This window comes from Streptomyces sp. MUM 2J (assembly GCF_022414535.1).
GTDB lineage: Bacteria > Actinomycetota > Actinomycetes > Streptomycetales > Streptomycetaceae > Streptomyces.
In genome coordinates this window covers 111,893-223,507 of sequence record NZ_JADWYM010000003.1, presented here as the reverse complement: position 1 = coordinate 223,507, position 111,615 = coordinate 111,893, and the positions used below count along the sequence as shown (strand labels likewise).

106 protein-coding genes and 1 pseudogene (2 of these 107 only partly in view) are annotated in these 111,615 nt (G+C 73.4%); 62 read left to right on the top strand and 45 right to left on the bottom strand.

Annotated features, from left to right (window positions below):
• The 4 genes from I3F54_RS04515 to I3F54_RS04500 form a co-directional block, all read left to right on the top strand.
• On the top strand, positions 1-526 hold the 3' portion of the coding sequence (locus tag I3F54_RS04515; protein ID WP_240117257.1) for an NADPH:quinone oxidoreductase family protein. Its footprint begins 446 nt before the window's first position; only the last 526 of its 972 coding nucleotides appear in the window; the start codon falls outside the window, past its left edge; it ends in the stop codon at positions 524-526.
• The gene (locus I3F54_RS04510; protein ID WP_240117256.1) at positions 523-1,704 is read left to right on the top strand and encodes an acyl-CoA dehydrogenase family protein; all 1,182 of its coding nucleotides are present in this window, start codon (positions 523-525) and stop codon (positions 1,702-1,704) included. The genes I3F54_RS04515 and I3F54_RS04510 overlap by 4 nt, the downstream gene beginning before the upstream one ends.
• On the top strand, positions 1,701-2,786 hold the full coding sequence (locus I3F54_RS04505; protein ID WP_240117255.1) for an acyl-CoA dehydrogenase family protein: 1,086 nt from the start codon (positions 1,701-1,703) through the stop codon (positions 2,784-2,786). Before I3F54_RS04510 ends, I3F54_RS04505 begins: the two co-directional genes overlap by 4 nt.
• Before the next feature lie 291 nt (positions 2,787-3,077).
• The gene (locus I3F54_RS04500; RefSeq protein WP_240117254.1) at positions 3,078-3,272 is read left to right on the top strand and encodes a hypothetical protein; all 195 of its coding nucleotides are present in this window, start codon (positions 3,078-3,080) and stop codon (positions 3,270-3,272) included.
• Between the two features lie 150 nt (positions 3,273-3,422).
• On the opposite strand, the gene I3F54_RS04495 is transcribed toward I3F54_RS04500, so the two are convergent.
• From I3F54_RS04495 to xylB, 3 genes are all read right to left on the bottom strand, one after another.
• Positions 3,423-4,679: a phosphodiester glycosidase family protein gene (locus I3F54_RS04495; RefSeq protein WP_240117253.1), complete on the bottom strand. Its 1,257-nt coding sequence runs from the start codon at positions 4,677-4,679 to the stop codon at positions 3,423-3,425.
• Between the two features lie 422 nt (positions 4,680-5,101).
• On the bottom strand, positions 5,102-6,310 hold the full coding sequence (locus tag I3F54_RS04490; protein WP_240117252.1) for an ROK family transcriptional regulator: 1,209 nt from the start codon (positions 6,308-6,310) through the stop codon (positions 5,102-5,104).
• Positions 6,311-6,318: 8 nt separating this feature from the next.
• Positions 6,319-7,785 (bottom strand): xylulokinase, encoded by a 1,467-nt coding sequence (gene xylB / locus I3F54_RS04485; protein ID WP_240117251.1) that lies wholly within the window; start codon positions 7,783-7,785, stop codon positions 6,319-6,321.
• A gap of 118 nt (positions 7,786-7,903) precedes the next feature.
• Between xylB and xylA the strand changes: the two genes are divergently transcribed.
• On the top strand, positions 7,904-9,070 hold the full coding sequence (gene xylA / locus I3F54_RS04480; protein WP_240117250.1) for a xylose isomerase: 1,167 nt from the start codon (positions 7,904-7,906) through the stop codon (positions 9,068-9,070).
• Between the two features lie 509 nt (positions 9,071-9,579).
• On the top strand, positions 9,580-9,762 hold the full coding sequence (locus I3F54_RS04475; protein ID WP_205381725.1) for a hypothetical protein: 183 nt from the start codon (positions 9,580-9,582) through the stop codon (positions 9,760-9,762).
• A gap of 163 nt (positions 9,763-9,925) precedes the next feature.
• Here I3F54_RS04475 and I3F54_RS04470 read toward each other — a convergent pair whose 3' ends face one another.
• Complete coding sequence (locus I3F54_RS04470) at positions 9,926-10,753, bottom strand: hypothetical protein (RefSeq protein WP_240117249.1); 828 nt, start codon at positions 10,751-10,753, stop codon at positions 9,926-9,928.
• A gap of 491 nt (positions 10,754-11,244) precedes the next feature.
• Here I3F54_RS04470 and I3F54_RS04465 point away from each other — a divergent pair, with 491 nt between their 5' ends.
• Entirely contained in the window at positions 11,245-12,141 is an 897-nt protein-coding gene (locus tag I3F54_RS04465) for an oxygenase MpaB family protein (RefSeq protein WP_240117248.1), read from the top strand.
• Between the two features lie 286 nt (positions 12,142-12,427).
• Here I3F54_RS04465 and I3F54_RS04460 read toward each other — a convergent pair whose 3' ends face one another.
• Entirely contained in the window at positions 12,428-13,027 is a 600-nt protein-coding gene (locus I3F54_RS04460) for a class I SAM-dependent methyltransferase (RefSeq protein WP_240117247.1), read from the bottom strand.
• Positions 13,028-13,178: 151 nt separating this feature from the next.
• Here I3F54_RS04460 and I3F54_RS04455 point away from each other — a divergent pair, with 151 nt between their 5' ends.
• The 4 genes from I3F54_RS04455 (at position 13,179) to I3F54_RS04440 (ending at position 16,657) form a co-directional block, all read left to right on the top strand.
• Complete coding sequence (locus tag I3F54_RS04455; RefSeq protein WP_240117246.1) at positions 13,179-13,691, top strand: hypothetical protein; 513 nt, start codon at positions 13,179-13,181, stop codon at positions 13,689-13,691.
• Between the two features lie 923 nt (positions 13,692-14,614).
• Positions 14,615-15,052, top strand: a complete 438-nt coding sequence (locus I3F54_RS04450; RefSeq protein ID WP_240117245.1) for a roadblock/LC7 domain-containing protein — start codon at positions 14,615-14,617, stop codon at positions 15,050-15,052.
• Between the two features lie 183 nt (positions 15,053-15,235).
• The gene (locus tag I3F54_RS04445) at positions 15,236-15,631 is read left to right on the top strand and encodes a roadblock/LC7 domain-containing protein (protein WP_240117244.1); all 396 of its coding nucleotides are present in this window, start codon (positions 15,236-15,238) and stop codon (positions 15,629-15,631) included.
• 144 nt (positions 15,632-15,775) lie between these two features.
• Positions 15,776-16,657, top strand: coding sequence for a DUF6397 family protein (locus I3F54_RS04440; protein WP_240117243.1), 882 nt, complete (start codon positions 15,776-15,778; stop codon positions 16,655-16,657).
• Between the two features lies 1 nt (position 16,658).
• Here the strand turns inward: I3F54_RS04440 and I3F54_RS04435 are convergent, their stop codons facing one another.
• Positions 16,659-17,525 (bottom strand): acyl-CoA thioesterase II, encoded by an 867-nt coding sequence (locus tag I3F54_RS04435; RefSeq protein ID WP_240117242.1) that lies wholly within the window; start codon positions 17,523-17,525, stop codon positions 16,659-16,661.
• A 19-nt stretch (positions 17,526-17,544) separates the two neighbouring features.
• Positions 17,545-20,058 (bottom strand): RNA helicase, encoded by a 2,514-nt coding sequence (locus tag I3F54_RS04430; protein ID WP_240117241.1) that lies wholly within the window; start codon positions 20,056-20,058, stop codon positions 17,545-17,547.
• 145 nt (positions 20,059-20,203) lie between these two features.
• Between I3F54_RS04430 and I3F54_RS04425 the strand changes: the two genes are divergently transcribed.
• Entirely contained in the window at positions 20,204-20,998 is a 795-nt protein-coding gene (locus I3F54_RS04425; RefSeq protein ID WP_240117240.1) for a metal-dependent hydrolase, read from the top strand.
• Positions 20,999-21,021: 23 nt separating this feature from the next.
• Here the strand turns inward: I3F54_RS04425 and I3F54_RS04420 are convergent, their stop codons facing one another.
• On the bottom strand, positions 21,022-21,273 hold the full coding sequence (locus I3F54_RS04420; RefSeq protein WP_240117239.1) for a type B 50S ribosomal protein L31: 252 nt from the start codon (positions 21,271-21,273) through the stop codon (positions 21,022-21,024).
• Positions 21,274-21,312: 39 nt separating this feature from the next.
• Entirely contained in the window at positions 21,313-21,789 is a 477-nt protein-coding gene (locus I3F54_RS04415; RefSeq protein ID WP_240117238.1) for a DUF5709 domain-containing protein, read from the bottom strand.
• A 594-nt stretch (positions 21,790-22,383) separates the two neighbouring features.
• On the opposite strand from I3F54_RS04415, the gene I3F54_RS04410 reads away from it, so the two are divergent.
• Positions 22,384-23,133: a L,D-transpeptidase family protein gene (locus I3F54_RS04410; RefSeq protein ID WP_240117237.1), complete on the top strand. Its 750-nt coding sequence runs from the start codon at positions 22,384-22,386 to the stop codon at positions 23,131-23,133.
• A gap of 110 nt (positions 23,134-23,243) precedes the next feature.
• On the opposite strand, the gene I3F54_RS04405 is transcribed toward I3F54_RS04410, so the two are convergent.
• Positions 23,244-23,693 carry a MarR family winged helix-turn-helix transcriptional regulator gene (locus I3F54_RS04405; RefSeq protein ID WP_240117236.1) on the bottom strand — a complete coding sequence of 150 codons (450 nt, stop codon included), beginning with the start codon at positions 23,691-23,693 and terminating at the stop codon, positions 23,244-23,246.
• A 118-nt stretch (positions 23,694-23,811) separates the two neighbouring features.
• Here I3F54_RS04405 and I3F54_RS04400 point away from each other — a divergent pair, with 118 nt between their 5' ends.
• Complete coding sequence (locus I3F54_RS04400) at positions 23,812-25,689, top strand: ABC transporter ATP-binding protein (protein WP_240117235.1); 1,878 nt, start codon at positions 23,812-23,814, stop codon at positions 25,687-25,689.
• A gap of 53 nt (positions 25,690-25,742) precedes the next feature.
• A complete protein-coding gene (mltG, locus tag I3F54_RS04395; protein ID WP_240117234.1) occupies positions 25,743-26,585 on the top strand; it encodes an endolytic transglycosylase MltG in 843 nt (280 codons plus the stop codon).
• Positions 26,586-26,751: 166 nt separating this feature from the next.
• Here the strand turns inward: mltG and I3F54_RS04390 are convergent, their stop codons facing one another.
• On the bottom strand, positions 26,752-27,825 hold the full coding sequence (locus tag I3F54_RS04390; RefSeq protein ID WP_240117233.1) for an NAD(P)-binding domain-containing protein: 1,074 nt from the start codon (positions 27,823-27,825) through the stop codon (positions 26,752-26,754).
• Between the two features lie 198 nt (positions 27,826-28,023).
• Between I3F54_RS04390 and I3F54_RS04385 the strand changes: the two genes are divergently transcribed.
• Positions 28,024-28,446 carry a YjbQ family protein gene (locus I3F54_RS04385; RefSeq protein WP_240117232.1) on the top strand — a complete coding sequence of 141 codons (423 nt, stop codon included), beginning with the start codon at positions 28,024-28,026 and terminating at the stop codon, positions 28,444-28,446.
• A gap of 448 nt (positions 28,447-28,894) precedes the next feature.
• Here the strand turns inward: I3F54_RS04385 and I3F54_RS04380 are convergent, their stop codons facing one another.
• Positions 28,895-29,110, bottom strand: a complete 216-nt coding sequence (locus I3F54_RS04380) for a DUF4177 domain-containing protein (RefSeq protein ID WP_240117231.1) — start codon at positions 29,108-29,110, stop codon at positions 28,895-28,897.
• A 481-nt stretch (positions 29,111-29,591) separates the two neighbouring features.
• On the opposite strand from I3F54_RS04380, the gene I3F54_RS04375 reads away from it, so the two are divergent.
• On the top strand, positions 29,592-30,776 hold the full coding sequence (locus I3F54_RS04375) for a type III polyketide synthase (protein WP_240117230.1): 1,185 nt from the start codon (positions 29,592-29,594) through the stop codon (positions 30,774-30,776).
• A 169-nt stretch (positions 30,777-30,945) separates the two neighbouring features.
• On the opposite strand, the gene I3F54_RS04370 is transcribed toward I3F54_RS04375, so the two are convergent.
• Positions 30,946-33,108 carry a SpoIIE family protein phosphatase gene (locus I3F54_RS04370; protein WP_240117229.1) on the bottom strand — a complete coding sequence of 721 codons (2,163 nt, stop codon included), beginning with the start codon at positions 33,106-33,108 and terminating at the stop codon, positions 30,946-30,948.
• 391 nt (positions 33,109-33,499) lie between these two features.
• On the opposite strand from I3F54_RS04370, the gene I3F54_RS04365 reads away from it, so the two are divergent.
• On the top strand, positions 33,500-35,053 hold the full coding sequence (locus I3F54_RS04365; protein WP_374205852.1) for an MFS transporter: 1,554 nt from the start codon (positions 33,500-33,502) through the stop codon (positions 35,051-35,053).
• 67 nt (positions 35,054-35,120) lie between these two features.
• On the opposite strand, the gene I3F54_RS04360 is transcribed toward I3F54_RS04365, so the two are convergent.
• The 7 genes from I3F54_RS04360 to I3F54_RS04330 form a co-directional block, all read right to left on the bottom strand.
• Positions 35,121-35,870: a PP2C family serine/threonine-protein phosphatase gene (locus I3F54_RS04360; protein WP_240117228.1), complete on the bottom strand. Its 750-nt coding sequence runs from the start codon at positions 35,868-35,870 to the stop codon at positions 35,121-35,123.
• Between the two features lie 193 nt (positions 35,871-36,063).
• On the bottom strand, positions 36,064-36,492 hold the full coding sequence (locus I3F54_RS04355) for a DUF2267 domain-containing protein (protein ID WP_240117227.1): 429 nt from the start codon (positions 36,490-36,492) through the stop codon (positions 36,064-36,066).
• A 229-nt stretch (positions 36,493-36,721) separates the two neighbouring features.
• Positions 36,722-36,904, bottom strand: a complete 183-nt coding sequence (locus I3F54_RS04350; protein ID WP_240117226.1) for a hypothetical protein — start codon at positions 36,902-36,904, stop codon at positions 36,722-36,724.
• 154 nt (positions 36,905-37,058) lie between these two features.
• Positions 37,059-37,346: a hypothetical protein gene (locus tag I3F54_RS04345; protein ID WP_240117225.1), complete on the bottom strand. Its 288-nt coding sequence runs from the start codon at positions 37,344-37,346 to the stop codon at positions 37,059-37,061.
• 44 nt (positions 37,347-37,390) lie between these two features.
• Positions 37,391-37,825, bottom strand: coding sequence for an SRPBCC family protein (locus I3F54_RS04340; protein WP_240117224.1), 435 nt, complete (start codon positions 37,823-37,825; stop codon positions 37,391-37,393).
• A 268-nt stretch (positions 37,826-38,093) separates the two neighbouring features.
• Positions 38,094-39,218: a CapA family protein gene (locus I3F54_RS04335; RefSeq protein ID WP_240117223.1), complete on the bottom strand. Its 1,125-nt coding sequence runs from the start codon at positions 39,216-39,218 to the stop codon at positions 38,094-38,096.
• Positions 39,219-39,354: 136 nt separating this feature from the next.
• Positions 39,355-39,810 carry an archease gene (locus I3F54_RS04330; RefSeq protein ID WP_240117360.1) on the bottom strand — a complete coding sequence of 152 codons (456 nt, stop codon included), beginning with the start codon at positions 39,808-39,810 and terminating at the stop codon, positions 39,355-39,357.
• Between the two features lie 163 nt (positions 39,811-39,973).
• Here I3F54_RS04330 and I3F54_RS04325 point away from each other — a divergent pair, with 163 nt between their 5' ends.
• The 3 genes from I3F54_RS04325 to I3F54_RS04315 all read left to right on the top strand — a co-directional run bounded on the left by I3F54_RS04325 (position 39,974) and on the right by I3F54_RS04315 (position 42,194).
• Positions 39,974-40,801 carry an LLM class F420-dependent oxidoreductase gene (locus I3F54_RS04325; RefSeq protein WP_240117222.1) on the top strand — a complete coding sequence of 276 codons (828 nt, stop codon included), beginning with the start codon at positions 39,974-39,976 and terminating at the stop codon, positions 40,799-40,801.
• 20 nt (positions 40,802-40,821) lie between these two features.
• Positions 40,822-41,292 carry a TIGR03668 family PPOX class F420-dependent oxidoreductase gene (locus I3F54_RS04320; protein ID WP_240117221.1) on the top strand — a complete coding sequence of 157 codons (471 nt, stop codon included), beginning with the start codon at positions 40,822-40,824 and terminating at the stop codon, positions 41,290-41,292.
• Positions 41,293-41,411: 119 nt separating this feature from the next.
• On the top strand, positions 41,412-42,194 hold the full coding sequence (locus I3F54_RS04315) for a LysR family substrate-binding domain-containing protein (protein ID WP_275675712.1): 783 nt from the start codon (positions 41,412-41,414) through the stop codon (positions 42,192-42,194).
• 66 nt (positions 42,195-42,260) lie between these two features.
• Here the strand turns inward: I3F54_RS04315 and I3F54_RS04310 are convergent, their stop codons facing one another.
• On the bottom strand, positions 42,261-42,737 hold the full coding sequence (locus I3F54_RS04310) for an Lrp/AsnC family transcriptional regulator (RefSeq protein ID WP_240117220.1): 477 nt from the start codon (positions 42,735-42,737) through the stop codon (positions 42,261-42,263).
• A gap of 252 nt (positions 42,738-42,989) precedes the next feature.
• Here I3F54_RS04310 and I3F54_RS04305 point away from each other — a divergent pair, with 252 nt between their 5' ends.
• On the top strand, positions 42,990-44,480 hold the full coding sequence (locus tag I3F54_RS04305) for an FUSC family protein (protein WP_240117219.1): 1,491 nt from the start codon (positions 42,990-42,992) through the stop codon (positions 44,478-44,480).
• Positions 44,481-44,707: 227 nt separating this feature from the next.
• Positions 44,708-45,739, top strand: a complete 1,032-nt coding sequence (locus I3F54_RS04300) for a lactonase family protein (protein WP_240117218.1) — start codon at positions 44,708-44,710, stop codon at positions 45,737-45,739.
• Between the two features lie 148 nt (positions 45,740-45,887).
• Here the strand turns inward: I3F54_RS04300 and I3F54_RS04295 are convergent, their stop codons facing one another.
• Together I3F54_RS04295 and I3F54_RS04290 are read right to left on the bottom strand one after the other, a co-directional pair.
• The gene (locus tag I3F54_RS04295; protein ID WP_240117217.1) at positions 45,888-46,808 is read right to left on the bottom strand and encodes a sirohydrochlorin chelatase; all 921 of its coding nucleotides are present in this window, start codon (positions 46,806-46,808) and stop codon (positions 45,888-45,890) included.
• Between the two features lie 149 nt (positions 46,809-46,957).
• Positions 46,958-47,977, bottom strand: a complete 1,020-nt coding sequence (locus tag I3F54_RS04290) for a BadF/BadG/BcrA/BcrD ATPase family protein (RefSeq protein ID WP_240117216.1) — start codon at positions 47,975-47,977, stop codon at positions 46,958-46,960.
• A 228-nt stretch (positions 47,978-48,205) separates the two neighbouring features.
• On the opposite strand from I3F54_RS04290, the gene I3F54_RS04285 reads away from it, so the two are divergent.
• The 9 genes from I3F54_RS04285 to I3F54_RS04245 all read left to right on the top strand — a co-directional run bounded on the left by I3F54_RS04285 (position 48,206) and on the right by I3F54_RS04245 (position 57,449).
• Entirely contained in the window at positions 48,206-48,883 is a 678-nt protein-coding gene (locus tag I3F54_RS04285) for a uracil-DNA glycosylase (protein WP_240117215.1), read from the top strand.
• Positions 48,884-49,186: 303 nt separating this feature from the next.
• Positions 49,187-49,537: an NADH-quinone oxidoreductase subunit A gene (locus tag I3F54_RS04280; protein ID WP_240117214.1), complete on the top strand. Its 351-nt coding sequence runs from the start codon at positions 49,187-49,189 to the stop codon at positions 49,535-49,537.
• Positions 49,528-50,844, top strand: coding sequence for a hypothetical protein (locus I3F54_RS04275; protein ID WP_240117213.1), 1,317 nt, complete (start codon positions 49,528-49,530; stop codon positions 50,842-50,844). Before I3F54_RS04280 ends, I3F54_RS04275 begins: the two co-directional genes overlap by 10 nt.
• Complete coding sequence (locus I3F54_RS04270; RefSeq protein WP_240117212.1) at positions 50,837-51,766, top strand: NADH-quinone oxidoreductase subunit H; 930 nt, start codon at positions 50,837-50,839, stop codon at positions 51,764-51,766. The genes I3F54_RS04275 and I3F54_RS04270 overlap by 8 nt, the downstream gene beginning before the upstream one ends.
• A 13-nt stretch (positions 51,767-51,779) precedes the next feature.
• Positions 51,780-52,349, top strand: coding sequence for an NADH-quinone oxidoreductase subunit J (locus tag I3F54_RS04265; protein ID WP_240117211.1), 570 nt, complete (start codon positions 51,780-51,782; stop codon positions 52,347-52,349).
• The gene (locus tag I3F54_RS04260) at positions 52,346-52,651 is read left to right on the top strand and encodes an NADH-quinone oxidoreductase subunit K (protein WP_240117210.1); all 306 of its coding nucleotides are present in this window, start codon (positions 52,346-52,348) and stop codon (positions 52,649-52,651) included. Before I3F54_RS04265 ends, I3F54_RS04260 begins: the two co-directional genes overlap by 4 nt.
• Positions 52,648-54,519, top strand: a complete 1,872-nt coding sequence (locus I3F54_RS04255; protein WP_240117209.1) for an NADH-quinone oxidoreductase subunit L — start codon at positions 52,648-52,650, stop codon at positions 54,517-54,519. The genes I3F54_RS04260 and I3F54_RS04255 overlap by 4 nt, the downstream gene beginning before the upstream one ends.
• A gap of 6 nt (positions 54,520-54,525) precedes the next feature.
• On the top strand, positions 54,526-56,031 hold the full coding sequence (locus I3F54_RS04250; protein WP_240117208.1) for a NuoM family protein: 1,506 nt from the start codon (positions 54,526-54,528) through the stop codon (positions 56,029-56,031).
• The gene (locus I3F54_RS04245; protein ID WP_240117207.1) at positions 56,028-57,449 is read left to right on the top strand and encodes an NADH-quinone oxidoreductase subunit N; all 1,422 of its coding nucleotides are present in this window, start codon (positions 56,028-56,030) and stop codon (positions 57,447-57,449) included. Before I3F54_RS04250 ends, I3F54_RS04245 begins: the two co-directional genes overlap by 4 nt.
• Before the next feature lie 126 nt (positions 57,450-57,575).
• On the opposite strand, the gene I3F54_RS04240 is transcribed toward I3F54_RS04245, so the two are convergent.
• Complete coding sequence (locus I3F54_RS04240; protein ID WP_240117206.1) at positions 57,576-58,520, bottom strand: hypothetical protein; 945 nt, start codon at positions 58,518-58,520, stop codon at positions 57,576-57,578.
• Positions 58,521-58,714: 194 nt separating this feature from the next.
• Positions 58,715-59,800, bottom strand: coding sequence for an exo-alpha-sialidase (locus tag I3F54_RS04235; RefSeq protein ID WP_240117205.1), 1,086 nt, complete (start codon positions 59,798-59,800; stop codon positions 58,715-58,717).
• Between the two features lie 281 nt (positions 59,801-60,081).
• On the opposite strand from I3F54_RS04235, the gene I3F54_RS04230 reads away from it, so the two are divergent.
• Positions 60,082-60,666 (top strand): hypothetical protein, encoded by a 585-nt coding sequence (locus I3F54_RS04230; protein WP_240117204.1) that lies wholly within the window; start codon positions 60,082-60,084, stop codon positions 60,664-60,666.
• Positions 60,667-60,793: 127 nt separating this feature from the next.
• Here the strand turns inward: I3F54_RS04230 and I3F54_RS04225 are convergent, their stop codons facing one another.
• The gene (locus I3F54_RS04225; RefSeq protein ID WP_240117203.1) at positions 60,794-61,723 is read right to left on the bottom strand and encodes a hypothetical protein; all 930 of its coding nucleotides are present in this window, start codon (positions 61,721-61,723) and stop codon (positions 60,794-60,796) included.
• On the opposite strand from I3F54_RS04225, the gene I3F54_RS04220 reads away from it, so the two are divergent.
• Positions 61,695-65,969, top strand: coding sequence for a cation-translocating P-type ATPase (locus I3F54_RS04220; protein WP_240117202.1), 4,275 nt, complete (start codon positions 61,695-61,697; stop codon positions 65,967-65,969). The two genes, I3F54_RS04225 and I3F54_RS04220, sit on opposite strands and share 29 nt — an antisense overlap.
• Positions 65,970-66,078: 109 nt before the next feature.
• Here I3F54_RS04220 and I3F54_RS04215 read toward each other — a convergent pair whose 3' ends face one another.
• Positions 66,079-67,464, bottom strand: a complete 1,386-nt coding sequence (locus tag I3F54_RS04215) for an FAD-dependent oxidoreductase (protein ID WP_240117201.1) — start codon at positions 67,462-67,464, stop codon at positions 66,079-66,081.
• Between the two features lie 216 nt (positions 67,465-67,680).
• Here I3F54_RS04215 and I3F54_RS04210 point away from each other — a divergent pair, with 216 nt between their 5' ends.
• A complete protein-coding gene (locus I3F54_RS04210; protein WP_374205849.1) occupies positions 67,681-68,265 on the top strand; it encodes a DUF6214 family protein in 585 nt (194 codons plus the stop codon).
• A 223-nt stretch (positions 68,266-68,488) separates the two neighbouring features.
• On the opposite strand, the gene I3F54_RS04205 is transcribed toward I3F54_RS04210, so the two are convergent.
• The 4 genes from I3F54_RS04205 to I3F54_RS04190 form a co-directional block, all read right to left on the bottom strand.
• A complete protein-coding gene (locus I3F54_RS04205; RefSeq protein ID WP_240117200.1) occupies positions 68,489-69,187 on the bottom strand; it encodes a TetR/AcrR family transcriptional regulator in 699 nt (232 codons plus the stop codon).
• A gap of 334 nt (positions 69,188-69,521) precedes the next feature.
• Entirely contained in the window at positions 69,522-69,809 is a 288-nt protein-coding gene (locus tag I3F54_RS04200) for a DUF1232 domain-containing protein (RefSeq protein ID WP_240117199.1), read from the bottom strand.
• 122 nt (positions 69,810-69,931) lie between these two features.
• On the bottom strand, positions 69,932-70,615 hold the full coding sequence (locus tag I3F54_RS04195; RefSeq protein WP_240117198.1) for a phosphatase PAP2 family protein: 684 nt from the start codon (positions 70,613-70,615) through the stop codon (positions 69,932-69,934).
• A gap of 238 nt (positions 70,616-70,853) precedes the next feature.
• Positions 70,854-71,738, bottom strand: coding sequence for an NAD-dependent epimerase/dehydratase family protein (locus I3F54_RS04190; RefSeq protein ID WP_240117197.1), 885 nt, complete (start codon positions 71,736-71,738; stop codon positions 70,854-70,856).
• 111 nt (positions 71,739-71,849) lie between these two features.
• Here I3F54_RS04190 and I3F54_RS04185 point away from each other — a divergent pair, with 111 nt between their 5' ends.
• Positions 71,850-72,422, top strand: coding sequence for a TetR/AcrR family transcriptional regulator (locus tag I3F54_RS04185; protein WP_240117196.1), 573 nt, complete (start codon positions 71,850-71,852; stop codon positions 72,420-72,422).
• Positions 72,423-72,601: 179 nt separating this feature from the next.
• Here the strand turns inward: I3F54_RS04185 and I3F54_RS04180 are convergent, their stop codons facing one another.
• Positions 72,602-73,537 carry a M56 family metallopeptidase gene (locus tag I3F54_RS04180; RefSeq protein WP_240117195.1) on the bottom strand — a complete coding sequence of 312 codons (936 nt, stop codon included), beginning with the start codon at positions 73,535-73,537 and terminating at the stop codon, positions 72,602-72,604.
• Positions 73,538-73,699: 162 nt separating this feature from the next.
• On the bottom strand, positions 73,700-74,092 hold the full coding sequence (locus I3F54_RS04175; RefSeq protein WP_240117194.1) for a VOC family protein: 393 nt from the start codon (positions 74,090-74,092) through the stop codon (positions 73,700-73,702).
• A 71-nt stretch (positions 74,093-74,163) separates the two neighbouring features.
• Here I3F54_RS04175 and I3F54_RS04170 point away from each other — a divergent pair, with 71 nt between their 5' ends.
• Positions 74,164-74,697 carry a GNAT family N-acetyltransferase gene (locus I3F54_RS04170; protein ID WP_240117193.1) on the top strand — a complete coding sequence of 178 codons (534 nt, stop codon included), beginning with the start codon at positions 74,164-74,166 and terminating at the stop codon, positions 74,695-74,697.
• Between the two features lie 15 nt (positions 74,698-74,712).
• Here the strand turns inward: I3F54_RS04170 and I3F54_RS04165 are convergent, their stop codons facing one another.
• Positions 74,713-75,396 (bottom strand): glycerophosphodiester phosphodiesterase family protein, encoded by a 684-nt coding sequence (locus tag I3F54_RS04165; RefSeq protein WP_240117192.1) that lies wholly within the window; start codon positions 75,394-75,396, stop codon positions 74,713-74,715.
• A gap of 230 nt (positions 75,397-75,626) precedes the next feature.
• Between I3F54_RS04165 and I3F54_RS04160 the strand changes: the two genes are divergently transcribed.
• From I3F54_RS04160 to I3F54_RS04150, 3 genes are read left to right on the top strand one after another with little or no spacing between them, the layout of a single operon-like run.
• Positions 75,627-77,024 (top strand): DUF6421 family protein, encoded by a 1,398-nt coding sequence (locus tag I3F54_RS04160; protein WP_240117191.1) that lies wholly within the window; start codon positions 75,627-75,629, stop codon positions 77,022-77,024.
• Positions 77,025-77,065: 41 nt separating this feature from the next.
• On the top strand, positions 77,066-77,812 hold the full coding sequence (locus I3F54_RS04155) for an SDR family oxidoreductase (RefSeq protein WP_240117190.1): 747 nt from the start codon (positions 77,066-77,068) through the stop codon (positions 77,810-77,812).
• Positions 77,809-78,879, top strand: coding sequence for a low specificity L-threonine aldolase (locus I3F54_RS04150; RefSeq protein ID WP_240117189.1), 1,071 nt, complete (start codon positions 77,809-77,811; stop codon positions 78,877-78,879). The genes I3F54_RS04155 and I3F54_RS04150 overlap by 4 nt, the downstream gene beginning before the upstream one ends.
• Before the next feature lie 335 nt (positions 78,880-79,214).
• On the opposite strand, the gene I3F54_RS04145 is transcribed toward I3F54_RS04150, so the two are convergent.
• Positions 79,215-79,943, bottom strand: coding sequence for a 1-acyl-sn-glycerol-3-phosphate acyltransferase (locus tag I3F54_RS04145; protein ID WP_240117188.1), 729 nt, complete (start codon positions 79,941-79,943; stop codon positions 79,215-79,217).
• Positions 79,944-80,260: 317 nt separating this feature from the next.
• Here I3F54_RS04145 and I3F54_RS04140 point away from each other — a divergent pair, with 317 nt between their 5' ends.
• The 6 genes from I3F54_RS04140 to I3F54_RS04120 all read left to right on the top strand — a co-directional run bounded on the left by I3F54_RS04140 (position 80,261) and on the right by I3F54_RS04120 (position 84,952).
• Positions 80,261-80,704, top strand: a complete 444-nt coding sequence (locus I3F54_RS04140) for a thioredoxin family protein (RefSeq protein ID WP_240117187.1) — start codon at positions 80,261-80,263, stop codon at positions 80,702-80,704.
• Entirely contained in the window at positions 80,701-80,868 is a 168-nt protein-coding gene (locus I3F54_RS32475; protein ID WP_374205848.1) for a putative leader peptide, read from the top strand. Before I3F54_RS04140 ends, I3F54_RS32475 begins: the two co-directional genes overlap by 4 nt.
• Positions 80,869-80,912: 44 nt before the next feature.
• Positions 80,913-81,422, top strand: a complete 510-nt coding sequence (locus I3F54_RS04135) for a flavin reductase family protein (RefSeq protein WP_240117186.1) — start codon at positions 80,913-80,915, stop codon at positions 81,420-81,422.
• A gap of 219 nt (positions 81,423-81,641) precedes the next feature.
• Positions 81,642-82,430 carry an electron transfer flavoprotein subunit beta/FixA family protein gene (locus I3F54_RS04130; protein WP_240117185.1) on the top strand — a complete coding sequence of 263 codons (789 nt, stop codon included), beginning with the start codon at positions 81,642-81,644 and terminating at the stop codon, positions 82,428-82,430.
• 60 nt (positions 82,431-82,490) lie between these two features.
• Complete coding sequence (locus I3F54_RS04125) at positions 82,491-83,453, top strand: electron transfer flavoprotein subunit alpha/FixB family protein (RefSeq protein ID WP_240117184.1); 963 nt, start codon at positions 82,491-82,493, stop codon at positions 83,451-83,453.
• Between the two features lie 194 nt (positions 83,454-83,647).
• A complete protein-coding gene (locus I3F54_RS04120) occupies positions 83,648-84,952 on the top strand; it encodes an aldolase/citrate lyase family protein (RefSeq protein WP_240117183.1) in 1,305 nt (434 codons plus the stop codon).
• A gap of 41 nt (positions 84,953-84,993) precedes the next feature.
• On the opposite strand, the gene I3F54_RS04115 is transcribed toward I3F54_RS04120, so the two are convergent.
• Both I3F54_RS04115 and I3F54_RS04110 read right to left on the bottom strand, forming a co-directional pair.
• Positions 84,994-85,776, bottom strand: a complete 783-nt coding sequence (locus I3F54_RS04115; RefSeq protein WP_240117182.1) for a hypothetical protein — start codon at positions 85,774-85,776, stop codon at positions 84,994-84,996.
• A 1-nt stretch (position 85,777) separates the two neighbouring features.
• Positions 85,778-86,764 carry a LacI family DNA-binding transcriptional regulator gene (locus I3F54_RS04110; RefSeq protein ID WP_240117181.1) on the bottom strand — a complete coding sequence of 329 codons (987 nt, stop codon included), beginning with the start codon at positions 86,762-86,764 and terminating at the stop codon, positions 85,778-85,780.
• 278 nt (positions 86,765-87,042) lie between these two features.
• Between I3F54_RS04110 and I3F54_RS04105 the strand changes: the two genes are divergently transcribed.
• The 3 genes from I3F54_RS04105 to I3F54_RS04095 all read left to right on the top strand — a co-directional run bounded on the left by I3F54_RS04105 (position 87,043) and on the right by I3F54_RS04095 (position 89,666).
• A complete protein-coding gene (locus tag I3F54_RS04105; RefSeq protein WP_240117180.1) occupies positions 87,043-87,990 on the top strand; it encodes an ROK family protein in 948 nt (315 codons plus the stop codon).
• A gap of 300 nt (positions 87,991-88,290) precedes the next feature.
• Positions 88,291-88,485 carry a hypothetical protein gene (locus I3F54_RS04100; RefSeq protein WP_240117179.1) on the top strand — a complete coding sequence of 65 codons (195 nt, stop codon included), beginning with the start codon at positions 88,291-88,293 and terminating at the stop codon, positions 88,483-88,485.
• Between the two features lie 134 nt (positions 88,486-88,619).
• Complete coding sequence (locus I3F54_RS04095; RefSeq protein ID WP_240117178.1) at positions 88,620-89,666, top strand: NUDIX hydrolase; 1,047 nt, start codon at positions 88,620-88,622, stop codon at positions 89,664-89,666.
• A gap of 102 nt (positions 89,667-89,768) precedes the next feature.
• Here I3F54_RS04095 and I3F54_RS04090 read toward each other — a convergent pair whose 3' ends face one another.
• The gene (locus tag I3F54_RS04090; protein WP_240117177.1) at positions 89,769-91,289 is read right to left on the bottom strand and encodes a S9 family peptidase; all 1,521 of its coding nucleotides are present in this window, start codon (positions 91,287-91,289) and stop codon (positions 89,769-89,771) included.
• Positions 91,290-91,400: 111 nt separating this feature from the next.
• Here I3F54_RS04090 and I3F54_RS04085 point away from each other — a divergent pair, with 111 nt between their 5' ends.
• Complete coding sequence (locus tag I3F54_RS04085; RefSeq protein ID WP_240117176.1) at positions 91,401-92,339, top strand: MerR family transcriptional regulator; 939 nt, start codon at positions 91,401-91,403, stop codon at positions 92,337-92,339.
• 319 nt (positions 92,340-92,658) lie between these two features.
• Here the strand turns inward: I3F54_RS04085 and I3F54_RS04080 are convergent, their stop codons facing one another.
• Positions 92,659-94,014 carry a dipeptidase gene (locus I3F54_RS04080; RefSeq protein ID WP_240117175.1) on the bottom strand — a complete coding sequence of 452 codons (1,356 nt, stop codon included), beginning with the start codon at positions 94,012-94,014 and terminating at the stop codon, positions 92,659-92,661.
• Between the two features lie 228 nt (positions 94,015-94,242).
• Between I3F54_RS04080 and I3F54_RS04075 the strand changes: the two genes are divergently transcribed.
• Positions 94,243-95,475, top strand: coding sequence for a geranylgeranyl reductase family protein (locus I3F54_RS04075; RefSeq protein ID WP_240117357.1), 1,233 nt, complete (start codon positions 94,243-94,245; stop codon positions 95,473-95,475).
• A 9-nt stretch (positions 95,476-95,484) separates the two neighbouring features.
• On the opposite strand, the gene I3F54_RS04070 is transcribed toward I3F54_RS04075, so the two are convergent.
• Positions 95,485-95,934, bottom strand: coding sequence for a nitroreductase family deazaflavin-dependent oxidoreductase (locus I3F54_RS04070; protein WP_240117174.1), 450 nt, complete (start codon positions 95,932-95,934; stop codon positions 95,485-95,487).
• A 158-nt stretch (positions 95,935-96,092) separates the two neighbouring features.
• On the opposite strand from I3F54_RS04070, the gene I3F54_RS04065 reads away from it, so the two are divergent.
• Entirely contained in the window at positions 96,093-96,800 is a 708-nt protein-coding gene (locus tag I3F54_RS04065) for a TetR/AcrR family transcriptional regulator (protein WP_240117173.1), read from the top strand.
• A gap of 128 nt (positions 96,801-96,928) precedes the next feature.
• Here the strand turns inward: I3F54_RS04065 and I3F54_RS04060 are convergent, their stop codons facing one another.
• Together I3F54_RS04060 and I3F54_RS04055 are read right to left on the bottom strand one after the other, a co-directional pair.
• Positions 96,929-97,219 (bottom strand): DUF6332 family protein, encoded by a 291-nt coding sequence (locus tag I3F54_RS04060; protein ID WP_240117172.1) that lies wholly within the window; start codon positions 97,217-97,219, stop codon positions 96,929-96,931.
• A 211-nt stretch (positions 97,220-97,430) separates the two neighbouring features.
• Positions 97,431-98,204 (bottom strand): maleylpyruvate isomerase family mycothiol-dependent enzyme, encoded by a 774-nt coding sequence (locus tag I3F54_RS04055; RefSeq protein ID WP_240117171.1) that lies wholly within the window; start codon positions 98,202-98,204, stop codon positions 97,431-97,433.
• A 382-nt stretch (positions 98,205-98,586) separates the two neighbouring features.
• Between I3F54_RS04055 and I3F54_RS04050 the strand changes: the two genes are divergently transcribed.
• The 7 genes from I3F54_RS04050 to htpG all read left to right on the top strand — a co-directional run bounded on the left by I3F54_RS04050 (position 98,587) and on the right by htpG (position 105,707).
• A complete protein-coding gene (locus I3F54_RS04050) occupies positions 98,587-99,384 on the top strand; it encodes a VOC family protein (protein WP_240117170.1) in 798 nt (265 codons plus the stop codon).
• Positions 99,385-99,845: 461 nt separating this feature from the next.
• A complete protein-coding gene (gene paaA, locus I3F54_RS04045) occupies positions 99,846-100,832 on the top strand; it encodes a 1,2-phenylacetyl-CoA epoxidase subunit PaaA (RefSeq protein WP_240117169.1) in 987 nt (328 codons plus the stop codon).
• Positions 100,829-101,122: a 1,2-phenylacetyl-CoA epoxidase subunit PaaB gene (gene paaB / locus I3F54_RS04040; RefSeq protein ID WP_205381823.1), complete on the top strand. Its 294-nt coding sequence runs from the start codon at positions 100,829-100,831 to the stop codon at positions 101,120-101,122. Before paaA ends, paaB begins: the two co-directional genes overlap by 4 nt.
• 17 nt (positions 101,123-101,139) lie before the next feature.
• Positions 101,140-101,967: a 1,2-phenylacetyl-CoA epoxidase subunit PaaC gene (gene paaC, locus I3F54_RS04035; protein ID WP_240117168.1), complete on the top strand. Its 828-nt coding sequence runs from the start codon at positions 101,140-101,142 to the stop codon at positions 101,965-101,967.
• Positions 101,961-102,476, top strand: a complete 516-nt coding sequence (gene paaD, locus I3F54_RS04030) for a 1,2-phenylacetyl-CoA epoxidase subunit PaaD (RefSeq protein WP_240117167.1) — start codon at positions 101,961-101,963, stop codon at positions 102,474-102,476. The genes paaC and paaD overlap by 7 nt, the downstream gene beginning before the upstream one ends.
• Positions 102,476-103,582 (top strand): 1,2-phenylacetyl-CoA epoxidase subunit PaaE, encoded by a 1,107-nt coding sequence (gene paaE / locus I3F54_RS04025; RefSeq protein WP_240117166.1) that lies wholly within the window; start codon positions 102,476-102,478, stop codon positions 103,580-103,582. Before paaD ends, paaE begins: the two co-directional genes overlap by 1 nt.
• A 223-nt stretch (positions 103,583-103,805) precedes the next feature.
• Positions 103,806-105,707, top strand: coding sequence for a molecular chaperone HtpG (htpG, locus tag I3F54_RS04020; RefSeq protein ID WP_240117165.1), 1,902 nt, complete (start codon positions 103,806-103,808; stop codon positions 105,705-105,707).
• Between the two features lie 44 nt (positions 105,708-105,751).
• Here htpG and I3F54_RS04015 read toward each other — a convergent pair.
• Positions 105,752-107,425: pseudogene (locus I3F54_RS04015) on the bottom strand (IS1182 family transposase); the annotation flags it as partial.
• Between the two features lie 294 nt (positions 107,426-107,719).
• On the opposite strand from I3F54_RS04015, the gene I3F54_RS04010 reads away from it, so the two are divergent.
• Positions 107,720-108,805, top strand: a complete 1,086-nt coding sequence (locus I3F54_RS04010) for a GNAT family N-acetyltransferase (protein WP_240117164.1) — start codon at positions 107,720-107,722, stop codon at positions 108,803-108,805.
• 43 nt (positions 108,806-108,848) lie between these two features.
• Here I3F54_RS04010 and I3F54_RS04005 read toward each other — a convergent pair whose 3' ends face one another.
• The gene (locus tag I3F54_RS04005) at positions 108,849-109,148 is read right to left on the bottom strand and encodes a hypothetical protein (protein ID WP_240117163.1); all 300 of its coding nucleotides are present in this window, start codon (positions 109,146-109,148) and stop codon (positions 108,849-108,851) included.
• Between the two features lie 372 nt (positions 109,149-109,520).
• On the opposite strand from I3F54_RS04005, the gene I3F54_RS04000 reads away from it, so the two are divergent.
• Complete coding sequence (locus I3F54_RS04000) at positions 109,521-110,396, top strand: methylenetetrahydrofolate reductase (RefSeq protein ID WP_240117162.1); 876 nt, start codon at positions 109,521-109,523, stop codon at positions 110,394-110,396.
• A 275-nt stretch (positions 110,397-110,671) separates the two neighbouring features.
• Positions 110,672-111,226, top strand: coding sequence for a hypothetical protein (locus I3F54_RS03995; protein WP_240117161.1), 555 nt, complete (start codon positions 110,672-110,674; stop codon positions 111,224-111,226).
• A 65-nt stretch (positions 111,227-111,291) separates the two neighbouring features.
• Here the strand turns inward: I3F54_RS03995 and I3F54_RS03990 are convergent, their stop codons facing one another.
• Positions 111,292-111,615, bottom strand: the final stretch of a protein-coding gene (locus I3F54_RS03990) for a DeoR/GlpR family DNA-binding transcription regulator (protein WP_240117160.1). Its footprint extends 456 nt past the window's final position; 324 of the gene's 780 nt are visible here — the last part of the coding sequence; the start codon falls outside the window, past its right edge; the stop codon is at positions 111,292-111,294.

Genomic DNA, 111,615 nt, shown 5'->3' with positions numbered 1-111,615 from the left:
CGTGCAACTGGGCAAGGCGGCCGGCGCGACCGTCATCGGCGTCGTCGGCGGCGCCGAGAAGGCCACCGTCGCCCGGGAACTCGGCTGCGACGTCGTGATCGACCGCCGCAGCGAGGATGTCGTCGCCGCGGTGAAGGACGCCACCGCGGGCCGGGGCGCGGACGTCGTCTACGACCCGGTCGGCGGCTCGGCCTACGCCCAGTCCGCCAAGGTCGTCGCCTTCGAGGGCCGGATCGTCGTCGTCGGCTTCGCCAGCGGTACCATCCCCAGCCCGGCCCTGAACCACGCCCTGGTCAAGAACTACTCGATCCTCGGCCTCCACTGGGGCCTGTACAACACCAAGAACCCGAAGCTGATCGTGCACTGCCACGAACAGCTCACCGAGCTGGCCGCCCGGGGCGCCGTCAGGCCGCTGGTGAGCGAGCGCGTGCCGCTGGACGCCGCGGCGAGCGCCGTGCAGCGCGTCGCGGACGGCGTGACGACCGGCCGGGTGGCCGTCGTCCCGGAGAAGGGAGCCGCGGCATGACCGACGCCGAGGAACTACGCAGCCGGACCAGGGAGTTCCTGGCCGCCCACCCGCCCGCCGCCACCGGCCGCCTGGACTTCCTGCGCGCCCGGTTCGATGCGGGACTGGCCTGGGTGCACTTCCCCGAGGGGCTCGGCGGACTGGGGGCCTCACGCACCCTCCAGGCCGTCGTGGACGCCGAACTCCAGGCCGCGGGCGCCCCCGGCAACGACCCGCGGCGCATCGGCATCGGCCTCGGCATGGCCGCGCCGACCATCCTGCGCTACGGCACCGAGGAGCAGAAGCGCCGCTACCTCAGGCCCCTGTGGACCGGGGAGGAGGTCTGGTGCCAGCTCTTCAGCGAGCCCGGTGCCGGCTCCGACCTGGCCGCGCTGGGCACGCGCGCCGTGCGCGAGGGCGACACCTGGGTGGTCAACGGGCAGAAGGTGTGGACGTCCAGCGCCCACCTGGCGCGCTGGGCCATCCTCATCGCCCGCACCGACCCGGACGTGCCCAAGCACCGGGGCATCACCTACTTCGTCTGTGACATGACCGACCCGGGCGTCGAGGTCCGCCCGCTGAGGCAGATCACCGGCGAGGCCGAGTTCAACGAGGTCTTCCTCACCGACGTCCGCATCCCCGACGACCGCCGTCTCGGCGAGACCGGCGACGGCTGGCGCGTCGCGCAGACGACCCTGATGAACGAGCGCGTCTCCATCGGCGGCATGCGCGTCCCCCGCGAGGGCGGCATGATCGGCCCGGTCTCCGCCACCTGGCGGGAGCGTCCCGAACTGCGCACCCACGACCTGCACCAGCAACTGCTGAAGCTCTGGGTGGAGGCCGAGGTCGTCCGCCTCACCGGCGAAAGACTGCGCCAGCAACTCGCCGTCGGCCAGCCCGGCCCCGAGGGCTCCGGCATGAAGCTCGCCTTCGCCCGCCTCAACCAGGAGATCAGCGGCCTGGAGGTGGAACTCCTCGGCGAGGAGGGCCTGCTGTACGACGACTGGACCATGCGCCGCCCGGAGCTGGTCGACTTCACCGGCCGCGAGGCCGGCTACCGCTACCTGCGCTCCAAGGGCAACAGCATCGAGGGCGGGACCAGCGAGGTCCTGCTGAACATCGTCGCCGAACGCGTCCTCGGCCTGCCCGCCGAACCGCGCACCGACAAGGACGTCGCCTGGAAGGACCTGGCCCGATGAGCACCCAGCCCGACCTGCTGTACACGGAGGAGGAAGAGGCGCTGCGCGCCGCCGTGCGGGACCTGCTCGCGGACCACTGCGACGCGGCCGGGCTGATCGCCCGTACGGAGTCGGACGCGCCGCACGACGGCGCGGCCTGGAAGGCGCTCACGGAAGGCATGGGCCTGGCGGGCCTGCTGATCCCCGAGGAACTGGACGGCCAGGGTGCCACGCACCGGGAGGCCGCCGTCGTCCTGGAGGAACTGGGCCGGTGGGCCGCGCCCGTGCCGTTCCTGACGAGTGCCGTGGTGGCCACCGAGGCGCTGCTGGAGTGCGGAGCGGACGACCTGCTGTCCCCGATGGCGACCGGGACCGCCGTAGGCGCGCTCTGTGTCTCCCTGCACACGGCTCCCGGTGCCTCCTTCCCGACGGTGCGGACCGAGGACGGCGCGCTGCACGGGGAGCTGACCGGCATCGCGGACGCGGCCTTCGCCGACCTGCTGCTCGTCCCCGCGGACGACGGCGGGCTGTACGCGCTGTCCGCCGGCAGCGCGACCGTCGTCCCCCAGACGTCGCTGGACCTGACCCGTCCGGTGGCCCGGGTGGTCCTGGACGGTGCCACGGGCGCGCGCCGCCTCGGCGACGCCGCACCGGCCGTACGCCGCGCCCTGCGCGCAGGCGCCGGCCTGCTCGCCTCCGAGCAACTCGGTCTCGCCGACTGGGCGCTGACCGAGACGGTCGGCTATCTGAAGGAGCGCAAGCAGTTCAACCGGCCCGTCGGAGGCTTCCAGGCCCTCAAGCACCGGCTCGCCGAGCTGTGGCTGGAGGTCGCCGGTCTCCGTGCCGCCGCCCGCAACGCCGCCGACGCCCTGACGACCGGGGACGACACCGACGTGGCGGTGGCGGTCGCCCAGGCCTACGCCGGCCCGGTTGCCGTCCGCGCCCTGGAGGAGGCGCTGCAACTGCACGGCGGCATCGGTATGACCTGGGAGCACCCGGTCCACCTCCATCTGAAGCGCGCCAAGGCCGACTCGATCGCGTACGGCACCGCGGGCGCCCATCGCGGGGCGCTGGCCGAACTGGTCGACCTCCGCGCCCCCTGACGTCCGTCCGGTGACGTCTGCGAGGGGCCCGTCCGGCGACTCCGGGCGGGCCTTCTCGTGCCGCGTGCGGGAGCCGGAGGAGCGGGGGAGCCGGATGGGCGGGGTTCGGTGCGGGATGCGGGGCGCGCCGCCCGCCCCGTCGGCACCAAGTCGGTTCCGCGCACCGGCCGGTCCGCGGGGACACCACACGTTCGGGGGACAAGTCAGCCGCCCGGACGAACCCTTCGCTACGCCACACTTGCGGCCGGACGCCGTGAACCGGACGTGCCGGCGTGGCGGAGGAGGTTGACGATGGCCGTGTCCATCTCTGTGGTGGTGCTGCTCCTGATTCTGGCGGTGGTCTTCCTGCGCAACGGGGGACTGAAGTTCTCCCACGCGCTGGTCTGCCTGCTGCTCGGCTTCTACCTGGCGAGCAGCAGCATCGCGCCCACCATCCACAGCGGTCTCACGGCCACTGCGGACATCGTCTCCAGCCTGCGGCCCTGACCCGGTGACCGGGTCGCCCGCACGGCGGGCCGGTGGTGGGCCGCCGGACCGTTCGTCGGCCGGGCGGTCCCGCGGCGGGCGGGGGCGGGGACGCCCGCCGGCCGGCAGGTTCCCGGCGGCCCGCACGGTGGCTGCCGCGAGGGGCCCGGGTCACCCGGCGGTGAAGACGCCGATGCCGTTCGGGACCGCCCGCTCGGTGCCCCCGGAGGGATGATTGCGGACGGAGACCGCCGTCGCGCCCGGCTCGCGGGCGACGAGCGTGGAGGACCCTCCGCCGTCCAGGCCGAAGCCGTCCTGCGCACCCAGGCCGCGCAGGGCGTTGGCGACCTCGGCGATCGTCAGTCCGGCGCGGTACGCGGGCGCACCGTCCAGGGCGAGCAGCAGCACGCGCCATCCGCCGTCGGCGATGCCGACGGCCGTCCGCACCGCGGCCGTCCGATCGTCCAGACCAGCCAGCGGCTCGCCGCCGGCCAGCAGCGGACAGCCCCCGAGCGCGAAACCGTACGGCAGCGGGGAGTCCGTGGCCACCAGCCGGTGCCGTACCGTCACCTGCTCGCCCTCGGACAGCTTCCGCAACTGCTGTGCACCCGCCTCCCGGCCCACGAGCACGGTGGTGTCCGAAGGGATGGCGCCGCTTCCGGGGGCGCCGGCCGCGGCGACCACACGGCCGTCCTGCACGGTCACCTCGTAGGTGTCGGTGCTGCACGGCGCGGCCCGGTCGGTGTCCGTACCGCACACGGCACGTGCCCGGGAGACCTCACCCCAGTCCGAGGTGAAGGCGCCGATGGAGCCGAACGGCAGCGCGTACTGGTTCAGCCCGCCCAGCGGCAGCAGACCCTCGGGCGTGCCGACGGTGCCGTCGAGGGTGAGGCCGCCCATCCGGGCCCGCCCGTCCGCGCCGACACCGACCACGTCCTCGGTCCCGGTTCCCGGCGGCAGCGCGGGGCCGAACCGCTGCCCGTCCGGCACCGCGGCCTTCAGCTCCCTGCCGTCCGCGATCGCCGGGCCCACACTCGCGCCGGTCGGCGCCACGCCCGGATGCTGCGTCTCCGTGATGTCGAAGAAGTCCCCGTTGACCCCCGCCACGGCACCCTGGGCGTCGGCCAGACGGGAGACGGGGGCGCGTGCGGCCACCGACCCGGGGTACAGCAGGCCGAGGCGTACCCGCGGGTCGCGCAGATCCACGCTCAGCACATGGGCGTGGGCCACGCCCGCGGCGCCCGTGATGTCGAACTGCCCGTACTCCACGCCCGGTGCGACGGCGACGGCCCCGGGCAGCGCACTGGCCGGTGCCGCCCCCGCCGGGGCCGCACCGGCCAGTGCGCCGAGCGCCATGAGGATCGTCAGCGCGGATCTGCAGGCGCCGGACGCCGCGCCCGCGCCGAACCGACTTTGACGTAGCGTCATCGTTGCCCCTGAGGTGTCGTCACATGACCCGGGTCTCAGGGGAAGTGCAGCAGAACACGATGCGTGGCGCGGAAGCCGCGTGCCGGTGCCACCGGAAAGGGTGAGCGCATGCCGCCTGTCGGACGGTGGGGCGTCGCCCGGTCAGTCGGTCTTACGTCGTCGGCGGGGTGGCGCGGGTGCGTCGAAGGCGAGCGACACGTCCGGGCAGCCCTCGTCCCGGCCCGCCGAAGCGCCGATGCCCTGTGTGCCCCTGATCCGTGACGGACGAGCAGTGCGCCGCCGCCCTGGCCGCGGCCGGCGGCTGACGGCCGGATCAGGTCGAACCCGCGGTCGGCCCGCCCGTTGTGGAGGGCCGGACCGTCGCGGGGTGCGCGGGGACGTCGCGGATGCCGCCGAGTGTGAGACCGCGGGCGGCTCGCGGATCACGCGGGTGCGGCCACCGCAGCCGGATCGTCGAGGACGCCCCGCACCACCGAGTGCGCGGCGCCCAGCAACGGCCCGTCCGACCCCAGCGTGGACACGGACACCGGGCAGGCCGGCCCGGCCGTCCGCCGGGCCAGCTCCGCTCGCAGGGACGGCAGCAGCCACGGCGCGAGTCCGGCCAGCGCGCCGCCGAGCACGACCGCCTCGGGGTCGAGGAGGTTGACCGCCCCGGTCAGCGCGATGCCGAGCGCCACGCCGGCGTCGTCCAGAGCCTGCCGTACGGTCTCCTCGCCCTCGGCGGCGAGGCCGGCCAGCACCTCCACCCGGTTCCCGGCCGCGGCCAGGCCGGCCGCGCGCAGCACCGCCTCCTCGCCGGCGTACTGCTCCAGGCAGCCCCGTCCGCCGCACGCGCACGGCGGCCCGTCGGGCCGGACCGGCACATGCCCCAGCTCGCCCGCGAAGCCCCGCGTTCCGCGCAGCAGTCGTCCGTCCACGACGACGGCCGCACCGATGCCGATCTCGGCCGAGACGTGCAGGAAGTCGCGTGGGGCGGCCTCGCCCAGCCAGAGTTCGGCGAGGCCGCCGAAGTTCGCCTCGTTGTCGACGGTCAGCGGCAGACGCGCGGGGAGGAGGGCGCCGAGGTCGGTGTCGTGCCAGCCGAGGTTCGGCGCGTGGACGACGGTGCGGGCGTCGCGGGCGACCAGACCGGGCACGGCGACGGCGAGCCCCGCCGGCCACAGATCCTCGCCGCCGATCTCGGCGACGACCTGCCGCACCAGTTCGGTGAGGTCCGCGGCCACGTCCCCGGGGGAGCGGTCGCGGTTGTCGGCGTGCCGTACGGCACGCGCCCGTACCTGCCCGCGCAGGTCCACGGCGCACACGGCGAGGTGGTCGACCCCGATCTCGGCGCCGGTCCCTGCGGGTCCGTGCCCGCTGACGGCGAGCGCGGAGCCGGGCCGGCCCACCCGGCCGGGACGCTCCGGGCCCAGCTCCTCCAGCAGCCCCGAGCGTACGAGTTCGTCGACGAGGGTCGAGACCGCGGCACGGGTGAGTCCGATGTGCGAGGCGACGGCGGCACGGGACAACGGGCCCTCGGCGCTCACGGCGTGCATCACCCGGGCCAGGTTGCGTCGGCGCATGCCCTGCTGCGTGTCGGGCAGAGCGCGTGCGGGAGCCGCCGGGCGGGCCTCGTGCAGCGGTGCGGTCATGCCTGAACTCAGTCCTCGGTCGATGTCCCTCGGCGGGCTGCCGTGCCCCGCATCAGCAGCGGGGTCGCGTCGGAGAGTACCCCGGAGATCCTGGCCAGCGCCGCCTCGTCCCGCTCCACGGCCTCCAGCACGGGTCCGTTCGCGGTGTTCCAACGCCGGGCGATCGCCGCTGGGTCCTCGCCCGTCAGCAGTCCGGCGGCCTGTGCCGCGGCGCCCAGCGCGACCGGTTCCCGGGCCTCCGGGATCTGCACCGGGCGCCCGGACAGCCGCCGCACCGTCTGCCGCCATGCCGTTCCGCGGGCGCCGCCGCCGATCAGCAGCAACGGCGCCGTGGGGTCCGCGTCCGCGTCGAGGACCAGGTCGAGCGCGCCGAGGAGCGCGTGCACGGCGCCGTCGTAGGCGGCCTGCAGCAGCTGGCCCGCGGTGGTGTCGTGGCGCAGGCCGTGCAGCAGTCCGGTGGCGTCCGGCAGGTTCGGGGTGCGTTCGCCGTCCAGGTAGGGCAGGAACGTGACGCCGGCGGAGGGCTCCACCGCTTCGCGGTCCCGGCCGAGCAGGGCGGCGACGCGGTCCACGGCTAGCGTGCAGTTCAGGGTGCAGGCCAGCGGCAACCAGTCGCCGCGCGCGTCGGCGAAGCCGGCCACCGTGCCGGTCGGGTCGACGGGGCGCCGCCGGGAGACCGCGTACACCGTGCCCGACGTGCCCAGACTCATCACGGGTGTGCCCGGGCGCAGCCCCAGGCCCAGTGCGGCGGCGGCGTTGTCGCCGGTGCCCGGGGCGACCAGGGTTCCCTTGGAGAAGGGCAGGTCGTGGCTGTCGCGGACGGTGCCGGCGATCTCACCGGGCTGCACCACCCGGGGCAGCAACGCCCGGTCCAGGCCCACGTGCGCCAGAACCTCCTCGTCGTACGCCCCGGTCCGGGACGCCCACCAACCGGTGCCGGAGGCGTCGCCGCGATCGGTCGTGCCCTGGCCCGTGAGGCGTTCGGTGAGGTAGTCGTGGGGGAGGCGCACGGCCTTCGTCGCGCGGACCGCCTCGGGCTCGTGCTCGCTCAGCCACGCCCACTTCGTGACGGTGAAGGAGGCGCCGGGGACGCTGCCCGTGCGCTCCGCCCAGGCCTTCACCCCGCCCAGTTCCCCGGTCAGCCGGATGGCCTGCGGCGCGGAGCGCACGTCGTTCCACAGCAGCGCCGGCCGGACCGGCTCGCCCCGGGCGTCGAGCGTGACCAGGCCGTGCTGCTGGCCGCCGATCGATACCGCGGCGGCCTCGCGCGCGGCGTCACCGCACTGGCGCAGTGCCCCGCACAGCGCGTCCCACCACTGGCGCGGGTCGCTCTCCCGGCCCGCTCCGGACGACACGGTGTGCGGCGCCTGGCCACCGGCGACGACCTGCCCGGTGGCGGCGTCGACCACCAGCGCCTTCGTGGACTGGGTGGACGAGTCCACGCCGACGACGAGTGGTCCCTCGGCTGCTGACATCGGGCTCTCCCTCAACTTTTTGCGCGGCTCTGCGGGATCTGTCTTCCCAGAGAAGCGCTCTCCCACTAATTTGTAAACTGCCATGACGAAATAGCCGGAGCAAGCAAGGAGCCGCGGCATGAGCTACCAGCCCACCCCTGAGGACAGGTTCACCTTCGGACTGTGGACCGTCGGCTGGCAGGGCAGGGACCCCTTCGGCGACGCCACCCGGCGTGCCCTCGACCCCGTCGAGTCGGTGCAGCGGCTGGCCGAGCTGGGTGCCTACGGAGTGACCTTCCACGACGACGACCTGATCCCCTTCGGGTCCTCGGACACCGAGCGCGAGGCGCACGTCAAGCGGTTCCGGCAGGCGCTGGACACCACCGGGATGACCGTGCCGATGGCCACGACCAACCTCTTCACCCATCCGGTCTTCAAGGACGGAGCGTTCACGGCGAACGACCGGGACGTCCGCCGCTACGCCCTGCGCAAGACCATCCGCAACATCGATCTGGCCGCCGAGCTGGGTGCACGGACGTACGTCGCGTGGGGAGGCCGCGAGGGCGCCGAGTCCGGAGCCGCCAAGGACGTCCGGGTGGCGCTCGACCGCATGAAGGAGGCCTTCGACCTCCTCGGCGAGTACGTCATCTCCCAGGGCTACGACCTGCGCTTCGCCATCGAGCCCAAGCCCAACGAGCCGCGCGGGGACATCCTCCTGCCGACCGTCGGTCACGCCCTGGCCTTCATCGAGAAGCTGGAGCGGCCCGAGCTCTACGGCGTCAACCCCGAGGTCGGCCACGAACAGATGGCCGGTCTGAACTTCCCGCACGGCATCGCCCAGGCCCTGTGGGCGGACAAGCTGTTCCACATCGACCTCAACGGCCAGTCCGGCATCAAGTACGACCAGGACCTGCGCTTCGGCGCCGGTGACCTGCGGGCCGCCTTCTGGCTCGTCGACCTGCTGGAGGCCGCCGGGTACACGGGACCGCGGCACTTCGACTTCAAGCCCCCGCGGACCGAGGACTTCGACGGTGTGTGGGCCTCGGCGGCCGGCTGCATGCGCAACTACCTCGTTCTCAGGGAGCGCGCCGCCGCCTTCCGCAGCGACCCCGAGGTCCAGCAGGCCCTGAGCGCCGCCCGGCTGGACCAGCTGGCCCAGCCGACGGCCGCCGACGGGCTCGAGGCGCTGATGGCCGACCGGAGCGCCTTCGAGGACTTCGACGTCGAGACCGCCGCAGCCCGCGGAATGGCCTTCGAACGCCTCGACCAGCTCGCCATGGACCATCTGCTGGGCGCCTGCCGCTAGCCCCGGGCGTGCTGCGGCACACGCCCCGTCTGCCCCGCGGGGCCCAGCCGGCCGGTCACGCGCGCCTCGCTGCCGGAGAACCGCCCGCGTACGCCCCCGTCGAGGGTGACCCGCCGCGGCGTCCGTGCCGACCTGAGGGAGCCGCACAGGGCTCACGACCCCGCTGCCCCGGGTGTCGCTTCGGACGGGGAGGAACGGGCCGGGGCCCGGGATGCCCCCGCGGTTGCGCGCCGGCGGCTCGGCACCGGGTGAGGAGCGCCGGCAGCCAGCGGGACGGCCTGCCGGGACCCGCATACTCGAAACGTGAGCCGTCTCGTGGTCCCGTCACCGTGTCGTCGCGGCGCGGCTCCTGCCGGGTGGCAGGGCCGTCCCGCCGCGGCCGGCCGTCTCCGGGCCACGTAGGGGGCGCACCTCAGGGGTCTGTCAGGGTCGTCGCCCGGAACCGCGGGAAGCGCAGGCCCGTTCTCACAACAGACAGCGGCACACGGGCCGCGAAGGAGGCGACGCACATGTCGAAGAACGCGAAGATCGCCGCAGGCGGTGTGGTGGTCGGGCTCCTGTTGTTGATCTGGCTGCCCTGGTGGGCTGCGCTGCTGATAGTGCTGGGCGTCCCGGCCGCCGCCTACCTGGCACTGGACCCGTCGCAGCGGCGCAGGCTGCGCAGGGCCACGCGCAAGGAGCTGGGCCGCTGAGGCACCCCGCCCCGGAGACCGTGCCCCGCTCATCACACACCAGCCGGGTACGTCACCGTCCGCGGGCCGGACGAGGGTACGGCCTGCGGACGGTGCCGCGCCCCGCTCCCGCCGGGCCGTCCGCGCGCCGACCGGCGAGCGGCGGCCAGACGGGGCGCCCGTATCAGTTCGGGCGTACGGCCATCCTGTCGAGCGACTCCAGCAGGGCCGGGAGCTCCGGCCCGCGGCCCACCGGCAGCACTTCGCCGGGCTCGTCGTCGAGCAGCACGAAGGCGATGTCGTCGGTCCTGGCCACCAGCGACCAGCCCGGCCCGTCGGCGCGCAGCGTCCGCGCCTCGCCGGGAGCGAACGAAGACCTCACCCGGCCCAGCGGCGGCGGGGTCTCCAGGTAGGCGCGGACCTCCGCGAGGACGCGGCGGATCCCTCCGTGTCCGCCCCGCGCCGGCGCCTCCTCCCCGGTCGGCTCCGGCCCGCCGCCGTCGGCGACGGCGAAGGAGGAGTCGTCGACCTGTTCCCGCCACGTCGACCACTGCACCGCGATCTCGTCGGCGCCCAGCCGCCGCTGGGCCGGTCCCCATCCGGAGGTGTCCGGGGGCGACAGCGCCGGCCCGGTCCCCGCATCGGGGTCGGGATCGTGCGGCGCGGGGAGACCGGGCACCGCGACGGCGACGGCGAGCGGCCAGCCGGGCAGGGCGGTGACGACCGAGCGTTCGTCCGGAGACAGGTCGTACTCCATGCCGCAGTCCCACGACGCGATGGCCACGGCCACCAGCGACACATCGTCCGTGACGACCGTCCACCGAGCACCCTCGCCGTCCTGGCCCAGTACCAGACCGTAGCCGTCGGCGAGCGGTGCCAGACCGAGGGCCCCGCAGGCCTGCGGGTAGTCGTCACCCAGCACGCTCGGGAACTGCGCCGGTGTCACCAGCACCGCCGTGAGCACGTAGAGCGCGTCGTCGTCGGCGACGGCGGCCTCCTCCGTCCCGGCCATCCCAGCCTCCCATGGGTTTGTCCAACGGCGCGCACCCTAATGCGACTGCAAGCCGCTTGTCACGACTCCCCACCACGGTCGGAGCTGCGGTTCTCCCTCCGGACAGCGGGTGCGCCGACCGCGCGTACAACGCCACGGGCCCGCCGTGTCCGGGGACTCGTCCTGCGGCCGGCGCCCGGCCGCAGGTGCCCCGGCGTGCCGGGCCCCCGGGCGGCTCGCTCCGTCCGCCGGTGCTCCCGGAGCCTGTGCGCCCGGCGGGTCGACCCGCTGATCCGAGGGCGGCGTGCCGGCCCGGTCCTGGACGCTGTGCGGGCGGAAGCGGGTGCCCGGTGATCACGGGCGATGCCGGACCCGGAGACGTCCGGGCGGGGCACGCGCGTCCGGCCGCACACGTTCGCCGCGGCCGTCGGTGCCGGTTGCCCCGGTCCTTCGGGCATCTGCCGCTGCTGACAGTAGAGTTGCAGCCTCGGTGGCAGAAAGGGGACAGCGCGGTGAAGCGCTTCGCACGACTCGCACAGATCCGGCGGATGGACCCGTACGGCGAAGCGTCCGAGATCTACCGCCTCACCTCGGCCTACGAATTCCCCTGGGATTTCACCCGGGCCCTGGAACTCGCCCTGTACCGCACCTACGCCGTGCCCAGCATCGGCCGGCTGCTCGCCGAGACGGCCGAGCTGACCGACCGTACCCAGAAGCGGTACGACGACACCTCCCTGCTGCTCGACGCCGTCGTCGAGCACGGCTTCGACAGCATCCAGGGCCGTACGGCGATCCGCCGCATCAACCGGATGCACCGCAGCTACGACATCGGCAACGACGACATGCGGTACGTGCTGTGCACCTTCGTGGTGATGCCCAAGCGGTGGATCGACGCCTACGGATGGCGAAGACTGTCGCGCCACGAGATCGTCGCCTGCTCCGTCCACTACCGCACCCTGGGGCAGCACATGGGCATCAAGGACATCCCGCAGTCCTACGAGGAGTTCGAGGCCTGCCTCGACACGTACGAGGAGTCCCACTTCGCCTGGGACGAGGATGCGCGCCGCGTCTCGGACGCCACCCTCACACTGATGGGCTCCTGGTATCCGCGGGCCCTCACCCCCCTTCTGCGTACCGCGACGCTGGCGCTGCTCGACGACCCGCTCCTGCGGGCCTTCCGCTACTCGCCGCCCGACCCCGCCGTCCGCGCCCTCGTGCGCAGGGCCGTCCGGACGAGGGGACGCGCGGTCCGTCTGCTGCCGCCGCGGCGCGCCCCGCATTTCGCACGCCAGAACTGGGAGATCAAGAGCTATCCGGGCGGCTACCGGCTGGACGAACTGGGCACCCGTCCGGTACCCGGCACGCGGGGCTGCCCGGTGCGGCGTGCCGGCGGGTCATCCGCCCCCTGAGGCGAGGCTGTCGCGCAGCCGGGCGAGTTCGCCGCGCGAGGTGGCGTGCGTCATGGTCCGGGTGGCCTGCCAGCGGAGGGGCCACGCGCGGTCCGCACCGCGCTCCTTTTCCACCTCCGGCGCGGATCCGACTCGCCTGTGCGCAGCCTCCTGGAGGCCCCTGACGATCGACCGTGTCCCTCCGCGGGACGAGCGCAGTCGCGCATTCGCGGGCGAGCCGCCCCTCCGGGCGGTGGAAGTCCGCGTGATCACCGTGCCCGGCGTCGGCCGGAACACCAGGTGCGGATCAGCCCTCCCGCACGGCCAGCGCCAGGAAACGGTCGTCCCGGTCCACGTACGACGTCATGCGCCATCCCGAACGGGCCAGCAGGGGACGGAGGACGGGCTCCGCACGCAGGTCGTCCGGGGTGATCTGCCGCCCCTGCCGGGCCGCGAGCGCCGCCCTGCCGATGGGGTGGAACAGCGCCAGGGTGCCGCCGGGCCGCACCACGCGTGCCAGCTCGCGCAGGTCCTCCGCAGGACGTGGCAGATGGGCGACGAGCCCGGCGGCGAACACCGCGTCGAGTGCCCCGGAGCGCACGGGCAGCGCGGTGACGTCGGCGAGGAGCAGCCACCCGTCCCGGTCCCGGCCCGCCCGCACCGCGGCCTGCAACATGGCCGGGGTGAGGTCGGCGCCCACCACCGTGCCCGACGGCCCCACGGCCGCGCGCAACGGCGTCAGCGCACGCCCCGTGCCGCATCCGGCGTCGAGCACCCGGTCGCCCTCGTGCAGGCTCAGTTCGGCGACGGCCGCCGTGTAGGCCGGGCCGTCGTCCGGGAAGCGGCTGTCCCAGCCTGCCGCGCGTGCGGTGAAGAACTCCTGGACGCGTGTGTGGTCGTCGCTCATGCACGGCATGATCCCTCACCGACACGGATGGCGCCTGTGCGCACATGTACTCGGCAGAGGCGATCGCTCCGGTGCGCCGGTACGTCACAATCCGGCAGCTTTCGAAACGCGCCCCCTCGTGCGCCCCTGCTCCCGCTAGCGTCCCGGATCCATGGGACACCTGGACCACGCCGTCTTCGGCCGGCCGGCTCCCGGGCTGTCGCACGTGATGGCGTGCACGGGTGCCGCTGCGGGGCGGCGGTGCACCGCGCGCGGGCCCGGCACGATCCGGCGCGCCCGCCGCAACGGGCCCCTCACGGCCACGCGGGCGATCGCCACCGGCAGCTGGACCACGCAGGTCGTCGCCATGCCCGGGTTCGCCGCCGGCGGCACCGCGATCCGCTACGACATCACCGCGCCGCGTGCGGCCGCTGTCGCCTCCCCGCCCATGGGAGCGGCCCTGAGCAGCGTGCACCCCCCGGGGAAGCCCGCGGCCGGCGTGCGCGTGACACCTTCCGGCACGCCCCTGCCCGGGGCCACGGCGATGCAGTTCGTCTTCCCCCTCGCCGTCGGCCTCGGGCCCTCCCTCTACCTGACCTCCGCCTTCGTGGCGCTCTCGCCGACGGCGGGGGAGTCCAGCGCCACCGCCCCGGCGCCGTGGCCGGCCGGGAGCCCGGCCCGCTGACCCCGGGCCGACCGGACCGGCCGCAGCACACCCCCACCCCGAGCGAGGAGGCCATGCGCACACCCCGCAGTACCCCCACGGCAGACCCCGATCCGCAGTCCCGGAGGTTCCGGCGCCGCACCGGAGCACCGGCCGACGAGGGGCCGGGCACACGCCGGAACCCGGCCCCGCACCGTACGCGCCGAAGTCGTCAGCCCGCTCATGGCCCCCGGCGTCGCCCTGCGCCCGCTGTGGCCGTACGGCCCCGTCGGCACCGCCCAGGACGTCTCCCGGCCGCGGCAGACCCAGGCGTCCCCCTCCCCCCGGCAACGTCCGGTTGGGACTGCTGGTGGCCGGCAGCCCGGCGGCCGGCCACGGCATCGGAGCGCGCCTGCGGACGTCGCCCCGCGGCACCACCACCGCGGTACTCCCGCCGCCCACCGCCCTGTTCCACACCGGGGCGGTGGAACGTTCCGCCCCGGTGCAAAACAGGGCGGTGGCGCGCCCACCGGTCGTACCCCCGCGAGTGAGGACGCGGGCCCCAGGAAGCAGGGAAGCGGGCCCCGACTCCGACCGTCCCGCACTCATGGCCCCACCCGCTCCCCCCGATCCCCGACCACCACCCGAGACCCGCCCCGGAAAGTCGCCGCCTTGCGCCCGCACCGCTCGCCGGACGACGCCGGGGACAGTGGCACTGCCGACGGACCCGACCGCCTTCCGCGCCGCGTTCGGCAGGCCAACCCCGCACCACGGCCGCGCGAACGTCCGGCGCCCGGACAGCCCGCGTCACAGACCGCTCCCCCCGCCGACGACCGGCGCACCCCCGAACTCGCCCGCGACCGCGTGATCGCCTACCGCGACGGCTGGACACGGGGCGGTGGCAGACCACCCGGCTGCGGCACCGCCCCCGTACCCGGCGGCGACAGCACCGAAGGAGAACCCACATGACGGACGGCCCCGGCCCCATGGCGGCCCGGTGGTCCGGCGAACCGGACCGGCTGCTGGACGACTTGGTCGCCCGCGCGAGCGACGTGCGCCACGCGGTGGTGGTGTCCGACGACGGACTCGCCATCGGAGCCTCCCCCGGCCTGGGGCGCGAGGACGCCGAGCGCCTCGCCGCCGTCGCCTCCGGACTCCACGCTCTGGCCAAGGGCACGGGCCGCCACTTCGGTGCCGGCGGCGTCCGCCGGACGATGGTGGAGATGGACGACGCGTTCCTCTTCGTGGCCGCCGTCGGCGACGGATCCTGCCTCGCCGTCCTCACGGCCGTGACCGCCGACATCGGCCTGGTCGCCTACGAGATGGCGCGGCTGGTCAAGCAAGCCCGGGAGTGTGTGCACACACCGCCGCGCGCCGCCGCGCGCCCGCCGGCTGCCGGATGACAGGGCGGCGCGCGCTCACGACCGTACCCCCCCGCACGACGACACGCCCATCCGTTCACGAGGGGGAGGATGTCGACTTCTCTGCCATGTCACCATCCTCCTTGCCCGGCGCCCGGTCCTGGGGAAGGCTGACAGGGGAAGTCCCCCGGACCGGGGGAGACCTCACACGGGGGAGAAGTGAACATGGCGCACCGCCAGGACCTCGGCTGGCTGCTGGACGACCTCACCGAGCGCGTCGACCATGTGCGCTACGCCCTGGTCCTGTCCAACGACGGGCTGGTGACCGGGGCGAGTACCGGCCTGGGACGCGAGGACGCCGAGCACCTGGCGGCCGTGTCCTCGGGGCTGCACAGCCTCGCCAAGGGCTCGGGACGGCACTTCGGGGCGGGCGGGGTGCGTCAGACGATGATCGAGTTCGACGATGCGGTGCTCTTCGTCACCGCCGCGGGAGCCGGCAGCTGCCTGTGCGTACTCAGCGGCGCGCAGGCCGACTTCGGGCAGATCGCGTACGAGATGGCCCTCCTGGTCAACCGGGTCGGAGAACACCTCGACGTGGACGCCCGGCGGCCCCGTGCGTGACCCCTGACAGGCCTCTGACCTGCTGTCATGCCCACTCCATGGAAGTTGTCCACAGGCTCCCCACGGGATTCGCGGCCGCGGCTACGGTGGAGTGACGGCGAGCGCGGACAGCGCGAGCCAGTGACTCCACGGGGGAGACAGGCCATGCCACGCGACACACTCACGACCGAGTACCACCCGTCCCGCGCATCGAGCCGCGCCGCGCGGGAACTGGGCCTGAAGCGTTCCGACTTCGACCTCGCCGTGCATCTCGGCAGGATCCGCACCGTGCCCGGCGACGGCGGAGGGGGCCGCCGCGTCCCCCTGGCCGAGATCGAACGCCTGCGGGCTCAGGACGGGTTCCCCGACAGGCTGCACCAGCGCATCAGGACGGTGGGCACCCGGCAGGGCGCCGCGCTGATGGACCTGACGCCCACCAGGTTCACCCGCCTGGCCCGCCTCGGCGTGGTGGTTCCCGTGCGCTTCTCCATCAACCGCTACCGCGCCGTGGTCTGGAGGTACATGGCCGACGAACTGCGTCACTTCGCGACGGACCGGAGCAACACCTCGTTGCTGAACGGCCGCATGCCCGAAGAACTGCGCAGCAAGCTGGCGGACGGCGCCGATCTACGGCCCCGCAACTGGCGCGGACGGCACCTCGGATTCCTGCTGCGCCAGGCGGACGGCCCCTGGCAGCGCGCCGGAGCCGTGGCCGCCTTCCTCGACACCGCCCGGATCACCGAAGCTGTTCCGGACCGCGTCGAGCGCGCGCACCTGCTCCGCTTCCGCCCCGGCCCGCCGGGTCACGCAGCCCCGGGGTCACCTGGGGCGGAGCTGTCCGCGCGGCTCATGACGGCCGACGACGGGGAGGAGATCGCCTGGCTCCGCGCGGACCTGGCGCAGGCAGTGGACGAGGCCCGTGGACAGCAGCCCGCGCCACGCTCGCCCACCAGGACGGACCCTGCCCCGCGGCAGGTCCCGCACCCGGCCGCCGCCCCTGCCGAACGGCCTGTACCACCCTGCGGGCTGCTGCGTACAGGGGCGTGACCTACAGCGCCCGGAAGAGTCCTTCCTGCACGACCGACACCAGCAGGTGCCCTCGGCGGTCGTAGATCCGTCCGCGGGCCAGTCCCCGCCCGCCGGTGGCGATGGGCGACTCCTGGTCGTACAGGAACCACTCGTCCGCGCGGAACGGCCGATGGAACCACATGGCGTGGTCCAGTGACGCCATGTCGAAGTTCCGCGGCCCCCACAGCGGTTCGATCGGCAGACGCACCGCATCCAGCAGGGTCGTGTCACTGGCGTAGGCCAACGCGCAGGTGTGCACCAGCGGGTCGTCGCCGAGGGGCCCGACGGCGCGCATCCACACCGCGCTGCGCGGCTCGGCGCCCTTGACCTCCTCGGAGGTCCAGCGAAGCCGGTCCACGTAGCGGATGTCGAAGGGCTGCCGGCGCGCCATCCGCTCCAACCGCTCGGGCAGCGCGCCCAGATGCTCGCGGATCTCCTCCGTGACCGTCGGCAGGGACTCCGGATCGGGGACCTCGCGGGCCGGCGGCAGCTGGTGCTCGAACGGCCCTTCCTCGGGCCTGTGAAAGGAGGCGGTGAGATTGAAGATCGTGCGGCCCTGCTGTACAGCGGTGACCCGGCGGGTCGTGAACGACCGCCCGTCCCGCACCCGCTCCACCTGGTACACGATCGGCACGCCCGGCCGACCCGGGCGCAGGAAGTACGCGTGCAGGGAGTGGACCGGGCGGTCGCCCTCCGTGGTGCGCCCGGCGGCGACCAGCGCCTGGCCCGCCACCTGTCCGCCGAAGACCCGTTGCAGGGACTCGTGCGGGCTGCGACCGCGGAAGATGTTGACCTCGATCTGCTCCAGGTCGAGCAGGTCGACGAGTCCTTCGGCCGGATTCGTCATGGCTTCGCTGCTCCCGTCCTCACAGCTGGCCGACGTCGGTCACCCGGACGACCGCACGGCCCTCCGTGTCCGAGGCCGAGAGATCGACCTCCGCGCTGATGCCCCAGTCGTGGTCGCCGTTCGGGTCGTCGAAGATCTGCCGGACGCGCCACGTGCGGTTGTGCTGGTCCTCCTCGATGACCAGCAGCTTGGGGCCGCGGGCGTTCGGCCCCGTGCCCAGGTCGTCGTACTCGTCCCAGTACTTGTCCATGGCCTCGCCCCACGCGTCGGCGTCCCAGCCCGCGTCGGCGTCCATCTCGCCCAGCTCCTCCACCTGGTCGAGTGCGGCGAGTTCCACGCGGCGGAACAGGGCGTTGCGCACCAGGACGCGGAAGGCGCGTGCGTTGGTGGTGACCGGTTTGACCTCGTCGGCCTTCTCCTGGGCCTCCTCCGCGGTCATCTCCTCCGGGTTGGCCAGTTGCTCCCACTCGTCCAGCAGGCTGGAGTCGACCTGGCGGACCGTCTCGCCGAGCCACTCGATCAGATCCTGCAGGTCCTCGGACTTCAGATCGTCCGGGATGTTGTGGTCGAGGGTCTTGTAGGCGCTGGCCAGGTAGCGCAGCACGATGCCCTCGGTGCGGGCCAGTTCGTAGAAGGAGACCAGTTCCGTGAAGGACAGCGCCCGCTCGTACATGTCGCGGATCACCGACTTCGGCGACAGTGGATGGTCGCCGACCCAGGGGTGGCTCTTGCGGTAGGTGTTGTAGGCGTGGAAGAGCAGTTCCTCCAAGGGCTTGGGATAGGTGATGTCCTGGAGGCGATCCATACGCTCCTCGTACTCGACCCCGTCCGCCTTCATCGCGGCCACGGCCTCACCGCGCGCCTTGTTCTGCTGGGCGGCGAGGATCTGCCGCGGGTCGTCGAGCGTGGACTCCACCACGGACACCATGTCCAGGGCGTAGGAGGGCGACTCCGGGTCCAGCAGTTCGAAGGCTGCCAGCGCGAACGTGGACAGCGGCTGGTTGAGCGCGAAGTCCTGCTGCAGATCGACGGTGAGCCGGACGATGCGGCCCTCGGCGTCCGGCTGGTCCAGCTTCTCCACGATGCCGCCGTCCAGCAGCGAGCGGTAGATGGCGATCGCCCGCCGGATGTGCCTCAACTGCTGCTTGCGCGGCTCGTGGTTGTCCTCCAGCAGGTGCCGCATGGCCTCGAAGGCGTTGCCGGGCCGGGCGATGACCGCCAGCAGCATGGTGTGCGTGACCCTGAAACGGGACGTCAGCGGCTCCGGCTCGGAGGCGATGAGCTTGTCGAAGGTGTTCTCCGTCCACGCGACGAAGCCCTCCGGTGCCTTCTTGCGGACCACCTTGCGGCGTTTCTTCGGGTCGTCGCCGGCCTTGGCCAGCGCCTTCTCGTTCTCGATGACGTGCTCCGGTGCCTGCGCGACGACGAAGCCCGCCGTGTCGAAGCCCGCCCGGCCCGCCCGGCCCGCGATCTGGTGGAACTCGCGGGCCCGCAGGGTCCGCACACGGTTGCCGTCGTACTTGGTCAGCGCGGTGAACAGCACCGTGCGGATGGGCACGTTGACGCCGACGCCCAGCGTGTCGGTGCCGCAGATCACCTTCAGCAGGCCCGCCTGCGCGAGCTTCTCCACCAGGCGCCGGTACTTCGGCAGCATGCCTGCGTGGTGGACACCGATGCCGTGCCGGACATAGCGGGAGAGGTTGCGCCCGAACTTGGTGGTGAAGCGGAAGTTGCCGATCAGCTCGGCGATCCTGTCCTTCTCCTCGCGGGTGCACATGTTGATGCTCATCAGCGCCTGCGCCCGCTCCACCGCCTGCGCCTGCGTGAAGTGGACGATGTAGACGGGCGCCTGCCTGGCGCTCAGCAGATCGGTGAGGGTCTCTGTGAGAGGCGTGTACCGGTACTCGTAGGAGAGGGGCACCGGCCGGGTCGCGGAACGGACCACCGCGGTGGGGCGCCCGGTGCGCCGCGCGAGGTCCTTCTCGAAGTAGGACACGTCGCCGAGCGTGGCCGACATCAGCACGAACTGCGCCTGCGGCAGCTCCAACAGCGGGATCTGCCAGGCCCAGCCCCGGTCCGGTTCCGCGTAGAAGTGGAACTCGTCCATCACGACCTGGCCGATGTCGGCGTCCTTGCCGTCGCGCAGCGCGATCGACGCGAGTACCTCGGCGGTGCAGCAGATGACCGGGGCGTCGGCGTTGACGGAGGCGTCGCCGGTCAGCATGCCGACGTTCTCCGTGCCGAACAGCTTGCACAGCTCGAAGAACTTCTCCGAGACCAGTGCCTTGATCGGCGCCGTGTAGAAGGTGACCTCGTCCCGGGCCAGCGCCGCGAAGTGCGCGCCCGCCGCGATCATGCTCTTGCCGGACCCGGTGGGGGTGGACACGATCACGTTCGCACCGGAGACCACTTCGATCAGCGCCTCCTCCTGGTGGGGATAGAGCGTCAGGCCGCGCTCCTGGGCCCAGGACTCGAAGGCCTCGTAGAGGGTGTCGGGGTCGGCGGTCGGCGGCAGCTGATCGATGAGGGTCACGACCCCATCTTGCCTGTCCGCCGGCACGATGGGGGAATCGGATGCCCCATGGAAGATCACGACCGCTACGCTGTGTCGCCGACCGAGCGTCAACGCACCCGGTCGACTGATCACCGGCATGCGAGGAATGGGGCGGGCAACAGCCATGATGGGACCAGCACACTCTCTGTCGGGCGCCGCAGCCTGGCTCGGCGTCGGAGCGGCGGCTGCCGCCGCCGGGCATCCGATGCCCTGGCCGGTTCTGCTGGCCGGCGCGCTGATCTGCGCCGGCGCCGCTCTCGCCCCCGACCTCGACCACAAGGCGGCCACCATCTCCCGGGCCTTCGGCCCGGTGTCCCAGCGGCTCTGCGAGATCGTCGACAAACTGTCGTACGCGGTCTACAAGGCGACGCGCAAGCCGGGCGACTCGCGCCGCTCCGGAGGTCACCGCACGCTCACGCACACCTGGGTGTGGGCGGCGCTGATCGGGGCGGGCGCCTCGGCGCTGGCGGTCACCGGGGGTCGGTGGGCGGTCCTGGCGATCCTGTTCGTGCACATGGTGCTGGCCATCGAGGGCCTGCTGTGGCGGGCGGCCCGCGGTTCCAGCAGCGACGTCCTGGTGTGGCTGCTGGCCGCGACCAGCGCATGGATCATCGCCGGGGTGCTGGACAAGCCGGGCAACGGATCGGACTGGCTGTTCACGGCGCCGGGCCAGGAGTACCTGTGGCTGGGACTGCCGATCGTCCTGGGTGCGCTGGTGCACGACATCGGGGACGCGCTGACCGTCTCCGGCTGTCCGATCCTGTGGCCGATCCCGGTGGGCCGCAAGCGCTGGTACCCGCTGGGCCCGCCCAAGGGGATGAGGTTCCGCGCGGGCAGCTGGGTGGAGCTGAAGGTGCTCATGCCCGTGTTCATGGTCCTCGGCGGCGTGGGCGGAGCGGTGGCGCTGAACGTTGTCTGAGCCCGCGTGCCCGCGGAACGGACCTACCCCGCGTCACCGCCGTAGCGTCGCTCGAACCGGGCGATGCGGCCCTCCGTGTCCACCGTCCGTGCCCTGCCGGTGTAGAAGGGGTGACTCTCGGCGGAGATCTCCACGTCCACCACCGGGTAGGTCTCCCCGTCGTCCCACTCGATGGTCTCGCCGCTGGTCGCGGTGGACCGGGTGAGGAAGGCGTAGCCGGCGGCACGGTCGCGGAACACGACCGGGTGGTAGTCGGGGTGCTTGCTCTGCTGCATGGCGGCTCCTGGAACGGGCGGGGCGGATGGCGAGCTGCGTCAGCCGCGCAGGGAGTCGTCGTCGACGATGTGCACGGCCGCCTCCTCGGCGGAGGCGGCGGCACCGTCGATGCCGACGTCGGTGGCGACCAGACCGGCCTCGTCGTCCTCGTGAGCGCCCTCGTCGGGCGCGACGAGCCGGCCGGAGCGCACGTCGCCGACCTCGTCGTCCAGCAGTTCGCCGTCGGTGTCCTGGGAGTCGCCGATGCCGTCGCCGCCCGGTGCGAGAAGGTCCGGCAGCTCCTCGGCCAGGCGCTGGTCCAGCGTCTCGCCGCGCTGCCGCTCCGCCGCCGTCACGCCCGTGTGCTCCACGGCCCAGGCTCTCTCGGGCGGGGACCAGCCGCGGTCCAGGGGATCGTCGACACCGTCGTTCTCCAGGGTGTCCTCGGTGTCGAGTACCCCGGTGTCCTCCCTCTGCTCGGATCCGTCGGGCTGGTAGACGTCGTCTCCCCATCCGGATCCGTCGGCGTTGTTCACGGGTACCTCCAGGGGGTGGGGGCTGGCCCGTTCGCACCGCGGCTGGTGGCGGGCCGCCCCTGCACGGGGCGCAGACGAGCCACCGAACCGAGCGGTGCCCGGGTGCTCCCCGAGCCGGTGCCTCCTCTCAGCCTTCCACCCCTGTTCGGGACCGCGCAACGGCACGGGGCCGCACCGGGGACACAGCGACCCGCGAGTCTGCCGCCGCACGCCCCACCCGGGTCCCGGCCCCGCGGCCCCGCTCATCCGTGCCACGACGGTTGGACGCAGCCGGGGGGTGCACCGCTGCCACGCCGTCCATGGCCGGATCCGGTGCTCCGGCAGCTGGACGGGGCGGTCGCCCGGGTGCCGCTGTCGGCGACAGCGAGCCCTGGAAGGCCGACGGCGGAGCGTGGCCGGAAACCAACGGACACCCACGCGTGCGTGCGCCGCTCACGACGAGCTGGCGGACCGGCGGCCCTTCGGCGGCCGGACGCCGTCCCGCGCAGCGGACGTGCGCCTCTCGGCGCCGTCTTGTGAGGCGGGTCTCCGCCGGTCGGTGCCGCCGTCCGCCCCTCGGCGCCGCCTTCCGTGTCGCGGTGCCATCATGGAGCGGTGCGAACTGGCGGTGTACGGCGCGTGGTGGTCGCGGCGGTGGTCTGCGGGCTGACGGCGGGGGCTCTGTCCGGATGCGGCGGCTCGGTCCCGGAAGGACGTGGCGGCCACGGCGGAGCGGCCTCGGGAGCACCTGCCGCGACACCCCGCGCGAGCACCGCCGCCGACCCGACCCGCGTCCCCGGCGTCGGCGACCGCCTGCAGAGCCTGATACCCACCGATTCCGGCCAGGTCGTGGCGGTCTACGGCGAGGGCAAGGACTCCGCGGACGCCACACTCGTCCTCTACACCCGGCACGGATCCGGTTGGCGGCGCGCCCGCAGCTGGCCCGCGCACAACGGCACGAAGGGCTGGACGCCCGACCACCACGAGGGCGACAAGCGCAGTCCGGTCGGGGTGTTCACACTCAGCGACGCGGGCGGCGTCCTGGAGGCCCCGGGCACCGGGCTGCCCTACACCAGGTCCGCGTCCTTCGCCGCGCCGCGCTCCTGGGACGAGAGGTACTGGCACGACTTCGACTACGTCATCGCCATCGACTACAACCGGGTCAAGGGCACCCCGCCGAACGACCCCACCCGCCCGCAGGGCAGGTCGAAGGGCGGCAGCATATGGATCCACATGGACCACGGCAGTGGTACGTCGGCCTGCGTCAGCGTCTCCAAGCCCGCCATGGAGTACCTCCTGCGCACCCTGGACCCGGCCCGGCATCCGGTCGTGGTGATGGGCGACAAGGCGGACCTGGAGGCCTGAACGGCCGGTCGGGCGAGCGCCGGTGACCCGCTCGCTTCCCGGAGGGCGGGCCACGGGAGACGGAGCGCGCCGGGCTGCCTGCGCTCACCCGGGCGCGGCCGGACCGGGCATCAGCAGCGCTCGGCCGGAACTCCGTCGATCAGCGTGTCCAGCAGGTCGCCGAACACCTCTCGCTGCTCCCGCGTCAGGGGGGCGAGGATCTCCTCGGCCGCAGAGCGACGGGCGGTGCGCAACTCCCGCAGGGTCGTGCGGCCGTCGTCGGTGAGCTCGATCCGGATCACCCGGCGGTTGGCGGGATCGGGGACCCGCCGCACCTTGCCGTTCATCTCCAGGGCGTCCACCAGTGTGGTCACCGCCCGCGGCACCACCTCCAGCCGTTCGGCGAGGTCGATCATCCGTGGCGGCTCGCCGTAGTGCGCGAGGGTGCGCAACAGCCGCGACTGGGCCGGGGTGACACCGAGGTCACGTTGCAGGAGATGGCGCTTCTGGATGCGGTGCACCCGGCGGGTGAGGCGCAGGAGCTGCTCGGCGAGCAGACCGTCGGGATCGGGGGTGCTCATGTGGGAACAATATCAGGATGCCATTCATTGTGAGTATAGGTAACAATGAGCTATGGTCCGTACGTTCGGCGGTGTCCTGCATGCCGCCGGATCCACCACTCTTCCCCCGTAGGAGCTCATGCATCCCGATCGCGAAGCCTCCTGGACCCCACCGGCCGATGCGGCGCAGCAGCCCCGGCAGGTCCGGCGGATCCTGCGTCTGTTCCGCCCCTACCGCGGCCGCCTCGCGGTCGTCGGCCTCCTCGTGGGCGCCTCGTCGCTGGTCTCCGTCGCCACGCCGTTCCTCCTGAAGGAGACGCTCGACGTCGCCCTTCCGGAGGGCCGCACCGGGCTGCTCAGTCTGCTCGCCCTCGGCATGATCCTCAGCGCCGTTCTCACCAGCGTCTTCGGCGTTCTGCAGACCCTGATCTCCACGACGGTCGGGCAGCGCGTCATGCACGACCTGCGCACCGCGGTCTACGGCCGTCTGCAGCGCATGTCACTCGCGTTCTTCACCCGTACGCGTACCGGTGAGGTGCAGTCCCGCATCGCCAACGACATCGGCGGCATGCAGGCGACGGTCACCTCCACGGCCACCTCACTCGTCTCCAACTTCACCAGCGTGGTCGCCACCGTGATCGCCATGGTGGTGCTGGACTGGAGGCTCACCGTCGTCTCCCTGCTCCTGCTGCCGGTCTTCGTGTGGATCAGCCGGCGTGTCGGCAGGGAACGCAAGAAGATCACCACCGAGCGCCAGCAGCAGATGGCGGCCATGGCCGCCACGGTGACCGAGTCGCTCTCCGTCAGTGGCATCCTGCTCGGCCGCACCATGGGCCGCTCCGGCTCGCTCACCCGGTCCTTCTCGGAGGAATCCGAGGGGCTGGTCGAACTGGAGGTCCGGTCGAACATGGCGGGCCGCTGGCGCATGGCGGTCATCACGATCGTCATGGCCGCCATGCCCGCCGTCATCTACTGGACGGCCGGCATCGCCCTGCAGGTGGGCGGCCAGGACGTGTCGATCGGAACGATCGTCGCCTTCGTCTCCCTGCAGCAGGGCCTGTTCCGGCCGACCGTCAGCCTGCTGTCGACCGGTGTTCAGGTCCAGACCTCGCTGGCGCTGTTCCAGCGGATCTTCGAGTACCTCGACCTGCCGATCGACATCACCGAGCGCGAGGACCCGGTCCACCTGGACCAGATCAAGGGCGAGGTCCGCTTCGAGAACGTGGTCTTCCACTACGACGGCAACGTCGTCGGAGCCACCACGGACGGTGTCGCCGACGGCGGCGGTGGTGAGGGCCGCACGGGTGACCGCGCCGTCGAAGCCGGACCCGTCCTGGACGGCATCGACGTCTCCGTCCCCGCCGGCAGCAGCCTCGCCGTGGTCGGACCGACCGGCGCAGGAAAGTCCACGCTCGGCTATCTGGTCCCGCGGCTGTACGACGTGACGGGCGGGCGGGTCACCCTCGACGGGGTCGACGTGCGCGACCTCGACTTCGACACCCTGGCGCGTGCGGTGGGCGTCGTCTCGCAGGAGACGTACCTCTTCCACGCCTCCGTCGCCGACAACCTCCGCTTCGCCAAGCCCGACGCCACCGACGAGGCCCTGTACGCGGCAGCGCGGGCGGCGCAGATCCACGACCACATCGCATCCCTGCCCGACGGGTACGACACGGTCGTCGGCGAGCGCGGCCACCGCTTCTCGGGCGGTGAGAAGCAGCGTCTGGCGATCGCCCGTACCATCCTGCGCGACCCGCCCGTGCTGATCCTCGACGAGGCGACCAGTGCCCTGGACACCCGCACCGAGGCCGCCGTGCAGCAGGCCATCGACGCGCTGTCGGCGAACCGCACCACACTCACCATCGCCCACCGCCTGTCCACCGTGCGCGGCGCGGACCAGATCGTGGTCCTCGACTCCGGGCGCGTGGTCGAACGCGGCACGCACGAGGAGCTGCTGGAGGGGGGAGGGCGCTATGCGGCTCTGGTCCGCAGGGACGCCCGACTGGAGCCGACGAGATGAATATATGCCGAGTTATGCCGGGTTTGTGACGTTATGGGAGTTACCGTGCCCGCATGCATATGAACACTCCGTCACGGAGGACGATTCGACTGACGCGCCGGGGACGTATGGCCCTCATCGCGACCGGAGCCGTCGTGGCCGGCACCGCCGTGGCGGTGCCCCTGCTGAGCGTCGACGACGAGGAGGACACCAAGCCCGTCTCCCTGGTGATCCCCGAGGGCTGGCGCGCCGGACAGGTGTACGCCGCCGTCGACAAGGCCCTGGAACTGCCCGCGGGCACGACGAGGAAGTCGCTCCCCAAGGCCAGGCTGAAGCTGCCGAGCGATGCCGACGGCAACCCGGAGGGATACCTCTTTCCGGCGACGTATCCCCTCACCGACGCAACGACACCGCAGCAACTGCTGTCGGCCATGGTCGACACGGCGAACAAGAAGTTCAACGGTGCCCCGGTCGCGGCCGGTGCGCAGCGCAACGCCATGAACGTGTACCAGGCCGTCACCATCGCCAGCATCGTCCAGGCCGAGGCAGCGACCAAGGCCGACATGGGCAAGGTGGCCCGGGTCGTCTTCAACCGGCTGGAGCGCGGCATGCCGCTCCAGATGGACTCCACCCTCAACTACGCGCTCAACCGCTCGACGCTCCGCACGACCGAGAGCGACACCCGGATCGAGAGTCCCTACAACTCCTATCAGCGCATGGGGCTGCCCCCCACTCCGATCGACAACCCCGGCGAGGACGCGATGCGCGCCGCCATCAATCCGACACCCGGGGACTGGCTGTACTTCGTCACCGTCAAGCCGGGCGACACCCGCTTCACCTCCGACTTCGCCGAACACCAGCGCAATGTCGCCGAGTTCAACCGCAACCAGCCCAGTACGCGTCAGACCGCGGGCTGACAGGGGCCGCTCGCAGCACCCCTGCCGTGTCCGGCCGACCGGTCCGTCCCGAACGGCCCCGCTTCCCGGAGCGGGGCCGGACGCGTACCTGGGGCCCGGCCGCGGGGTGCGCCCCTTCCGTCGGCGTGTGCCTGGTGCCGGAGTCCGGCCCCCTGGGGTACGGACGTCAGGCCGCGTCCGGCTCCGGCGCCGCGGCCGCCGGACGGCCGATGTCGCGCACGGCCGCCCGGCCTGCGCGGTTGGCGCCGATCGTGCTGGCCGAGGGGCCGTAGCCGACGAGATGGACGCGGGGGTCGGCCGCCGCACGGGTGCCCTCCATGCGGATCCCGCCACCGGGCTCCCGCAGTCGCAGCGGGGCCAGATGGCCGAGGGCGGGCCGGAACCCCGTCGCCCACAGGATGGTGTCCGCCTCGACACGCCGTCCGTCGCGCCAGGCGACGCCGTCGAGGGTGATCCGGTCGAACATGGGCCGGCGGTCCAGCACGCCGTCCGCGATGCCCCGGCGGATCGCGTCGTCGAGGGGAAGCCCCGTCACCGACACGACGCTGCGCGGCGGCAGGCCCTGCCGCACCCGCTCCTCCACCAGCGCCACCGCCGCGCGCCCCGCGTTCTCGTCGAAGGAACCCTCGCGGAAGACCGGCGGGCGCCGGGTCGCCCAGGTGGTGGCGGCTGCGTACGGGGCGAGCTCCAGCAGGTGCTGGGTGCCGGACGCGCCACCGCCCACCACCACGACCCGCTGCCCGGCGAACGCCCCGGGTCCGGGGTACTGCGCGGTGTGCAACTGCCGCCCGCGGAAGGTCTGCCAGCCGGGATAGCGCGGCCAGAACGGCCGGTCCCAGGTCCCCGTGGCGTTGACGAGCGCGCGCGTCGCCCAGACGCCCCGGGAGGTCTCGACGAGCAGCCGGCCCGCTGGCCCCTCGCGTACCGCGCGCACGTCCACCGGACGCCGCACCCGCAGGTCGAAGGCACGCTCGTACCGGTCGAAGTACGCGCTGATCACCTCCGACGACGGCCGTCCGGGATCCGCGCCCGTCAGCTCCATGCCCGGCAGCGCGTGCATCCCGTGCACCTTGCCGTAGGTCAGTGACGGCCACCGGAACTGCCAGGCCCCGCCCGGTCCGGGGGAGTGGTCGAGGACGACGAAGTCGCGGCCCGGTTCGTGACCGGTGCGCCGCAGATGGTAGGCGGCGGAGAGCCCGGCCTGCCCGGCCCCTATGACGACGACCTCAATATCGTTCACCCTTCTGCCAACCCTGCGGGCAGGACGGATCTTCCCGGCCCGGGGAGGGCCGATCGTCCGGCCCTGCGAAGAGACAGGAGCGAGGAGGGGGATCTTCCAGCAGCCTTCGCGGAACCGGGTCCGCCGAAGCCGTCCGGCGACGGTCGTCCCGCGCCGCCGTTCCGGTGCCCGGCCGGTCGCATGGGCCACGATGGTGGCATGTCAGATGTGTTCACCACCCGGGTCCTTCACGTGTCCACCGGTTCCGCGGAGCGGGTCGTCGACCTCACCCGCGACTGCGAGACCTTCCTCCGCGAGACGGCGGCGGGCCGCGACGGCCTGCTCAACGTCTTCGTGCCCCACGCCACGGCAGGGGTCGCCGTCATCGAGACCGGTGCCGGCAGCGACGACGACCTCCTCGCCGCGCTGCACACCCTGCTCCCGGCCCACGACCGCTGGCAGCACCGCCACGGCAGTCCCGGACACGGCCGCGACCACGTCCTCCCGGCCATCGTTCCGCCGCACGCCACCCTCCCGGTGCTGGGTGGCCGGCTGGAGCTCGGGACATGGCAGTCGGTGTGCCTGGTGGACACGAACAAGGACAATCCCAGCCGTCAGGTGCGGCTGAGCTTCCTTGGCTGAGGTACGTGAGGGAAGTGTCGAATTCCGGCCGCACCGCATGCCGCCCGGCTCGTGCGTGATGACCCGGTGAGCGTCATGGTCCTTCGCGGTCGGGCGGCGGCATGTGAACCCACGTAGGGGGTTTGCCGTTCACCCCATCTTGCCGCGCGTGCACGCCGGGCCGCGGCACAGCCGTCCGCGGCCCGGACGCGACGGTGGACCCCGACGGCGCAGGGCGAGTCCGTCGGTGCGTGCGACAGCGAACACCCGCGTTGGACGGGCGTGTTCCTGCCCTGGCGCAGAGGGCGCCCGTCGCCGTCACGCTGGCGGTGGCCGGTGCGCCGGCTCGCGCTGAGCGATCTGCGTCCTCTGGGACCCCCGGAGTCCCGGTGGCCCGGGCCCCGTACGCACGAGACTGCCGAGCCCGGCGGAGCCTGCCGTTCACCGTGCTGTGCAGGACCCGCGGCCGTCAGCGGCGCGGACGCTCCAGAGTGAGGAGCAGACCCTCGACCGCACCGGGTCCTATACGGCCCTTCACGTCGGCGGCCGTGATCGTCTTGAGGGCCCAGCCGTCCTCGGCGTGCTTGTTCAGAACCTTCTCCAGCTTGTCGCCGTCCAGTGCGTCCCCGATCAGAGATTCACGGAAGGTGACGACCTTGTACTCGAGTGCGTAGGGGTTGCTCATGGCGGGGACCTTCCCGTGGATGGACTGGCTGACGGAACCGGGGACAGCCAATCACCGTTCGACGTTGCCGCACACGGCGGGGTGGGGGTCATGTCATCCTGGCCTGCTTCGGCGGTGCCGGTACAGCGCAACGCAGGAGTGACCCGGCTTCGAGTCGGCGCTGCGCCGGCACGTCCCGGCGGACGCGCAGCGTCGGACAGCCTGCCGACAGGTAGCGGTGCTGGCTGACGGTGAGCCAGGTAAGGCTTGCGGAACCGCCCTGAGGGCCCTGTTCCGGCGGTGTGTGCCGTGTCACGTATTTCAGGTGCCGCCCAAGTTGTCTGCATCACAGCGGAAATGTCTGTTTAGCGTCCATGCTCGAAACGGATAGCGACTCCCGAAGTAGAGCCTATCGGCAACCTCTTGGGCGCGAAGTTCCAAAGTGACCCATGAGGCAGCACTCGTGACATTCCCGCTTGTTCCCCTGGAAAGGTGCCCCATCATGACCGCTTACCTCTGTCCCCCTGCCGTGATACACGGCGAGCACGCCGTGGAGACCAGCCAGATCGTCGCGGAGGTGCGCGACCGGCATCCGCACGCGGCGTGGGCGATGCGGATCGACGGCATCGCGGCCAGCACGGGCATCGGGACACGCGGATGGATGCTGCCGATGGAGACCGCCGTCGCGCCCGGCAACGGCGGCGGCCTGGGGGCTGTCGGCATCGGGCGGGCCCAAGAGGCGTTGGCGCGCGACGGGTTCACCCAGCAGGACGTGGACCGCGTGATCGCCGCGCTTGAGGCGATACCCGCGCCGCAGACCGTCCAGGAGCGCACCGCGCCCGCCTGGGAGGCCGTGCAGTCCTACGGAGAGCGTGCGGCGCGCGGGGCCTTGCAGATCGCCGGGCTGGACACCGCGGACATCGACTGCCTGATCACCAGCAACTCCACCACCCCGGCGCTGCCGGGTCTGGACATCGCCCTGGCCAACAAGCTTCAGCTCCGCAACGACGTGATGCTGCTGCCGGCGACGCAGTGGGCCTGTGCCGCGGGGACCCGCTCCCTGGCGCTGGCGGCGGATCTCGTGGCTGCGGACCCCGACCGGGTGGTCCTGGTCGTGATCGCGGAGGCGCTGAGCACGACCTACCAGCCCGCGGACGACACCCTCGAGTCTCTGATCGTCCGGTTGCTGTTCGCGGACACCGCGGTCGCCGCGGTGGTCACGGGCCGCCCGCGGCGCGAGTCGGTGCTGCGGCTGGACGCCGCCTGGCACCACACCCTGCCCGGCACCCACGACCTGCACCGTCTGGACACGCGGGCGGACGGCACCCACTTCGTGATGGACCGGCGCGGCCCGCGCGCCGTGCAGGAGACGGTCACCGCGATGTGGGATTGGCTGCGCGTCCGTTACCAGGACCACCCCGGCTCCTGGCACCCCGACGTGCTGCTGGCGCACCCCGGCGGGACCCGGGTACTGGAGTACATGGAGCAGACGATGCCCGACGCGTGGCCGTCGGGGCTGCTGGACTACAGCCGAGACAGCTACACCAGCGGCAACCGCGGAGGCGCCGCCGTGTTCGACATCATGCGGCGGGCGCACGACGCCGGGCAGAAGTCAGGCAGTCGCGCCGTCCTGTACGCGGCGGCACCGGGCCTGACCGCCACCGCCCTGGAGGGGGAGTGGCTGTAGTGCGAGCCCGGGCCGCAGGCACCGGCAAACGGGCGGCCCGTATCGCCGGTCACGACACCGGTACCGCCGGGGCGCCGTCCGTACTGTCGGTGCCGCCGGGTGACGCGTACGCCGTCCGTACCCTCGCCGCGGTCCCCTGCGTCGGCCGCGCCGCCGCCCCGCAGCCGCGTCACCTCGCGACCTCCGCCCAGACCACCTTGCCGGTGTCCGTCCACCGCACCCCCCACCGGGTGGTGAGCCTGTGCACGATGTGCAGGCCACGACCGCCGTCGTCGAGGAGGCCGCCCCGGCCCAGACGTGGCCTGCCGTTGCCGGTGTCGCCCACCTCGCACAGCAGGCCGTGACCGGCCCTGATCAGCCGTACCGTGATAGGACCGCTGGCGAAGCGCACTGCGTTGGTGACCAGCTCGCTGACCAGCAACGACACATTGTCCAGGGTGTCGTCCCTGGTGCGCCATCGCCGCAGCAGCGTGGAGACCTGCGCGCGGGCACGGGCGGGCGCGTCGTCGCGGGCGGGCAGCCGCCAGGTCGCGGTGTCCCCCTTGCGGTAGCCGATCATGCGAGCGAGCAGCAGGGTCACGTCGTCGCGCTGGTGCACGGGCGCCAGCGCGGAGACCACGCGCCGTGCAGCCTGCTGCAGGGCGTCCCAGGGGTGCACCGTGGACACGGCGTCCGCCAGCCTGCCGATACCCTCGTCGATGGACAGCGCCGGATTCTCCACCAGGCCGTCGGTGTAGAGAACGAGCAGGGAGCCCGGGGGCGCGCCGAAAGTGTGCACGTCGAACGGCTCCCGCAGCGCGAACTCGGCGCCCAGGCCGGGATGAGGGTGCACCGTGAGCGGGCCCGCGTGCCCGTCCGGGGACACCAGCACCGGGGGGAGGTGGCCGGCGCTGGACAGCGTCACATGGTGGCTGACCGGGTCGTAGAGGGCGATACAGCAGGTCGACCCGAGGGCGCTGTAACCGGCCGCCAGCCCGGACTCCGCGTCGTCCAGCACCGTCACGGTCTCGTCCAGGTGTTCCAGCACCTCGTCGGGCCCCAGTCCCGCGGACAGCAGCGCGCGGGCCTCCATGCTCAGCTGGCCCATGGTCGCCGCGGCTCCCAGGCCGTGCCCGACGACGTCACCGACCACCAGCGCGGTACGGCCGTCCGGCAGCGGAAAGCTGTTCACCCAGTCGCCGCCGACGCCCGCGCTGTCGGGGGTGGCGGGCTGGTAGACGCTGGCTATCTCGATGGTGTCGCCGCCGGTCCGAGGCAGCAGCCGGCGCTGCAGCGCCAGCACCTGCGTGTGCTCGCGCTGGTGCTGACGGGCCAGGTCCACGTGATGGACGGTCCTGGCCACCAGTTCCTGCAGGTCGAACAGCTCGCTGTCGCGGAAGGGGGAGTCCGCCCGCCGCCAGACCTCCGCCACGCCCAGTACGACAGGCGGCGCGCCGTCCAGGACCAGCGGTATGCATGCCACACCCGCCGACGGGTCACCTGGCACCAGGGCACGCATCACCCGCGGACTGCCGAGTATCCGCTCGACCGCCTCCCGGTCGGGTATGACGATGGCCTGCGGGGCATCGTCCCGCCGTACCGCCTGCGCCAGCAGGCGACTGGCGTCGGTGGGAAGATCGTCGCCCGGAGTCACGTAGCCCTCGGGCCACGCCCGGTCCGGCACCAGCGCCGCCCGCCGTAGCCGGATGCGTCCATGCGCCTGCTCGGTTACTCCCTCGCCCGTCCACACGGCGAAGTCGAGGTCGACGGCGGCCACGTCTCCCCAGGCCAGCAGGGACTCCGCCAGCGACTGCGCGGTCTCGCCGATGTCCAGCGAGGTGCCGATCGCGGTCTCGGCGGCGTACAGGTGCAGCCTCCTGGCCATGGCGATCACCGAGACGGTCAGGCCTTCCTCCGGTGCCGCGGCGGGCAGGATGCTCAGCGAGACCACCAGCTCCGATCCGTCGCCGCGCCGCAGGCGCTGGATCCGGGCGACGTGTGCCTCACCGGTTTCCAGGACCTGCCGCAACCGCCGTGTGACCGTCGGTACGTCCCCAGGAGGCAGGAGATCGACGAAACGACTCCCGGCAGCGGCGTCCAGACCCGCGAACACGGGGGCGTCCAGGTTGCAGCGGGTGACTCTGAGGTCCCGGTCCAGGTTGACCGCGCCGAGAATCTGATCCTGACGGCCGGCTGCCGCGTTGTCGGGTGCGCGTGGGCTGGTGGTGCGGTCCCCCTGGACGTCGGCAGAACCGGCGGCCGTTGCCGCTCCGCCGCACGGGATGTAGCGCCCCAGGGCGCTGCTGACCATGTCGAACGGCGAAGAAGACGAAGGGGTGGGCGTGGAGTCCATACGGCTCTCTCAGCGATCCCCGGCGCAGCGCCGGGGCTGTACTCGGACCCGTGCGACGGGGCCCCGAGATCCCTGACCGCACACCTCATTGAATAACACCGGGAGTCGCTTCGCCCACATCAGCGGATCACGCGGTGAACGCGGACAGTGAGGAATGCCGCAGCCGGTGGCCGTTCATCCGTGCGGGCCCCATCCTGATGCCGGAGCAAACCCCCGGATCAGGTCGAACCCGTACGCCACCTCCTTGCACGCAACCCCGGATCGCCGCAGGTTGATCCAGTGGTGGGGGCCGGGGCGCGGGCGTACGGTCGAACGGTGGAGCCCGCAGTGGACGCCGGCGTTCATTGAGCGCCCGGCCCGGGGAACCGATCCGCCGAGGGTGCGACATGTCATGAGCAGCAGCCCCCAGCCGACCTCCGCCCCGTCGGCCACCGCGCACGGAGCGGACGGCGGCGGAAGCGTGATGGCGCTCCTCGTCATCGCTTCCTGCCAGCTCATGGTGGTGCTCGACATCACCATCGTGAACATCGCCCTGCCCCACATCCAGAGCGCCCTGAACTTCTCCACCACCAGCCTGAGCTGGGTGATCAACGCCTACACCCTGACCTTCGGCGGACTGCTGCTGCTCGGCGGCCGGACGGGCGACATCCTCGGCAGGCGGCGGGTGTTCATCTTCGGCGTGCTGCTGTTCGTGCTCGCCTCGCTGCTCGGCGGCCTCGCCCAGAGCTCCGGGCAACTCCTCGCCGCGCGCGCACTCCAGGGCGTCGGCGGCGCCATCGCCTCCCCGACCGCCCTCGCCCTGATCAGCACCACCTTCCGCGAGGGCCCGGAGCGCAACCGGGCCTTCGGGGTGTTCGCGGCGGTCTCCGCGGGTGGCGGTGCGATCGGGCTCCTCGCCGGCGGCATGCTCGTCGAATGGCTGAACTGGCGCTGGGTGCTGTTCGTCAACGTCCCGATCGGCGTGCTCATCGCCCTGGCGACACCCCGCTGGATCCGCGAGTCCGAACGCCATCCCGGGCACTTCGACGTCGCCGGTGCGCTGACCTCCACCGCGGGCATGGTGCTGCTCGTCTACGGGTTCATCAGAGCGGCGCAGGACGGTTGGCGTGACGCGATCACCCTGGCGTCCTTCACCCTGGCCGTCGTCGTGCTGTGCGTGTTCGTACTGGTCGAGCGGCGTTCGCGGCAGCCGATCACCCCGCTGCACATGTTCGCCGACCGTAACCGGGCAGGCACCTACGGCATCATGCTGTGCCTGGCCGCCGCGATCTTCGGCATGTTCTTCTTCCTCACCCTGTTCGTGCAGAACGTGCTGGACTTCAGCCCGCTGCGGGCCGGCCTCGCCTTCCTGCCGGTGAGCGCGGTCATCGCGATCGGCGCCGTGCTGGCCTCCCGCTTCCTGCCCCGGTTCGGGCCCAAGCCGTTCATGGTGGTGGGTGGCCTGCTCGCGGCGGGCGGACTGGCCTGGCTGACGCTGACGGACGTCCACTCCACCTACGCGGGCAGCATCCTCGGGCCCATGCTCGTCTTCAGCCTCGGCATGGGCATGGAGTTCGTGTCGCTGACGCTGATGGCCCTGTCCAACGTCTCGGTCCGGGAGACCGGAGCGGCCTCCGGGCTGCTCAACGCCACCCAGCAGGTCGGAGGCTCGCTCGGACTGTCCATCCTGGTCACGATGTTCGGCACCGCCAGCGGCAACGAGGCGGACACGCAGATCCCGCGCTTCCTCGCCCAGGCCACCCCGGCCGAACGGCTGCGGTTCCAGCGCACCGGGGAACTCCCGCCGCCCTGGTCCGACGAGATCCTCACCGCGGGCGTCTCGTCCGCCTTCACGATGGCGGCGATCTTCGCCGCGATCGCCGCGGTCATCGCCCTGGTGGTGATCCAGGTCCGCCCCTCCGACCTGGAACGCCTCCAGGGCAACGGCATGCCCGGCCCGGGCTGAGCGAGGCCCTCCCCTTCCCGGGGCGGCCCCACGTTCCACGCGGCCGCCGCTCATCTTGCGCAGTCCGTCACCCGTCCCCCGTACGCACCAGCGCGACGGTGATGTTGTCCGGGCCGCCCGCTTCGATCGCGGCCTTCCACAGCGCGAAGGCCGCCCCGCCGTCGTCGTGCTCGCACAGCAACTCGTCGACCACCTCAGGCGGCACCGGATCGGTGAGGCCGTCACTGCACAACAGGTAGCGCTCACCGGGCGTCCGGGGTACGGCGGTGACGTGCGGTTCCACGTCCCGGAAGCCGGGGCTGCCGCCGAGGCACTGGGTGACCATGGAGGTGGTGCGCTGCCCCGGCCGCAGGGGCGGGCTGTCGTCGACACTCATCTGCCGCAGCCCGCCGGGGGAGTGGGCGAAGACCCGGCTGTCGCCCACGTTGAAGACCAGCAGCGACTCGGGCTGCACCACGATGCCGGCGACGGTCGTGCCCATCGCGGTGAGTTCCCCGCTCCCTGCCCCTTCGCCGGCCTCGAACACGGCCCGGTTGCACTCGTGCAGAGCCTCGCGCACGGCGTCCGCACTGCTCAGGACCGGCCCGAGCGAAGCGATCCGCCGGACGGCCAGCGAACTGGCCAGATGACCGCCGGGATGTCCGCCCAGACCGTCGGCGACGGCGACGACGAGCGGAGTGCCGAGCGGGAAGACCAGCGTCTGCGGGTTCTCCGTCACCGTGGCGCACAGCGTCCACGGTCCGACGGCGAGACTGTCCTCGTTGCGCTCGCGCAGCAGACCGGGATGGCTCAGTGCACTGACCGCGACGTACGCCATGGAGCGCCACCGCCTTCCCGCACCGGAGGCACCGCGCGGGTGGTCCGGGCCTGTCCGTCCAGTCTAGGCGCCGCCCTGCGGAGCACGGACGGTGGCCCGAGCGCCGGCGACCGGGCACCGCCGGTGCCGTGACGGGGAAGGCCGGGCTGCTCGCGGGCGACCTGGCCGTGGACCTCGCCGACCGGCACGCGGCCTATGCGATCGGGGGCCCCGAGGCGCGGGCCCTCGGGAGCAGTGCGCGGATGTCGGGCGGCAGGACACGGGTGAGCCGCTCCATCGATTCCGGGGCCACGGCCGCGTCCAGCACCTCCAGCACCGCGGCCGAACGCCGGAGCGCGGTGTCCTCGGAGACCCCGGCACGCCAGGCCACACGGCCCACGAACGACGTGAGGTCGAAGCGCTCGCCGACGGTACGGGGATGGCCCGCCTCCGTGGCCGGGTCGGCGGGACGCAGCACATCGCCGAGTTCGTGCGGGAGCTGCGTGGCGAGGTGATCCGCCAAGTCCGCGGGCACCCGCTCGGTGACGGTGCGCAGTACTGCCCGGAGCGTCTGCTCGGCCTCGGCGAGGTCGACGAACCCGATCCTGTCGCCCGTCGTTCTGACCATGTCCGGGTACTTCATGATCACACTCCTCGTGCGGTCCTCCCTGGGACGGCCGCGCAACGGTCGTGCTTCCTCCGGGAGGGTGCGCCCCCGTGGGTCCCGGGAGCGCACCCTCCCGGTCCCGTTGTTCCACGGGCGGCCCGATCGGGACACCCTCGCGGTCGGTGCCGTCCAGGGGCCGGACGGCCGGGGACGCGACCGCGCACCCCTCTCGGCCTCGTTCGTCCACGGGCCGGTGGGGCCGTCGTCACCGGTTCGGGTCGTCCGGTGTCTCGTCGCCGCGCTCGCCCTCCGCCTGCGAGGGCGTGGTCCGCGGCGGATCGTAGGCGCTCCGCCGCGCCGTCCGGCCCCGTGGGCCCCGTTCCTCGTCGGCGAGGTCGTCGCGTTCGCCCTCGGCCTGTGACGGTGTCTGTTCGTAGATCTCTGACATGGGTGCTCACCCCTCGGCGGCAGACCCCGCTTCCGCCCGGCGGGCGGACTCGGCAGCGGGCGCTGCGCGAGTACCCCGACCGGCGCCCGCTCAAGCGGGGGCAGGAGCGCTCGGCGCGTCCGGGTGAATCGGGGCACGGGACGGGCGGCTCCCGTCAGCCGTCGTCCTCGGGTGTCCGGTCGCCGTCCGCGCTGTCGTCCGTCCCGGTGTCCTCGGCGTCCTTCCGGCCGCCGTCGCTCCAGTCGTACGGCCCGCCTCCGCGCCACTCGATCAGATCGGGGTCGTCCACGGCCCTGTCCTCGCCCGGCAGGCCCGCCCCGTGCACCAGATCCAGCACGTCGAAGAAACTGTAGGCGGTGCCCACCTGCTCGTCCTCGATCGTCACCCGCCGTCCGCCGTCGTCCGACGGGGGGTGTACGACCACCGGGGGGCGCTTGTCCATGGCACCACCATGCGCCGGACCGGCACCGGGCGCAGCCCGGCGCATCACCGGGCGCCCTGTTCCAGCAGCCGCCGGCACTGTTCGAGCCCGCTGTGGGCCGGCCGTTCGAGCGCGATGGCCTGGGCGAAGCCGCCCGGACCGCCGAATGCGTCCCGGACGGCGGCCGGGTCGTACTCCAGACGGGTGCTGAGCCGGGTGTGCCGGGCGTCGACGGGCTGCAGCGTGAACGATCCGGCGAGGCCGGGACCGCTCGTGGTCTGCCCTTCCATGGTGCGTCCCTGATCATGGTCGGTTGTCTCGGCGTCGACCTCTCGGGTCCGGTCACCCGCCGTCACGCCGAGACGCGCCCGTCCGCCGCCCCCGGTGTGCGCTTCGCGCACACCGGTCAGGAAGCCGGGGTGGTTCTCCACCCGGTGGAGGAAGTCCCGGGCCCGGTCGGCCCGGACACCGATGTCTGCGTGTTCTTCGAGAGTGCTCATGACACCCCTTGGACCTCACTCGCGGTTACGGGGTCACACATCCAGTGTGCGCGCTCGCCCGGCCGGGACGCACGCCGTCGGGCGGCCGAGGGCGTGGCACTCCCGCCGGTGCCGCAGCGCCGGCGGTTCCGCCGGTGGGGACCGAGGGCCGCGCACCGTGCCGCTCGCCGGCCCGGGGACGCGTTCGGGGCCGCCTGAGCCCCGCGCGCACCGGGCGGTGCCGGACGCGGGGACCGGTCCTCGACCCGCCGGGGCACCCGCCGCCGGGTCAGGGACCGGTCCCCGCGTCCGGCGGGAGCAACGTCAGCGTGCCGTGGGGGCCCGGGGCGATCCGCACGCCCTCGCTGACCCGGTCCAGCACGCCGCACAACCAGGTGCGGTCCTCCTCCTCAGCCGCCTCCAGCCGCATTCGCCGGGCCCGCAGCGGCACCATGCGCAGCCCGAGCAGCCGGCCCGTGCCCGCCTCCACCGTCACGACGTGGGCGAGCCGAAGGTCGTCGCGGAACTCCTCGTACCCGGTGATGCCCTCGTAGTCGTCGATGAAGTCGCCGCAGCCGTGCAGCACCAGACGCCCGCGGTACACCTCGATGGGACGCGGATGGTGCGAGGAGTGCCCGTGCACCACGTCGGCGCCGCCGTCCACGAGCGCGTGGGCGAAGCGCGTCTGCTCGCGGGGCACCGCGTACCCCCAGTTGGAGCCCCAGTGCACCGACACCACGGCGACGTCACCCACGCGCTTGACCTGCTGCAGGCGGCGTACGACGGTCGCGGCGGTGGCCGCCGACAGGTCGGGCAGGTACGCCACGCCCGGCTCTTCCGCGAGCGCCGCCCAGTCCGGCGGGACACCGCTGGTACGGGCGCCCAGCGCCAGTACCAGCACCCGTCCGCCGTCCGGCAGCGGAACCGTCACCGGCGCGTACGCCTCTGCGGCGGAGCGACCCGCGCCCGCCGTGCGCAACCGCGCGCGGCCCAGCGCGTCGAGGGTCTCCAGCAGGCCCGGCCGCCCGAAGTCCAGCACGTGGTTGTTGGCCAGCACGCACACGTCCGGCCGGGCCACCGACAGCGCGCGCAGGTTGTCCGGATGCATGCGGTAGTGGACCGCCTTGCCGGGAGCGAAGTCGTCACTGCGTGTCACGGACGTCTCCAGGTTGACGATCCGGGCGTCCGGCGCGACCGCGTCCAGCAGTGGCAGGGCCTCACCCCACGGCCAGGACGGGGCCACCGGTGCCGGAATCGGCCCGTTGACCGATTCCGCCAGACGCACGTACGAGCGGGCGTCGCCGACGAACTCCTCGCGCAGCGCCGGATCGCCCGGACGCGACAGGATCTGGTCGACGCCGCGCCCGAGCATCACGTCCCCGCACAGGAACAGCGTCACCGTGCCGTCGGCCATACCTCCACGGTACGAGCCGGGCGACGGTACGCGCCGGGCCTGCGGCACACCGCCCCCGGGACCGCCGCCGGCCGGTTCCGTGCGACGGGGAGCCCGGGATCGGGCAGGACGCCGGTCCCGGGGAAGGAGCCCGGCGTCATACGTCCACGGTCACGGCGCACGACCAGCCGTAGGGATCCGGGGCGAACCGCACCCCGTGCCATGTCACGTCCCTCGGCTCCGTGCCGGTCGTCCTCACGTCGGACAGCCCGGCCAGCGCCAGCCGCACCTCCAGGCCGTCCTCGGCGTCGTCCGCCTCCAGGTCGACCGGCACCCGCCCGTCGACCTCCAGACGCCGGACGACCTCCTCCAGCAGCGCCGAGAGCAGATCGTCGTCGTCGATCTCCGCCAGCCTGACGTGCTCGACCGAGGTGGGCCGCACCGCCCTGACGTCCGCGAAGCACTCCACCATGCCCAGCGCGGCCTCCACCAGGCAGCGTTCCCGGCTCGCCCCCCACGCCTCGATGCGCACGTCCGCCGGATGCGGAACCGTCCGGTGCCCGCTGCCGCCCCGGCGCCGTTCCTGGATGTCGTCGTCCGTGTCACCGACCATGCCGCTCATCACCCGCACAGGTCCGTCCGGCCACGCGTGCCCGGATGTGTGTCCGGATCCGATCGTCCCTCCAGAAGGGGTGCCGCGTCGAGCCGGGGTACTGGTGAGGAAGGAGAGACAGGCCGTCCCGGCACGGCGGAGCGCGAGCAGCGAGGTGGAACGGATGAGAGTCGGAGTGTCGACCTTCCTCACCGATGAGGGCATCGGCCCGGCGGCGCTGGGAGCCGCCGTGGAGGAGCGCGGTCTGGACGCCCTGTTCGTCGCCGAGCACACCCACATCCCCGTCTCGCGCCGCACACCGTACCCCGGCGGCGGTGAACTGCCCCGCGTGTACTACCGGAGCCTGGATCCGTTCGTGGCGCTCGGCGCCGCGGCCGCCGCGACCCGCACCCTGCTGCTGGGCACCGGGATCGCGCTCGTGGTGCAGCGCGACCCGATCACGACCGCCAAGGAGGTCGCCACGCTCGACCTGGTCTCGAACGGACGGGCCGTCTTCGGGATCGGAGCCGGCTGGAACCGTGAGGAGATGCGCAACCACGGCACGGACCCGCGGACCCGCGGCCGGCTGATGGACGAGCGCATGCGCGCGATGATCGAGCTGTGGACGCGGGAGGAGGCCGAGTTCCACGGCGAGTTCGTCGACTTCGACCCCGTCTTCTGCTGGCCCAAACCGGTCCAGCGGCCCCATCCGCCGATCTGCGTCGGCGGTGGTGGCGACCGCGCCTTCGCCCGCCTGGCCGCCTACGGGTCCGCCTGGATGCCCACCGGGGTTCCCCCGGAGGAGCTGGGCGAGCAGATCGACCGCATGCGGCAGGTGACGGGGACCGAAACCCCGGTCGTGGTGTACGCGGCACGGCGCGACCGGGAGTCCCTCGACGCCTACGCCGTTCTCGGTGTGGAACGCGTCCTGCTGCACCTGCCCACCCGCCCCGCGGACCCCACGCTGGAGCGCCTCGACGAGTACGCCGGGATCGTCTCCGCGTACGGGTGAGCGGGGGAGAGGAACCGATCGTGCCCGACTTGGATCCCGACGAGGCCCGCCGGAGGTTCGCCGACGCCCGCGTCGCACGGATGGCGACGGTGGAACCCGGCGGGCGCCCGCACCTCGTGCCGGTCGTCTTCGGCTGCGACGGCGACCGGATCGTCACCGCCGTCGACCACAAGCCGAAACGCTCCCGGCACCTGGCCCGGCTCCACAACATCGCCGTGCACCCTGCCGTCAGCCTTCTCGTGGACGGCTACGACGAGGACTGGGAGCGCCTGTGGTGGGTCCGCGCCGACGGCGGCGCCCGCACCCTCCCGGCCGGAACGGGGGACGAGGAGGCCCGCGCGGAGTTCGGTGCCGCGATCGCCCTGCTGTGCCGGAAGTACCCCCAGTACGGCGCCCGGCCTCCCGAGGGACCGGTGATCGTCGTCACCGTCCGGCACTGGACGGGCTGGCGGGCGGGGCTCTCCCCCGCAGCCGGTAACCTGGCGGGGTGACCGGCTCCGCTGACGACCCCACGGATTCCCCCGCGGATCCGTCCCCGCATCCCTCCGCCGACCCCGTGGCGGGCGCCTTTGACGCCCCCTCCTTCACGCTCGCGTACGTGCCGGGGGTGATGCCCGCCAAGTGGGCGAGGATCTGGCACGAGCGCCGGCCGGACGTTCCGCTCACGCTGCTCAAGGTCCCCGCCGCCGAGACACCCGAGGTGCTGCGTACGGGGCGCGCCGACGCTGGCCTGGTGCGGCTGCCGGTCGACCGTGCGGTGTTCAGCGCGATCCCCCTCTACACCGAGACGACGGTCGTCGTCGTCCCCAGGGACCACGTGGCCACCGCGGCCGACGAGGTCACGCTGGCCGACCTGGCCGACGAGGTCGTCTTCCACCCGCTCGACGACGTGCTCGGCTGGGAGCGGCCGCCTGGCGAGCCGGGCTTCGAGCGGCCCGCCACCACCCAGGACGCCGTGGAACTGGTGGCGGCCGGCGTCGGACTGTTGTACGTGCCCCAGTCGCTGGCCCGCCTGTTCCACCGCAAGGACCTCACCTACCGGCCGGTGACCGACGCGCCCCGGTCGAGCGTCGCCCTGTCCTGGCCGGAGGAGGCGACGACCGACCTCGTGGAGGACTTCATCGGCGTCGTGCGCGGCCGGACGGTGAACAGCACGCGGGGACGCCGCCCGCAGACGCCCGCCGACCAGCCTGAGCGCGAGCGCCGCGAGAGCTCGGGCAGGGCGGCCGGGCAGGCAGGGCGCTCGGGGCAGCCGGGAAAGACCGGCAAGACCGCACGTCAGACGGGCGGCCGGGCGTCGGGACGGTCCGGCGGTCAGACCCAGCGGGGTCGTTCGGCCTCGGCGAGGAGCACCGGCCGCCGGGGCACCGGCCGTCCCCGCCGCCGTTCCTGAGGCCCGACGCCCGGCAGGCCCTCAGCTCGCATCGACGCGCCCGTGTCCGTGACCGGGCGCGGGGGCTCACGTCCGGGCCGTACGGCCGATCGACTCCACCAGCGGCAGCAGCCGGTGCGGGACGCGTTCGCGCAGAGCGACCTCGGTGCGGGTGCGCACCACGCCGGGCAGGCTGATCAGCTTCTGGATCACGTCCTCCAGGTGCGCGTTGTCGCGTGCCACGACCCGGGTGAGCAGATCTCCACCACCCGTGATCGAGAACGCCTCGACGATCTCCGGTACGGCGGACAGCGCGTCCCCCACGTCGTCGAGATGCCCCTGGGTGACCTCGATGTGCACGAACGCCAGCACCGGGTGGCCGAGCGCGGCGGGGGACAGGGCCGGTCCGCTGCCGGTGATCACACCGTCCCGTTCCAGCCGGTCGAGCCGGGCCTGCAGCGTGCCGCGGGCGACGCCGAGCAGGCGGGCGTACTCGCGCACGCTCGTGCGCGGCTGCTCCAGCAGCAGCCGCAGGATGCGGGTGTCGAGCGCGTCCACGGTCATGACCGTCCGGCCTCCTCCCGTCCCGCCGGTGATCATCGCCGACTGTACCAATGGCCCACCGGGCCGGCCCGGTATCCCTGGGCCGTTGGTACCCCGTCGGCCGCCCGGCGAGCACGTCGGCTGGGCCGATGGACCAGTGGAACGGGGCAGACTTGAGCCAGTGGCAAGAAGAGTGCTGTCATAGACGGGTCGATGGCGCTGCGGACCTCCGCGGCGCCTTTTTCATGCCGATGTCCGAAAGGGCGGTACACAGTGCTGAAGAGGGTGTTCGTGGCTCCGGACCCGGGGCGGGTGCGGCTGCGCTCCGCCACACGGGCCGTCCTCGGCATCGGCCCGGCGGTCGTCGTCTCGGGCCTCGCCGGACACTCCCTGGCCGGTGCCGTCACCGGCGGACTCGCCGCGCTGCTCGCCCTGTTCACCGTCACCGACACCACCGTGCGCGGACAGGCGGTCACCACCGCGCTGCTGCCGGTCGCCGGGCTGCCGGTGCTCGCCGCGGCGGCCGAGCTGCACGACCATCCGCTGCTGCGCGACCTCACCTTCCTCGCCGTGGTCGGCACCGGCGTGTACCTGCGCCGCTTCGGCCCGCGCGGCCACAGCCTCGGTGTCTTCGCGTTCATGACCTTCTTCGTCGCCCAGTTCCTGCGCGCCACCCCCGGCCAGCTCCCCGAGCTGTACGCCGCCGTCGTGCTCTCCGTGCTGACCGCCGCCGCGGTCCGCTTCGGCCTGTGGTGCTACGAGCGACGCCTGCCCCCGGCCGCGGTCCCCGCCCCGCCCGGCGGCGCCGGACTGGCCCGGGTGACCACCCGGCAGGCCGTACAGGCCACGGCGGGCGCCGCCTTCGCCCTCGTCGCGGGGCAGCTGGTGTCCGGGGAGCGCTGGTACTGGGCCGTCGGCGCCACCTGGTGGATCTTCGTCAACACCACCTCGCGCGGCGAGACCCTGGTCCGCGGCTTCCGGCGGGTCCTCGGTACCGTGATCGGTCTGGGCCTGGGCTTCCTCGTCGCCGTCCCGCTGCACGGCGCGCCCCTGCCCACCGTCCTCCTCGTCGCCGCCTGCGTCTTCGGCATCTTCTACAGCGCCGCCGTCTCCTACACCTGGATGATGCTGTGCGTGACGCTGCTCGCCGAACTGCTCTACGGCCTCCTCGGCGTCCTCGGTCCCGGGCTGCTCGGTCTGCGGCTGGCGGAGACCGGGGTGGGCGCCCTGGGCGCCGCTCTCGCGGTGCTGTTCGTCCTGCCCGTCTCCACCCACGCCGTCACCGGCGCCTGGATCCGGCGCGCCCTGCGCTGCGTGCACGCCTGCACCGCCGAGGCCGCCGCACGCCTCGCCGGCACGCCGGACGCCGATCCGGCGCCCCGCGTGGCCGAACTGGAGCAGCTGCTCGGGCGGGTGCGGCTGTCCGTGGCGCCCCTGGTCCACCCGCTGAACCCGATGCTCGGTCGCAAGCGGCGGGCCCGGCAGGTGATCGCCCTGCTCGACGACTGCGCCCGCGAGATCCGCGGGCTGGTCGCCGTCGCCGCCGATCCGGAGGCCTCCCACGACGCCCGCCTGGCCACCGCGTGCTGGCGGGTCGAGGCCGCCGTGGAGGCGCTGACCGGCGGCGGGGCCGAGGTCGCCGCGGCGGATCGGCCGACCGTGACGGAGCCCGCGCTGGCCCACCTGCACGGCATCGAGCGCGCCCTGTCCGAGCTCGCCGCACCGCTGCGCAGCCCCTCGGGATCACCGCTGGTCGGCGCCTGAGGCAGGCGCGGCCCACGGCGGGGGACGGTCCCCGTCATCCCGTCAGTCCGCCGTACGGCTCGCCGCCGCCCTCTGGACGCCTCTCCGTGCCCCGGTACCGCCCCGGCCCACGGGTCCCCGACAGCGGGCGACGCGCGCCGCGCCACGAGCCGGGGTCTTGGTCTAGACCTGGCCCGGCCGACTGCTACCGTCGCCCCGGGACACTGCGGCGACGAGAGGGGACAGCCGTGGCACACGGCGGAAGACTGCGGGCGTTCATCGGGTCCTTCACTGCGGCCGGCGGCCCCGGCATCGTCACGGCGGCCGTGGCAGCCGACACGGGCTCCCTGACCCTTCTGAGCACGGTGAACCGCCTCCCGGACCCTTCCTACCTGGCCCTCTCGCCCGACGGCGGCACCCTCTACGCGGTCAGCGAGACCGCCGAGGGGACCGTCGCCGCCTACCGTGTGGACGGCGGCAGGCCGGAACCTGCCGGACCGCGTGTCCCGGTGGGCAGCGGCCCCACCCATCTCACCGTGTACCGGGGACATGTGCTGACCGCCGACTACGGCTCCGGCAGCGTCACCGCCGTACCCGTGCGCGCCGACGGCAGCCTCGCGCCCGCCCCGTCCGGCGTGCTCCACCACACCGGCTCCGGCCCGCACGCCCCACGCCAGCACGGCCCGCACGCCCACCACGTGCAGCCCGACCCGAGCGGCCGGTGGATGGTCAGCGTCGATCTCGGGACCGACTCGGTACGGGCCTGCACCCTCACCGACGGCAGCCCGGTCCTGCACCGCGAGACCGCGCTGCGGCCCGGCTCCGGACCCCGGCACCTGGCCTTCCACCCGTCCGGCGACCACGCCTACATCGTCAACGAACTCACCCCGACCGTGACCGTCTGCCGCTGGGACGCCGCCGACGGGACGCTGAAGCCGCTCGCCGAGACACCGGTGCTGCCCGCCGCGCCCGCCGGGGACGCCTACCCCTCGGGCATCGCCGTCTCACCGGACGGCCGCTTCGTGTGGACCGCGACGCGCGGCGAGGACGTGCTGTCCGTGTTCACCGTCACGGCGGAGGGCGAGGTGCTGCGACCGGCCGGAACCGTGCCCTGCGGTGGGCACTGGCCGCGCGCGATCGCCCAGGCGCACGGCGTGCTGTACGTCGCCAACGAGCGCTCCGGGGACGTCACCTGGTTCACGCTCGACCCGGACACGGGGCTGCCGCGGCGGGCCGGTGCGATCGAGGTGCCCGCGGCGTCCTGCGTGGTCCTCGGCTGATCCCGCCGCCCGGTCCGCTCCCGCCCGCGCACGACGTCCCCCGGTCGGCGGGGCCCGTCCCCCGGCCCGCGCACCCGGACGCCGCAGGGCCCGTTCCGGCATTCGGAGCGGGCCCTGCTTTCCGCGGCGTCCAAGGAGTGCGGGCGACTCAGTGGGCGGCGCCCTGCGGCTGCTGGGGGGTGATGCCCAGCGCAGACGTGTACTTCGCCAGGGCGAGCTTGCCGACCGCGGGGTAGGGGCCGAGGGCCTCCGCGGCGGAGCAGCCGGCCTCCTTGGCCGCCTCCTCGATCAGCGTCGCGTCGATCTCGGGACCGATCAGGTACGGCGCCAGCGCCAGCTGCTGCGAACCCGAGGACCGCAGCTGCTCGGCCACGGACATGATCGAACCCTCCTGGTCCAGGGCGGCGGCCATGACCGGCACGGCGAGGCGCGCGGCGAGCAGCATGCCGGTGATCCCCGCCGCCTGGACGGCTTCCTCGCCGCCCACCGAGGCCAGGACGATACCGTCGGCGGCGGTGGCCACGGTGAACAGACGGGCCCGGTCGGCACGCGCCAGGCCGGCCTCGGACAGGCGCACGTGCAGCGCCTCGGCCAGCAGCGGGTGCGGCCCGAGCACGTCGGTGAGTTCGGCCGCGACACGGCTGTCCATGAGGGCCTGGCGCATCTGGCGCAGGAGTGCACTGTCCGGACCGGCCAGCAGCGGCACGACGACGGCGACAGGGCCCTCGGGGGCCTTGGCCTCCACCCCTGCGGCCAGGGCCTGCTCGTAGCGGGTGGTGCGCTCGTCGGCTGCGTGCGCCAGCACCGCCCGCAGCGTCGGGAACTCCGTGTCGTCCCCGTCGACGTAGCCGATCCGGGCGTCCAGGCCGGGCAGTTCGGAGCGGGCGATGCTCACGACCTCCTCGGCGAGGCCGCGAACGGCGGCGCTGGGCGTGCCCGGCACCGCGAGGACGAGCGCGGGCGCGCCCTCGGGAGCCGCCAGGGGCTCGGGGCGGCGGTGCCGCCCGGGCTGGCGGGGGCGCGGCATTCGTACGGGCAGGCCGGACGCGGGCCCAGTGGGGGAACTCATGGCGCCGCATGTTACTTGTTTCCGCGGTTCCCCTGTTCGGGGAGGGTGCAGGTGAGCGGTATCCGTCCGGTTTTGTCTGATGAGGTACGGACGGATCAGAAGTGATCAGCTGGTCGCCCGGGCCGCACGCGCCCGGCGGCGGCCGGTCCTCAACCTCGCTCCGTGGCCACCACCTGCAACATCTGCCCGTCGGCGGGAAGGGCGAGCGGGCCCGTGGCGAGGTCGGTCGCGAGGCGTACCGCTCCGTTCAGCGGGTCGCCGGCGGCGGGCACCCGACGGGCGTGTGGCAGCAGCCGCGCCAGCTCCCGTGCCAGCGGGGCGAGCAGCGGTTCGCCCATCCTGAACAGTCCGCCGGTGAGTGCGAGGAGCGGCTCTCCGCCGGCCGGGCACACCGCGCACGCCGACTCCGCCATGTGCCGGGCCGCCGTGGCCAGGATGCCGACGGCGACCTGATCGCCGTCGGCGGCGCAGCCGGCCACCCGGGGGGCGAAGGAGGCGAGTACCGCGGGCCGGTCGGCCCGCGGGTACAGCCGGCCGGGCAGCACCTGCACCGGCCCGAACGCCTCCTCAGCGCGGGCCAGCAGTCCCGCCGAGCCGCCCGGCCGACCGTCGTGGGCCCGCAGGGCGGCCTCCAGGCCGGCCCGGCCGATCCAGGCTCCGCTGCCGCAGTCGCCCAGCAGATGGCCCCAGCCGTCCGCACGCCGCCAGCCGACCAGGTCGGTGCCGACGGCGATCAGCCCCGTGCCGGCGGCGATCACCGCGCCCGGCCGGGAACCGAGGGCACCGCAGTAGGCGGTCACGGCGTCGGCGGCCAGGGCCAGCCGCCGCACGCCGAAGGCGCGGCGCAGCGCACCCGGCAGTTCGGCACGCAGCGCGTCGCCGAGCGTGCCCAGCCCGGCCGCCCCGACCACGGCCGCGGACGGCTGCGGCGCACCGGCCTCCACGGTCAGCGCCTCCACCAGCGGGACCAGACGCTCCATCAAGTGGTCCGCGTCGACGCCCCGCGCACCGGTCGGCACCGGCTGAGCGGTGGACCGCTGCCCGAGCACGCCGCGCCGGGCCGTGCCCACGGCCACCCGCAGCCCGGAGCCTCCCGAGTCCACCGCGAGGAAACCGGTGTCCCGACCGGCGGACGGGCCGGCTTCGGCCTGCGGCAGTCCGGAGGTCACGGCAGGCGCCGGACGCCCGGCCGGATCGGCGGGACGCGATCACCGCGGCGGAGCTGCTCGATCACTGGACGCAACAGGCTCCCCGCCTTCCCTGTGGCCGGCTGCACGCCCTGCTGGACCGGCACGACGACCTCGACGAGGAGGAAGAGTAGCGCCGGGAGACGCGTCCGTGCGTGGGGCTTGGGCGTGTGTGCGGGACCGTGGTGTGTGCCAGTAGGGTGACGCGGTGTGGCACCACGACCCTTGCATGAACTGGTTGAAGCAGGCTGGGCGAAGGCTCTTGAACCCGCCGCCGAACGCATCGCTGCGATGGGGGACTTCCTGCGGGCCGAGATAGCGGCCGGCCGGACCTACCTCCCGTCCGGAGCCGACGTCCTGAGGGCTTTCCGGCAGCCCTTCGACGACGTACGGGTCCTGATCGTCGGTCAGGATCCCTATCCCACCCCCGGGATGGCCATCGGCCTGAGTTTCGCGGTCGCGCCCGAGGTGCGTTCGCTGCCGGGCAGTCTGGAGAACATCTTCCGCGAGATGCACACCGATCTCGGACTGCCCAGGCCGTCCAACGGTGATCTGACGCCGTGGACCGAGCAGGGGGTGCTGCTGCTGAACAGGGCGCTCACCACCGCTCCGCGCAAGCCCGGGGCCCACCGGGGCAAGGGCTGGGAGGAAGTGACCGAGCAGGCCATCCGGGCGCTGGCGGCGCGCGGCAAGCCGCTGGTGTCGATCCTTTGGGGCCGGGACGCCCGGAATCTGCGGCCGCTGCTCGGGGACCTCCCGGCGATCGAGTCCGCCCATCCCTCCCCCATGTCCGCCGACCGCGGCTTCTTCGGTTCGCGTCCGTTCAGCAGGGCCAACGACCTGCTGGTCGGCATGGGCGCACAGCCGGTGGACTGGCGCCTGCCGTGAGGTGTGCCGCGGGGGCGGCCCGGTTTCGGGTGCCGTGACCGTGATGATCGGCGGATGCCGCATGCCGAGGCCATGGGGGTGATGCCCCGGCTCCGTCGCGGCAGTTCGCCTTGGGCCGTGCCGCCATGGCACCGCAGTGTGGGGGGTCATGCCCCTTCGGGGCACGCGGCGGGTCGGTGCGGTGGGAAGGGAGCGGTCGGTGACGGCAGGGACGGAGGCCGCTGGGGCGGACGTGCGGAGCGTCGGCGTGGCGGGACGCGTGTCCTCCCGTACGCCGGGTGGCGCGGTGCGCGGTGAGGGGCGGTGAGCGGTTTCACGGCCGCGCTGTGCCTGCTGGGCGTGGCGGTACTGGCGGTCGCCGGGGTGTACGGGGCCGCCCGGGCGTTCCGCGTCCCGCACGGCCCGCTGCCCGCGCAGCCGTTCGGGTCCGGGCTCGAACCCGCCGAGCACGCGGTCAGCCGGTTCCATGTGCGCTGGTACACGGTGACGATGCTCTTCCTCGCCTTCGACATGGAGATGGTCTTCATGTACCCGTGGACACTCGTGATCTCCGCGATGGGCCCGAGCGCGGTGATCGAGATGTTCGTCTTTCTCGCCGTCCTGCTCGCAGGCGTCGTCTACGCCTGGAGGGAGGGGGCACTGCGATGGGCCTGAGGGCCGTTCTGCTGCGTGCGGCCGCGGCCCGGCCGCACGTGCTGCTGGTGACCGTGCCGGGCGGGACGGCGGTGCGGCTGGCCGCCGAGCGTGAGCTGCGGTCGCGGGGCTGGCCGTCGGCCTCCACCCCTGCCGGGGCCGACCTGATGGTCGTCGCGGGGCCCGACTGCGCGCCGCTGCGGTCGGTACTGGAGCGGCTGTGGCAGGACATGCCGCAGCCGCGTGCCCGTGTGCGGGCGACGGTGCCCGGCACAGTGTCGTCCGTGCTCGACGTGGCCCGCGACCGGCTGAGTTCCCCCGGCCGCCCGCGCACCGACGCCGAGCGGACGGCCCACGGGAAGGGGCACCGCGGACCCGAGCGGCCCGGCGGCCGTGGACACGACCGCCGGACGGAGCGAAGCCGCCACACCGGAAACGGCGGACACGGTGTGCACGGCGGTCACGCGGACCACGGCGGTGGTCACGGCAGCCACCGCGAGCACGGCGGCCACGACGGCCACGGGAACGGCGACATGGGGTTGCCGGGCGGGTTGCCGCTGGCCGGGCGGGGTGAGGATCGCGACGGTCTGACGCTGGACCGTCTGCATGTGCCGCTGGGACCGTTCCTGGCCGACTGGCCGGCGGGACTGACCGTCCGTCTGGTGCTGCAGGGCGACGTCGTCCAGCGGGCCGCCCTCGACCGGCCGGCCGCCCGCACATCGGCCGATCCGTTCTGGACCCGGCCGTGGACCAGGGCCGCGGCAGGCGAGCCGGTGGCCTCGGGGGAGGCCGCGCGACGGCGGGCAGCGGCGCATCTGGACAGCCTGGGCCGGCTGCTGTCGGTGGCGGGCTGGCCGGCCGAGGCGGTGACCGCCCGGCGGCTGCGCGACGATCTGCTGGAGGGGGCACCCGCTTCGGTGGCCCTGCCCCGGGCGGAGCGTCTCGCCCGGCGAGTCGGCCGATCACGGACCCTGTACTGGCTGACGCGTGGCATCGGCCCCCTGAGCGCGGCCGACGCGCGGGCAGCGGGGGTGAGCGGACCGGCTGCCCGGGCGGACGGAGACGTACCGGCTCGGTACCGGCGGTGGCTCACCGACGTGGTGGACGACGTGCGGCGGTCGGAGGACACCGCTCCGCTGGATCCCGTGGCGCGGGAGAGCCCGCGCGGCCGGTGGGACGCCGGGCGCCCGCCGTCGGTCGCCCTGGCCGACGTGCTTCCCGGCCTGCTGATGGGAGCCGAGCTGGGCGCGGCCCGGCTCATCGTCGCCAGTCTCGACCCGGATCCCGACGAACTCGCCGTCCGTCGGGCGGAGGCGGCCCGTGGTTGAGGCGGGGGCATGGTGGACGGTGCCGGCCGCTCCGGCGGTGCTGCTCGGGTTCGCGGTGCTGGCGGTGGTCGGCGACGCGGCGCTGGACGCCCGCAGCGCGGGCCGGCCGCTCACCCTCGACACCGTGGTGCGACCGCTTCTCGCCGTGTCGCGCGCGCTTTCGGCGCAGCCGCGGCGGCTGCCCGCGCCGGACCGGCTGTTGTGGCGGGCGGGCGTGATCACGGTACCGACGGCCGCTGTGCTGTCCACGCTGGTGATCCCGTTCGGCGACCGCGTCGTCGCCGATCTGTCCGTCGGAGTGGTCTGGTTCAACGCCATGGAGGCGCTGACCTGGGCCGGGCTGTGGTTGGCCGGCTGGGGGCCGAACGCCGCGTTCTCCCTGATCGGCGGCTACCGTTTCCTCGCCCAGGGCCTGGCCTACGAGCTGCCGCTGATGTTCGCGCTGATCTCGGCCGCCACGGGCGCCCGGTCGCTGCGGGTCACCGACATCGCCGGGGCCCAGCACGGTCTGTGGTACGCGGTGTGGATGCCGTTCGCGTTCGTCGTCTACCTGGCCGGCGTGCTGGCCTTCAGCTTCCTGGGGCCCTTCGCCTACCCGGCGGGCCGCGACGTCGCCGGCGGCGTACTGGGGGAGACGTGCGGGGTGGACCGTCTGCTGCTGCAGGCCGGGCGGTGGTTGTGGCTGGCGGCCGGCGCGGCGATGGCGGTGCCGCTGTTCCTGGGCGGCGGTGCCGGACCCGGGCTGCCGTCCTGGGCCTGGTCGCTGGCCAAGACGCTGCTGGTGCTGGGGCTGTTGGTGTGGGCGCCGCGCAGGATGCCGGCGATCCGCGCCGATCGGTACGTGGAGCTGGCCTGGGTGCTGCTCCTGCCGCCTGCGGTCCTGCAGGTCCTGGTGCCGGCCCTGGTCGATCTCAACCTCTAGGGAAGGAGAGGTCATGGGTACGACGGGCACGGTGCTGCTGTGGGTGCTGGCTCTGCTCGCCCCGGCCTTCGGCGTTCTGGTCTTCACGATGAACTCGATGGCCCGGGTCACGTTCGCGCTGCTGGCCTGTCTGGTGTGCGTCGGCGGCATGGTGACCGTGCTGGGGCTGCCGTACCTGGGTGTGGTCATCGTCCTGATGATGGTCATGGAGATGGTGATCATGGCCGTGTTCATGATCGCCTACATGATGAACCCGGCCGGTCTGATGCCCATGTCGATGCTGCACAACAGGCGCGGCGCGCTGGCGATCAGCGGCTCCGTGTTCGCCGCCCTGACTGCGGGGATCTTCCTGGTGTCCTGGCCGGACCGCGTGGGTGCCCGCCCGCGGAACACGACCTTCCAGATCGGCGCGGCGCTGATGAGGGAGCAGATGCTGACCATGATCACGCTCGGGTTCGTGCTGCTGGCCACCATGGTGGGCGCCACCGTGCTGGCCACCCGCCGCGGCCGGTACGACCGCTACGGCGACGACCTCCGCCAGCGGCCAGCGCAGGACCCGGCCGGTGGGGGAGTGGGGCGATGACGTTCGAACTCCTCCTGGTGCCGGCGGCAGGGCTGTTCTGCACCGGCCTGTTCGGCGCGTTGTCCCAGCAGTCCATCGTCATGGTCATGATGGGGATCGAGCTGATGATCGGCGGCATCGTCGTCGCCGCTGCCGATTTCTGGCACTTCCTGGCCCCGGCCGCCGCGAGTGGCCAGGTGGTGATCGCGGCCGCGGTGGTGGCGATGGCCGTCGAGATGGCCATGGGCTTCGCCGTCACCACCGCCCTCTACCGCGCCCGCCAGGTCGACATGACCGACATGGCCGGGGACCTCAAGGGATGAGCGGCCTGCTCTGGCTGCTGATCTCCCTTCCCCTGGGCGGGGGCGCGGTGCTCGTCCTGACGGGGCCCCGCTCGCCCCGCACGGTCCCTGCCCTGGGTGTGGCGGTGGCCGCGGCGACCCTGGGCGCGGCCGTGGCCGCCGCGGTGACCCGGCCGACGGCGAGCGCGCCCCTGTTCGCCGGGATGCGGGCCGGACTGACGGTGGACGGCCTGTCCGCGGTGATGGTGGTCACCGTCGCCGCCGTCACCACCGCGGTCCTCGCCTTCGCCGCGGGCGAGTTCACCGCCGCTGAGAACCGGGGCCGCTTCTTCGGGCTGATGCTTCTCTTCGCCGGCGCGATGCTCGTCACCGTCACGGCGACCACGCTGCCGCTGCTGCTGATGGCCTGGGAGGCGATGGGCGCCACCAGCTGGGCACTGATCGGCTTCTGGTGGCGGCGGCCCGGACGGGCGAAGGCCGCCGACGTCGCGTTCCTGACCACCCGCACCGCCGACCTAGGGCTCTATCTGGCCGCCGGCGCCGCCCTGGCCGGCGGGGACGGTTCACTGAGCCTGGACGCCCTGCCGCACGCCGCACCACCGTGGCTGCACGTGATCACCGCGGGTGTCGTCGCCGCGGCCCTGGGGAAGTCCGCGCAACTGCCCTTCTCCTTCTGGCTGTCGCGGGCCATGCAGGGCCCCAGCCCGGTCTCCGCCCTGCTGCACTCGGCGACCATGGTCGCCGCCGGCGCCTACCTGCTGCTGCGCCTGCACCCGCTGGTGGCCACCACCGGCTGGGCCGGTCCGCTGGTCGCCTGGACCGGTGCCCTCACCGCCCTGGCCCTGGGCGTGGTCGCCGTGGCCCAGACCGACCTCAAACAACTGCTCGCGGCGTCCACATCCGCACAGATCGGCTTCATGGTGCTGGCCGCGGGCAGCGGCGGAGTCGCCGCCGGCACCACCCAGCTCGTCGCGCACGCCGCCACCAAGTCCGCGCTGTTCCTTGCCGCGGGGGCCTGGCTGACGGCGCTGGGCACCAAGCGATTGCCCGCCCTGCGCGGTGCCGCCCGCCGCTACCGGCTGGTCGGTGCGGCCTTCACCGTCTGCGCGCTCACCCTGGCCGGTCTGCCTCCGCTCTCCCTGTGGGCGGCCAAGGACGAGGTCCTCGCCACCGCTCGGGCCGAGGGGGCCGGGCTGTACACCGTGGGGCTGGTGGCGGCAGCCGTGTCGGCCGTCTACAGCGTCAAGGCCGTCCGCTGCGTCACCCGCCCCCTTCCCGAGGACCCGGAGTCCGGCTACGACACCGAACAGCGCGGAACCCGGCGCATCGCCCCCACCACACCCCTGCCGCTGCTCCTGCTCACCCTTGCCGCAGCGGTGCTGGGGGTGCTGGCCCTGCCCGGCCCCGCGGCCTGGCTGAAGGACCTCGTCGGCGCCGCGGGCGAGCCCGGTCCCCGGCCCTGGGAGCTGGTCCTGTCCGCCGGTGTCGCCCTCGCCGCCGCCGGTCTGGCGTGGTGGTGGGGTGCCCGTCCGGCGCCCGTGCCGGACGCCCCCGCACGCGCGGCACAGGGCTGGCTGCACCTGGAGCGAGTGGCGTGGACCGTCGTGGTGCGGCCCGTGCTGGGCCTCGCGCGAGCGCTGGCCGTCTTCGACGACCGGGTCGTCGACGGTGCCGTACGGCAGACGGCACGCGGCGGTCTCGCCGCCGCCCGGTTCGCCCGCCGCCTGGACGACGGTGGCATCGACGCCGCCGTCCGCGCGATCTCCTCCGGCGCCCGGAGCCTGGGCCGGTGGGCGCGCCGCCCGCAGTCCGGACTGCTCCACCAGTACTACGCCCAGGCCGCCGTCTGCTTCTCCGTGCTGGTCCTGATCATCCTGTTGGTGAGGTAACCCGCTGTGCTGAGTGTCGTCACCTTTCTGCCGCTGCTGGTGTGCGCGGTCATGCTGCTCCTGCCGCGCGTCCTGACCGACCGTGCGTACGTCCGGATCTGGATCACCGCCGCCGCCGTCGACCTCGCCCTGGTCGTCGCGCTGTGGGCGGGCTTCGACGCCGGCGGCGGAATGCAGTACGAGCAGCGGGCACGCTGGATCCCCAGCGCCGGGGTCGGCTACCACGTGGGCGTCGACGGGCTGTCCCTGCCCCTGGTGGCCCTCACCTGCCTGCTGTTCCTCGCCGTCGCCGTGTACTCGCTGCGCGAGCACCGGCGGACACGCTCCTACGTCTGCCTGTTCCTCTTCCTGCAGACCGTCAGCACGGGGCTGTTCGTCGCCCTCGACCTGATCCTGTTCTTCGTCTTCTTCGACCTGTCGATCGTCGGCATGTTCTTCGTCATCGCCGGCTGGGGCCACGGCGAACGCGCCCGTGCGGCGGCGCTGAAGTTCTTCCTCTACACCTTCGTCGGCTCCCTGGCCCTGCTGCTCGGTTTCATCGGCCTCTATCTGGCCGCGGACCCGCACACCTTCGACATCACCGACCTCGTGCGCGCCGACCCGCTGGCCGGACGCGGCCCGTACGCCGGACTCGTCCTGCTGGCCGTCGGCGTCGGACTGGCGGTCAAGACACCCACCGTGCCCTTCCACACGTGGCTGCCACCCGCCCACACCGACGCCCCCGCCGCCGGTTCGGCGATCCTTGCCGGGGTCCTGCTGAAGATGGGGACCTACGGGTTCGTCCGCATCGCCATGCCGCTGCTCCCCGGCAGCTGGCGCCACTACGCCCTGGTCATCGTCGTCGTCGGGGTCGTCTCCGTCGTGTACGGGGCGCTGGTCGCGCTGGCGCAGAGCGACTTCAAACGCATGATCGCGTACACGTCCGTCAACCACATGGGCTACGTCGTCCTCGCCGTCGGCGCCGCCGGGAGCCTGGCCGGAACCGACACCCAGGCCCGCTCCCTCGCCGTCACCGGTGCCGTCACCCAGATGGTCAGCCACGGACTCATCACCGGAGCCCTGTTCCTGCTCACCGGTGTGCTGTACGACCGCGGCGGCACGTACGCGATCGACGCCTACTCCGGCATGGCCGCCCACGCCCCGCGCTTCGCCGCGGCCACGGCCGTCGCCGCGTTCGCCAGTCTCGGCATCCCCGGGTTCTCCGGCTTCATCGCCGAGTTCCAGATCTTCACCGGCTCGCTCGCCTCCCGGACGACCGCCACCGCCATCGCCCTGACCGGCATCCTCGTCACCGCCGCCCTGTTCCTGACCGCGCTGCGGCGCATGTTCCTGGGCGCCCCGCGCCTCCCACCGGCCGTCCCCGCCGCCGGCATCACGGACCTGCACCACCACGAGGCCCTCCCCACCGTCGCCCTGCTCGCCCTCGCCACGGTGATCGGCGTCGTCCCCCGCTGGCTCCTGGACGTCATCGAACCGGCCGGTCGCACCCTGGCCCGGCTGGTGGCCCGGTGAACGAGAACCTCACCGCCCTCGTCCCCGAACTCGGCCTGCTCGGCGCCGCCGTCATCGGCCTGCTCAGCGGCTCCTGGCTGCCGCGCCGACGCCAGTGGGCCATCGCCGTCCTGGCCGTCGCCGCCTGTGTGGCCGGGCTGGTGGCCACCGCCGCCACCCTGGCCACCGACCGCGAACAGACGGTGTTCTCCCACGCCTTCGCCGTGGACACGGCGACCGGCGTCGGCCGCCTCGTCGTCCTCACCGCCCTGCTGCTGATCACCGGAATGTCCACGGAGACCGTGCGGGGCCACGCCCGGGAGACCGAGTACTGGGTGCTCCTGCTGATGACCGGCGCCGGCACCCTCGCCCTGATCGGCGCGAACGACCTGCTGATGCTCTTCGCCGCCTACCTGCTCGCCAGCATCCCCGCGTACGCCCTCGCCGCCTTCGCCAAGGACGCCTCCGGTACGGAAGCCGCCCTGAAGTACTACCTGATGGGTGCCCTGCTCGGCACCACCATGCTCGCCGGCACCGCCGTCCTCTACGCCGTCGGCCACGGCACCCTCTACCGTGGACTGAACGCCGCCCTGCCCACCGCCCCCTACGGCCTCGTCGCCGTCGGCCTCGTGGGTGTCCTCGCCGGACTCGTCTTCAAGGCCGGTGCCGTGCCCGCCCACTTCTGGGTACCCGACGTCACCGAGGGCGCCCCCGCACCGGTCGCCGCCTACGTCACCACCCTGCCCAAGGTCGGCGGCCTGATCGCGGGCTACCGGCTCCTCCACCAGGCCCTGCCCGGCAGCGACGTCAACTGGCCGCTGCTGCTGGCGATCCTCGCCGCGGTCACCATGACCCTGGGCAACTTCGCGGCCTTCTTCCAGCGCTCCGTCACCCGCCTGCTCGCCTACTCCACCATCAGCCAGGTCGGCTACCTCCTGATGGCTCTCGCCGTCGCCACCCGCACCGACCTGGCCCAGAGGAGCCTCCTGTGCTACCTGGCCGCCTACGCCGCCACCAACCTCGGCGTCTTCGCGGTCGTCACCGAACTGCCCCACGCCCGTTCCCTGGACGACTACCGCGGCCTCGGCCGCCACCGCCCCGGCCTCGCCGCCGTGCTCGTCGTCTGCCTCCTGGGCCTGGTCGGCACCCCGCCCACCGGCGTCTTCCTCGGCAAACTGGAGGTCTTCACCGCGACCATCGACGGCGGCTACACCTGGCTCGCTGTCCTCGCCGTCGCCAACACGGTCGCCTCCCTCTTCTACTACCTGCGCTGGCTCGCCCCCGTGTTCACCACCACCGCCCCCGCGCCCGCCGCCACCCAGGTGGCGCTGGGCCGCTGGGCCGCCGTCACCGCCTATGCGGCAGCCGTGCTTTCCCTGGCGCTCGGCATCGCCGGACAAACCGTCCTCACCCTCACCGACGGACCGCTGCTGCCGTGACCTGCACGGCGAGTGCCGAACCCACGTCCGGGAGCCCCCGTTCCTCGTTGCCGAGCGGTCCGGAAGACCCTCCTGTGGCCCGGCCGCCGGCGGAGGCGACGTCCACCAGCGGTGAGCGGAAGCCGCCTACGGTCCGGCGAAACGGGCGGCGCCGGAGAACCTCAGTGGAACCGGCAGTGCGCCGGAGGTCAGTTGCGCGGCCAGGGCCTGGGCCTCCTGCTTCGTGAAGCCGCCGGCGATCTGCGCGTTTCCCCCCGTCAGTGCCTGTCCCACGGCGGGCGCCGACACGACTTCGCCGTCGACGACGATGGCGAACTCGTTCTGCGGTGGCGGATTCTTTGCAAGTTGCCCGGTGGCGGCGGCCAACCTGGCGCTTCCCGCGCCGGTGAAGGCCAACTCGATGATCCAGCCTCCCCCGTTGGTGTTGTAGGCCGCCCTGGCCGACTCGACGTCGCTGCCGGTCAGCATGGCCGGCCCCAGCTCGTACTTCGCCGGCGGCTGTCCTGACCTGCCGTGGGCGGCGCAGGCGAGGACGGGGACGTGGGCGCTCGCTTCCAGGTCGGGCCTGGGGTGAGCGCCGTCGGCGGAGCAGTCCAGCGTCGCGAACCCGGCGTCGAGGGAACGACCTGAGCCGGCCTTGCCGGTGGGAGCCGCCTGCGGGGTGGGGGAGACGTCGGCGCGGAGGTCCTGAGTGACGGCGCGGCCCAGTGGCGAGGAACCGGGACCGGGCCGATCCGTGGGCACCCCGGCGACCTGCTCCGCCAGAACGGGACGGAAGCGGAGTTGCCCGGATGACCCCAGCCCCTTCAACTGCTCCGTGGGATAGGGGCCGGTGGCGGAGACGGAGCCGCTCTTCGACTCGATCCGCACCTCTGCCATTCCCAGGTTCTCCGCCCGTTCCCGCATCCGGTCGACCGTCCGGGTCAGGGCATCGGCCGTGGCGGACGACGCCACGTCGAACGTCACCTGAGACCAGTCCGCGGTGGTGGGGGCTGCGCCGACCGCGGTGCCCGGCGGCGTCGCACCCGGCCGGGCCGGTGAGGTGCCCGAGCAGCCGGTCAGCACGGCCACGCCCATACACAGGACGAAGGACGCGTGTCTTGCCTGAAGGAAACGCACGGCGGGCAGCCTCTCATGTCGAACACCGCGTATGCCGGAAAATACGGACTCCGCCGGCGGACACCGCGGGGACGGGCATCACCCCGCCACCGTGCCGCAGCCGGCGGTCAACCGGTGGCAGTGGGCGGGTGGCGGGCCGGCGCGCCTCAGCCGACCACCGCCGCGCGCACGCACAGTACGTCGGGCAGGTGGGAGGCCAACTGCCGCCAGCTGTCGCCTTCGTCGGCCGAGGCGTACACCTCGCCGTTGCGGTTGCCGAAGTAGATCCCGGCCGGGTCGGCGTCGTCGGTGCACAGGGCGTCGCGCAGCACCGTGCCGTAGTGGTCGCCCTGCGGCAGGCCGGCGGAGAGCGGCTCCCACGTCCTGCCCGCATCGGCGGTGCGGAAGACCCGGCAGCGGCGTTCCGCCGGGACCCGGTCGGAGTCGGCGTTGATGGGGTAGACGTACGCCGTGTCCCCGCGGTGTGGATGGGCCGCGGCGGCGAAACCGAACGTGGAGGGCAGGCCCTCGCCGATGTCGGTCCAGTGGGCCCCCGCATCGTCGCTGCGGTACACCCCCCAGTGGTTCTGCAGGTACAGCCGGTCCGGGTCGGCCGCGTCCCGCGCGACCTTGTGCACGCACTGGCCGAACTCGGGGTGAGGGTCGGGCAGGAAGACCGCGGAGACACCGGAGTTGGACGGTGTCCAGCTCGTGCCGCCGTCGGTGGTGCGGAACACGCCCGCGGTCGACACGGCCACGGTCACCGCCCGCGGGTCCCGCCGGTCGGTGAGCACGGTGTGCAGTCCTTCCCCGCCGCCGCCCGGAACCCACTTCGAGCGCGTGGGATGTTCCCACAGCGCACGGACCAGCTCGAAGCTCTCGCCCCGGTCCTCGGAGCGGTACAGTGCCGCCGGTTCCGTGCCCGCGTAGACCACGTCCGGCTCGGCCGCCGCGGGGTGCAGTTGCCAGACCCGCTCCAGGGAGGCACCGGTGTCCAGCGGGAACTTCACCGCCGGCTTCCCCGGTTCGGCCCAGGTGCGGCCCAGGTCGTCGGAGTGGAACACCGACGGCCCCCAGTGCGAGCTGTCGCCGCCGGCCAGCAGCCGCGGGTGCTCCCCGCGGGTGTCCACGGCGACCGAGTAGATCGCCTGTGCGTTGAAGCAGGGACTCTCGTCGAACTCCCAGGCGCCACCGCGCCGGCGCCCGATGAACAGGCCCTTGCGCGTGCCCACGGCGAGCAGTACCTCGGTCATGCCGATCACCTCCGCGACGTCGTCCGGATGTCTCACTCACGGACTCGGGCCAGTCTGCACCCGGCCACTGACAGCCACCCCCCGACCGGTCGTCACCGCAGGTCGCAGCGGCGATCGTGGCAGACGGCGGTGATCTCCGAGACGGCTTCGCGGCAACGGGTGCGCGGCCGGCGCCACCGTGCGACCGTCGAGGCGGAGGACTCGTCCTGAGCATCCCCCGCCCGCCGCCCGTATGGGAGGACGCCCGGGATGTTCGCGTGCTCACGAGGAGGAACCCTTCGATGGCGTTCCGAGGTCCGAAGGTGTGGCTGTGGCGCTGGCGGCGCAATCCCCTCAAGCGCCGCGCCGACAAGGTGGAGGCCTGGGTGCTGCTGGGCACCTGGACGGTCACCGTCCTCGTCGGGGTGCTCGCGGGCCTGGCGACCGCGCGGACCGTCGAGCAGGGGCTCGCGCGGGAGCGGGCCGAGGCGCGGCTCGTCACCGCCCACCTCACCGCGCGGGCGCCCGGGCGGCCGACCTCACAGGACGGGGACTCCGGCGGCGAGCGGGTCTGGGCGCAGGTGGAGTGGACCGCTCCGAACGGCTCCGCCCGCTTCGGACAGGTCCGAACCGCGCCCGGCACCCCCGTCGGCACGCCGGTCGCCCTCTGGACGGATCCCCGGGGCCGTCTGGTGACCAAGCCCGCCACCGCCGAGCAGGCCCGGCTCCGCTCCGGGCTCGTCGGCGCCCTGGGCGGCATCAGCGCGGCAGCCGTTCCGTGCGCCGCGGGTCACGCCCTGCGCCGGCGCCTGGAGTGGCGGCGTCTGGACCAGTGGGACGTGGCGTGGGCGCGCTTCGATCCGCTGTGGCGGGGGCGCACCGGCTGACGGCGTCGGCGGCCTTTCGACGCCTGCGCCATGCCCGCCCGCCGCGGACACGGGTGACGGCGCTCCAGCGGGGAACTCGGCAGGTCCAGGAGCCGATCTGCTCGGGAGGCGAGTGAGCCATGGCACCTCAGGAGACTTCGTCCGGCCTGCCGCAGCCACTGCGGGCCACGGTCTCGGTGCTGCACAGGATCCCGGGGGCCGGAACGGCCGGCCGGGCGGCCGGGGGAGCCCTGGCCGCCGTCGAGCGCGTGTCCCCGCGTCGGCGCAGGCTGGCGGTGTACACCGGCGCCGGGGTGCTCGGCGTCGCGGGCGTGGTGGAGTGGCCGGTGGCCCTGACCGGCGCGGCCGTCGCCTGGTTGACACAGGCACGGTCGCGGGAGCACGGCAGCGGGGACGAGGGCGCGGCCGCGTCCGCCACGGGCTCCGTGGGCCAGCCCGCGGCGCGGGCCGAGCGGGCCCGGATCCGCGCGGCTCGCAGGACCAAGGCCGAGGCGATGGTGTCGACGGCCGGCGGCGGCAGCACGGCCAGAACCTCCACGGCCGCCGCCAGGAAGTCCGTCCCGGGAACGGCCACCGCGAGCAGGACCACGCCGAGCACCACCACCACGAGCAGGACCCCCGCGGGAACGGGAACGGGAGCGGCGAGCCGGTCGGCCACGGGGACCGGCACACGCGGGGCGAGCGGGTCCACCGGGGGAACCGGCCCGCGTACCGCGAGGAAGACCGCCGCAGGAGCCGGAGCGGCGAGCCGGTCGACCACCGGGGCGGGCACTTCCACCACCGGGACGCCACGGCGCGCCGCGAAGAAGAGCACCGCGGCGGGCGGGTCCGCCACCGGGACGAAGAGGACCGCCTCCACCGCCTCGGCGAAGCCCGCGGCCGCCGGGGCCCGCGCCCGGACCGGCGCCACCCCCACGGCGACCCGGTCGTCCGGTTCCCGCACCGGCCGGCCCGCGTCCCGATCGGGGCACGCCGCGGCGGCGGGCGGCACCGGTCCGGCCGCCGGTGACGGCAGCTGAGGTGGTCCGATGACACCGGGGCTGCCGAGGGAGGTCACGGCGGCCGTGTCCGGGCTGGTCCTGGCGGGCCCCCGGTTGCTGGTGCGCGGCGCGGCGCCCGCCGTCGGCCTGGCCGCCGGTGCGGTGGCCGGGACGGCGCGGGCCGGGGTGCGGAGCGCCGACGCCGCGGTCAGGGTCGGCCGGGTCGCCCGCAGCGCGCTGCCGGGCGCGGGCGGCGACTGGAGGGCGGGCCGGCGGGCGCACCTCGCTCTGCAGCCACGGGAGCCGGAGCAGGAACGGGTGCGCCGGGAGGGCGGGACGGAGTCGGTGGCCCGACGGGTGGCCGCCACCCTGGACCGGCGGCCCGATGTCGCCTACGCCTACTGGGACGGCGGGCTGAGACGGCTCGTGGTGGCCGCGGCGGACGACGAGGTCACGGACCGGATCCTCGACCGGGCCGCTGAGCTCGCCCGCCGTCACGGGCTCGGGTCGACGGACGAGTCCGTGGAGGAATTCGCCCATCCCGGGGACGCCACGGGTGTACGCACCGCCGCGCTGGCGCTGCTCGCCGACGTGCTGGGCGCAGCCGCCGCCCTGTCGGCGTACGCGCTGCGCATCCCGCCCGCGCCGCGGCGGGTGACCGCGGTCGTGACCCTGCTGCGGGAGAACCCCCGCTTCCGCTCCTGGCTGCGGGCCCGCGTCGGGCCCTCCCACCGGGACCTGCTGCTGGCCGCCGCGAACGCCGCCGCCCACGGAGCCAGCCAGGCACCGTCCGCCCTGCTGCTGGACGCGGCGCTGCGCGCACTCCAGCTGGCGGAGACCGTCGCGCGTGCCGCCGCCTTCGACGCGGACCACGACCTGCTGTGCGCGCCCGACCGCGAGGACGTCGCCGCCAACGCCCGTACGCGCCCGCCGCTGCGCACCACCCCGGCCCAGGAGTACGCGGCCCACGCCGGCACCGGCAGTCTGCTCGGCGCCGCCGCGACCCTGCTGGTCAAGCACGACACGGAGGAGGCGGCCGAGGCGGTGCTGGCCGGCTCGCCCCGGGCCGCCCGCTACGGACCCGCCTCCTTCAACGCCGTCCTGGGCTGCGCGCTCGCCGGAACGGGCGTCCTCGTGCGCGACACCGACCGGCTCCGGCAGCTGGAGACGGCCCGGACGCTGGTCCTGCACCCGAGCGCGCTGTCCGGGCCGGGCACCGGCCCCGACCCGTGGGCCGAGGCGGTCCTGGACGCGGCACGGCGGGCAGGGCTGCGCGTGGTGGTCGGCGAGCACCCCGCGCTGGAGGACCTCGCCGGCCTCGCCGACCACGTCGTCCGCGCCGGCCGGCCGTTCGAGGAAGCGGTCACCGCCCTGCGCGGGCGCGGCGGGGTCGTCACGGTCGCCCGCCCCGGCTCCGCCGGTGACACCGGCATCCTGGCCGGGCTGCTCGCGGGCGACCTGGCCGTGGACCTCGCCGACCGGCACGCGGCCGTGGTGTGGGGCGCGGACGTGGTGGCCCCGCACGGGCTCGCCGACGTGTGGCGGCTGCTGACGGCCGTGCCGGCGGCGCGTGCGGTGGGGCGCCGCTCGAAGACCCTGGCCCGTTCGGGCGCCGCCCTGTCCGGCCTGCTGGTCGCCGTCGGAACGGCCCGCCGGGGCCGGCATCCGCCGCTGCCGGCGCCGCGGCAGGCGCCGGTCGACGCGAGCGCGGCGGTGGCCCTGGTGTCGGGCGCCAGGGCCGCCCTGGGTGTGGCCCTGGCCCGCCCGCCGCAGCCGCGGGCCCGGGTGGCCTGGCACGCCCTGGACGCCGGCGCCGTGCGGGACCGCATCGAGCGGCGGACCGAAGCCCACCCCGCCCCGTTGACGGAGGCGGCCGGGCGGATGCGGCATGCGGCCGGGACCGCGGGCGGCCTCCCTCCGCTGGCCCCGGCGCGCTGGACGGTACGGCTGGCGCGGGCGGTGCGGGAGGAGCTGGACGACCCGCTCACGCCGGTGCTCGCGGTCGGCTCGGCGGCGTCCGCGATGCTCGGCTCCGCCGTGGACGCCCTGCTGGTGCTCGGAGCGCTCGACCTCAACGCCCTGGTGGGCGGTGTGCAGCGGGTGCGGGCCGAGCGGGCGTTGGCCGGGCTGCGGGCGGAGCAGAAGAGGAAGGCGCGCGTCGCCGCCGGACGGGGGACGCGGACCGTGGACGCCGCCGGGCTGGCCCCGGGGGCCGTGATCGAACTCAAGGGCGACGACGTCGTCCCCGCCGATGCGCGTCTGCTGTGGGCGGACGGCCTGGAGGTGGACGAGTCGGCCCTGACGGGCGAGTCCCTGCCGGTCGGCAAACGCCTCGACCCGGCGCCGCACGCCCCGGTGGCCGAACGGCACTGCATGGTCTTCGAGGGCACCACCGTGGTGGCCGGGCAGGCCCGCGCGGTCGTCGTGGAGACCGGCGAGCGCACCGAGGCGGCGCGGGCCGTCTCCCTGGCAGCCCGCACCCCGCCCGCCGCCGGGGTACAGGCTCGGCTGCGGGAACTGACCTCCACGGCCGTGCCGTTGACGCTGGCCGGAGGCGCCGCCGTGACCGGTCTCGCACTGCTGCGCGGCACCCCGATCCGCCGGGCGGTGAGCGGGGGAGTGGCGGTGGCCGTGGCGGCCGTGCCCGAGGGGCTGCCGCTGGTGGCGACCGTGGCGCAGCTGGCGGCGGCCCGCCGGCTGAGCAGCCGCGGGGTCCTGGTGCGGGCCCCGCGCACCCTGGAGGCGCTGGGCCGGATGGACACCGTCTGCTTCGACAAGACGGGCACCCTCACCGAGAACCGGCTGCGGCTGGTGCGGGCCACCGACGCCGGTGGAGCCGAGGCGGACGGGGCCGTGCTGCGCACGGCGGCGCGGGCCTGCCCCCGGCTGAACGGGGATGCGGGCGGGACGACGCACGCCACCGACCGGGCGATCCTGGCCGCCGCCGGCCGTGACCCGCGGTGGCTGCAGAGCGAGGGGCGCCCGTTCGAGGCGGGCCGCGGGTACGCCGCCGCCGTGGGCCGTACCCGGGACGGCGAACGCCTGCTGGTGGTCAAGGGCGCCCCGGAGACCGTCCTGCCGGCCTGCCCGGGCCTGCCGGAACGCGCCGCGGAGACCGCCCGGGCCCTGGCCCGGGACGGGCTGCGGGTCCTGGCGGTCGCCCAGCGCCGCCCGGACGCCGCGGAGGAGGACGCGGACATCCTGGAACGGCCTCTGCGCGGTCTGGAGTTCATGGGCCTGGTCGCGTTGGCCGACGTGCCCCGGGAGACCTCCACGGCGCTGGTGCGAGGACTGCGCGAGGCGGGCGTGCGACCGGTCATGCTGACCGGTGACCATCCGCAGACCGCGCGCGCGATCGCCGTCCAGCTGGGCTGGCCGGGGGACACCGGCGTCGTCACGGGGGACGAACTGGCCGCCGCCGACCGGGCGGCACGCTCGGACATGCTGCGCGACGCCGGTGTGGTGGCCCGGGTCGCGCCCGAGCAGAAGCTCCAGGTGGTGGAGGCGCTGCGGGACGCCGGCCGGGTCGTCGGGATGGTCGGCGACGGCGCCAACGACGCGGCGGCCATTCGTGCCGCCGACATCGGCGTGGGCATCAACGCCCGGGGTTCGGCCGCCGCCCGCAACGCCGCCGACCTGGTGCTCACCGACGAGGACCTGGGAGCCCTGGTGGAAGCGGTGGGCGAGGGCCGTGCGCTGTGGCACAGCGTCGCCGACGCGATCGCCATCCTCGTCGGCGGCAACGCGGGCGAGGTCGCCTTCGGGGTCCTCGGCACCCTGCTCGGCGGCGCGGCACCCCTGTCGACCCGTCAGATGCTGCTGGTCAACCTGTTCACGGACCTGTTCCCGGCGATGGCTGTCGCCGTCACCCCGCGGCAGGACACTGCCGCCGCCCGGAGCGACACCTCCCCGGGGACCTCGCTGCTCGGCACGCCGTTGCTGGCGCAGATCCGCCACCGGGCCATGACCACCTGTCTGGGTGCGGTGGCGGCCTGGCTGTTCGGCCGTCTCACCCCGGGCACGCGGCGCCGCTCCACCACGATGGCGTTGTGCGCGGTGGTGGGCACCCAGCTCGCGCAGACCCTCGCGGACCGCCGCGGCAGCAGGCTGGTCCGCGGTACCGTCCTCGGCTCGGCGGCGGTCCTCGTCCTGCTGGTGCAGACCCCGGGGGCGAGCCGCTTCTTCGGCTGCACGCCCCTGGGACCGCTGGCCTGGGCGGGCGTCGCCGTGGCGATCGCTCTCGCCGTGACGGGGCAGCGGGCGCTGCCGAGGCTGGAGCGGACGGTGCTCCGCCTCGGCCGGGCGGCGGCCCCCGCCCACTGACCCGCTGACACCACCGCGCCGGACCTCCGACGTGGAGCTGCACCCCGGCTTGGCGGGCATCGCGGGGCCCGCCGCCGTGTGTCCTGTCCGCCGGGCACCCCCGCCGCCGCTACCTGCCCGACCGCGCCGCCGCCAGCAGGGACTCCCAATCGGGCAGCTTGACCACGCCACGCCCCAGTGAGGCGCCCAGCCGCTCCTCGGCCCGCTCGATGGCGAGCCAGCCCGCCCAGTCGACCGGCTCCGCCCCCTCCGCACGCAGGGCGCCGACCGGATCGCCGGGCAGCCCGCGCGCCGCGAGCGCGGGAGCGTCCGCCAGCAGCGAGGTCACCGTCTCCTTGGCACAGGGGCGGTTGCTGCCGATGACACCCGTCGGGCCGCGCTTGATCCAGCCGGCCACGTACCGGCCCGGGACCGCCGCCCCCTCGTGCACCACCCGCCCGGCCAGATGCGGGACCGTTCCGTGCTCCGCGTCGAACGGCAGCCCCTCCTGCGGCACCCCGCGATAGCCCACCGACCGCAGCACCAGCTCGGCGTCGATCTCCTCGAACCGGCCGGTGCCCCGCACGCCGCCGCGTCCACGTCCGTCCGGCGCCGTCCGCTCGAACCGCACGGCGCCCACGCGGCCCTTCTCGGGCTCCCCGCCCGGCCCGCCGGACGACGGCCCCCCGCCGGCCAGCAACTCGACCGGACGCAGGAAGAACCGCAGGTGAATGTGGCGCGGTGCGCCCCGGCGCGGCCGGCCCGCCCACTCTCGCAGCACCTCCACGTTCCGGCGCTGCGCGGCCGGCAGGCCGGACGGGTCGGCGTACTGCGGGTCCAATGCCAACTCCTCCGGGTCCACCATGACTTCGGCGTCCGGCAGGGAACCGAGCTCACGCAGCTCCTTGGTGGTGAAACGGGCCTGGGACGGTCCGCGCCGGCCCACCATGTGGATGTCGGTGACCCGGCTCGCGGCCAGCGCGGCGAGCGCGGCCTGCGGCATGTCGGTGCCGCTCAGCTCGTCCGCGCCCCGCGCCAGGATCCGCGTCACGTCGACTGCCACGTTCCCGGCGCCGATCACCACCGCCGCGCGGGCGCCGGCGACGAACCCGCCGGGCGGGGCGTCCGGGTGAGCGCTGTACCAGGACACGAACCGGGTCGCCGACCAACTGCCCGGCAGATCCTCGCCCGGCACGCCCAGCCGGCGGTCGGTGGCGGCACCCACGCAGTAGACGACCGCGTGGTAGAGCTCCGCGAGCCGTTCCGCCGGGACACCTCCGGCGCCGACGTGGACACCGCCGAGGAAGCGGACCCGCGGCTCCTGGAGGACCGTCCGCAGACTGTTCTGCAGCGACTTGATCTTCTCGTGGTCCGGCGCCACCCCGTAGCGGACCAGTCCGTACGGGCACGGCAGCCGGTCCAGGACGTCGACGAGCACCTCGGAGTCCTGCTCGAGCAGGCTCTGGGCGGTGTAGACCCCGCTGGGCCCGGAGCCCACGACGGCGACACGGAACACGGCACGACTCCTTACCCAGGGGGCACGGGGCGGCCCGGGGGGCCGAAGAGCGCTGTCGCCTCCAGCATCGCACCGGGTGCGCTGCGCTGACAGAGTGCCGGGTGTGTCGACGGCGTGCGTGTCCGTTCGTATGGAATGTGATCATGCGGTTACGTTGCGTGTGTGCTAGAAGCATCCTTTCTTAATCTTTCTGATCGGTCCGGGACGGACGGTGCCGTGTCCGTGCGGCCCGCGTGGGAAGTGCAGGAGGAGGGCGGCGCGACCTCGTGGTTCCAGGTCCGGCTGGCGTTCCCCGACGGAGCCCGGGTCGACGCCCTCGCCGTGGTGTCCGCCGGCTGCGTGCGGCTCGAGGACGTCCGTGCCCAGCCCGCGCTGTCCCTGGACGACCTGACCGTGCTCGCGGACTGGATCGAGGAGCCCCTGTTCGAGGCGTGCGGCGTCGACCCCGGCCGCACGGACGGAACGGATCGGCCGGACGGGGCGGGTGGGGTGGAACCCGGCGACACACAGGATCTGCGCTGGGGCGACGGAGCGGGCGACACGGACGACGCGGCCGACGCCTGCGGGACGGACGGCGCCACCGGTGAGCCCGGTGCCGGGCGCCGGGCCCGCCCTGCCTGGCCGCGCGGCATCGAGGGCCGCTGGCTGGTCGCCCAGGAGTACCGCGCGGCGCAGGAGGACGGCCTCGACCCGGTCCTCGCGGTGATGTGCGTGACCGGCCACAGCCGGCGCAGGTCCCTGCGTCTGATCGCCCAGGCGCGCGACGCCGGCTTCCTGACGCCACGTCACGCCCGGCGCTGAGCCGGCAGGGCGCCCCGGGCGCGGGGTGCCCTGCCGGGCCCTCGTACGGCCCCTCCGGCCCGCGCGCCCAGGTCCGGCCCACGCCTCGGCGCCCGGCCCGCGGGTGCGGGGTTCGCCTCGCGGATTCACCACGTCGTACCGGGGCGCCGAGCGACGGCAACCGGGAGCCGGGGTTGGCGCGCGTCCGGCCGCCGGCCGGCGTGCTCGCCGCCCCGCCGGCCGCCTAGCCTTCGCCTGGTCCGGAGCCCTTCGGCTGCTCGCAGGTCTTCCCACCGGTCGAGAAGAACCGGGACAGATCCGACCGGCACGCCCCGCCGGAGGCCGGCGGGGCGTCCTGCGGGAGCCCCAGCCGCCGGTCGAGCCGATAGCGGGCGAACAGCTCGGACCGCATCGCGGCGAACGCCATCGGCACGTTCGGCAGCACCATCGCGTACACGGCGCCCATGAGGTGCGAGCGCAGCATGGGATAGTCGGCGTCGACGTCACCGGAGCCGTGCCGGGCGACGGTGTCCCGCAGCAGTTCCGCCAGCCGCTTCTGCTCCGGGCACTGCACGAACCCCTCGGCCTGCAGCAGCCCGGCCATGTGCTGGCGCATCAGTACGGTCCGGTCGCGGGCCAGCCCCAGGATCGCGTCGATGGCCCGCGCCATGCGCTCGCTGCCGTCGTCGGTGTGCGGTTCGCGCTCCAGCGCCTCCTCCAGCGTGCGGTGCATCAGCCGGTGCACCGCCGACTGCACGAGCTGGCGCTTGCCGGGAAAGTAGTACGACACCAGGCCGCGCGCCGATCCCGCCCGGTCGGCGATGTCGCTCAGCGTCGTCGCCTCGTAGCCGCGCTCGTTGACCAGCTCGACCGCCGCCTGCAGCAGCCGCTCCCGGGAACGCCGCCGCAATTCTGCGTTGACCGAGGCGCTGCGCGGGGACATGCTGTAACTCCTGCGTTGACTGGCTGCCAGCCAACTATACTCAGCGCGTGTCGGCCGGCCCTTTCGTGGGCATGGTCGTTCTGCCGCCCGTCTCGGGCGACGCGGGGGATCGTCCGAGACGGGCTTTCACTTCCCCTGATGGTGGCCTTGGGCTACGACGGCCGGGGTCAGGTCGAACGCAGCTTCGACGGTGCGGCGGACGTACCGGCGCGCTCTCCGGCTGCGGGCCGGGGACGCTCCTGGGAGATCAACCCGGTGGCGGGGAGCCTCTCCGCACGGTGGATCTCCTTTCCTCTGGGGTGGCCCCGGGAGAGGTCGTGGTGCGGGCGGCGGGCTATCCCGTCGTGATCCCGGCGCGCCGGGCCGCCCTGTTCATCGAGTGCAGGGCGGCGAAGAGGATGCCGATGTCGTCGAGGTAGATCGGATCGGGCAGCAGGTCGACCGGCCAGATCGTGTAGACGATCGACGCCCAGAACGCGAACTTGTTCTGGAACGGCACTTCCTCGCCGCCCAGCAGCCGGAAGCTCTTCCTCAACCTGAGGGTCAGGGTGATCACCACCCCCAGCATCGCGATGACGGCCAGACCGCACGCGATGACGGCCAAGTAGATCCAGTCGTCCACTGTTTCTCCCGTTTCCCCCGTTTTCGCTCACCGTGTCACCACGGTAGCGGCCGGCGATCCGGGTGTCAGCGGGTCCGCCTGGTGTCGTGGGGAAGGGCGAGGGCGGCGGCAGGGGGCGCCGTTCACGCCCGCCGCGGGTGGACGGCCACCGCCAGCGCCACGACGAGTGCCCCCAGCAGCCAGCCGCCCACCACGTCCGACAGCCAGTGCACGCCCAGCCACACCCTGGTCGCGCCGACACCCACGACGGAGACGGCGGCGACCGCGAACGCGGTACGGCGCACGCGGCGGCCCGCCCCGTACCGGTGCACGAGCCACAACAGCAGCCCGCAGACGACCGTTGCCGTCATGGCGTGCCCGGACGGGAAGGCCGCGTACCGCGCGGAGTCGACGGGGTCCGGCCAGGTGGGGCGGGGCCGTCCCACCGCGGCCTTGAGTCCCTGTTCGGCCAGGATCGCCAGGTCACAGGTGACCACCAGCCACACGGCCGTGAGCCAGGCGGCGTACCGCCACACCAGCCACACCGCCGCGAGGGTGGCGGCGAGCCGCATCGTCCAGGGGTCCCACACCCAGTCGGTGAGGATGCGAACGGCGTGCGTGAGCCCCGGGTCGTCCGTGGCCCACCGGTGGGTGGTGCGGGCGACGCGGGTGTCGGTCTCGATCAGTGGCCGCCACCCCAGCGCGACCAGCGACGTCAGCATGCCCGCGCCGAGAAACGGCGCGATTCCCGCACCCAGCGCGGTGCGCCGTCCCTCGCCGCGGTGAGGAGGCGGGGCGGCGGGCGGGGCGGCGGGCGGGGCGTCCATGGGCCGATTCTCCCCGACCGGCGGGGTGGGGGCCGAGGCGGGGCGCCGGGTGGCGGTCCCCCCGGGGTGCGCTCACCCGGTCGTGCCGGGTCCGGAACGTTCGCGGCTCGCCCGCGGCGTCCCGGGACCGGGGCCCTGCGGCCCGTGGCTCCGAAGTCCCGGGGTTTCGCCGCGGCCGGTCCCGGGCCGACGGAGGGGCCGTCCGGGTGGGCCGGTGCCGGCCCGTGGTGAACCGGCGTCAGCCGGTGGTGAAGTAGTGGCCCTCGTCGAGGTCGGCGATCAGACCGGGCCGCAGGGGTTCCCAGCCCAGCAGCCGACGGGTCGCCTCGGTGGGCATCGTGAGGTCGAGCGTGATGAACGGGAAGCCCCTGAAGTGGTCGGCGGCCTGCTCGGTCGGGATGCTCACGGCCGGGACGTCCAGGTGGCGGCCTATCGTCTCGGCGATCTCCCGCACCGTGACGCCCTCTTCGGCGGCGGCGTACAACTGCGAGCCCGCCGGGGCCTTCTCCAGCGCCAGCCGGTAGAGGCGCCCGACGTCCAGGACGTGGCCGGCGGGCCACCGGTTGGCCCCGTCGCCGGCGTATCCGGACACGCCCGTGTCGCGGGCGATCCTGATCAGTGTGGGAACGAACCCGGCCTTGTCACGTGTGCTGTGCGTGACGGGAGGGACGGCGACGAGGACGGTCCGCACGTCCGCTTCGGAGTACGCGTGGATCGCGCGCGCCACGGCGGAGCGGGGGTTGGCGTCGATGGCCGCGTCGCGCCGCGCATCGCCGGTGGGGGTCAGGCCCACGCCGACGAAGGCCTTGCCGGTGCCGGTCAGCACCTCGCCGACGGCCCGCACCGCGGCCAGGTCGGCGGCCACGGCATCGCCGAACCTCCCGGCGGCGATGGCCGCGTGGTCGAAGGCGAGGTGGACGACCGCGTCCGCGTCGGCCGCGGCCTGCCGCAGGCCGTCGAGGTCGGCGAGGTCACCGCGGCGTACCTCGGCGCCCAGGGCCCGCACGGCCGCGGCCGAGGAATCGGACCGGGCCAGGCCGGCGACCTCGTGTCCGGCCTGGATCAGTTCGGGCACGACGGCCGACGCGATGTGACCGGCGGCGCCGGTGACGAAGACTCGCATGATGAGGCCTCCTGGAGGGGTCGCCCCACCTGGCGGGGCGGAGTGATGTGACTTGGTACCGTCACTATAGTCCGAGTGACGGTACCAAGTCACATCACTTATGCTGGCGGCATGGCCCGATGGGAACCGAACGCCAGGCAACGGCTGGTGCGCGCCGCACTCGACCTGTTCGCCGAGCAGGGGTACGACGCCACCACCGTCAAGGAGATCGCGGACCGAGCCGGTCTGACCAAGACCACCTTCTTCCGGCACTTCCCCGACAAGCGCGAAGTGCTCTTCGCCGGCCAGGACCTGCACGCCCGGCTTCTCGCCGACGCGATCACCGGGGCACCCGCCCCGGCCACGCCCCTCGAGGCCGTCGCCGCGGGCCTCGACGCGATGGCCGCCACCTTCACCGATGACCGCCGGGAGTTCAGTGCCGTGCTGCGTCCGGTCATCGCCGGTCACAGCGAACTGCAGGAGCGTTCGGCCCTGAAGCGGGTCAAGCTGGCCGGGGCCGTGACGGACGCGCTCCACGGGCGCGGCGTGCCCGAACCGGCCGCGAGCCTCGCGGCCGAGATCGGCCTCCGTGCCTTCGACCGTGCCTTCGGGGAGTGGGCCGATCCGGCGGGACGCGAGACGCTCACGGACCTCACCCGCCGCGCCCTCGACGAGCTCCGCACCGCGATGGCCGCCCTCGACTAGGGGGTGCTTCGAACGTCCGGTGCGGTGCTGTGCGGGACTTTCGCAACACCCCCCAGCGCCGCGGCGGGTGACGTTCGCCCGTGAAGGAGCGGCGTCCTGCGCGTGTTCCGGAGGTCCCCCTCCTGCTCGAAGAGCTGGGGGAGCGCAGGGCGTGAGCCCTCGCCAGTCTGCGACCGGCCTCAGCCGAGCGCCCGCAGACCCGGTACGAAGGTCACCAGCAGCGGCACCACCGGCACCAGCGCAGCGGTCGCCGTCAGGCGCAGGCGGTGGGCCGGGGCGAGCCGGGCCGGCGCGGTGAGCAGGCGGTCCACCCGCTGCGGGACGTGCGCCTGCGGGGCGGGGCAGGGGCCGAACACGCCCCGGTCCTCGTTGAGTTCGACCAGTGCCAGGGCGGTGGTGAGCCGCCCGAAACGGCGCGAGGCCATGTCGTCGGCGGCGAGTTCGACCAGCCGGTGCATCTCGTCCCGGAACGCCGCGAACACCGGCACCCGCGGGAACCCGCCGGCCAACGCGGAGGAGCAGTGCAGCAGCCAGTCGTGCCGGGCCCGCGCATGCCCCTGCTCGTGCGCGAGCACGGCGTCCAGCTGCCGCCCCCTGAGCCGGCGGAGCGCGGCGGTGGTGATGACGAGCCGGGGGGACGTGCCCGGCAGCCACCAGGCGTCGGGCCGTTCGCCCTCCAGGACGACCAGCCGCCCGCTGCCCGCTTCCTCACCGGGCAGCAACGGGGCACGCAGCCGCAGTTCGGCCCGGCGCAGCCGCCGGCGCGCCCGGGCGCGCACGACCTCGCGGACGAGCATCGCCGCGCTCCACATCCCGCCGCAGGCGAGCGCCACGGCGGTGGCCGCCGCCCACGGGCCGTTCGTGCCGAGCGCGTAGGCCTCCACGACCGCGTGCGGCGCGGGGGCGAAGAGATGGCCGCGGACCGCCTGCCAGGCCGCGGCGGCGCTGAGCGTCATGGACAGTGCGCAGCACAGCAGGACGGCCGTGACGACACACTGCCACATCCACAGGGCGACGACCGGTTCGCGGTCCGGCCAGTCGGCGCGGGCGAGCAGCCGGGGGGCCGTGACGGCGGTCAGGGTACCGAGCAGCAACAGGACCGCGGGGACCATCATGCCCAGCACCCTACGAGGGGCGGGCCGCCCCGGGGTACGGATCGTCACGCCAAGTGACGCAGGCCACGACCCCGCGGTCGGAGGGCGGCCCGCCCTCCGACCGCAGGGTCGCCCATCTGCGCCTCACCGACGCCGGCCGGGCCGGAGGTCCCGCAGCGGGGCTCAGATCCCGGGACGATGGCGCAGCGGATGGTCCGCCGGGACCTCGACCAGGACGATCTGCGTGCCGTCGGGGTCCGCGATCCACATCTCCACCAGGCCCCAGGGTTCCTTCAGCGGAGCCCGCAGGATCTCCACGCCTTGGGTCAGCAACTCCGCGTGGGCCGCCGCCACGTCCTCGACCTGCAGCCACAGCCGCACGGCCGGGGAGGGCGGTGCGTCGGAGCGGCCGGAGAGCTCCAGGAAACCACCGCCGAGGAAGTAGACCGTGCCGCGCTCGGGCCCCGTGCCGAACTCCCGGTACACGGCGAGCCCGAGTTGGGTGCCGTAGAAGGCGCGGGAGCGCTCCGGGTCGGTGGGGCGCAGGAGTGTCCGGCTGCTGAGAACGTGCACCATGCATCCGGAGCCTAGTGGCAGGGTTACCCTCGTCCCGGCCCCGAGCCCCCGAACGTAGGGAGAAGCACCCCATGGAGTCCCCCGCACTGACCTTCCGCGACGCCACCGGCGCCGACGTGGACGAGCTGGTCGCGCTGATCGAGTCGGCGTACCGAGGCGACGCCAGCCGGGCCGGGTGGACCACCGAGGCCGACATACTCGACGGGCAGCGCACCGACCCGGAGGGCGTACTGGAGGTGATCAGGTCACCGGACAGCCGGCTGCTCACGGTCGAGCAGGACGGCGAGGTCGTCGCCTGTTGCCAGCTCGAACACCGCGGCGCCCACGCCTACTTCGGCATGTTCGCGGTACGGCCGTCCCTCCAGGGCGCCGGGCTCGGCAAGGTGATCATCGCGGAGGCGGAGCGGCAGGCCCGCACCGCCTGGGGTGCGACGGAGATGCACATGACCGTGATCTCCGTCCGGGAGGACCTGATCGCCTGGTACGAGCGGCGCGGCTACCGCCGTACGGGCCGGACGAGTCCCTTCCCGTACGGCGACGAGCGCTTCGGTCTGCCGCGCCGCCCCGACCTGCGCTTCGAGCTGCTGGTCAAGCCGCTGGGCTGACCCGGGACGCGGCACTCACGCGGTGAAGCGGCCGGTGCGCTTGATGTCCGGATAGTCCGTGGTCGCGCCGTCCAGCTCCAGGGCGCGGACGAGGCGCAGATGCTGCTGCGTGTTCACCACCCAGGCGCACACCCGCAGCTCCGCCTTGCGCGCCCGCTCCACCACTTCCAGCGTGAGGCGCTGGATGTCCAGGCAGACGGTCGCGGCGCCCACGGCGACCGCGCGGTCGACCACTTCGGGTCCGTAGTGCTCGGCCACCAGCGCGGTGCGCGCCCCCGGCACGAGCCGGGCGATCTCCGCGATCGCCTCGTCGTGGAACGACAGCACCTCCACCCGCTCGGCCAGGTTCCGTTCCCGCATCACCGCGGCCAGCGTCCGCGCGGCGCGCACGTCCTTGATCTCGGCCTGGAGCGGTGCGCGTACGGCGTCCAGGACCTCCTCGAAGACGGGGATCCGCTCTCCGTGCCCCGCGTCCAGCGTGCGCAGTTCCTCCAGGGTCTTCTCGGCGATGGGGCCGCTGCCGTCCGTGGTGCGGTCCACGTCCGTGTCGTGCATGACGACCAGCGCGCCGTCCTTGCTCAGGTGCAGGTCGAGTTCGATGACGTCCAGCCCGCCGCGCTCGGCGGCGGCGAAGGAGCGCAGGGTGTTCTCGGGCTCGACGCCCATGACTCCGCGGTGACCGATGGTGAGGAAGTTCAAGGTGGCCTCGCTTCCGTCGACGGCAGTCGGGCCGCAGCCTAGTCGCCCTTCCCACGATGCACCCGGATGTGCGCGGGCGCGCGGAAGCATCCCTTCCCGGACCCTCTGGCAGGAAAACCTGCGGTGAAGGCCGGGGGTCCGCAGGATAATTTCCTGATACTCCTCTTGCTGGAAGAAACCGCATATGCCTACGGTGTCCTTACGCGAGCTTCTCCCGTGGAGGATGGGACATGACGGAAATTCTTGTGCAGGTGGGTTCGGGGGAGCAGGTTCCTCCGGTGAGCAGGGTGGTCGAGAACCCCGCCTGGCCCCGGCTCAAGGATGCCGTGGAGCAGATCCGGCCCTGGCAGTCGAAGGACGGCTCGATCGACTTCGAGGCCGACGGCGCGCCGGCCCGTGCCGACGCGGAGGCCGCGCTGCGCCGGGTGATCGAGGCCGTGCAGGAGCTGTCCCCGCTGCTGCCCCACGACGCCGCCTACCACGAGGCTCTGGCCAAGGACCTCCAGCGGTGGTCCGAGGGCGGTTTCGAGGTGCCCGACTTCCTCGACTCGCTGCTCGCCTTCCAGCCCGCCGCCCGCCGTGCGGACGGCCTGCAGCACCTGGTCGTCTTCCCGATGTACACCCAGAACGGCAACCCCGACCGCAACCTGGAGGCGGTCGTGCTGCGCATGGTCTGGCCCGAGTGGCTGGCCGAGCTGGAGCGCACCCGCTACGACAACCCGTTGTTCTGCGGCATCACCTTCGAGGACTTCACGGCCGGCTACGACACCAACTCCGCCGTCCTCTTCCCCGAGACGATCGCGGTCCGCGAGGCGCCGGAACGCTTCTCCTGGGGCGGCATCTTCTGCGACCGCGAGGCCGCCCGCTTCCGCCGCGTCACCGACGCCGCCGTCGGCATCCTCGGCCTGGAGCTGCCCGAGGACATCGCCGCGATGGTCCACGACCAGAAGCGCTGTGAGGAGGCCTTCGTCCTGTGGGACATGGTCCACGACCGCACCCACAGCCACGGCGACCTGCCGTTCGACCCCTTCATGATCAAGCAGCGCCAGCCGTTCTGGATGTACGGCCTGGAGGAGCTGCGCTGCGACCTCACCGCCTTCAAGGAGGCCGTGAAGCTGGAGGCCGACGGCGTCCCGCAGGCCCGTGACGTGCAGTACGCCGTGCTGTTCGACCGGATGTTCCGCTTCCCGGTCACCGGCGACCGCGTCCGCAACTACGACGGGCTCGGCGGCCAGCTGCTCTTCGCCTACCTGCACAAGCACGACGTGGTGCGCTGGACCGACAACAAGCTGTCCATCGACTGGCAGCGCGCCCCGCAGGTCACCAACGAGCTGTGTGCCGAGATCGAGAAGCTCTACCGCGACGGCATCGACCGCCCCAAGCTGGTCCACTGGTTCGCCGGCTACGAGCTGGTCTCCGCCTACCTCTCCCCGCACCCCGGCTCGACGTGGGCCAAGGGTCCCGACGCCCTCGACCTGTCCCTGCCCCCGCGCAAGCTCGTCGATGACGTGCTTCCTGACGAGTTTCCGCTGAGCATGTTCTATGAGGCCCTGTCCAAGAAGCTGAAGAACGTGATCGCCCAGACGAAGGGCATCACCGCGGACAGCGCCGAGCAGGTCGCCGCGTGAGCGACCGGCGTACCGAGAACACTGCTCAGGAGGCGAGGAACATGGGGAACGGGGCTCTCAGGGGTGCGGTGATCGCGGTCGCCGGCGCGGGCGGGCCCGCCGGCCGGGCGGCCCTGCTCCGGCTGGCGGAGGCCGGCGCCGTCGTCGTCGGCGCCGACAACGACCCGGAGCGGCTGGCGGAGGCCGTGGACGCGGCGCGCTACGCCTCCGGCGGCGCGACCGTCACCGGCGAGACCGTCGATCTGCTCGACCTGGAGGCCACCCGCGACTGGGCCACCCGCACCGAGAAGGAGTTCGGCCGCGTCGACGGCCTGGTCCACCTCGTCGGCGGCTGGCGCGGCAGCGAGACCTTCACCAAGACCAGCCTGGACGACTGGGACTTCCTGGAGCTGCTGCTCATCCGCACCGTCCAGCACACCTCCCTGGCCTTCCACGAGGCGATCCAGCGCAGCGACCGCGGCCGGTACCTGCTCATCAGCGCTGCGGGCGCGAGCCGGCCCACCGCGGGCAACGCCGCCTACGCCGCGGGCAAGGCCGCCGCCGAGGCGTGGACGCTGGCGATGGCCGACTACTTCCGCAAGGCCGGGGGCGAGCAGGGGCCCACGTCGGCGGCTGCCATCCTGGTGGTGAAGGCGTTGGTGCACGACGCGATGCGCGCCGATCGCCCCAACGCGAAGTTCGCGGGCTTCACAGACGTCAAGGACCTTGCCGAGGCGATCGTCGGCGTCTGGGACAAGCCCGCCGCGGAAGTGAACGGACAGCGTCTGTGGCTCACCGAGAAGCCGTGAACCCCCCGAAGACCGACGCCCGCCGCCACCACGACCCCGAGGTGCGCGGATTCGCCAGCGACAACTACGCGGGGGCGCACCCGGAGGTGATGGCCGCCCTGGCCCTGGCCAACGGCGGTCACCAGGTCGCGTACGGCGAGGACGTCTACACGGAGAACCTCCAGCGGATCATCCGCAGCCATTTCGGTCCCACGGCGGAGGCCTTCCCGGTCTTCAACGGCACCGGCGCCAACGTCGTCGCGCTCCAGGCGGTCACCGACCGCTGGGGCGCGGTGATCTGCGCCGAGAGCGCCCACATCAACGTCGACGAGGGCGGAGCCCCCGAGCGGATGGGAGGTCTGAAGCTGCTCACCGTGCCCACGCCGGACGGCAAGCTCACCCCTGAGCTGATCGACCGGCAGGCCTGGGGCTGGGAGGACGAGCACCGCGCGATGCCGCAGGTGGTCTCGATCACCCAGAGCACCGAGCTGGGCACGCTCTACACGCCCGAGGAGATCCGCGCGATCTGCGATCAGGCCCACGCCCACGGCATGAAGGTGCACCTGGACGGTTCCCGGATAGCCAATGCGGCGGCCTCGCTGGACGTGCCGATGAGGACGTTCACCAACGCCGTCGGCGTCGACATCCTCTCCCTCGGCGGGACGAAGAACGGCGCGGTGTTCGGCGAGGCGGTCGTCGTCATCAACCAGGACGCCGTACGGCGGATGCGGCACCTGCGGAAGCTGTCGATGCAGCTGGCGTCCAAGATGCGCTTCGTCTCGGTGCAGCTGGAGGCGCTGCTGGCCAAGGACCTGTGGCTGCGCAACGCGCGCCACGCCAACGAGATGGCCCAGCGACTGGCCGAGGGCGTCCGCGCCGTGCACGGCGCGGAGATCCTCTACCCGGTCCAGGCCAACGCTGTCTTCGCCAAGCTCCCGAACGAGGTGAGCGAGCGCCTGCAGAAGCGATTCCGCTTCTACTTCTGGGACGAGGCGGCAGGCGTGGTCCGCTGGATGTGCGCCTTCGACACGACGGCGGACGACGTCGACGCGTTCGTGGCGGCACTGAAGGAGGAGATGGCGCGCTAGCCCGTGTTGCACAGATATGTGATCACCTGTAGAGCCATTGAAGCGCGGGTGATCGCATTCCCATGCCCGCCGGCATGCGGCTGATCCAGGAAGATCCGACCGGTCGCACCTCCGGCGTCGATCCCCGCCACGCTCCGAGGCGGGCCCACGGCACCGCCGTCGCGCCGCAGACGGAACCCGCCGCGAGCCCGGGGCCCCGCAGTCCGCTCGACGGAGGACAGGGGCCTCCCGGGGCGGACATGCCCTCCGCCCCGGCGGTTCACCGCGCGGACCGGTCCGGCCGGGGACCCGGCCGACGCCTTCGGCGAGTGTCCCGGCCCGGGGCGACCGTCGGGTCAGCCCGCCTCCGCCGCCCGTACCTGGTCCGGTGTGGGCGCCGTGCCCCCGAGGTGGGCGGGCATCCACCAGGTGTCGTCCTGCCCCTTGGGGCGTACGGGGTAGGCGCGCTGGGCGGCCTCCAGCAGTTCCTGCACCCGCTCGCGCAGCCGGCGGGTGATCGCCCCGGCGTACTGGTCGCGGGGGGCCTCCACCGGCTCGCCCACCCGGATGGTGACGGGGATGTGGCTGCGCTTGAAGTTGCGCGGGTGTCCCTTGGTCCACAGGCGCTGCGTGCCCCACACGGCCATGGGGATGAGCGGAACGCCCGCCTCCTGGGCCAGCCGGGCGGCGCCCGACTTGAAGCTCTTCAGCGTGAACGACGGCGAGATGGTGGCCTCCGGGAACACCCCGACGATCTCACCGGACCGCAGCGAGTCCAGCGCGTGGGCGTAGGCCGCCTCGCCCTGCTTGCGGTCCACCGGGATGTGCTTCATCCCGCGCATCAGCGGACCGGAGACCCTGTGCCGGAAGACGGACTCCTTGGCCATGAACCGCACGAGGCGCTTCTGGGGGAGCGCCGCGAGCCCGTTGAAGACGAAGTCGAGGTAGCTGATGTGGTTGCTGACCAGCACGGCGCCGCCCGAGCGGGGGATGTTCTCCGAACCACGGCAGTCGATCTTGAGGTCCCACACCTTGAACAGCGTGCGGGCGAAACCGATGACGGGACGGTAGACGAGCTCAGCCATGGGCGGGGCGGACCCTTCCTTCTTCTCTGCCATGCTTCTCTGTCAGGGACTCTGTGCCAGGGACCGGGTACCGGGCCGCTGTGCCAGGGACTCTCTGCCAGGGAAGGGGAACTCCCGGCGGGGAAAGTTACGCAGCCGTAGGTTCACGGCATGTCGCAGATCGTGCCCCAAGAACGCGCCGGGAGCCAGCCCGCGTGCCCCTCGGCGGCGAGATCCTCGTCACGTCGGTCCGCCGGTCGGCGGCGTGTCGCGCGCTCCGGGACCGCCTGTCCCGAGCCGGAACGGGCCCTCCTCGCCGTGCCCGGAACCCGGTACGGATGACGGACCGGTGGGCAGGGAAGGAAAGGAAGGAAGGGCGGGGCCGGCGCCGGGAGGGGCGGGGGACGGGTGCTGGAAGCGCGGGGACAGGTGACGGGAGCGGCGGGAGGGCGGCGGTGCACAGGCACGGCGAGGAGGAGCGGCTGACGGCGGCCGAGCTGGGCGCCGCCCTCGGCGAGCGCGCGAGCCTCGTGCAGTTCTCCAGCGCGTTCTGCGCCCCCTGCCGGGCCACGCGGCGGATCCTCGGTGAGGTGGCCGGCCTGGTCCCCGGCGTGGCGCACATCGAGATCGACGCCGAGGCCCGGCTGGAGCTGGTGCGTGACCTCGGTGTCCGCAGGACGCCGACCGTGCTGGTGCTCGACTCCGGCGGCCGCGTGGTGCGGCGTGCCGCCGGGCAGCCCCGCAAGGCCGACGTGATCGCGGCACTGGGCGAGGCCGTGTGAACCGCCCGGGGGTCCGAGTGAGCCATCTCCCACATCGCGGAACGTGCTTGACTGAGCACACTCACTATCGTCAGCCTGACCCTGTGCCTTCGGAACTCCTTCTCCACGGTCGCCTCCACGTCGACCTCGCCCGCACCGCGAGCGCGTGCTGTCCGGGCCGCTGAGCAGTCACGCATCCGCTCGTCATCCCCGGCAGAAGGACAACTCCATGACGGCCACGCCCGAACTGGCCACCCCGCACACCGCCTCTCCCGACCTCCTGCGCTCCGTCTTCCGGCGGCACGCCGCGGGAGTCGCCGTGATCACCGCGCGAGGAGCCGACGGCCCGGTCGGTTTCACCGCCACCTCCCTCACCTCCGTCTCCGCGGATCCCCCGATGCTGTCGTTCGGCATCGGCACCGGCGCCTCCAGCTGGCCCGCGATGTCGATGGCCGAGCACGTGGGCGTCCACATACTCGGTGAGCACCAGCAGGAGCTGGCCGCCACCTTCGCCCGCAGCGGCGCCGACCGCTTCGGCACCCCCACCAACTGGAACGAGGGTCCGCAGGGCGTGCCCGTCCTCGACGGCGTGCTCGCCTGGCTGGTGTGCCGCGTCGCCGCACGGGTGCCGGCCGGCGACCACCGCGTCGTGCTCGCCGAGGTCGTCATGGGCGATCCCACCGGCCCCGGTCGCCCCCTCCTCTACCACCAGGGACGATTCACCGCGCTGCGCGATTGATCACTCAACGGCCGTCCTGCACTCTCGTCGAGTTCCGGTTACGCTGCGTTGCAAAGGTCACAGTTCAAAGCGCTTGCTTAGCGGGCACGAACTGGGTGTACTGACGAGTAATATTTCGGCCGGAGCGCGGGTCGCCCCGGACCGGGATCGGCCGCTTACAGGCGCCTATGCTGCCTGCAGGCAGGCAGCCAGAAATGACGATGCAGTAGGAGAGCCGGCGTGAGCTTGAGGATCGTTGTCACTGTGAAGTACGTGCCCGACGCCACTGGCGACCGGCACTTCGCCGATGACCTGACCGTCGACCGGGACGACGTGGACGGTCTGCTCTCCGAGCTGGACGAGTACGCCGTGGAGCAGGCGCTGCAGATCGCAGAGAACTCCGACGACGACGTCGAGGTCACCGTCCTGACCGTGGGCCCGGAGGACGCCAAGGACGCGCTGCGCAAGGCGCTGTCCATGGGTGCCGACAAGGCGATCCACGTCGAGGACGACGACCTGCACGGCACGGACGCCATCGGCACCTCCCTGGTGCTGGCCAAGGCCGTCGAGAAGGCCGGCTTCGACCTGGTCGTCTCCGGCATGGCTTCCACCGACGGCACCATGGGCGTCGTGCCGGCGCTGGTCGCCGAGCGCCTGGGCGTCCCGCAGGTCACGCTGCTGTCCGAGGTGTCCGTCGAGGGCGGCGTCGTCACGGGCAGCCGTGACGGCGACACCGCCTCCGAGCAGCTGGAGGCCTCCCTGCCGGCCGTCGTGTCGGTCACCGACCAGTCGGGCGAGGCCCGCTACCCGTCGTTCAAGGGCATCATGGCGGCCAAGAAGAAGCCGGTGGAGTCCTGGGACCTGTCCGACCTCGACATCGAGGCCGAGGAGGTGGGCCTCGACGGCGCCTGGACCGCCGTCGACACCGCGGCCGAGCGTCCCGCGCGCACCGCGGGCACGATCGTCAAGGACGAGGGCGAGGGCGGCAAGCAGCTCGCTGAGTTCCTCGCGAGCCAGAAGTTCATCTAAGGGATCGACTCCCGCACCGCCCCCCCAGACTTCGCACTTTCCGCTAGGAGAACCATTCCCATGGCCGAAGTTCTCGTCTACGTCGACCACGTGGACGGCGCTGTCCGCAAGCCCACCCTGGAACTGCTGACCCTGGCCCGCCGCATCGGCGAGCCGGTCGCCGTCGCGCTGGGCAACGGCGCCGCCGGCACCGCCGGGACCCTCGCCGAGCACGGCGCGGTGAAGGTCCTCACCCACGAGGCCTCCGAGTACGCCGAGTACCTGGTCGTCCCGAAGGTGGACGCACTCCAGGCCGCCGTCGCCGCCGTGTCCCCGGCCGCCGTGTTGGTCCCGTCCTCCGCCGAGGGCAAGGAGATCGCCGCCCGTCTGGCGCTGCGCATCGGTTCCGGCATCATCACCGACGCCGTCGACCTGGAGGCCGGTGGCGAGGGCCCGGTGGCCACCCAGTCGGTGTTCGCCGCGTCCTTCACCACCAAGTCCCGCGTCTCCAGGGGCACCCCGGTGATCACGGTCAAGCCGAACAGCGCGGCCGTCGAGGCCGCCCCGGCCGCCGGCGCGGTCGAGGCGCTGGAGGTGTCCTTCTCCGAGAAGGCGACCGGCACGAAGATCACCGGCCGTACGCCGCGTGAGTCGACCGGCCGTCCGGAACTGACCGAGGCCGCGATCGTGGTCTCCGGTGGCCGTGGCGTCAACGGTGCCGAGAACTTCGCGATCATCGAGGCCCTCGCCGACTCCCTCGGCGCGGCCGTCGGTGCCTCGCGCGCCGCGGTGGACGCGGGCTGGTACCCGCACACCAACCAGGTCGGCCAGACCGGCAAGAGCGTGTCCCCGCAGCTGTACATCGCCTCCGGGATCTCCGGCGCGATCCAGCACCGCGCCGGCATGCAGACCTCGAAGACCATCGTGGCCATCAACAAGGACCCCGAGGCCCCGATCTTCGAGCTGGTCGACTACGGCGTCGTCGGCGACCTGTTCGACGTCGTCCCGCAGCTCACCGACGAGGTCAAGACCCGCAAGGGCTGATCGCCGCCCGCCCGGAGGAGGCCCCCGTGACCCGCGCGGTCACGGGGGCCTCGGCGCATCCTGGACTCGTGTTCCTCCGGGGGCCAGGGCGCCGGGCCGCCCCGTGGACGGGGTGTTGACCTGCCGGAAGATCGGCAGATAACTTCATTCTACGGATTGTTGATTCCGTAGTGCGGAAAACAGGAGGGTGTGGGATGGTTCAGGGCCAGCAGGAGAAGGTGTCGAGGAGCCTCGCGGGCACCGTCAGCGAGGAGATCAGCGCCTCTCTCGCCCCGGTCGACGCCGAACTGGAGCGCCGCTACCCCGGGGACCCCGGCACTCGCCAGCCCGTCCACACCGTCTACGTCCCCGGTGACACCTTCACCGCCGGCACCGTTCGCTCCTGGGGCGACCGGGCCCTGGCCGCCCTCGACGAGCACGCTCCGGACGCCGCCTCCCTCGCCGCGGTCCTCGGCCTGCCCGGCGACCTCGCCGAGCCGGTCCACGCACGGGTCCGCGCCAAACTGGAGCGCGAGCCGATCGAGGACCTGCGCATCGACTTCGAGGACGGATACGGTCCCCGCCCCGACGCCGAGGAGGACGAGACCGCCGCCCGCGCCGCCCGGCTCGTCGCCGAGGCGTACGCGAACGGCACTGCGGCGCCGTACATGGGGGTCCGCGTCAAGTGCATGGAAGCCGCCGTCCGCGACCGCGGCATCCGCACCCTCGACATCTTCCTCACCGGCCTGCTCGACCGCGGCGGTCTGCCCGGCGGACTCGTCCTCACCCTGCCCAAGGTGACCTACCCCGAGCAGGTCACCGCGATGGTCCGCCTGCTGGAGGCCTTCGAGAAGGCCCACGGCCTCGACGCCGGCCGGATCGGCTTCGAGATCCAGATCGAGACCAGCCAGGCCATCCTCGCCGCCGACGGCACCGCCACCGTCGCCCGCATGATCCAGGCCGCCGAGGGCCGTGCCACCGGCCTGCACTACGGCACCTTCGACTACAGCGCCTGCCTCGGCGTCTCCGCCGCGTACCAGGCCAGCGACCACCCGGCGGCCGACCACGCCAAGGCGGTCATGCAGGTTGCCGCGGCCGGCACCGGCGTTCGGGTCTCGGACGGCTCGACCAACGTCCTGCCCGTCGGCCCCACCGGGAAGGTCCACGACGCCTGGCGCCTGCACTACGGTCTCACCCGCCGCGCCCTGGCGCGCGCCTACTACCAGGGCTGGGACATGCACCCCGGCCACCTCCCCACCCGCTACGCAGCCGTCTTCGCCTTCTACCGCGAGGGCTTCCGCCAGGCGGCCGAGCGGCTCGCCCGGTACGCCAACCACGCCGGCGGCGACGTCATGGACGAACCCGCCACCGCCAAGGCCCTCAGCGGCTACCTGCTGCGCGGCCTGGACTGCGGCGCGCTGGACGACGCCGAGGTCGCCGGGGCGACCGGCCTGGGCCGGGCCGACCTGGAGGGCTTCGCGGCACCCCGGCGCGGCGACCTGACCGCCGCCGGCCAGTAGGCCCCGCGCCACGGCCGGACCGTGGCGCACGGGTACGGCGGCTACGACGGCCGGCCGGTGCCGGCACCGGCTGCCGGCCCCCCGACGTACCGCTCCAGGCCGGACGCCGTCACCCGCTTCTCCTCGGCCAGCAGGCGGGTGCCCCGGGCGCACAGCGCCGCGTCCGCGCGCGCCCGCGCGCAGAACTCCTCCGGAGTGACACCGAACAGCTCCCTCAGGCGGGCGGAGTTCAGCAGCAGGTCGGTGATCAGCTCCCGCTGTCCCGGATGGCTGCGGGGCGCGCCGGAGCCGTCGTGCAGCACGCCGTGCCGGTTGACGTACGCGTACACGCCGGGCAGCGCCGCGCCGTCCTCCGGCTCGACACGCACGTCTGGCGCGGGCAGCCAGGCGCGCCGGTAGTTGCCGTGCGGCAGGGGCGCACCCTCGCTGGCATCGACGACCGCGAGCTGATCGGCGTCCAGCCAGATGACGAACAGGCTGCGGACGGCAGCGGGGGCGCAGACCGGTGAGGCGGGGACATACCCCATGCGGCTGACATGCGCGGACACACCGACGTCGAGCCCGTGGACGCGGGACCGCACCATCGGCACGGGCGAGGAGATTCCGCGCGCGGCCATCTTGTGCCGGAGCTGGCCGGGGCAGGCGTTGGAACCGACGGCGAGCACGGGCACCCGGCCGTCGTGCACCGCGCCCTCCAGCGGCAGCAGCCGGTCCCCGGTGAGGAGCCCGGACTCGCGCGGCCAGACGCCGGGGTAGGACAGCGGATCGTCGCGCGGCACCCCGGCCAGGCCGAGCGCCGCCAGCGTGCGGTCCTGCGCGTTCATCTCAGTCCGCCGGGGGGAGTTCGCCGGAGCCCCGGGCGATCAGCCGGGTCGGCAGCTCGATGCGCTCGGGGCCGACCAGGGTGCCGTCCAGCTGCCGGAACAGGCGTTCGGCGGCGGTGCGGCCGAGGGCGGCGGAGTCCTGGGCGACGACGGTGAGGCCCGGCCGGAGCAGGTCGGCGAGTTCGATGTCGTCGAATCCGACGAGGGCGACCTGCCGGGAGTGCTCGGCCAGCACACGGATGACGGTGACCGTCACCCTGTTGTTGCCCGTGAATATGGCAGTGACCGGTTCCGGGCCGGACAGCATCTCCTCGGCGGCCCGGCGCACTCGCCCGGGCACGGTGACCCCGAGGGACATCCAGGCGTCCGCCACGGATATCCCGGCGTCCTCCATGGCGGCCCGGTAGCCGCGCAGCCGCTCGGCGGCGGTGTGGATGCGGGGCATGTCGCCGATGAAGCCGATCCGCCGGTGCCCGTGCGCGATGAGGTGGGCCACGCCGGACCGGGCCCCGCCGTAGTTGTCCGACAGGACGCAGTCGGCGTCGATCCGTCCGGCCGGGCGGTCCACGAACACCGTCGCCACCCCCGCCCTGACCTCCGGCTCCAGGTACCGGTGGTCGTCCCCGGCCGGGATCACCACGAGCCCGTCCACCCGCCGGGCGCACAGTGCCAGCGCCAGCTCCTGCTCACGCTCGGCGTCCTCCGCGCTGGAACCGTTGATCAGGAGAGCGCCGTGGGCCCGGGCCACTTCCTCCACGGCGCGGCTGAGGGGGCCGTAGAACGGGTCGGCGAGGTCCTCCAGCACGAGTCCGATGCTGGCGGTGCGGCCCTTGCGCAGCACCCGGGCGCTGTCGTTGCGGCGGAAGCCCAGCGCGTCGATGGCTTCCTGCACCCTTCGTTCCGTCTCCGGCGTGACGCCCGGCTCGCCGTTGACGACCCGTGAGACGGTCTTCAGCCCCACACCGGCGCGGGCCGCGACGTCCTTCATGGTGGGACGGTTGCCATAACGGGTCGCGGAGAGGCGGTCTGTCCGGCGGGCGGTCTCGGGCACGGTGGCGGTGTCCTGTCCTGTCGTCGTCCGTGGGGGTGCGGCGGTCCACGGTGGGTATGAGGATGTGGCGTCGAGCATAGGGCCTGGACAACGTTGTCACGAGCGGGGGAGACTGTGCACCGCGCTCCCCGGCCCGCGCCCCCACCGCCGGCCGGCCGGAGCCCGTTCGATGATGTGCCCTGCATCACCTGCCTCGATGGGGAGATCCGACACTCATGCACACCGACCTCGTGGCCGCGCTCGACATCGGCGGCACCAAGATCGCCGGAGCGCTGGTCGACGGCCGCGGCACGATCCTGGTGCGTACCCAGCGCCCGACGCCCGCTCAGGAGGACGGCGACACCGTGATGCGGGCCGTCGAGGAGGTGATCGCCGACCTGACGGCCTCGCAGCTGTGGGGGCGCGCCCGGGCGGTCGGCATCGGCAGCGCGGGCCCGGTGGACGCCTCGGCCGGCACGGTGAGCCCGGTGAACGTGCCCGGCTGGCGCGGTTTCCCCCTGGTGCGGCGGGTGCGGGCCGCCGCAGGGGACCTTCCGGTGACGCTGATCGGTGACGGCGTGGCCATCACCGCGGCCGAGCACTGGCAGGGCGCCGCCCGCGGCCACGACAACGCGCTGTGCATGGTGGTCTCCACCGGCGTCGGCGGCGGCCTGGTCCTGGACGGCCGACTTCGCCCCGGCCCCACCGGCAACGCGGGCCACATCGGGCACATCAGCGTCGACCTGGACGGCGACCCCTGCCCCTGCGGTTCGCGCGGCTGCGTGGAACGGCTGGCCAGCGGCCCCAACATCGCCCGCCGCGCGCTGGAGAACGGCTGGCGTCCGGGCCCCGACGGCGACGACTCCGCCGTCGCCGTGGCCGCCGCCGCCCGCACGGGGGACCCGGTGGCCGTGGCCTCCTTCGAACGGGCCGCGCAGGCCCTGGCCGCCGGGATCGCCTCCGCCGCGAGCCTCATGGAGATCGACATCGCGGTGATCGGCGGGGGCGTGGGCAAGGCCGGGGAGGTCCTGTTCACACCGCTGCGCAAGATCCTCGACGACTACGCCACCCTCTCCTTCGTACGGCGCCTGACCGTCGTGCCCGCCCTCATGGGCACGGACGCCGGTCTCGTGGGGGCCGCCGCCGCGGTGCTGGCCGGGGGAGCGGCCGCGGCCGGCGTCTGACCTCCTGGGAGCGCGTGGCGGACGACCGCGACAGCGGCGGTCCGCCACGCGCTCCCCGCACCCGCCCGCGCACTCCGTGCCCGCTTCCGGCGGTCGCGCCGCGCGCAGGACGCGCCGGTGCCGCGCCGTCGGCCTGGCCCGTCGCCCCGTCCTCGGCGACGGCCCGCTCCGACCCACTCCGACCTGTGCCGGCCGGTAGCCCAACGGAATTCGGCGGCCCGCGCGCCCGCTGCCGGAATCCTCCGCTTCGCGTCCTCCCGCGCCCCGTGACCCCGGGCCGCCCGCCGCGTTGATCGTGGCATGAAGAAGCGCAGCATGCTCGCCATCGCCTCCCTTGCCACCGGGTTCGTCGTCGCGGCCGTCACGCCGTCCCACGGACTGGCCGACCACGACCTCGGTGACCTGAACGTGGGGGACACCCTCAGCGCCGTCGATCACACGGTCAGCAGCGGCAGCCTCGCCGTGGACGAGGGTTCGCTGGTGGAGGGCGACTGACGCCCACCGCCTCGCAGGCGCCGGACCCCGCCCGGGTACCGGCGCCTTCCGCTTCCCGTGCCCTCAACGGGACCTGGTTTCCGTGGCAGGGTGGAGCGGGCAAGCCTCAGGGGGCCAACAGAAGAGGGGGACCCGTGATCGTCGTTTGGATCAACGGCGCGTTCGGTGCGGGGAAGACCACCACCGCACGGGAACTGATCGAGCTGATCCCGAACAGCACGCTCTTCGACCCGGAGGTCATCGGCGGAGCGCTCACCGACCTGCTGCCGCCCAAACACCTCGCCGAGGCCGCCGACCTCCAGGACCTGCCGATCTGGCGCCGGCTCGTGATCGACACCGCCGCGGCGCTGCTCGCCGAGGTCGGCGGCACCCTCGTGATCCCCATGACCCTGCTGCGGCAGGAGCACCGCGACGAGATCTTCGGCGGCCTCGCCGCCCGCCGCATTCCCGTCCGGCACCTGGTTCTCACTCCGGCCGAAACGATCCTGCGCGCCCGGGCGGCGGACCGGGAGGTGCCCCCGGACCCGCCCGGCAGGGGCGGGGAGACCCCCGCGCGGCCGTGGGACCGCGACCGCATCGAGCCGTACCGCGCCGCCCTGGCCGCCTGGCTCGCCGCCGACGCCCACCTGATAGACAACGGCGCCCTCACCCCGTACGAGACAGCCACCCGCATCGCCGAGGCCGTCAGCAGCGATGCCGCACCCGTCTGCGACATCGTGCAGACCCCGGAGCCCACCTCCGAGACCCTCGCCTCCGGAGTGCTCCTCTTCGACGAACGGGACCGTGTGCTGCTCGTCGACCCGACCTACAAGGCCGGCTGGGAGTTCCCCGGCGGTGTCGTCGAGCCCGGTGAGGCCCCGGCCCAGGCCGGGATGCGCGAGGTCACCGAGGAGACGGGGCTGCGCCTTGCGGACGTGCCCCGCCTCCTCGTCGTCGACTGGGAGCGCCCCGTGCCCCCCGCCTACGGTGGCCTGCGGCTGCTCTTCGACGGCGGGTGCCTGGACGCCGCCGAGACCGAACGACTGCTGCTGCCCGGCCCCGAACTGCGTGCCTGCCGCTTCGTCACCGAACAGGAGGCGGCCGACCTGCTCCCGCCGGTCCGCTACGAGCGCCTGCGCTGGGCCCTGCGTGCCCGGGAGCGGGGTGCGGCGCTGTACCTGGAGGCGGGCGTGCCGGTCTGAGTTCCCGGAGGCTGAGGCGCCGGTCCGAGGGCGATGCCCGGACGGGGGCGCCGTGCCCGGCGGCGGTGCCCGTCCCCGGCCCGGGGACGGGCGTGCGGGGCCTCAGGCCGTCAGGTGGGTCACCACCCGGTCCAGCGCGTGGTGGAAGGGCTCCCGCCACTCGTCGGGGGCGTCGGCGCTCTCGAAGCCGTGCCGGCCGCCCGGCACGTCGACCACCTCGACATCCGTCCCGCGGCCCTCCGCCGCGGCCAGGAAGTCCTCGACGGTCGCGGCGATCTCCGGCGACTCCCGGCCGGCCCGGACGAGGACGACGGGCAGAGCCCCCGCCCCGCCCACCGCGACCGCCGGGCGGAAACGGCTGTCGGCCATGCCCCAGTTCGGCATCGGTGCCAGGACCGGGTAGCTGGCAGCCACACAGCGCAGCCAGGCCGGCGGAGCGCCGAGCCAGTCCGCCGACAGCAGACCGCCGCCCGAGAAGAACCACAGCGCGACCCGGTCGGCGTCCACCCGGGGATCGCTCCGCACCACCTCGACCGCGGCGGCGACGTCGTCGGCGGCCCGCGCGTAGTCGGCCGTGTCGTGCAGGCGGTGATCGAACGTCACGCCCACCACCCCGCGAGCCGCCGCCGACCGTGCGTACCCGACCTGCCCCGGCCACTCCCGCGGGGTGGGCCGGGCCCCGGCGGGCACCGGCCCGCCGTGCACGAACAGCACCGCGGGCAGCGGCCCCTCGGCGTCCGTGGGCAGATGCAGGTCCACGTGGCCCCGCCGGTCCACGGGCACCTCGGGGACCTCCAGCGGGAACGGCCGCAGATGGGCGGGCGGCTCCCCCCGTCCCGCCGGGATCAGTCGATGCCCCTGCCCTGCCGCGGCCCGCAGCAGGACCTCCGCCAGCTCAGCGGGCCGGGACAGCATCGGCCAGTGCCCGGTGGCGAGTTCGAAGAACGTCACCTCGGGCGCGGCCAGGATCTGGAGTGCGGGGTCGCCGAAGTCCACCAGCCGCTGCACCAACTCGATGCTCACGCCGTTGCCGGTGCACAGCACCCCCGTGGTGGGCACCGCGGCCACCGCGCCGGTCAGCCGCAGCGGCTGGAGCAGGGTGCCCAGCGGATGCGGAGCCGCCAGAGCGGTGAGACGGTCCAGTTCCGTGTCGTCGACGCCCGCGGTGCTGCCCCAGCGCTGCCACTGGGCACGTCCGGCCGGCGGTGCCAGCGCCCCGTCGCCGCCCTCCGCCCGCGCACGCCCGGTCACCTGCGCGCGCAGCGCCTCGTCGGTCACCGACGCCAGGGCCGACACGCCGTCCCGCGGCATCGCCGCGTCCAGGTACACGATCCGTGCGACGTGTCCCGCCCGCCGGTCCGCGGCGCCGACGGCCGGGTGGATGCCGTAGTCGTGGCCGACCAGGACGACCCGGCGGCCCTGTGCCGCACCGGCCGCGTCGATCGCCGCGACGACGTCGGCGATGTGCGTCTCCAGGTCGGCCCCCGGCGTGCCGCCGGCCCCGTCGAGTCCGGTCGGCGTGACCGGGTGCACCTCGGCGCCGGCGGCGGTGAGGTGCGCGGCGGTCTCCTGCCACACGTGTCCTCCGGTGAACATGCCCGGGACGAGAACGAATGCGGTCATGGCCGCTCCTTGAGCACGGGGGTGCGCCGTCGAGCGCGGGCCGTCCCCCGTTCACCCGGCCCGCGCTCGCCGGTACCGTAGGAACTCCCCCTGAGGGAGGTTCAACCGACCATGTCGCACGACGGCCTGTGGAGCATCGGTGAACTCGCCGAGCACGCCGGCGTCACCGTCAAGACCGTCCGCTTCTACTCCGACCGCGGGCTGCTGCCGGAGGCGTCCCGCAGCACCGGTGGACACCGCCGCTACGCTCCCGCGTCCCTGGACCGGCTGCGCCTGATCCGCTCCCTGCGCGCCCTCGACCTGCCGCTGCCCGAGGTGCACCGCGTCCTGGACGAACAAGAGCCCGGCCGCGCGCTGGAGGACGCCGTCGCCGGACGGCTGCGCGAGGTCGGCTCCCGATTGCGTGAGCTGCGCTGGCGGGAGGCGGCCCTGCGGCTCGTGCAGGAGTGCCCGCCCGGGGAGCGGGCCGAGCGGCTGCTCCTGCTCGGTGGGATGACGACCCCGCCGAGTACCGATGCGCCGGCCCGGTTCTGGCGTGCCTGGCTGCCGGCCCGGATGCCGGCCCCGGCGGTTGCCGCGTTCCTGGAGGTGGCGGTCCCCGTGCCGCCCGACGACCCGGACCCCGCCCAGGTGCTCGCCTTCGCCCGGTTGCACGCCCTCACCAGCCGGCCGTGCCCGGGCGGCGCCCGGCAGCCCCGGCCCGAGGCCCACCGGGTCGCGGGCGCCCGAGGAACGGCCGTCCTGTACGCGGGCCTCGCCGAGGCCTACGAGTCGGCGGCGGTACACGTGCGCCGCGACCGTCCACCGGGTCCCGGCGACGCCCTGGACGGCTTCGTCGCGGCCTACGCGCAGGCCTACGACCGCCGGGACACCCCCGGCTTCCGCCGTGCCCTGGCCCGGGAACTCGCCGCCGAGACACGTCTGGACGCCTACTGGGACCTGGTCTCCGTCCTGACCACCGCACCGGGAGCCCGCCCCGAACCCACCCCCGGCTCCACGCACGACTGGCTGCTGGCCGCGCTCACCGCCGAGGTCACCGCGACGGCCTGAACGGCTCCCCGCGACCGGGCCCTTGCCCTTCCGTCCCCCGACCCGCCCGATGCCCCGCTCCCGGCTCCCGCGACGCCTGCTTCGGGCGCGTGGGCCGTGGGAGACCCGTGGCGGCCCTCCGCCGAGGTGACGGCGCAGCTCCACCTCGACGGCCCGGGCTCTCACGTGCCCCGGGGACGGCGGTCGCGACAGCCGGGCCGGCGGTGTCCCCAAGGGGGCGCGGGCCGGTGGTCCGTGCCGGCCGGGGCCGGGCGCCGCGGGCGGGGACGAGGAGACCCCCCGCCCGCGGCGAGGGGCCCTCGGCGGCGGGCGGAGCGGGTCAGTTCGCCGCGTACCGGCTCAGGAACAGCGCCTCCGTGACCGACATCCGCTCCAGTTCCTCCGGGGAAACGCTCTCGTTCACGGCATGGATCCTGGCCTCCGGCTCGCTCAGGCCGATGAGAAGGATCTCCGCGTCCGGGTACAGGGCCGAGAGGGTGTTGCACAGCGGGATGGAGCCGCCCTGACCGGCGTACTGCATCTCCTGCCCCGGGTACGCCTCCGCCATCGCCTGTGCCATGGCACGGTAGGCGGGGCTGGCGGTGTCCGCGCGGAACGGCTGGCCCTGGCCGATCTGCTCGATCGCGACCCGGGCGCCCCAGGGGGTGTGGGCCTCGATGTGGGCCTGCAGCAGCTTGGTCGCCTCGACGGTGTCCACACCCGGCGGCACCCGCAGGCTGACCAGGGCGCGGGCGTTGGCCTGCACCGACGCGGTCGCGCCCACGACCGGGGGGCAGTCGATGCCGAGGACGGTGACGGCGGGGCGGGCCCAGACGCGGTCGGCGACCGTGCCCGAACCGATCAGGCCGACACCGTCGATCACCTTGGCGTCCGCACGGAACTCCTCCTCGTCGTACTGGAGCCCGTCCCACGACGCGTCCGAGGACAGGCCGTCGACCGTCGTCGAACCGTCCTCGGCGCGCAGCGAGTCCAGGACGCGGATCAGCGCCGCGAGCGCGTCCGGGGCGGCGCCGCCGAACTGGCCGGAGTGGAGGTTGCCCTCCACGGTGTCGACCTGGACCCGGAGCAGGGTCATGCCGCGCAGGGTCGAGGTCACCGTCGGCAGGCCCACACGGAAGTTGCCCGTGTCGCCGATGACGACGGTGTCCGCCTCCAGCAGTTCCGGATGTGCCTCGGCGTAGCGCTCCAGGCCGCCGGTGCCCTGTTCCTCCGAGCCCTCGACGATCACCTTCACGTGCACCGGGACCCCGCCGTCGGCCTTCAGCGCGCGCAGCGCCAGCAGGTGCATGATCACACCGCCCTTGCAGTCGGCGGCGCCGCGGCCGTACCAGCGGCCGTCGCGCTCGGTCAGCTCGAAGGGCGGCGTCGCCCAGCCGGCCTCGTCCAGCGGCGGCTGCACGTCGTAGTGGGCGTACAGCAGGACCGTCTTCGCGCCCTGAGGACCCGGCAGGTAGCCGTACACCGACTGGGTGCCGTCCGGGGTGTCGAGCAGCGCGACGTCCCGGAAGCCCTCGGCGGTGAGCGCGTCCGCCACCCAGCGCGCGGCGCCCTCGCTCTCTCCCTTCGGGAACTGGTCGAAGTCCGCCACCGACCTGAACGCCACCAGCTCGGCAAGCTCCGCCTTCGCCCGGGGCATCAGCGAGGCGACGGTCTCGGCGACCGGATTCGACGACATGGGCACGCTCCTTGTGGGTGCGACGGGGTACATGTACGCGTCCGTGCGTGTACGTGTGCGTACGTCTCGTACTTTCATCTGCGGGTGGTTGACCGTGTGAGCGTACGCCGGTCCCGCGGGGCGAACCGCACCCCCCGGCCGGCGCCGGCTCGGCAGCCCGTGGCGATCTCCGCCTAGGATGCCGGGGACAGCAGCGTGAGCCGACTTGATCGGGAGCAGCAGACCATCGTGAGCAGCGAGAACTCTTCGGCGGACGACGTGCGGCAGGTGTGGGACGTGGTCGTGGTGGGTGCCGGCCCTGCGGGAGCGTCGGCCGCCTACGCGGCTGCGGTCGCGGGGCGGCGCGTGCTGCTGCTGGAGAAGGCGGACCTGCCGCGCTACAAGACGTGCGGCGGCGGCATCATCGGCCCGTCACGCGATGCCCTGCCGCCCGGCTACGAGCTGCCGCTGCGCGACCGCGTGCACGCGGTGACCTTCTCCCACAACGGCCGTTTCTCCCGCACGCGCCGCTCCAGGCAGATGCTGTTCGGGCTGATCAACCGGCCGGAGTTCGACCAGCAGTTGGTCGAGCACGCGCAGAAGGCCGGTGCCGAGCTGCGTACGGGGGCCGGTGTGCAGCGCGTCGAGCAGCACGGCTCGGCCGTGCCGGACCGGCGCACGGTCGCCGTGGTGCTCCAGGGCGGCGAGACGGTGCTGGCCCGCGCGGTGGTCGGCGCCGACGGCAGTGCCAGCCGGATAGGAGCGCACGTCGGCGTCAAGGTCGACCAGGTCGACCTGGGTCTGGAGGCGGAGATCCCCGTCCCGGAGACCGTCGCCGAGGACTGGCAGGGGCGGGTGCTGATCGACTGGGGCCCGATGCCGGGCAGCTACGGCTGGGTGTTCCCCAAGGGCGACACGCTCACCGTCGGGGTGATCTCGGCGCGCGGCGAGGGCGCCGCCACCAAGCGGTACCTGGAGGACTTCATCGGCCGGCTCGGCCTCGCCGGCTTCGAGCCCAGCATCTCCTCCGGTCATCTGACCCGCTGCCGTGCGGACGACTCGCCGCTGTCGCGCGGGCGGGTACTGGTGTGCGGGGACGCGGCGGGGCTGCTGGAGCCGTGGACCCGCGAGGGCATCTCCTTCGCCCTGCGCTCCGGGAGGCTCGCGGGGGAGTGGGCGGTGCGGATCGCCGAGGCGCACGACGCGGTGGACGCCCGCCGTCAGGCCCTGAACTACGCCTTCGCCGTCAAGGCGGGCCTCGGGGTGGAGATGGCCGTCGGGAAGCGGCTGCTGGCGGCGTTCGAGCGGCGGCCCGGCGTCTTCCACGCGGCACTCACCGGGTTCCGGCCGGCGTGGAAGGCGTTCACGGACATCACCCGCGGCTCGACCTCGCTCGGCGAACTCATCCGCAACCGGCCGATCGCCCAGCGCGCCCTGTCCGCGCTGGACCGGCGGCCGGCGACGGGTGAGGCCGGTTCCTGACCTTCGGGGTCAGCCGCTGACGGTGATGCGGAAGACCGGGTGGTCGGGCGCGATACGGCGCAGCTCGGCGTCGGAGGAGTCCGGGCCCACGCCGTTGAAGAAGACGCCGACCTCCGCCTTCCACCGCTTGAGGTAGGCGCGCAGGATCGGGGCCTTGTCGTCGTCGGCGACCTCGGTGGCGGTGAACTCCTCGACGTTCCTGCCGAGGTGCAGTTCACCGCCGCCGGCCGCGCGCATGTTGTGGGTCCACTGGACGTGGCCGCGCGGGGCGACGAGGTACTGCCGGCCGTCGACCACCAGCAGGTTGACGGGGGTGGTCCGCCACTGGCCGCTCTTGCGGCCGCGCACGGCGAGGACGCGGGAGCCCCAGACGCTGACACCGCGGCGGGTGAGCCAGGCGACGAACCGGTTGAAGACGTTGACGGTGAACCAGCCGGGCTTGCGGACGTGTGTGGACATGGGGATCCCCTGCACTCGTGGCTGCACTTGTGGAGAGCGCCGCTCTCCTTGGTGAGCACTGCTCTCAATAGGTCCAGTGTGCATCAGGTCGGCACCTCCGGGCAAGAGCACTGCTCTCACTTGTGTGCACTGCTCTCGATTCGTGCGAGACTGCCTCCATGAGCAGCAACTCCGCACCCGGCGGCGCCCGGGCCCGCGCCAGGATCGAAGTGACCGCGGCCATCAAGGACGCCGCCCGCAGACAACTCGCCGCCGACGGGGCCGCCAGGCTCTCGCTGCGTGCCGTCGCCCGTGAGCTGGGCATGGTCTCCTCCGCGCTCTACCGCTACTTCCCCAGCCGTGACGACCTGCTCACCGCGCTGATCATCGACGCCTACGACTCTCTCGGCGAGGCGGCGGAATCGTCGCACGACACGGTCGCCGACGCCGGCCCCCTGGAGCGCTGGACGGCGGTCTGCGAATCGGTACGGCGCTGGGCCCTGGCCCACCCCCACGAGTACGCCCTGATCTACGGCTCGCCCGTGCCCGGATACAGAGCCCCCGAGGCGACCATCCCGGCCGCTTCCCGCGTCGGGCTGCTGCTCATCGCCGTCGTGCGCGACGCCCACCGGTCCGGCCGGCTGGCCGTGACGCCCCTGCCGGCCACCCTGCGCCCGGAGGCGTCCCGCATGGCCGCCGACCTCGCCCCCGACCTCCCCCCGCCCGTCGTCGCCGCGCTGGTCGCGGCCTGGGCCCAGCTCTACGGCCTGGTCGGCTTCGAGGTGTTCGGGCAGTTCCACCGCGTCGTGGAGGACCGCGCGCCCTTCTTCCGCCACGCGGTGACCCGGCTGGCGCAGGGGGTGGGCCTGGAGCCCGGGCACGCCTGACCGGGCAGTGCCTCCACCTCGCAGACCGCCCGGCGTGCGGTGGCCTGTCCGCTCACCGCGAAGACGCGCGCCAGCCGTGCCTGGTGAAGCCCGGCGCCCGCGTGCGGGGCTGAACCGGCCGTCGTCGCCTACGAGCCGGGCCTGGTGCGGCCCGGTCGGCCGGGCAGATCTCCGTCGGGGCCGGGGCCCTGCCGGAAGCGGGTCAGCACACTGGCCACGCGGACCAGGAACAGCACCGAGGCCAGGGCCGCTCCCACGGCGACCAGGACACCGCGTGTCCCCGCCGGCAGGTGGAAGGCGTACGCCGGCCCGGCCACCGCCCCGAACAGCAGTACCGCCGCGAACGTGGCGCTGAGCAGCGCGTATCCGATCTCCACCGTGATGGCGTCCCGCTCGGCCTGACTGCGTCCCCCGCTCATGATCCGAGTGAAGCAGGCGAGCGCCCGGCCGGGCAAGTCGTCCCGGCCGGGCGCCGCATACGGGGTGGACTGCGGCACCCGCGAGGGGAGGGTGCCGCCCACCAGGGAGCGCGCGCTGCGCGAGGAGGTCCGCCCCGTGCGACGCGCGTGCTGACGCGGATGCCGGCCGGCTGAGCCGGCCTTCCCGCCCCGGCAGCCCGCGGCTCACCGGTCATCCGATGGCGGACGCCTCCCGCCACAGCTCCGCCAGGGCGGCGTCCCCGGTCACCTGCGGCACCGGGATCCTGTTCCACAGTGCCAGGTACAACTGTCCTGCGGGGCCCGCCAGTTCGGTGTCGGCCGGTTCGGCGTCACCGGGCGTCACGACAGGCGGCTCCGTCGACAGGTGCAGCGTCCACACCGCGTCCGAGTCCGTCGCCCTGACCCGCAGCAGGCGCGGCCCGGTGGTGCGCACCCGGCTCATGGGGCGGGCGTGGAAGCCGTGCAGCAGTTCGTCGATGCCGTCGACGGCGAACTCCACGGGGAGGGCGGTGGTGAACCCGGCGGCGGGTTCACCACCGCCGGGGGCGCTGTCGCGGGCGGTCTCCGCGTCGTAGCGGTGAACGGCCGTCTCGTGCGCCTGGCGGCGCGTCCAGAAGGCCAGCGGCGAGGGGAAGTGCGGGGGTGCCGGGAAGAAGGTCCAGGCGGTGATGTCGCGGGGGGCCGCGGCCAGGGTGCTCATCAGATGGCGATGGCTGTCCCGGTACCAGGCGAGCATTTCGGCGCCGTCGAGTTCGGGGCCGTCCTCTATGGGGCGGGGGGAGGGGTGCTGTTCGGCCACGTACGAGGCCGCCCAGTGGTGAACCGCTCCGGTGTGCCGCAGCAGATCCCGCACCTGCCAGCCGGGGCAGGTCGGCACCTTGGCGTCCGTCCCCGCCGCCTCGGCCGCGTCGGCCAGCGACCGGCCCTCCCGGTCGAGGATCTCAAGGAATTCGGCTGTCTCCATGGGGTGAGTGTGCAGGACGGGGTACGCCTCGACGCAAGCGGGTTCCGGTCCCGCCGACCGGCGGCACCCCTCCGGGCCCGCCCTCCGGCGTTCCCCGGCGGGCAGAGCCCGCGGCCGGCCTATCGAGGGCTGCGACGGCGATGCGCCCCCGTTCGTCCCAGCCCCGGCTCCGTCCAACTCGCCACCGGAGAAGGGGAGGCATGGCCCGGTTCGTCGGCGCGCCGGGAGTGTCGGCCGGTGCGTGCGACCGGAGGCGTTCGCCCCGCCGCGACCCTCCGGTCGCAGACGTCCGCCGGCCGGGGTGTCCGGCGCGCGATCGCCGGTACCGGGTGCCACGCTGAGGTGGAGATGACCGAGGGGGTACTGCGGAAGGGAACACGGCATGATCACGACGGACTTCGCGCCCGGCTCTCCTTGCTGGCTGGATCTCGGCTCCCCCGATGTCCCGGCCGCCGCGGCCTTCTACGGCGCGGTGCTCGGCTGGGAGTTCCAGCCGATGGGGGAGGAGGCAGGTGCCGAAGGCGGGTTGTTCCGCAAGGACGGCAGGACCGTGGCCGGACTGGGCGCGCTCACCGAGGAGGGAGCACGGTCGGCCTGGATGATCTACTACACCGTCACCGACGTGGACGCCACGACCCGGGCGGTCGAGGCAGCGGGCGGCACGGTGCGGGTGCCGCCGAGGGACCTCGGTGAATGGGGCCGGATGGCGCAGTACAGTGACCCGCTGGGAGGCCGGTTCGCCGTGTGGCAGCCGGGGAAGCAGACCGGCTTCGAACTGGCGGACGCGTCCGGCTCGCTGTCGTGGACCGAGCTGCACACGAGCGACGCCCAGGCGACCCGCGAGTTCTACGGCGCGGTCTTCGACTGGCAGTTCAGCGACATGCCGATGCCGGGCGGCTCGGGGACGTACACCCTCGTCACCCCGGCCGGCCTTCCCGAGGAGCGCGTGCACGGCGGCTTCGTACAGGTCCGTACGGAGGACCTGGCCCTGGCGGACGGCAAGCCGTACTGGCATCCCGTGTTCGGTGTCGACGGCTGCGACGCCGCGGTCGCCAGGGTGACGGAGAACGGTGGCCGTGTGCTGATGGGCCCGGCCGACTCCGAGGGGGTCGGCCGGCTCGCCGTCTGCCTCGACCCGTCGAACGCCGACTTCGTCGTTCTGGAGCCGACCGGGAGCTGACGCCGCCGCCCGGCCGCAGGTGGGACGACGGCCGGACGGCGCCAGCCCCGCAGTACCCCCCGGGCGTCCACGCGATGCCGTCGCCCGGGGACGTCGCGCGCCCGTGGCCGGCGTGAGGCAATCACCCCGGGCGTGCCGCGCGCCCGCGGTCGGCGTCACGCCGGCGACGCAGGCGCTCCGGCGACCGGCGCGGCGAGGTGCGCGCAGCTCACGAAGGGCCGGTGGCCACCGCCCGCCGGTCTGCAACGCCGTCGGCCGAAAGCCGTCGGGGGAGCCGCAGCCCCGTCCGCCGCCGCCCGGGGGCGTCGCAGGTGGCCGCGTCGGATGGGGGGCGACCTCGGCATCCCCACCCCCGCTCCGGGGTTGGTCGTACGGGGGGCTTACCCCGGCGGGGGGATGCAGCGTAGGATGAACTCCCGAACGAATGGTCGGTTGGCAGAGCGGTTGGGCAAGGGAGACGGATGGACACGACACACTCCAGCTCCACGGGTGCGGACGGTGCCGGACCGGAGCTCCAGGAGCACTTCGAGGCGACGATCGCGCGTGACCAGCGCGTCGAGCCGCGCGACTGGATGCCCGAGGGCTACCGCAGGACGCTGATCCGGCAGATCGCGCAGCACGCGCACTCGGAGATCATCGGCATGCAGCCGGAGGGCGAGTGGATCACGCGTGCACCGTCGCTGCGCCGCAAGGCGATCCTGTTCGCCAAGGTGCAGGACGAGGCCGGGCACGGCCTGTACCTGTACTCGGCCGCCGAGACCCTCGGCACCGACCGTGCGGATCTGACCGAGCGGCTCATCGAGGGGCGCCAGAAGTACTCGTCGATCTTCAACTACCCCACGGCGAGCTTCGCGGACGTCGGGGTGATCGGCTGGTTCGTGGACGGCGCGGCGATCTGCAACCAGGTGCCGCTGTGCCGATCCTCCTACGGCCCCTACGCCCGTGCGATGGTGCGGATCTGCAAGGAGGAGTCCTTCCACCAGCGGCAGGGCTACGAACTGCTGATGACCATGATGCGGGGCACCGGGGCCCAGCGGGCCATGGTGCAGGACGCCGTGGACCGCTGGTGGTGGCCCTCGCTGATGATGTTCGGTCCGCCCGACAACGACTCGCCCAACTCCGCGCAGTCCATGGCCTGGAAGATCAAACGGCACAGCAACGACGAGCTGCGCCAGCGCTTCGTCGACATGACGGTCCCACAGGCCGAGCACCTCGGCGTGACGCTGCCCGACCCGGAGCTGCGCTGGAACGAGGAGCGCGGACACTACGACTTCGGCACCCCCGACTGGGCGGAGCTCAAGCGCGTCATCAGCGGCGACGGGCCGTGCAACGACCGGCGCATGCAGCGCCGCCGGGAGGCCCACGAGGAAGGCGCGTGGGTGCGCGAGGCCGCGACGGCCCACGCGGCGAAGCAGGCGGCACAGGCACGAAAGGGAGCGGTGGCATGACGGCCGACAAGCGGGGATGGCCCCTGTACGAGGTGTTCGTGCGGAGCAAGCGCGGGCTGAACCACGTCCACGTGGGCTCGCTGCACGCCGCCGACGACCGGATGGCGCTCACCCACGCACGCGACCTGTACACCCGCCGCAACGAGGGCGTGTCGATCTGGGTGGTGCGTTCCGAGCACATCGCGGCCTCCACCCGGGACGAGAAGGACCCCTTCTTCGCCCCGAGCGCAGACAAGGTCTACCGTCACCCCACCTTCTACGACATCCCCGACGACGTCCCGCACATCTAGTCCCACCGAGGTATGGCATGAGTGACGACCACGTCTACATGACCCTCGCCGAGGGACACGAGGACGACACCCGCTGGGCCTACGGCACCGGCTTCGAGGACCCCCTGCACGGCGTCGACACCGCCGTGCCCGAGGACGTCGACCCCGCCGAACTGGCTGCCGAGTGCGTGGCCCTGGCCGACGACGCGCTGGTGAGCGCCCAGCGGCTCGCCGAGTGGACCGCCCGCGCCCCCGAGCTGGAGGAGGAGGTGGCGCTGGCCAACATCGGCCTCGACCTGATCGGCCAGGCCCGCCTGCTCTACTCCCGCGCCGGGCAGGTCGACGGCACCGGCCGCGGCGAGGACGCGTACGCCTACTTCCGCGACGCCGGCGACTTCCGCAACGTTCGCCTGGCCGAACTGCCGTGCGGGGACTTCGCGTTCTCGATCGTGCGGATGCTGCTGCTGTCCAGCTGGCGTCTCGCCCAGTTCCAGCGGCTGACCGCGCACGCCGACCCGGTGCTCGCGGCGATCGCCACCAAGGGCGCCAAGGAACTCGCCTACCACCGGCAGTACGCCGCCGAGTGGGCGGTGCGCCTGGGCGACGGCACGCCGGAGTCCCACCGGCGGATGCGTACGGCGCTGGAGAAGGCCGCGCCGTACCTGGGCGAGCTGTTCACCGCCTGCGACGTGCGCGAGAACGTCGTCACCGACCTCCGCCAGGTCACCGAGGCGGCCGGCCTGCCCATGCCCGTGTACCGGCCGCTGCCCGGCTCCGGCCGGCACGGCGACCACACCGAGCATCTCGCCCCCCTGCTCGCCGAGTTGCAGAGCGTGGCCCGCGCCCATCCGGAGGCGGCATGGTGACGACGCTCCTCGACGCCCGGCGCGCCCGGCGGATCGCCGAGCAGGTGCCCGACCCCGAACTGCCCATGCTCACCCTGGCCGACCTCGGAGTGCTGCGCGGGGTCGACGTGGCCGACGACGGCACGGTGGTGGCGACCCTGACCCCCACCTACTCGGGCTGCCCGGCCATGGCCGAGATGCGCGCCGACGTCGCCGCCCGGCTGCGGGACGCCGGGTACGCGCAGGTGGAGATCCGTACGGCGCTCGACCCGCCGTGGACCAGCGACTGGATCACCCCGGCGGGCCGCCGCAAGCTCGCCGAGCACGGCATCGCCCCGCCCGGCGCCGCACCCCGCCACGGCACCGGTCCGGTGCCCCTGGTCCTGTCTCCGACGCGGCACACGGTGCCCTGCCCCCGGTGCGGCTCGGCCGACACCGAGGAGACCTCCCGCTTCGCCGCCACGTCCTGCAAGGCACTGTGGCGCTGCCGCGCCTGCCGCGAGCCGTTCGAGTACGTCAAGGAGATCTGATGGCCACGTCCGTCTCCCCCGGGGCCGCCCGCCCGCAGACCCGCCGCCGTCCGGTCTTCCACCGGCTGCGCGTGTCCGCCGTGCAACCGCTGTGCGACGACGCGGCGGCCGTCGGCTTCGAGATCCCGGCGGAGCTGGCCGAGGAGTTCACCTTCACGCCGGGGCAGTCGCTCACCCTGCGGCGCGAGATCGAGGGCCGGGACGAACGGCGGTCCTACTCCATCTGCTCGCCCGCCGGCTCCCCGCCGCGCATCGGAGTGCGTGTGGTGCCGGGCGGCCTGTTCTCCTCCTGGCTCGTGCACGACGTGCGCCCCGGCGACACGATCGAGGTGATGGGCCCCACCGGCGCGTTCAGCCCCGATCTCACCACCCCAGGCGACCACGTCCTGGTCGCGGCGGGTTCCGGCATCACACCCATGCTGTCCATCGCCGAGTCCGTCCTGGCCGCCGACTCCCGCTCGACCGTCACGCTCTTCTACGGCAACCGGCGCACCGGCACCGTGATGTTCGCGGACGAGCTCGCCGACCTGAAGGACCTGTACCCGGCCCGCTTCCAGCTCGCCCACGTGCTCTCCCGTGAACCCCGCGAGGCGGAGATGCTCTCCGGCCGCCTCGACGCCGAGCGGCTCGCCGCCCTCGTCGGCGCACTGGTCGACGCGCCGGCCGCCGACCACTGGTGGCTGTGCGGCCCGCACGGCATGGTCCGCTCGGCGCAGCAGGTCCTGGCGGGGCTGGGCGTGCCCGCCGACCGCGTGCACCGCGAACTGTTCTACGCCGACGACGAACCGGTCCGCGAGGTGCACCACACGGACGGCGAACCGTCCGGCCCGGTGAGCCAGGTGACCCTGGTCCTGGACGGCCGTACCAGTTCCGCCGCCCTGCCCCGCGAGCGCACCATCCTCGACGGTGCCCAGAAGACCCGTCCCGACCTGCCCTTCGCCTGCAAGGGCGGCGTCTGCGGCACCTGCCGCGCCCTGGTCACCGACGGCACGGCGGACATGCGCCGCAACTTCGCCCTGGAGCCCGCCGAGGTCGACGCCGGCTACGTCCTGACCTGCCAGTCGTATCCGGCGTCGGAGGCCCTGACGGTCGATTTCGACTCCTGACCCGCGGTCCTTCCGGGCAGTCCCCACCGTGTGCGTGCACGGACCGGACGGCCACGCGTTCGACTTCCTCTCCGTCCCCTTTCCGCCGGCGGCATCGTCGCCCTGCCCGCCCAAGGAGCGCAACCGGGCTTCGTGTCCGTTCGCAACCACGCCGCTGACGAGGTGTTTTAGAGTGAGTTCCACCAGTTCCGGCGACTCAGGACCCGTGAGGTAACCGCATACCATGCCGACCGAAACGTTTGAGTTCCAGGTAGAGGCCCGTCAGCTGCTCCAGCTGATGATCCACTCGGTCTACTCGAACAAGGACGTCTTCCTTCGAGAGCTCGTCTCCAACGCCTCCGACGCACTGGACAAGCTGCGATTGGAGTCCCTGCGGGACGACGCGCTCGACGCCGATGTGTCCGACCTGCACATCGAGATCGAGACCGACAACGACGCGCGCACCCTCACCGTTCGGGACAACGGCATCGGCATGTCCCACGAGGAGGTCGGGCGGCTGATCGGCACCATCGCCAACTCCGGCACCGCCGGCTTCCTCCAGGAACTCAAGGAGGCCAAGGACGCGGACCGGGCCGAAGGTCTCATCGGGCAGTTCGGCATCGGCTTCTACTCCGGCTTCATGGTCGCCGACGAGGTCACCCTGGTGACCCGCCGGGCCGGCGAGAAGCACGGCACCCGCTGGACCTCCCGCGGCGAGGGCACCTACACGCTCGACACCGTCGACGACGCAGCCCAGGGCACCTCCGTCACGCTGCACCTCAAGCCCGCCGACCCCGAGAACCAGCTCCACGACTACACCGACGAGTGGAGGATCCGGGAGATCGTCAAGCGGTACTCGGACTTCATCACCTGGCCCATCCGGCTCGTGCCCAAGCCCGGCGGGGGCGAGGGAGAGGGCGAGGGAGAGCCGGGGACCGAGCCGCTGAACTCGATGAAGGCCCTGTGGGCGCGCTCGCGTGACGAGGTGTCCGACGACGAGTACCACGAGCTGTACAAGCACATCAGCCACGACTGGCGCGACCCGCTGGAGACCGTACGGCTCCAGGCGGAGGGCACGTTCGAGTACCAGGCGCTGCTGTTCCTGCCCGCCCACGCCCCGCACGACCTGTTCACCCAGGGGCACCGGCGCGGCGTGCAGCTGTACGTCAAGCGCGTCTTCATCATGGACGACTGCGAGGAACTGCTGCCGCCCTACCTGCGTTTCGTCAAGGGCGTCGTCGACGCCGCCGACCTCTCGCTCAACGTCTCCCGCGAGATCCTCCAGCAGGACCGCCATATCCGGATGATCCAGCGCCGTCTGACGAAGAAGGTCCTGTCCTCGGTCAAGGAGATGATGGCCAAGGACGCCGAGCGCTACGCCACGTTCTGGCGGGAGTTCGGCGCCGTGGTGAAGGAGGGCCTGGTCACCGACGCGGAGAACCGCGACGCCCTCCTCGCCGTCTCGTCCTTCGCCAGCACGCACAGCGAGGACGGTCCGACCACGCTGAAGGCCTACGTGGAGCGGATGCAGGACGGCCAGGAGGACGTCTACTACCTCACCGGCGACTCCCGGCAGAGCATCGAGAACTCCCCGCACATGGAGGCCTTCCGGGCCAAGAACATCGAGGTCCTCCTGCTCACCGACCCCGTCGACGAGGTGTGGGCCGACGCCGTCGGCGAGTACGAGGGCAAGCGGCTGAGGTCCGTCGCCAAGGGCGAGATCGACCTGGACGGCGAGGGCGGGGAGTCCTCCGACAGTGCGCAGTCGCAGGAGTACGCCGGGCTGCTCGGCTGGATGAAGGACCAGCTGGGGGAGGACATCAAGGAGGTACGCCTGTCGTCCCGGCTCACCGTCTCCCCGGCCTGCCTCGTCTCCGACGCCCACGACCTCACCCCGGCCCTGGAGAACATGTACCGGGCGATGGGCCAGGAGGTGCCCCGCACCAAGCGGATCCTCGAACTCAACCCGGACCACCCGCTCGTGAAGGGCCTCAACCAGGCGCACCGGGAGCGCGCGGACCACGCCGGGCTCGCCGAGACCGCCGAGCTCCTGCACACCCTGGCCGTGCTCGCCGAGGGCGGCCAGCCCAAGGAGCCCGCGCGCTTCGTCAAGTTGGTCGCCGACCGCCTGGAGCGCACCCTGTAGCGGGCCCCGCGCCACGTACCCCCGGATGCTGTTGGTTCATTCGGGGTCGTCTGCTTCGCCCCGCCGATCGTGTGATCGGTGGGGCGAAGTGCTGCGAGGTGGCTGGTGCGGGTTCGGGCTCGGCGGGCGCCGGTGAGGTGGGCATCGATGCGGGCGAGGTTGATCGCCGCTCCGGTGAGCTGGTGCTGGAGGCTGGTCTTGGCGAGGCCGCGGTAGCGGGATCTGCGCAGGCCGCAGCGGTTCACGGCCTGGGAGATGGTGCCTTCGACACCGGCACGCATCTTGTAGCGTTCCTTCCATGCGTCGGTCTCCTGCTCGGCCCGGCGTTGGTGCAGGACCTCGTGGATGTCACGGTCCTGGAGGGTCAGCTTGCGGCGTGGTCCGCGGGTGCAGGAGTCCTTGACCTGGCAGGCACCGCAGTCGGTTTTCGAGAACTGCACTCGGATCTCGACCTTGTCCCGGACGGGTTCCCTCGCCCAGCGTGTGCTGTTCTTCCCGCCGGGGCAGGTCACGGTCCGGCGGTCCCAGTCGATGGTGAACGCGCCGACGGGAAAGGTCTCTGAGGATCCAGCCCGGTTCTGCCAGCCGGTGCCGGGCATCATCGGCCCTGTCAGCTCCACGTCGTGTTCGCGCCGGGCGGCGACGATGTGGCGGGCGGTGACGTAGCCGGTGTCGACTAGGTGCTCGTCGGGAAGCAGCCGACGCTCGGCGAGTGCGGCGTGAACAGCCGGGACCAGGTCGAAGTCACTGACCGTGGCATCGGTGGTGGCGACGTCCGTGATCAGGTCCGGCGTGTCACCACCGCAGGTCTCGGTGAGATGGACTTTGTATCCGTCCCACATCGTGTCGCGTTTGACGCTGCCGCGCGCCTCGATGTCATAGGGGGTGACCAGGCGCTTCGCGCCCGGCGGCCGGTCTTTTGGGTCCCGCCGCAGCACCTCGCCCTCGATCAGGTGGAAGTGCTGCACCCACATCTGCCGCAGGGTCTCCACCTCCGGCACTGCCCGCAGCGCGGTCGGCGCAGCAGGCGAGGTGACGGCCTTGAGCAGTCGCATCCCGTCGGTTCCGATCCGCCGGCCGACCTCCTCGCGCTTGGCCGGGGCCTTGGGGAACCGTGAGTCCTCGGCGCGGGTGGCATAGTGCCGGAACCAGTCCGGCTCGGCGATCTCGGACAGCCAGTCGGGAGCGGCGACGGCGAGCGCGTTCAGGGCCGAGCGCAGGGTTTCGGCGACCATCTCCAGCCAGCACAACTCCCGCGCTGCCGACAGCACGTGCGTGGAGTCGGTGCGGGCCTTGCCCCTGCCGCTGAGCAGCCCCTTGTCCCGGGCCGCGGAGAGAATGCCGTCCAGCATCCGCTGTCCGGCGTCCGCCTGGACCAGCCGGTCCCTGAACTCCGAGAGGACGGAGAAGCCGAAGCCCGGATCGTCCAGCCGGAGCCCGAGGGCGTACTTGAAGTCGATCCGCGCGCGGACCGCTTCCGCGGCCTGCCGGTCGGTCAGCCCCTCGACGAACTGCAGCACCAGTACCAGCGCAAGACGCCCTGGTGACCAGGCCGGACGCCCTCGTGACGGGAACAGGTCCGCGAACTCTTCGTCCGTGAACAAAGGCCCCAGTTCGTCACGGACCCGGATCGCCAGGCTCCCCTTCGGGAACGCGGCCCGCGCCACCCGCACCGTCTCCGCCGGGATCTCCCCAGATCCCTCCGGCTGCATCGACATTCGCACCCACCCCATACGACAACGTCGGCCTTCAAGACCACAACCCGGTCTTGAAGGCCGACGTCACGCGAGGCCCCGAAAAAACCAACAGCATCCGTACCCCCGGAGGGAGGGGCGCCCGCGCGACGGCGGGCGCCCCCGGACCCACCAGGCCGGATGTCGGCCACCGCGGCTGCGGCACGACCCTCGCACCCCCTACGTCTTGACAGCGTGCGTACTGTTTCGCGACGTTTGATCCCTCATCGGGCCATGGGGAACGCGCGCGCAGCGCGCCTTGGGGGGAGTGGTTCGCCGATGCACGTCACCGTCCACAGGGCTGACGAACTGACCGAGTCGCAGCGCAAGATCTGGCACCAGGCCATGGAGGAGTCGCCCGAGTTCGCCAACCCGTTCCTCGCCCCGGAGTTCGCGGCCGGAGTGGCCCGGCACCGCGCCGGGACACGGGTGGCCGTCCTGCACGACGGCGGCGACCCGGTCGGCTTCTTCCCCTACGAGCGCACCTCCCTCGGCGTCGGCCGGGCCCTCGGCCTCGGCCTGTCCGACTGCCAGGCCCTCGTGCACCGGCCCGGCGTGGTCTGGGACACGCGGCAGCTGCTGCGCGCCTGCGGCCTGGCCAGCTTCGAGTTCGACCACCTCGTCGAGCAGCAGAAGCCGTTCGGGCCCCACGTCACCGGGCTCTTCCCGTCCCCGGTGATCGACCTGGTGCACGGCGACGACGGCTACCCGGAGTGGCTGCGCGCCACCTATCCGGGCCTGGCCCGGACCACCCTGAAGAAGGAGCGCCGCATCGGCCGCGACATCGGCGAGACGCGGTTCGTGTTCGACGAGCGGGATCCGGACGCGCTGCGGCAGCTGATGCGGTGGAAGTCGGCCCAGTACCGCCGGACCGGCCGTATGGACCGCTTCTCCCGCCCCTGGATCGTCGACCTGGTGAACGACCTCTTCGAGGTCCGCGAGGAGCACTTCACCGGTGTCCTCTCCGTCCTCTACGCCGGCGACCGTCCGGTGGCGGCGCACTTCGGGCCGCGGTCCCGCACCGTCCTCGCGGCCTGGTTCACCGCCTACGACCCGGAGGTCCACCGCTACTCGCCCGGACTGATGATGCACCTGCGCATGGCCGAGACGGGCCGCAGGCAGGGACTGGCGCTGCTGGACCTCGGGCGCGGCGACAAGGAGTACAAGGACTGGCTCAAGACCCGCGAACTGCGCGTGGCCGAGGGGTTCGCGACCCGGCCCCACCCGGTCGCGGCGGCCCACCGGCTCGTGCGGCGGCCCGTACGGGGCCTGCGGAACACGGTCCTCGCCCACCCCCGGCTGCGCGAGCCCGCCGACCGGCTGCTGAAGACGGTCGGTACCCTGCGCACCTCCCGGACCCGCTGAACCGGCACTCCGCCGCAGGCGTCGCACGAGGGCAGGTGCGGTCTCAGGTGCGGCTGTCCGAGCGGCCGGTCGTGTCGTCGAGCGGGGTGCGGCCGTGTCGCCGAGCCGGCCTGAAGGTACGACGGTGGTGGCGCAGGGCCCCGATCGCCACCATCGCCACACCCAGGCAGAAGATCAGCGCCAGCGCGAGACCCGAGCTGAACAGCGCGAGCCCGTTCATCGTGGCGATGTCCTGACCCAGGACGGACACCGTGTACTCCGGGCCGCCCGACAGGTTGCCGGCGATGGCCAGCGCGGTGAAGGCACCGGTGGCCGTGAGGAGGAACAGTCCGAGGAACAGCATCCGAGTCACCTCCTCGGCAAGGGGAACCGTGCCCTCGGGTACCCTCCCGCCGCTGCCCCTACCCTGGAGGGGCGGCTCGGGCCGGCGACGAGGTCGCCGCCCCCTGCCGGGAGTACGCGGACCTGATCGCGACCACCGGCGGGGACGACTCCGGGCACCGGGCATCTGACTCCGGACGCCGGGGCGCCGGGTGCGATCCGGGTCGCGGGGCCCGTCCCGGTAGCCGGACGTGGTGGGGCCTGCGCGCAGCGTTCCGGTCGCCCGCCCGGCTTCGGGCCGGCGCGGGTCCTGACGGAGTGCGGCCGTAGGCTGGGGCGAGCACTCGGACCGGGCACCGCCGGGGAACCCGAGCCACTCGCGACGAGGAGGACGATGCACCCCGGTCCCACGGCCCCCGCCGCGCCCACCACGGCGCTGCTGGAGGACTTCTCCCTGGAGATGACGGCCAAGGACGTACCCGCCCTGGAGCGGGCGCGCCACACCATCCCCGTCGGCACCCGCGTCAACATCACCTTCCTCGGCAACGAAGACCCGGGCATGCGGCTGGAGGCGGCCCGTGCCGTCAGGCGGTACGGCTTCGTGCCCGTGCCGCACATCTCCGCCCGGCGCCTCGGTTCGCGGGCCGCCCTGGAGGAGTTCCTGGCGGGCCTGCGGGACGAGGGCGCCGGTGAGCACGTGTTCGTCGTGGGCGGCGACCCTGCCGATCCGCACGGCCCCTACGACGACGCCCTCGCCGTCATCCGCACCGGGCTGCTCCAGCGGTACGGGGTGCGCCGGGTCGGCATCAGCGGCTACCCGGAGGGCCATCCCGCCATCACCGACGACGAGCTGTGGTCGGCACTGCGGGACAAGAGCGCCGTGCTGGGCCGGCACGCTCTGGCCGGCGACGTCATCACGCAGTTCGGCTTCGACGCCGACCCGGTGCTCGACTGGGTGGAGCGGGCCCGTGCCCACGGAGTGCGGGCGCCGGTCCGCATCGGCGTGCCCGGTCCGGCCGGAGTGCGCCGACTGCTGTCCTGCGCCACCCGCTTCGGTGTCGGCACCAGCGCCTCCATCGCCCGCAAGTACGGCCTGTCCCTCACCAACCTGATGGGTACGGCGGGCCCCGACCGCTTCCTGCACGCGCTGGCCCGCGGCTACGACGTCCGCCGCCACGGCGACGTCAAGGTGCACTTCTACACTTTCGGCGGGCTGGCGACGACCTCGGAATGGGTGGCGCGCTTCCGCACGGACCACCCGGCCCTCTGAGCGCGCCGTCCGCGACGCCGCGTCGCGGGGCGGCTCTCCGCCCGCCACCGTGACACGGGGGAGACGCCTGCACCCGTCCTCCGCCGGCGCGCCCGCCGGCCGGGTCAAGATCACGGATGCGCATCGGCCCGCAACCGGATTCGCATCCCCGCGGAAACCCGGTGGGCCGCAGGCCCGAAGCCCTGTGCCAGGATGCCGCGACGAACGAGCGGAACGGCTCGCACCGGATCACGGCCCGTGCCGGGTCCCGGTGGGCCGAGGCGGAAGGCGGACCGGTGACGGGAGTGACGGTGGCGGCGTCGGTGCGGCCGAGGCGGCGGGACCGCACCTGGGTGTGTGCGCTGTGGGTCCTGGTGGCCTCGTCGTGCCTGCACATCCTGTGGTTCGGCCCGGCCCTGCCCGTGGAGCTGGTGGTGCTGGACCTGGGGATGTCCGTACTGTTCGGCGTGTGGCTGGCCGCCCGGCGCCGGGGACTGGCCCGGCGGCTGGAGGTGGGCACGGCCCGCGACCTGCTCGTGCTCCAACGCAGGATCACCCGCGGGGAGATTCCCACGGACCCCGTCGAACGGGCGGCCCTCGGCCGGCTGGTACGTCTGCGCCAGGAGCGGCGCCGACGCGGCCGTAACGCCGTCTCCCTGATGTGCCTCCTCTACCTGCTGGTGGCCACCTGGACATGGGCCGTCGGCGACCGCGTCCTCGGCGTACTGACGCTCGTCGTGGCCGTGCTGTACGCCGTTCTGGCCGGCTGGTCGCTGCGCCGTGCGGCGGCTCGGGTGGACCGGGTCGCGGCGGCCCTGGGCGCCGGAGGCGGCCTGGAGGTCCTGTACTGACGGGGTGCCTCAAGGCCACCGGAGGACCCGGTCCCGGTCCCGCTCCTTGTCGCGGTCCCCGCGCCTCACACGGTCACGACCGTGAGGCCGGCCTCCTCGAAGAGCCGGACCGCCTCGGGTCCGGCCGCCGTGTCGGTCACCAGCGTGTCGACCGCGCCGGTGGCGCAGATGCGGGCGAAGGCGCGTCGCCCGAGTTTGCTGGAGTCGGCTGCGACGACCACCCGCTCGGCGCGCTCGCACAGGAGCCGGTTGACGGCGGCCTCCGCTTCGTCGTGCGCCGCGGCGCCGTGGACGGCGTCGAAGGAGACCACGCCGAGCACGGCCACGTCGAGGGTGATCTGGCCGAGCACCCCGTCCGCGAGCGGCCCGATGAGTTCGTACGACTGTGC

What these genes read in the sequence shown, in the direction of transcription:
- I3F54_RS04315 (WP_275675712.1), top strand. Translation starts at nt 41,412, where the DNA reads ATGCCCGCCAAGTGGGCGAGGATCTGGCACGAGCGCCGGCCGGACGTT.
- I3F54_RS04115 (WP_240117182.1), bottom strand. Translation starts at nt 85,776, where the DNA reads ATGAACGCGCAGGACCGCACGCTGGCGGCGCTCGGCCTGGCCGGGGTG.
- I3F54_RS04140 (WP_240117187.1), top strand. Translation starts at nt 80,261, where the DNA reads ATGACGGACCGGTGGGCAGGGAAGGAAAGGAAGGAAGGGCGGGGCCGG.
- I3F54_RS04265 (WP_240117211.1), top strand. Translation starts at nt 51,780, where the DNA reads ATGGGTACGACGGGCACGGTGCTGCTGTGGGTGCTGGCTCTGCTCGCC.
- I3F54_RS04185 (WP_240117196.1), top strand. Translation starts at nt 71,850, where the DNA reads ATGGCCCGATGGGAACCGAACGCCAGGCAACGGCTGGTGCGCGCCGCA.
- I3F54_RS04365 (WP_374205852.1), top strand. Translation starts at nt 33,500, where the DNA reads ATGAGCAGCAGCCCCCAGCCGACCTCCGCCCCGTCGGCCACCGCGCAC.
- I3F54_RS04230 (WP_240117204.1), top strand. Translation starts at nt 60,082, where the DNA reads ATGGCGTTCCGAGGTCCGAAGGTGTGGCTGTGGCGCTGGCGGCGCAAT.
- I3F54_RS04125 (WP_240117184.1), top strand. Translation starts at nt 82,491, where the DNA reads ATGGCCGAAGTTCTCGTCTACGTCGACCACGTGGACGGCGCTGTCCGC.
- I3F54_RS04440 (WP_240117243.1), top strand. Translation starts at nt 15,776, where the DNA reads ATGCCACGCGACACACTCACGACCGAGTACCACCCGTCCCGCGCATCG.
- I3F54_RS04080 (WP_240117175.1), bottom strand. Translation starts at nt 94,014, where the DNA reads ATGTCGTCGAATCCGGTCGCCGAGACCGTCGCCTCGCTGATGCCCCGG.
- paaE (WP_240117166.1), top strand. Translation starts at nt 102,476, where the DNA reads ATGGCCACGTCCGTCTCCCCCGGGGCCGCCCGCCCGCAGACCCGCCGC.
- I3F54_RS04010 (WP_240117164.1), top strand. Translation starts at nt 107,720, where the DNA reads ATGCACGTCACCGTCCACAGGGCTGACGAACTGACCGAGTCGCAGCGC.
- I3F54_RS04420 (WP_240117239.1), bottom strand. Translation starts at nt 21,273, where the DNA reads ATGCAGCAGAGCAAGCACCCCGACTACCACCCGGTCGTGTTCCGCGAC.
- I3F54_RS04470 (WP_240117249.1), bottom strand. Translation starts at nt 10,753, where the DNA reads ATGGCCGGGACGGAGGAGGCCGCCGTCGCCGACGACGACGCGCTCTAC.
- I3F54_RS04400 (WP_240117235.1), top strand. Translation starts at nt 23,812, where the DNA reads ATGCATCCCGATCGCGAAGCCTCCTGGACCCCACCGGCCGATGCGGCG.
- xylA (WP_240117250.1), top strand. Translation starts at nt 7,904, where the DNA reads ATGAGCTACCAGCCCACCCCTGAGGACAGGTTCACCTTCGGACTGTGG.
- I3F54_RS04475 (WP_205381725.1), top strand. Translation starts at nt 9,580, where the DNA reads ATGTCGAAGAACGCGAAGATCGCCGCAGGCGGTGTGGTGGTCGGGCTC.
- I3F54_RS04135 (WP_240117186.1), top strand. Translation starts at nt 80,913, where the DNA reads ATGACGGCCACGCCCGAACTGGCCACCCCGCACACCGCCTCTCCCGAC.
- I3F54_RS04380 (WP_240117231.1), bottom strand. Translation starts at nt 29,110, where the DNA reads ATGAGCAACCCCTACGCACTCGAGTACAAGGTCGTCACCTTCCGTGAA.
- I3F54_RS04255 (WP_240117209.1), top strand. Translation starts at nt 52,648, where the DNA reads ATGAGCGGCCTGCTCTGGCTGCTGATCTCCCTTCCCCTGGGCGGGGGC.
- I3F54_RS04220 (WP_240117202.1), top strand. Translation starts at nt 61,695, where the DNA reads ATGACACCGGGGCTGCCGAGGGAGGTCACGGCGGCCGTGTCCGGGCTG.
- I3F54_RS04335 (WP_240117223.1), bottom strand. Translation starts at nt 39,218, where the DNA reads ATGGCCGACGGCACGGTGACGCTGTTCCTGTGCGGGGACGTGATGCTC.
- I3F54_RS04340 (WP_240117224.1), bottom strand. Translation starts at nt 37,825, where the DNA reads ATGAGCACTCTCGAAGAACACGCAGACATCGGTGTCCGGGCCGACCGG.
- I3F54_RS04235 (WP_240117205.1), bottom strand. Translation starts at nt 59,800, where the DNA reads ATGACCGAGGTACTGCTCGCCGTGGGCACGCGCAAGGGCCTGTTCATC.
- I3F54_RS04205 (WP_240117200.1), bottom strand. Translation starts at nt 69,187, where the DNA reads ATGTCCCCGCGCAGCGCCTCGGTCAACGCAGAATTGCGGCGGCGTTCC.
- paaC (WP_240117168.1), top strand. Translation starts at nt 101,140, where the DNA reads ATGAGTGACGACCACGTCTACATGACCCTCGCCGAGGGACACGAGGAC.
- paaB (WP_205381823.1), top strand. Translation starts at nt 100,829, where the DNA reads ATGACGGCCGACAAGCGGGGATGGCCCCTGTACGAGGTGTTCGTGCGG.
- I3F54_RS04160 (WP_240117191.1), top strand. Translation starts at nt 75,627, where the DNA reads ATGACGGAAATTCTTGTGCAGGTGGGTTCGGGGGAGCAGGTTCCTCCG.
- I3F54_RS04065 (WP_240117173.1), top strand. Translation starts at nt 96,093, where the DNA reads ATGAGCAGCAACTCCGCACCCGGCGGCGCCCGGGCCCGCGCCAGGATC.
- I3F54_RS04360 (WP_240117228.1), bottom strand. Translation starts at nt 35,870, where the DNA reads ATGGCGTACGTCGCGGTCAGTGCACTGAGCCATCCCGGTCTGCTGCGC.
- I3F54_RS04435 (WP_240117242.1), bottom strand. Translation starts at nt 17,525, where the DNA reads ATGACGAATCCGGCCGAAGGACTCGTCGACCTGCTCGACCTGGAGCAG.
- I3F54_RS04260 (WP_240117210.1), top strand. Translation starts at nt 52,346, where the DNA reads ATGACGTTCGAACTCCTCCTGGTGCCGGCGGCAGGGCTGTTCTGCACC.
- I3F54_RS04085 (WP_240117176.1), top strand. Translation starts at nt 91,401, where the DNA reads ATGTCGCACGACGGCCTGTGGAGCATCGGTGAACTCGCCGAGCACGCC.
- I3F54_RS04490 (WP_240117252.1), bottom strand. Translation starts at nt 6,310, where the DNA reads ATGACCGCACCGCTGCACGAGGCCCGCCCGGCGGCTCCCGCACGCGCT.
- I3F54_RS04155 (WP_240117190.1), top strand. Translation starts at nt 77,066, where the DNA reads ATGGGGAACGGGGCTCTCAGGGGTGCGGTGATCGCGGTCGCCGGCGCG.
- I3F54_RS04180 (WP_240117195.1), bottom strand. Translation starts at nt 73,537, where the DNA reads ATGATGGTCCCCGCGGTCCTGTTGCTGCTCGGTACCCTGACCGCCGTC.
- I3F54_RS04175 (WP_240117194.1), bottom strand. Translation starts at nt 74,092, where the DNA reads ATGGTGCACGTTCTCAGCAGCCGGACACTCCTGCGCCCCACCGACCCG.
- I3F54_RS04275 (WP_240117213.1), top strand. Translation starts at nt 49,528, where the DNA reads ATGGGCCTGAGGGCCGTTCTGCTGCGTGCGGCCGCGGCCCGGCCGCAC.
- I3F54_RS04345 (WP_240117225.1), bottom strand. Translation starts at nt 37,346, where the DNA reads ATGGACAAGCGCCCCCCGGTGGTCGTACACCCCCCGTCGGACGACGGC.
- I3F54_RS04100 (WP_240117179.1), top strand. Translation starts at nt 88,291, where the DNA reads ATGAAGAAGCGCAGCATGCTCGCCATCGCCTCCCTTGCCACCGGGTTC.
- I3F54_RS04055 (WP_240117171.1), bottom strand. Translation starts at nt 98,204, where the DNA reads ATGGAGACAGCCGAATTCCTTGAGATCCTCGACCGGGAGGGCCGGTCG.
- I3F54_RS04170 (WP_240117193.1), top strand. Translation starts at nt 74,164, where the DNA reads ATGGAGTCCCCCGCACTGACCTTCCGCGACGCCACCGGCGCCGACGTG.
- I3F54_RS04050 (WP_240117170.1), top strand. Translation starts at nt 98,587, where the DNA reads ATGATCACGACGGACTTCGCGCCCGGCTCTCCTTGCTGGCTGGATCTC.
- I3F54_RS04370 (WP_240117229.1), bottom strand. Translation starts at nt 33,108, where the DNA reads ATGGACTCCACGCCCACCCCTTCGTCTTCTTCGCCGTTCGACATGGTC.
- I3F54_RS04460 (WP_240117247.1), bottom strand. Translation starts at nt 13,027, where the DNA reads ATGAGCGACGACCACACACGCGTCCAGGAGTTCTTCACCGCACGCGCG.
- I3F54_RS04385 (WP_240117232.1), top strand. Translation starts at nt 28,024, where the DNA reads ATGTCAGATGTGTTCACCACCCGGGTCCTTCACGTGTCCACCGGTTCC.
- I3F54_RS04005 (WP_240117163.1), bottom strand. Translation starts at nt 109,148, where the DNA reads ATGCTGTTCCTCGGACTGTTCCTCCTCACGGCCACCGGTGCCTTCACC.
- I3F54_RS04350 (WP_240117226.1), bottom strand. Translation starts at nt 36,904, where the DNA reads ATGTCAGAGATCTACGAACAGACACCGTCACAGGCCGAGGGCGAACGC.
- I3F54_RS04445 (WP_240117244.1), top strand. Translation starts at nt 15,236, where the DNA reads ATGGCGCACCGCCAGGACCTCGGCTGGCTGCTGGACGACCTCACCGAG.
- I3F54_RS04375 (WP_240117230.1), top strand. Translation starts at nt 29,592, where the DNA reads ATGACCGCTTACCTCTGTCCCCCTGCCGTGATACACGGCGAGCACGCC.
- I3F54_RS04110 (WP_240117181.1), bottom strand. Translation starts at nt 86,764, where the DNA reads ATGAAGGACGTCGCGGCCCGCGCCGGTGTGGGGCTGAAGACCGTCTCA.
- I3F54_RS04195 (WP_240117198.1), bottom strand. Translation starts at nt 70,615, where the DNA reads ATGGACGCCCCGCCCGCCGCCCCGCCCGCCGCCCCGCCTCCTCACCGC.
- I3F54_RS04295 (WP_240117217.1), bottom strand. Translation starts at nt 46,808, where the DNA reads ATGAGTTCCCCCACTGGGCCCGCGTCCGGCCTGCCCGTACGAATGCCG.
- paaA (WP_240117169.1), top strand. Translation starts at nt 99,846, where the DNA reads ATGGACACGACACACTCCAGCTCCACGGGTGCGGACGGTGCCGGACCG.
- I3F54_RS04405 (WP_240117236.1), bottom strand. Translation starts at nt 23,693, where the DNA reads ATGAGCACCCCCGATCCCGACGGTCTGCTCGCCGAGCAGCTCCTGCGC.
- I3F54_RS04060 (WP_240117172.1), bottom strand. Translation starts at nt 97,219, where the DNA reads ATGAGCGGGGGACGCAGTCAGGCCGAGCGGGACGCCATCACGGTGGAG.
- I3F54_RS04105 (WP_240117180.1), top strand. Translation starts at nt 87,043, where the DNA reads ATGCACACCGACCTCGTGGCCGCGCTCGACATCGGCGGCACCAAGATC.
- I3F54_RS04450 (WP_240117245.1), top strand. Translation starts at nt 14,615, where the DNA reads ATGACGGACGGCCCCGGCCCCATGGCGGCCCGGTGGTCCGGCGAACCG.
- htpG (WP_240117165.1), top strand. Translation starts at nt 103,806, where the DNA reads ATGCCGACCGAAACGTTTGAGTTCCAGGTAGAGGCCCGTCAGCTGCTC.
- I3F54_RS04355 (WP_240117227.1), bottom strand. Translation starts at nt 36,492, where the DNA reads ATGAAGTACCCGGACATGGTCAGAACGACGGGCGACAGGATCGGGTTC.
- I3F54_RS04505 (WP_240117255.1), top strand. Translation starts at nt 1,701, where the DNA reads ATGAGCACCCAGCCCGACCTGCTGTACACGGAGGAGGAAGAGGCGCTG.
- I3F54_RS04120 (WP_240117183.1), top strand. Translation starts at nt 83,648, where the DNA reads ATGGTTCAGGGCCAGCAGGAGAAGGTGTCGAGGAGCCTCGCGGGCACC.
- I3F54_RS04000 (WP_240117162.1), top strand. Translation starts at nt 109,521, where the DNA reads ATGCACCCCGGTCCCACGGCCCCCGCCGCGCCCACCACGGCGCTGCTG.
- xylB (WP_240117251.1), bottom strand. Translation starts at nt 7,785, where the DNA reads ATGTCAGCAGCCGAGGGACCACTCGTCGTCGGCGTGGACTCGTCCACC.
- I3F54_RS04310 (WP_240117220.1), bottom strand. Translation starts at nt 42,737, where the DNA reads ATGACCGTGGACGCGCTCGACACCCGCATCCTGCGGCTGCTGCTGGAG.
- I3F54_RS04070 (WP_240117174.1), bottom strand. Translation starts at nt 95,934, where the DNA reads ATGTCCACACACGTCCGCAAGCCCGGCTGGTTCACCGTCAACGTCTTC.
- I3F54_RS04510 (WP_240117256.1), top strand. Translation starts at nt 523, where the DNA reads ATGACCGACGCCGAGGAACTACGCAGCCGGACCAGGGAGTTCCTGGCC.
- I3F54_RS04145 (WP_240117188.1), bottom strand. Translation starts at nt 79,943, where the DNA reads ATGGCTGAGCTCGTCTACCGTCCCGTCATCGGTTTCGCCCGCACGCTG.
- paaD (WP_240117167.1), top strand. Translation starts at nt 101,961, where the DNA reads ATGGTGACGACGCTCCTCGACGCCCGGCGCGCCCGGCGGATCGCCGAG.
- I3F54_RS04190 (WP_240117197.1), bottom strand. Translation starts at nt 71,738, where the DNA reads ATGCGAGTCTTCGTCACCGGCGCCGCCGGTCACATCGCGTCGGCCGTC.
- I3F54_RS04325 (WP_240117222.1), top strand. Translation starts at nt 39,974, where the DNA reads ATGAGAGTCGGAGTGTCGACCTTCCTCACCGATGAGGGCATCGGCCCG.
- I3F54_RS04455 (WP_240117246.1), top strand. Translation starts at nt 13,179, where the DNA reads ATGGGACACCTGGACCACGCCGTCTTCGGCCGGCCGGCTCCCGGGCTG.
- I3F54_RS04425 (WP_240117240.1), top strand. Translation starts at nt 20,204, where the DNA reads ATGATGGGACCAGCACACTCTCTGTCGGGCGCCGCAGCCTGGCTCGGC.
- I3F54_RS04090 (WP_240117177.1), bottom strand. Translation starts at nt 91,289, where the DNA reads ATGACCGCATTCGTTCTCGTCCCGGGCATGTTCACCGGAGGACACGTG.
- I3F54_RS04330 (WP_240117360.1), bottom strand. Translation starts at nt 39,810, where the DNA reads ATGGTCGGTGACACGGACGACGACATCCAGGAACGGCGCCGGGGCGGC.
- mltG (WP_240117234.1), top strand. Translation starts at nt 25,743, where the DNA reads ATGCATATGAACACTCCGTCACGGAGGACGATTCGACTGACGCGCCGG.
- I3F54_RS04500 (WP_240117254.1), top strand. Translation starts at nt 3,078, where the DNA reads ATGGCCGTGTCCATCTCTGTGGTGGTGCTGCTCCTGATTCTGGCGGTG.
- I3F54_RS04495 (WP_240117253.1), bottom strand. Translation starts at nt 4,679, where the DNA reads ATGACGCTACGTCAAAGTCGGTTCGGCGCGGGCGCGGCGTCCGGCGCC.